The sequence below is a fragment of the Desulfoluna spongiiphila genome, from assembly GCF_900101345.1.
GTDB classification, from domain to species: domain Bacteria; phylum Desulfobacterota; class Desulfobacteria; order Desulfobacterales; family Desulfolunaceae; genus Desulfoluna; species Desulfoluna spongiiphila.
On record NZ_FMUX01000014.1, the window covers coordinates 1 to 115343 of the forward strand.

Consider the following 115343-nt stretch of genomic DNA (forward strand, 5'->3'; position numbering starts at 1 on the left):
AGAGAGCCGTGCCAAAGCAATGCAGGACCGCCTGACGGAGGCGGGGTTTCAGGCCAAGGCCGTCACACGCTAACCCGCATATTTCATGAGAAAACAACCAAACAAAACGAAAAAGGTATAATTTCAGGTAATTACAATCAAAATGTCAGCTATTTTGAAAATGCAAAATGTAAATCGACGTTTGCTGGTTGATTTTCTCACCCTTCGGGCGAGCCGAGTGCACCCATCTTCTGCGTTATCAGAGCTTTGAGGTAAACCACTACATCTGCAGCTCTGATGCCTTGAATATGGGTGCACTCGACTCGTGAAATATCCGGGCTAAGGGCCAGAGCAAAAAATAAAACGTAATCAAACGATGCCTTCTTATGGTAAAAGTCTGGTGAATCACAGGGCCAAGAGGGCTCAGGAAAAAACAAAAGCAATGCCTCCGGCGGCGAGGTGTGCCACCTCGAAAGCAGGGTGCGAATGCGCTTTCCCCTTCGTTCCTCAGGGAAAATCACATTCGCTATCGATTTTGATTGGTCTGAGTTTGTTAAGACCTGTTTGTTAAACTTTTTAAAAGTTTAGTCCCCGGCAGGGCCGCCGGAGGCCTTCCCCATAGGACTAAAAAAGGCGCCTCACTCGGGTAAGAGTGGGGCGCCTTTTTTTATGGGTGGATCCGTTCGGCCGTTCAGGGGAGCATACCTGCGCCCCTTAAAAGGTGACCACCTCGGCCTGTTTCACCATCGTTTTGAGTTTTTCTTCCCAGTCCTGTCCGCCGGTCTGAATGGCCAGTTCCACGGCCAGGTGACGTGGCATGATGTCCAGGTCCTTGTTGCGACCCAGCCCCTGGATGCACGAGGGGCAGTTGGTGAGAATCGTGGTTTCCCGTCCTTTGCCTTCGGTGCGAAGCTGGATCTCGTCGTGCTTTCTCTGGAGCATGGCGTTGGTGATGTCGGGCCGGCTCATGGAGAGGGTTCCCCCTTCGGAACAGCAGTGGGGCACGCTCTCCAGGGAATACCCGGTGAACTCTTCCAGCATGCTGGCCGCGTCTCCGTCCAGGGAGTCGTGGCAGGGGGCGTGGTAGAGGCAGCTGTTGCTCCCCTTGACCTCCAGGCCGCTTTCAAGGGCAAAGCGGCTGACGTCCACGATGTCGCAGGAGAGGATCTCCGGGGCCTCGATCTCTTCCAGGGCTTCCCTGCAGGTACCGCAGCTTACCACGCAGGCGTCGAAGTCCACGTAGCTGATCATCTCTCGGATCTGGCTGAAGATGACCGAGTCCCGCAGGGTGATCTGGCTGTGCTGTACGCCCTTGGCGTTGACCTTGGACGGGAAGCCGCAGCAGATATAGGGGGGTGGCAGTACCACCCGGACGCCCGCAGAGAGCAGGATGTAAATGGCGGCCTTGGAGATGTCGGAAAAGAGCCGCTCAGAGCCGCACCCGGGGAAGTAGAAGACGGACTGCTCCGCCCCTTCCGGCGGGTTGAGGATCATCGCCTGGTTGGATCCGCATTTGGGCAGGATGTCCCGCAGGGTTCCCGGAGGAGTCCGGGGTACGGGAGACTCCAGGATCTGGGTTGCATGCATGCCGGACAGGACCTTTTTCACCGGGACCATGCTCTTCAACATCTGGTGGCCGGTGCGCTGAAGGGATCCCCCCCAGGTCACCAGGCCTTTTCGGAAGAGGGCGTTGCCCAAGGGGTTACGGGTCTCCAGGTACGCCAGGGAGGCCCGGGTGGCCATGCGGGTCTTTTTGTACTTTCTGGAGACGAGGATCTCCCGCTCCATGAGGGACACCTCTGCCGTGTCGATGTCCACCGGGCAGGGCTTGAAGCACTTGTGGCACATGGTGCAGTGGTCGGCGATCTGTTCCAGCTGCTTGAGGAACTTAAAGCGTGTGGAGTGGGATCGCTGCACGTCGTAGAGGATGGCCTCGATGAGGGAGGCGATGGCCAGGTTCTTGTTCCGCGGGTGGTAGAACATGTTTTTGGCCGGGTAGAAGGTGCAGCAGTCGATCTTGCACTTTCCGCAGCGCACGCAGGTGGCGATTTTGGCCGCCAGGGTCTCCAAGGAGCCGTGCTGCAGGATACTTGCCTCCAGCTCCAGCAGGTTGAAGGAGGGGGTGTAGACCTTGGACTGGATATCCGGGTCCATGAGCTGGCCGGGGTTCATCACCCCTTTGGGGTCCACCTTTTTTCGGTAGGCGGCCAGGTCTTTGGCAAGGGCCGGGTCCAGGTACTTCATCTTGGTGATGCCGATGCCGTGCTCGCCACTGACCACGCCCCCTAAGCGCACCGCCTCTTCCATGATGTCGTCGGCGGTATTGGCGGCACGTTTCATCATCTCCATGTCGTTGGAGAAGACAGGGATGTTGACGTGGACGTTGCCGTCGCCTGCGTGCATGTGGGTGGCGATGATGATCTGGCGCGACCTTACCTCGTTGAAGATGCGCTGGATGTCCCCGGTGATGCGCTTGTACCCCCGGAAAAACTCCAGGAGTTCGGAGAGGAGCTGTTTGGCCTGGGCGCCGTCCTGAAGCATCTCGGTGGTGGCGTTGCGGATGGCGGAAAGGGCCTCGCTGCAGATCTCGCGGGCCTTGGGAATACGCGCTTCCAGCCATTCGGGGTCTTCGATGGGCTCTGCGTGTTCCAGGTAGGCCAGGGTGGCGTTGAGAAAGTCCAGCTGGTTGTGGCGGTTCTCTTCCAGGTTGTAGGTGTCTGAAAACCGGGTGAAAGCCCCGATGGCATCCAGGGGGAGCACGATGTCTTCGTTGAGCTTGAAGGCGTTGGTGCGCTTGGCAATGGCACCCAGTTTTTTCCGGTCCTTCCAGAATCGCTCGGCTTCGTCTTCGTCCCGGGCCACAAAGATCTCGGTGTTTTCGTACGGGGCCAGCAGCTCCTGAAGACGGCGGGTTCCCCTGTCGATCTCTTCTTCGTTGTGCCCCACCATGTCGATGAGAAGACCTGCCTTGGGGCTTCCCTTCCGGGTGGCTTTAACCTTGTAGTTGATGGCGAGCATGTACTCGTCGTCAAAGTGTTCCAGGGCAATGAGGCCCTCTTTACCCCCGTTTTTGAACTCCTTGGAGATCTTGACGATGACTTCGCTGGCTTCTTCCATGTCGTTGCCGAAGAACTCCAGGCAGAAGGTGGTCTTGTACTCAAAGGAGGGGTAGAGGATGAACTCGGCGGAGGTGATGATGCCGTCGCAGCCCTCCTTCTGGATCCCCGGAAGGCCGCTTAAGGCCTTGTTGGTGATGTCCTTTCCCAGTCCGACCTTTCGTATCTCCGTGCCGGAGAGGGTGACGGTTTTCTTGATCTGTCCCTCTTCATCCCGGACAGAAAAGAGGACGGTGTCCTCGGGCAGGATCTTTCGCATGGGGTGGTCTTCACGGCGCACCTCCATGTGGCGCCCGCCGGGCATGGCGATGCGGTAGGAGACCAGGTTGTCGATGGCTGTTCCCCACATCACCGCTCTTTTACCTCCGGCGTTTTCGGCAATGTTGCCGCCGATGGTACAGGCCCAGGAGCTGGTGGGATCGGTTGCAAAGACAAGGTTTTCTGCCTCGGCGTAGCCCATGGCCGTCTGAGTGATGACCCCGGCCTCCAGTTCAAGGACCGGCATGGTGGCAGCGCCTGTGCCCGGAGCCGCGGGCAGGTGCTTGATACCCCGGATGCGGTTGAGCTTTTCCGTGTTGATCATCACGCAGCCCTCGGTGACCGGGACGCTGCCGCCGGTAAGGCCCGTGCCCGCACCGCGGGGGATGATGGAGAGGCCGAGCCTTTCCACGGCTTTCACCAGCTGGGGCACCTGGGACTCCCGGGTGGGGCGCAGCACGGCAACTGCCAGGTGGCGTCGCCAGTCCGTGGCATCGGTGGCATGGCTGATGATGGAGAAGGGCTCAAAGCAGACGTTGTGGCGGCCGATGATGGCCCCCAGCTCGCGCTTGATGCGTCGGCGCTGTCGCCGGTGGGTCTTCAGGGTATCGTTCAGGCCCTTCAGGGCCTTGCGGCAGCGCCCGGTGATCTCCAACACCTCTTTCTGATCGGCCATTTTCTCGATGATGGCCAGGTCGTTGGAGGCGGTCTTCAGGAACAGGCGACGGCGGCTTCGGGAGCCGGCCAGGTCGTCAAACAGAAAGGGGTTGCGCTTGAGGATAAACATGTCACCCATCAGGCGCATGAGCAGTTTGGCGGAGCGCCCGGTGATGCGCTTTCCCCTTAACTCCTGAAGCTTGTTCCACACCTTGGCGTCAAAGAGGTAGGTGACGACGAGTTCGTCGTCGGCAGAGGTGTAGTTGTAGGGTATTTCTCGGTAATTTTGCGCTTTCATCAGCTGTATTCCCGTGTCTTGTTGAACACAATGTCGGGGTTCTGTTCCATCACAAAGCCCAGTTGCCATTCGCTTGTGGTGAGGTAGGTAAGGTGGCCTTCGGAGTCCGTGGCAAGGCTGGCCACCTGGCTCTCTTTAAAGGCTTCCAGGCACTTTTTGTCGTCGCTGTCGATCCATCGTGCCACCCCGATGCTTACGTGTTCGTAGGCGGCATCCACGCTGTACTCGTTTTTGAGTCGGGCGATGGTCACTTCAAACTGCAGTTCGCCAACGGCTCCCAGGATGTAGTCGCTTCCGCGCAAGGGGCGGAAAACCTGGACCGCGCCCTCTTCGGCAAGTTGCAGCAGCCCTTTCTGGAGCTGCTTGGTCTTCAGCGGGTTTTTCAGCAGCACCCGCTTGAAGTGTTCCGGGGCAAAACTCGGGATACCGGTGAATTTCAAGGGCTCCTTGGTGGTGAAGGTGTCCCCGATCTTGATGGTCCCGTGGTTGTGAATCCCGATGATGTCGCCGGGATAGGCCTCTTCCACGTTGGTGCGGTCCTGGGCCATGAAGATGGTGGCGTTGGCAATGGTGATGTCCTTGCCGATGCGGTGGTGCTTGACCTTCATGCCCCGGGTGAATTTGCCCGAGCAGATCCGGAAAAAGGCGATGCGGTCCCGGTGGGCCGGGTCCATGTTGGCCTGGATCTTGAAAACAAACCCGGAGAACTCCTCTTCGCAGGGCGAAATCTCACGGGTAAGGGCCTTTCTCGGAATGGGCGTCGGGGCCATCTCCACAAAGGCGTCCAGGAGCTCCTGCACCCCGAAGTTGTTGATGGCACTGCCGAAGAAGACCGGGGTCTGGGTGCCCTTGAGGTAGAGGGAGAGTTCAAAGGGATCGGCGGCCCCTTCGATGAGTTCGATGTCGTCCCGCAGGTCGTTGGCCTGGCTGCCCAGCAGCTCATCCAGGGTGGGGTCGGAGAGGTCCTGGATGCGGATGCCCTCTTTGGCCAGGGTCTCTTTTTCCGGCGAGAAGAGGTGGATCTCTTTTTTGTAAAGGTTGTAGACCCCTTTGAACCGCTTGCCCATGCCGATGGGCCAGGTCAGGGGGGTGCACTCGATCTGAAGCTTCTCTTCGATATCCGCCAGGATGTCCAGGGGCTCCATGCCGTCCCGGTCCAGCTTGTTGATAAAGGTCATGATGGGGGTGTTGCGCATACGGCACACCTCCATGAGCTTTTCAGTCTGCGTCTCCACCCCTTTGGCGTGGTCGATGATCATCATGGCGCTGTCCACGGCGGTCAAGACCCGGTAGGTGTCTTCGGAGAAGTCCTTGTGACCGGGGGTGTCGAGGAGGTTGACGTCGTAGTCCCGGTAGTTGAACTTCATCACCGAGCTGGTGACCGAGATCCCCCTCTCCTGTTCAATGGCCATCCAGTCACTGGTGGCGTGTCGGTCTGTCTTGCGGGACTTTACGGCGCCGGCCTGCTGAATGGCCCCCCCAAAGAGGAGGAGTTTTTCCGTCAGGGTGGTCTTGCCCGCGTCGGGGTGGCTGATGATACCGAAGGTTCTGCGCTTGTTGATTTCCCGGGTGAGGGGAGTGTTTTTTTCAAAAGACATGCTGTTTGTCATACCTGAACACATAATAAAATCATGAAAAGCGCCTTCCGGGTTTCCGGGGGACGCGGGGGGAGCCGATGGGGTGACGAGGGGAGTGTCAACAGCACCGTGATGGTGGCTTTATGGGGAGATGCAGGGGCGTTGTTGATGTTTTCCGCAATCGTCGCGTTACTTTTGACCGATTTGTATCAAATCTCCTGGATGTTTTCTTGCGGCAACCGCCGAAAATGAACCGGTCAGAACCATTCTAAATAAGCCATTTCACATTCTTTTTCAAGGGAATTGAGGGGAGCGCGTGTTTTTCTTTCAGGCATGGGAGGCGTAAAAAAAGAGCCAAGACGACGGTGGGAGGCGGGAGAAGGTCGTCGTCCGGGTAGGAGGCTCATTTTCGGAGGGGGCTATTAAGATGGAGACCATCTACGCATGGTTTGGTGGTGGGAAAGGGTTGCGTAGATGGCCCCCGGCAGAAGGCTTGGGTCTGGTGTTGGTGTTAAGGTGGGGACCATCTACGCATGGTTTGGTGGTGGGAAAGGGTTGCGTAGATGGCCCCCGGCAGAAGGCTTGAGTAAGATGTTGGTGTTGCTGGTCTGTCTAATGGACCGTGTGCGTGCTGACGGAGTATTCGAATTCATTTTTTAAAATGGTCAGCACAAGCTCAATGGCGTCTTCGTCGATGATGTGTCCGGTCCATCCCATGCTGTGTAACTGGTGGTTGATAAAACCCACCGTGAAGGTTCCTCCGTCTTGAAGGATGCAAAAAACATCTTTGCCCAGTCTGTTGACCTCCGAAGGGCCGAGCCCTTTATCCGACAGGTGCCAGAAGAGAGAGGTGCAGACATCGATGGTGGTTTGATTTTGCTCTTGCATGGTGCCCATTCCTTGAATGGTTGCGACATCATCCGTCGTTGTCTTGCCTGAGTAGAATTGCAGGGAGCGTGCCGGATGTGCCATGGCGTTGGCTTTTTTTTGGCTTTTTTGGGGGGGGACTCGAAACTGCCTGAAAACAAGGCTGAAACGACAGGCTGTGTGTTGGCTTTGTTTTGGGGCGCTGTTTGCTGTGGTCAGGGAGGATTCGGGAAAGGATCGCTTAAGTGGATGGGATGTGTTCACAAAAGTGAATAGTTGGTTTGGATTGTGGCCGAAAGGCGGCCCCCCTTTGCGGCCCCTGCAGGCCGTTATTCCAGGGGGGCGGACGGGCAGGCGTCGTCTTCTCCATGGTCTGCGGAGGACCAGCCGAGGCGGGAGATGCTGTACTTTTTCATGAGGGTGTACAGACGGGTCCGCCCCAGGCCGGAGATCAGGCAGGCCTCTTTGATGTTTCCGCGCGTGACCCGCATGAGGTGCTTGAGGTAGGCCTGGTCCGCCTGGGTCAGTACCTCTTCCCGGGAGGGCATGGCATCGGGGCGGGACGGGAACGCCGGAGAGGGCTCGGGGACGAGCAGGGGAGGCACGGCCGTAAGCCCTTCGGATTTTTTCCTGACCTGGTAGGCGGTGGTGGCCTGGGGCGGCACATCGCCCTTTAAGTTGGCACGGGCCACGTGGACACGGATGGCGTCGGGCAGGTGCATGGGAAAGAGGATGGGCTCTTCCCCTGCTTTGCTGATGGCCCCTTCCAGGGTGTTGACGAGCTCCCGGATGTTGCCGGGCCAGCTGTAGGCACAGAGCACCTGGAAAAAATCCGGGGAGAAGCCTTTGGGCTCGATGCCGAAGTTCCGGCAGATGGCCCCGGTGTGGTAGAGGATGATGGCCTGGATGTCCTCCGGGTGCATGCGCAAGGGGGGCAGTTCGATGGCGACGGTACGGAGCCGGTAGAGGAGGTCGTTCCGGAACGTGCCTTCGGACACCATCTTGTCCAGGTCCCGGTTGGTGGCGGCCACCAGGCGGAAATCGCTTTTCTGCTCGATGCGGCTTCCCACGGGGCGGTAGCATTTCTCCTGGAGGACGCGCAGGAAGACCTTCTGCAGGGGCAGGTCCATCTCCCCCACCTCATCTAAAAAGAGGGTGCCGCCGTCTGCCTGCTTTACAAGGCCTTCGGAGGTCTTTTCCGCCCCGGTAAAGGCCCCTTTTTCATGGCCGAACAGGGCGCTCTCCTTCAGGGTCTCGGGCAGGGCCGCGCAATCCACCACCACAAAACGGCTTTCTTTACGCTTGCTGTTGTTGTGGACGGCCCGGGCAAAGAGCTCCTTGCCTGTGCCGGTCTCCCCGGTAATCAGGACGCTGGCGTTGTTCCGAGCGGCGTGGGCCAGGGTGGTGAGGCAGTCGTGGATCACGGGGCTGCTGCCGATGATGCCCTGGCTGTCCACGGGGTCCTCCTTGACGGAGGAGGCCTTGAGGTTCTCCCTGTACTGAAGGGCCCGGCTCAGGGTGAGGGTGATCTCTTTCAGGTTGAAGGGCTTCTGGAGGTAGTCCCAGGCGCCGTTTTTGATGGCCATCTCCGCACCGTCGGCATCTCCGGCCCCGGTGATGATCACCACCTCGGGTTCCCCCGGGGTACTTCGGATTCGGCGCACCAGCTCCAGGCCGCTTCCGTCGGGCAGGCCGACGTCTAAAAAGACGAGATCAAAGGCGGCGCTCTCCAGCTGCTGCAACCCTTCGGTGAGGGTCTGCCGCGACAGGGAGCGGTGGCCTTCCCTTCGGATGAAGGCTTCAAGAATTTCACATATCTGCTGGTCGTCGTCGATGATGAGGATGGTGGCCATGGGCAATGCGTTCTCCCCGAATCAGAAGATGGCGTTGGTGGTGGGTGACGGCGGTCGATTTGCCGGTTGTGGCGGCGCAAGCGGTGTGGGCGTGAACCACAGCAGGCAGGTCCGAAAGGGGCCTGGGGTACAGACCGTGTCCCGGTTGTTGCGTCGAAGCCCATCGCCGTCTGTCACGTCGGGTGCTTCGGATTTGTTGTGGGCATATATCAATCTATATAACAAATTTTATCAACTCTGCAATCACTTATCAATGGAGAGCCCGACGCAACGGGACGTGTTACCCGGGGCGGGGAACACGTCCTTTTAGTTGCCGCGGCCACCCCGGTTTCTAAAGGGGCGTAACGGCACAGCGTTTTTTTCCCGAACGCATGGCGCCGACGGAAAGGCGCAACGCCCTCCCGTCGGCCCGTGGCTTATCGGGTCAGGTGGCGGTACTTGATCCGGTGGGGCTGGTCGGCGTCGATACCCAGACGCTTCTTGCGGTCTTCTTCGTACTCGGAATAGTTTCCGTCGAACCAGACCACCTGGCTGTCCCCTTCAAAGGCCAAGATGTGGGTGACGATGCGGTCCAAGAACCAGCGATCGTGGCTGATGACAACAGCGCAGCCTGCAAATTTTTCCAGGGCCTCTTCCAGCGCCCTCAAGGTGTTGACGTCCAGATCGTTGGTGGGTTCGTCAAGGAGAAGGACGTTGGCACCCTCTTTGAGCATGCGGGCCAGGTGCACCCGGTTTCTCATGCCGCCGGAGAGAAGGCCGACTTTTTTCTGCTGGTCGGAGCCCGAGAAGTTGAAGCGGGAGACATAAGCCCGTGAGTTGACCTCGCGGTTGCCCAGGGTGATGGTGTCCTGGCCGTCTGAGATCACCTGCCAGATGCTCTGCTCGGGGTCAAGGGAGTCACGGCTCTGGTCCACGTAGGCGAGTTTGACCGAGTCGCCGATGCTGATGGTCCCGCTGTCCGGGGTGTCCTGGCCCGTGATCATTCGGAAGAGGGTGGTCTTGCCGGCGCCGTTGGGGCCGATGACACCCACGATGCCGCCGGGAGGCAGCATGAAGCTCATGTCTTCCACGAGGAGCTTGTCGCCAAAGGCCTTGGCAAGCCCTTCGGCCTCAATGACCTTGTTGCCGAGGCGGGGTCCGGGGGGAATGTAGATCTCCATCTCCCTTTCGCGCTCTGCGGTGTCCTCTTTCAGGAGGGTTTCGTATGCCGAGATACGCGCCTTGGATTTGCTGTGGCGCCCTTTGGCGCTCATGCCGATCCACTCCAGCTCCCGGGCAAGGGTCTTCTGGCGGGTGCTCTCCTGCTTCTCTTCCTGGGCCAGGCGCTTGCCCTTCTGGTCCAGCCAGGAGGAGTAGTTCCCCTTCCAGGGAATGCCTTCGCCCCGGTCCAGCTCCAGGATCCATCCCGCCACGTTGTCCAGGAAGTAGCGATCGTGGGTTACGGCGATGACGGTGCCTTCGTAGCGCTGGAGGTGCTGCTCCAGCCAGGCCACGGTTTCCGCGTCGAGGTGGTTGGTGGGTTCGTCAAGGAGCAGGATGTCGGGCTTCTGGAGCAGCAGGCGGCACATGGCCACGCGGCGCTTTTCACCCCCGGACAGGACGCTGACCTTTGCATCGGGGGGCGGGCACCTCAAGGCGTCCATGGCCATCTCGAGGCGGGCGTCGAGGTCCCAGGCCTCCAGGTGGTCCATTTTTTCCTGGACCACACCCTGGCGGTTGATGAGCTTGTCCATGGCGTCGTCATCCATGGGCTCTGCAAACTTTTCGTTGATCTCATCGTACTCTTTGATGAGATCAACCACTTCCTGAACACCTTCCTTTACCACTTCGATGACGGTGCGGTCCTCGTCCAGCAGGGGCTCCTGCTCCAGGTAGCCGATGGAAAAACCGTCCGATAAGATGGTCTCGCCGTCAAATTCTGTGTCCACCCCTGCAAGGATGCGCAGAAGAGAGGACTTCCCGGAGCCGTTCAGGCCCAGGACACCGATTTTGGCCCCGTGGAAATAGGAGAGAGAGATGTTCTTGAGAACCGGTTTTTTTTCGTAGTATTTGCTCACACGGATCATCGAATAGATGACCTTGTTGCCTTCGTTTGACATGGAATCACTCCTTGGGTGGCGAGGCGGGGATGCCGCGCTGCCGATATAACCGGGTTATTCCCGGCCCTTGTGTTCAGATGGCTCGTTGAGGAGATACCGCGACGCGCGTGGTCCCTTTCCTGCCGCATAACCGAGGTAACCTACCAGACTCCTTCGAAACTCGCAAGTACAGGTTCGCGACAGAGAAGGGCAAACACACATGCGTTCCCTGCGCGACGGCTTCCTGTTTTGAACCCTCAGGCTGACGGGGCCGGGCCGGTTGGGAAAACCGATGATGGGTTGTGTTTGTTGACTGTTTCAAGGGGTTGTCGATGGGGTGTGTGCGGGGGGCTCAAGGGAAGGGGGCCTTGACGTTTCAATTTTTATCAGGCGGAAGGGTGGAAAACGATGCCACCGTTGGCCTTGTGGGGGAGTAAATTAGGCCTGGTTTGTAACGTATCGGTTTGATACCTGCTTTCGAGGTGGCACGCCTCGCCGCCGGAGGCAGTCCGGTTAAAGGTGCCTCCGGTGGCCCTGCCGGGAGCCAAACTTTTGAAACGTTTGAAAAACAGGTTTTAAAAACAGACTCAGTTTAACCTGAATCAATAGCGAATGTGATTTTCCCTGAGGAACGAAGGGGAAAACGCATTCGCAACCTGCTTTCAAGGTGGCACACCTCGCCGCCGGAGGCATTGCTTTTGTTTTTTTTGAGCCCTCTTTTACCCCACCAGCCATTTGATGACGCGCCCCACGATGGTGAAGAGGTCCGGGTCGCTGTGCCTGAGGGTGGCTCCGTAGGTGTCGAAGCCGCCGCCACTGTGGACCGTGGTGGCCCGCCGGACTTTGATGTCCTCCCGGGCCTCCATCTTCCGTTTCATCTCTTCTCTTTTGTCGTTGTACATCTTCCCGCCGGCCTTGACCCACTCCAGAAGGTGACGGAGCTCCCCGCCGTCCAGCCAGAGGCCGTGGTCGGGGCAGCGGTCGATGATCACCCCGCTTCGCTGGCCGAAGTTGACGCGGTTCATGATGGTCTCGCACACCGGGCACTTGATGTAGGTGATGCCGTACTCGTCATGACGCTGCAGGGCGTAAAGTTCTTTGAGCTTGTTGTGGTTGACGTGGCTTACGTTTTTCACCGTGGCCTTGATGAGGGCTTCAAGCTCGCCGGAGTCGAAGAACATGCCCATGCATGTATCGCAGCGCTCGATGAGAAAGGTCCCGCCGATTTTGAGGTCGATGGTCTTCATGGCCACCTCGCACCTCGGGCAGATGCGCTCATGGTCGGGGACCACCTCGGTGAACTCGTGGATACCGGTGAGGTCGGTGTCGTTGCGGGTGCCGCAGTAGCTGCAGACAATGGTGTCCGCAGGGATGGGGGCAGAACAGTTTTTGCAGTTGGCCATAAGTCAGACTCTGTGATGTGACAATGATTTCAACATTAATATAAGCGCCTTCTATGGTTGAAGACGCCGGAAAAAAAGCAGCCTCCGGCGGCCCTGCCGGGGGCTAAGCTTTTAAATAGTTTAACAAACAGGTCTTAAAAAATGATGATTAAGTCACGTTTGGTTTTTTAAGGCGGATGTGCTTTTCCCCGAGGAACGAGGGGAAAAGCACATCCGCAACCTGGGGTCCAGGGGATCATCCCCCGGACGCCGGAGGCATGCTTTTCCTGTCCACTTTTACCGTAGACGGCATGTCTTTTATCAAGGCAGCGGGGGCGGCCCGTCTCCCAGAAGGAGCCGCAGCTCCTGGACATCGGCGGCTTTTTCCCAGCCGTCCATGCCCTTGCGCCAGATCAGGGTCTCTTTGGTAAGGGTCTTGTCCCGGATCATCTCGTCGATGATTTTGCGGGAAAAGGGCCCTTTTTGTTCGCCGCCGATACCGAGATAGTACGTGATGGCTTCCTGTGCCGGCAGGGGAGGGGGCACGGCGGCACAGGAGGAGGCCGGGGCGGCTGAAGGCTGGATGGCCTGGGCCCCCTGGTCGGCCATGGTCCGGGTCATCTGGTTGGCCATGGCAAAGCCCATGCCCATGCCCACGCCTGCCGAGGCGTCCCCCGAGGGGTTTTCCGCAGCTTTTTCGAGGGCGTTGGCGGCCTGGAATTTGGTGTAGGCGTCCAGGTCCCCCACGATACCCATGCTGGTGCGTTTGTCCAGGGCCTCTTCCACGGCTTTGGGCAGGGCGATGTTTTCGATGAGCAGCTTGGTGAGGTCCAGGCCGTAGGCGGAAAATTCCGGGGCCAGCTTGGTCGTGACCCAGGCCGAGAGCTCGTTGTAATTGGCCGCCAGGTCCAGCACCGGGATCTTGCTTTCGGCCAGGAGGTCGGCAAAGCGGGTAATGACCATGCTGGTGAGCTGGCCGGTGATCTCTTCCACGGTGAAGTGGCCTTCGGTACCGGCAATCTCCGTGATAAAGGCCTTTGGGTCGGCAACGCGGACCACATAGGTGCCGAAGGAGCGGAGGCGCACCGGCCCGAACTCGGGGTCCCTCAAGGTGATGGGCTTTTTGGTGCCCCACTTGATGTCCGTGAAGTTGCGGGTGCTGAGAAAGTAAACCTCGGCTTTAAAGGGGCTCTCAAAACCGTGGTACCACTTCTGGAGGGTGGTGAGAACGGGGAGGTTGCGGGTGTTGAGGCTGTAGAGTCCGGGGCCGAAGACATCTGCGATCCGACCTTCACTGACAAAGACCGCGGCCTGGGATTCCCGAACGGTGAGCTTGGCCCCGTATTTGATTTCGTTCTGGTACCGCGGAAATCGCCATACCATGGTATCCCCGGAGTCATCCAGCCAGTCGATGACATCAACCAGTTCACCTTTCAGCTTGTCCCAAAGAGCCATGTGGGTTCTCCTTCATCGTCGAGTGAGGCCGCCGTGCGGCCGGTTACGGAGCCGGGAACGTTTGTGCCTTGTTCCTTACTGATCGGACGGGAGCGCGTAGGACTTTAAACGTGTCGCCGGACCGGTTCATCCGGCGGCACGTTGTGGCGATGGGTTTGCTATTCCACGGAAAAATCGGTCTGGGCAAGCAGGGTTCCGTCTTCGGCCAGGATTTCAACGCGCCAGGGCGCGGGGATGGCCGGGGCGATGACTTTGGAACTCCAGGTACGCCAGGAGGCGGCGGCACCGATGTTTAAGGGAATCTCTGCCACGCGCTGGCCGTCACGGTACCACACATGGGTGATGGTGGTGGGCTCGGGCGAGGCGATGCGGCTGTGGCAGAAGAGGCGCGGGGTATCCGTGGAGAAGAGGGTCCCGATCTCAACGGGCTCCCGCTCGGCAACACCCGTTGCGATGACCATCTCCGAGACAGTGACAAGGACCGGGGTGCTCAGCTCTTCGTCGGTATCGGCGGCGATCTCAAGATCGCTGGGGGGCATGGGCTCCATGGGTTCCACGGTCTCCATGGGAACGGACTCCGTCTCGGCGGCAGGCGCCTGGGGATACTGGTCGGACTGGGCTGTGATGGTCACCTCACCGGGATTGGCGTCATCCAGGGTGGGGGCGGCTGAGGCAATGGAGCTTACGGCACACAGGGAAAAGACGGCGATGAGAAGCGTTGTGAAAGATTTCATCATGTTTCTTTCCTTTTGGATAGGATGCCTGGGGTGTCTCTTCAAGGCATCGGGTTCTAAGGGGCGAAGGTTGCCTTATAAAAATCTTCGTGAAATCCGACGACAATCCGGTCTTTCAATCGAAGGGTGGGAGCGCGCAGGTTGCCGGACGGCCCCATGGCCGCCTTGAGGATGGCCTCTTTGTTCGTGTCGGTGGTCTGCCATTCCGTCACCTTTTTGCCCCGGGCCGTAATCACCAGGGGGCGAGATGAGAGGATGGTCCAGGCTGCATCGGCGTCAATGCGTTCTTTTCGTGCATCGACCACCTCTTTCGGGGCGAGGTTCAGGGGCCCAAGAAACTCCTGGGTTTTGGTGCAGGACGTTCAGCCCTTTCGAAGGTATGCCCATTCAATCATGATGTTCTCCTTGGTTTGTCTGTGACATGTGTGACCGACGGGGTGCCGGGGCGGGGTTCCAAAGGGAGAGGGGAGGGGAAGGCCCTCGGCGGAGGGCTTCCCCGGTGTGGAACGGATGTCCGCTGGGTTATCCGCAGCACTTTTTGAATTTTTTGCCGCTGCCGCAGGGGCAGGGGTCATTGCGGCCCACCTTGGGCCCTTGGCGGACCATGGTCTCGGGGACCACGCCCACGCCGTCGTCAAAGTACCAGGAACCGTCGAGTTTTACAAAGGTGGCCAGCTCATGGTGGCGGGCTTTTTCCCCTTTGATGGCGTAGTTGGCGATGAACTCCACGCGGCCGGTGTCGTCATCCACCCCGCCCTTTTCGGTGCGGACCACTTCCAGGTTGAACCACTCCGACTTGGCCGCCCAGTTTTTGGTCTGGCGTTCGTCGTGGGTGTGGCGCTTGTCGGGACGGATGGACTCCTTTAAGAAATCGGTCTCCACTTTGGCGTAGGCCGTGTATCGGGCGCGCATGAGCTGCTCTGCCGTTTCAGCGGCTTTCTCGCCCCTGATAATGGGTCCGCAACAGGTATCGTAAGCCGCATCAAGTCCGCATGGGCATGTATCCATGAGTCTACTCCTTCAAATCTGTATCATTACGTCTTTCCGGGACCCTAACCGGGCCGGTCAGTCACTGTTTACCCTCGTTGAGGTTCTATATAAATAAAATGACGCGTAAAGTAAACGTCCAGCATCACACGGGAGAACCGGCCACGGGACCCTCCTCGTGGGCGGGCATCTCTTCCAGGGTGGTGACGATGGGATCTTTCATAATCGCCTTTTTTGCCTGGGCTGCTGCAGCCGCCGCCTGGGGAAAGACCGCGGACAGGGCCGCGATGTGGTGCAGGTTGTCGGCGGTACGCAGGATCAGCCGGGAGAGATCCCCCTCCTGGAGCCCGGAGAACCGGACCACGTCGTTCCAGGGCGTGCCCGAGGCCCAGAGGTAGAGCGTGGCCGCCGGGTGGAGGTAGAGAAATGGGACCTCAAAGCCCCAGTCGAGCATTTCTCTGGCAAAGGGGGTCAGGCCTTTGCGGATCGTCAGAAAGGTCCGGATCAGGCTCTTGGGCAGAGCGTTTCGGTTGATGCTCTCGTCGTCCCGCTCCCGTTCATTGACAAAGGAGGCCACCATGGCCGTCATGAGGGCGGGGTCCTCGGGGAAGAGTTTCAGGCGGAAGCACTCTCCCACCAGCAGGGGGGAGTCGATGCGCAGGCGGGAGGCCCACTCTCCGTCGGCGGTGAGGCGGTTGTCGTCGTCCACAAACCCTTTGAACTTCAGGAACTCCAGGTGGAGTGTGAAATCTTCCCAGAGACGCCTGTTCCCCCGGCTTCTTCCCCGCTTTTTCTCCAGGAGGAAGGCCGCAAAGGATTTTTCCAGGAGCCCTTCGATCTGCTGGGGGCTGTGGGAGAGAAGCAGGTTCAGCACCATGGAGAAGTTGATGCGGATCTGGCTCTCCACACGTTCCGGTGCCTGGTTGGTGAGGCGGGCCAGGTGACGGAGGTCGTTGAACTTGCCGGGCAGGATCACGGCAAAGCCCACCTTGTCCTTGCCCCGCCTGCCGGCCCTTCCGGTCATCTGGTTGTACTCCGAGGAGGAGAGGGGCATGAATTCCACCCCGTTGTACCGGTCGGAGTTTAAGATCACCACGCTCCGGGCGGGAAAGTTCACCCCGGCCGCCACGGTGCTGGTGGCGAACATGGCGTCTAAGAGCCCTTCGTTCATGAGGGTCTCGATGACGATTTTCCACCCAGGGAGTTGCCCGCTGTGGTGGGCGCCCACGGCCAGGTGCTCCAGATGATAGCGCTGCTTGTGGCGGCTGAGATGGGGGTGGGCCGTTAAGATCTCATCCACACGCTGGGAGAGGAGATCGGCACGGGCCGGGTCCCCGGCCAGGATCTCGCCGGAGCAGAGCTCCAGGGCCCCGTTGCAGTCGGCCCGGGACTTCATGAAAAAGATGGCGGGCAGCAGCCGGTATTTTTTGAGCACCTTCATGATCTCGCCCATGGGGGGCAGCCGGTTGGGGGGCGCAAGGATGGGGGGATTGTCCTGGTTGACGTAGGAGTTGACCTTTTTATACAGCCCCACGTTTCCTTTGCCCCCTTTCTGGCTGACAAGGGGAAACAGGGTGCCCGAGGGGTGGAAAAAGAGGGGGTGCAGGGGCACGCTGCGCTTGGTCTCTTCGATGACCTGGACCTCCCGTCCCCGAAGGTCGGTGAGCCAGTCCGCGATCTGGCGGGCATTGCCCACGGTGGCCGAGAGCAGAAGAAGGGGAATCCGGGAGGGGAGATAGATCATCACCTCTTCCCAGACCACGCCACGGTCGGCGTCGCCCAGGTAGTGGGCTTCGTCCATGACCACCAGGTCGGTGGTGAGGTCCCGGCCGGTGTGCATGGCGTCGTAGAGCTGGTTTCTCAGGATCTCCGTGGTGCCCACGATGATGGAGGCGTCCGGGTTGTCTTTGATGTCCCCGGTGAGGATGCCCACGTTTTCTTTGCCGAAGAGGTCGCAGAAACGGCTGAAGATGGTGTTGGTCAGGGCCTTCAGGGGCGTGGCGTACCAGCACCGTTCACCCCGTTCAAGGGCCTTGAGGATCACCTGCTCGGCGATCCAGGTTTTTCCCGACCCCGTGGGGGCGGTGACAAGGCAATCCCCATGGCGAACCGCCTCCACCGCTTCCAGCTGAAAACGATCTGGAGAAAACGGGCGGGCCTCCGGGGTGCCTATCTGCTCAAAGATCGGTTTAAGCCGCTCATCGGAGCCGGCTTTGATGGTGGGAGCAAATTTTTTTTTGGGCGGCCGGTGGCTTCTCCGGCGCTTGGGGTGGGGGCTTCGTCTGTGATAATTTTGTGTCATAGGGTGAGGTCTCTAACCAGTCTAAGCAATGGATGCAACGTTTATCATGGATGGCACACCCAAGTTGCCGGATGTTACTTCGGCAGCGGGTGGCCTCTAAGGCTTTTTTTTCGTATCTCTAATCAACATTCCACTCTATCATATCCCGTTGTTTTATGTATCGTCAAAAGTCCCCTGACATGTTCCGGGTGGTTCAGAAAGAGGCGGCAGGTGCCGATACCATAAAGAAGAAGAGGGGAGGGCCCCTGACGTGGTTATGGGCCCAACATGCGAACGCAAACCGCCTGGAGAGTCCCGTGAAACGTGTGTTGCCTGCCTTGGTTGTTTTGTTTCTTTTCAGCGCCTGCACCCAAAAGCGCTTTGCCTTTGAGTACGAAGGGGAACCCGTTGCGGCCCCCCGGGAGACGGCGGCTGCGGTGTGTCGTGTTCAGGTGGTGCCGGAAGGTGCGGGGCAGCCCGGGTTCCGGGTGACGGCGGCCCGGCACGTGCCCGAACGGGTGGCGAAAACCCGAGTCGAAGCCAGGGGGGTGACGCGGTGGGAGATTCACGGATACGAGCCCGACGCCCAACTGATCCTGGGAGGTGCCCTTTCCACGGTGGCCGGCGTGGTGGTGACCCCCGTTTGGTGTATAAAAAGGCTCTTTTCCGGGTGGGGAGATCCCGAAGGGGAGGAGGCCATGCGGCAACGGGTCTTTGACAGCCACCTGCGCTCATGGCTTTTCATGGGGTACCTCTGGGCCCCCGTGGATTATGAGGTGCTGGACCGGAGCCGTGTGTACCGCGACACCGGATCCCTGCGTGAAGAGGACGGTTCGGATGCCGTCCGGGTGACGGTTCTGGATGACCAGGGGCGCCGGGTGGAGACCACGGCCTTCGGCGGGGGCCATTACCGGCCCGATGTCACCGACACCCTCCTTGAATCGCGTTCCCTTTATATCAGCGCTTCCTGCGACGGTGGGGCCGACGCCCTCTCCCTTGACCTGCTTCCCTGGTACCGGCAGCGATACGATCTCACCCCAAAGGAAGCCTCTGCCTTTGAGCGCCTGCTCCCCCAACAACGCCCCTACCTGCTGACCCTCCCCCCGGAGCTGCGCGCCGATTTTCTGGCCCTTTCCAGGCAGGAGCAGGCCAGGTTTACAGAGCAGCTTCCCCTGCCAGCCATTGGGGATCGCGGGGCGGTGGAAGCAGCCCTCAAGACCGCAGCCAAAGGACGGCCAAACTCCGCCGCATCCTTTGATGACGATCTTCCCGCCCTGCTCAAGGCAAGCCGCCCTGTCCAAAAAAAGTCCCGAAACTGGCTCTTTGCCATGGGCATCGAGGCCTACGACCAGACCGGACCCATCACCTACTCACGCCGCAGCGCCGAGTTTTTCACCCGGGTGGCCATGAAACGCCTGGGGGTCCCATCCGAAAACGTTTTTCTCCTCACCGACGATGGGTTAAGCGAAATCCCGGGGCTTGCATCCCGCACCTTCCCCGCCACCGCCGCCTCCATCAAGGACCAGTTTCGCTTTCTCCTGCGGGAGGTGGCCGAGGGCGACCGCATCTACCTGTACTACAGCGGCCACGGCCTGCCTTCCCTCACCGAGGGCGGCGCCCCCTACCTCCTGGCCCGGGATCAGGCACCGGATTTTATCCACACCGATTCTTTTTTCAGGGTGGATGCCCTGCTGGAATCCCTGGCCCGAAGTCGGGCCTCAGAGACCGTGGTGTTTCTGGACAGCTGCTTCACCGGGGCTGCCGACGGTTCATCCGCTTTTGGCGATAGCCGGGCCGCAACGCGCCTCGTGCCCAAAAGGATAGAGATCGATGACCGCCGCATGGCCGTTCTCACCGCCGGGACCGAACGCCAGTTTTCCAACATGTACCCGGAAAAAGGCCACCGCCTCTTCAGCTACTTTCTCATGAAAGAGCTGTGCCACACCCACCACACCCTGGAGAGCCTCTTTGAGCGCGTCCACGACCAGACCCGCCGCGTCAGCAGGGCCCGGGGCGGCACGCAACTCCAGGAACCGACCTTGAGGGGCACCGGCCGGTTGACGCTGTCGGTGAAGTAAAAAAAATACCGTATGCTTTTTATGGTTAACGTGGGGGAAAAAGCTTGCCTCCGGCGGCCAGACCGAGTGCTCACAGGGCATTCGCGTGATGTGTGACATGGGGCGGCCGCTTTTGCAGGAGAGACCCATGTTGTTTTTCTGGAAACATGATAACGGGCTTTTGGGATTCGTTTGACTTCAGCTTATGCCTCTGGCGGCCCTGCCGGTGGGCAAATCTTTGAAAAGTTTGATAAACAGGTTTTAAAGGCAGACTCAGTTTAATCTGAACCAATGGCGAATGTGATTTTCCCTGAGGAACGAAGGGGAAAGCGCATTCGCAACGTGCTTTCAAGGTGGCACACCTTGCCGCCGGAGGCATCTTTTTGGTTTTTACTCTGCCCCTGTCGTTCACCCGACTTTAACCATAGAAGGCTTTTTTGATAAAAGGCCTTCTTTTTGATCTACATGTGATTAGGGTGTGTGTGATGCGTTGTGCAGGATGGATTGTTGGGGTGGTTTTTCTGTTGGGTTGTCTCGGCTGCGGCGGGCCTGGCTGGTATGTGAACCGGGACCTTGAGGGGCCCGGGCATGTGCTGGTGGGGTACGGGCAAGGCGAGACCATGGCGGAAGCCCGGGCGGACGCGGCCCGGGAGATCGCCGAGTCATTGGGGGTCCGGGTCTCTTCCACGGGGGAGATGGTGAGGGAGCAGGGGCCAGGCGGATCGTCGGGGTATGCCCGGTTCCGGGTCTCCCTGGTCAGCCGGTTTGTTCTGGACGACCTCACCCCGGTGAAGCACGGCAAGGCAGGGGGCACACATTTTGTGGCCCTGGCCTATGACAACCGCACGTTCATGCAAAAGCTCGGGGATGGCCGCATGGGGGAACGGACCCCGGGTCAAGTCCATGCCTCCGGGTACAAGGCGAGCCTTCCTTTTTCCTACAACCTTTCGTTTCTCGGTATTTTTCCCGACGACTATCACCTGGTCAGACGCCACGGGGGATGGGCCATGGGGGTTGCGCAGAAGGTCTACCCCATCCCGCCCGAGGAGTGGTTCCGGCAGCTCTTTGTGGAAAAGCCAGAAAACCAGGGGCTGCGGCTGGTCGTGACACCTTCCGGCGTCTTGCGATCGGGACGCTGCTACCGGGTTTTAGTGACCCCGCCCCAGACCACCGGTTATCTCAGCCTCTACCATGTCTCCGAATCAGGTCAGACCCTGCGTCTCATGGCAAACCAACCCGTGACATCCCGTGAGCCCGTTTCCTACCCCGATGCCGAACGCTACAAAGGCCTGGAGGCCATTGCAACCGATGGGAACGGCAGCCGGGACATGATCCTTGCCACCTGGGCTCCGGAGCCCATGGAGACCCCCGTTACACCTCCACCGGTGGCCAGCACCCCATGGCCCGGCGCCGACGAGCGTACTTTCAGCTACGGCGACCTCCTCGATTCTTTGAAGGATGCCCTGTGGGCCAGCCGGTTTGTGTGGATTCTCGGTCGATAGAAGAAAACTCTCCCGCGATCCTCCCGGGGGCAATGTTCTGAAACGTTAGACAAACAGGCTTGAAAAATATTTAGCTGTGCCGACCGAAACGTTTTTGCGGTTTGCCAGGGCGTAGCCGTTAGCTTTATTCAAAAAGCGACCTGCCGGAGGCCAACTGACGAGTGACAATGAAAAACGTAAGAAGAGCTGTTTCAGAAAGATGCAAAAGAGATGTTGCTGTCAAAGTATCGCGGGCGGATGAAAAAAGTTCCCTTCGGCAATGACCAGACCAAACAGAGCGTTGCATTTCACAAGTTGCATGGAACATACGGGCACCATCAGATAGAATATCGTTAAACCGGTTATTTATTATGAAATAAAAAGGGGCTCTTGGGGGCACCTACCGGACCATGGTGGGGCTACCCCGTACCGACAATTCAAAGGGTTTGTATCGCTGGCCGTCGCCCCGTAGGGTGCATTTTATGCACCATGATGGGGAGGCTAAGGCCTTTATGGTCCGTGGGCCTTCGATGGGCTCATCGTCTTCGTTTTGGTGCATGGAATGCATCCTACGCATGGCGGGGCTTCCAATGCTTTCGGTTTTGCCCGTCCGTTGCCGTCCATTTGCTGCATTGGTCCTGCGACAGGTTTGCCCCACCAACGCAAAACGGGACACAGCATAAGCTGTGCCCCGTTCTCACAATTGGGCCCTTGCAGGCACCGATCGGCCCATGGCGGGACCGACCATATCGGTTCTGGTGAGGGCCATTTTCATGTCCCCACCAGCCTGATTTTCATCTCTTCATCTCATTGCACAGAGCCCTTGGCTCCGACGACACCTTCCCCGGACAGCCCCATCTGTCGGTATCGGGGAGGTGTCATTATCCCCATATGTGTTTGTTGAATCGTAATTATTTTTAAGGCCTGTTTGTTAAACTTTTTAAAGGTTTAGCTCCCGGCAGGGACGCTGGAGGCATAAGCTGAATAGTTACCTTGAAGCTATAATTTTTCCAGCTCGGCCACGATGGCGTCGCCCATGGCGGCGGTGCCGACCACGGTGCTTTTCTCCCGGGCGATGTCGGCGGTGTGGGTGCCGGCTTCAAGGACGTTGGAGATGGCCGTTTCAATGGTGCCGGCGGCTTCGCCCAGGTCGAGGCTGTAGCGCAGCATCATGGTGGCGGAGAGGATCTGGGCGATGGGGTTGGCCACGCCCTGGCCCGCGATGTCGGGGGCGGAGCCACCGGCGGGCTCGTACAGGCCGAAGCCGGTCTCGTTCAAGCTGGCCGAGGCGAGCAGCCCCATGGAACCGGTGAGCATGGCGCACTCGTCGGAGATGATGTCTCCGAACATGTTGCCGCAGAGCAGGACGTCGAACTGGTGAGGGTCTTTCACCAGCTGCATGGTTGCGTTGTCGATGTAGACGTGGTCGAGGGTCACTTCGGGGTACTCTTTGGCCACCTCGGTGACCACTTCACGCCAGAGGACCATGCTGGTCAGGACGTTGGCTTTGTCCACGCTGGTGACTTTTTTGCTGCGCTTCATGGCGGCGTCAAAGGCGTTTCGGGCGATGCGCTCGATCTCGAATCGGCTGTAGACCAGGGTGTCAAAGGCGGTCTCTTCAGGGCCTTCGCCGTGGCGTCCCTTGGGATCGCCAAAATAGATGCCGCCGGTGAGCTCTCGCACGCAGAGGATGTCAAAGCCGTCTTTGGCGATGTCGGCACGCAGGGGGCAGGCGTCTACCAGGGTCTTGAACACCTTGGCCGGACGCAGGTTGCAGTGAAGCTTGAAGTGCTTTCGAATGGGGAGCAGGGCACCGCGCTCGGGCTGTTCGGCCGGGGGGAGGTGCTCCCACTTGGGGCCGCCCACGGAGCCGAAGAGGATGGCATCGCTCTCTTCGCATACGGTGACGGTGGGCTCGGGAAGGGCTTTGCCCTGGTTGTCGATGCCGGCACCGCCTACGTCCGCCCAGGTGTAGGCGAGTTCAAAACCAAATTTTTTCTGGGCCGCGTCCAGGACCTTGACCGCTTCGGCCATCACCTCGGGGCCGATTCCATCACCGGGTAAAACAGCAATCTTTTTCATCACACCACCATTTAAAAACGATTCATGCCGAATTCGTGATTTGGATTCGGCGGGGTTTCGGGCCTGCGGAGAGATACTCCGGACCGGCTTATGCGTTTGGCGTATGCCATATTAACCAATACTGTAACGTCTGTAGTATTGGTTAAGTCGGGGGCTTTGTCAAGGCTGTATGTGACGATTATGTTCGCGTCGGCCTGCAGCGTGTCGCCCGAAGTCCTCTCTTGTGAGGGCATCGCCGGAGATCCTTTGAGCTGAATAGCAAGATGGGCAAAATGGAAAGCAATACAGGAAAAGTGTGGCTTCGGGATTCTATTGTATACCATTTCCTGATTGTTGAACCCAGAACCCAAGGAGTGACAATGCAGATCAATCCCAAGAAAGAAACGTATTCTATTTTTCCCGTCGGTCGTGTTCATGCAGAGATAGAGGGAGGCTTCACCCTTTACGTTGGCAAGGCCTTTTGCAGCGCGCTGCAAGAGCTTCACCGATTCAGCCATGTGCAGGTGTTCTGGTGGGCAACCGACCATGACACCCGGGAAGACAGGGGGCGTCTTCTGACGGAGCTCCCTTATGCAGAGGGCGTTGAGGCCGGTGTTTTTGCCTGCCGGTCCCCGTATCGGCCCAACCCCATTGCCGTGACCACCTGTGCCTGCCTTCAAGTGGATATGGCCCGGGGCATCATCCGGGTCCCCTGGATCGATGCCCATGACGGCACACCCATCATCGACCTGAAACCCTATATCCCCGTGTCGGACAGGGTGCGAGAGGCTGTGGTCCCGGAATGGTTCGAGAACTGGCCCCAGTGGCATGAAGACGCATGGCAGCTCGAAGGGATGGTTAATACCAGTAAGTGACCTGAAAAACCCTTTGACCTGTCTACAGGTTTATAGGCTACTGAGTGGAGCCGGATAGAGTGTTGAGTTGACGGAACAGATGAAAGGAACAAGGTGATGTACACCGTTTCCGATGTCATGAGAAAGCTCGGCATATCCCGCTCCACGCTTTTCTATTACGAGAGGGGCGGTTTGGTTGTGCCTGAAAAGGATCCGGTGAACGGGTACCGGCTTTACTCGCAGGGTACCCTGCATCGGCTTGTGATGTTGACGCAGTTCCAGAAGGCGGGGTTTTCCCTTGCCGAGTGCCGGTGTTTTGTGGACGGCGAACCTTCTTGAGATAACAGAACAGATGAAAGGAACAAGGTGATGTACACCGTTTCCGATGTCACGAAAAAGCTCGGCATATCCCGTTCCACGCTTCTCTATTACGAGAGGGGTGGCTTGGTTGTGCCTGAAAGGGATCCGGTGAACGGGTACCGGCTTTACTCGCAGGGTATCCTGGACCGGCTTGTGATGTTAAAGCAGCTCCAGAAGGCGGGGTTTTCCCTTGCCGAGTGCCGACATTTTATGGACGGCGATCCTGATATGGCGCTTGTCCGGGAGCGGCTCGTGCACCTGGAAAAGGAGCTGGTGGAGATGACGGTGGCCCGGGACCTGCTTCGTTCCCTTTATCATCGGATCACCGGGGATGCCCCGCCAGAGATGGCTCCTGCCGATGCACGGGAGTGGCATGCAGAGTTTGAAAAACGTTCGGCAGATGCGCATGCGGCCTGGTTGCGAAAGATGGGGTTCAGTGAAAAGGAGGCCCTCTACATTCGCTGGGTATCGCGGGACATGCACGACAACGCCACCTACGTGAATCATTTTTTTCACGTCTTCGAACAGATGAAGCGCCAGGGGCCGGGGAGCACCGAGGCGACCCTCAAGGCGTTTGGCAGCATCTGTCATCCGGAGGCAATCCGTTCCATCCTCGATATCGGATGCGGTTCCGGCTCGGCTTCTCTCGTCCTGGCCGCGGCGTGCGGCGCACATATCACTGCCGTGGACAACCACCAGCCGTTTCTGGATCGTCTTCAAGAAGAGGTGACCCGCCGGGGATTGGAAGATCGGATCACCCCCCTTAACATGAGCATGCACAGCCTCGACTTTCCGGAGAATCACTTTGACCTTCTGTGGGCCGAGGGCAGTGCCTACATTGTTGGCGTGGAGGAGGCCCTTTCTCTGTGGCGCCCCCTTATCCGCGACGGCGGTTATCTTTTCCTGAGCGACGCCGTATGGCTTACCCGCAAACCTTCCAAAGCCTGCCAGGACTACTGGCGCATTGAATACCCCCGGATGACCGACCCCGACACACGAAAAAAGCAGGCGGAAACCCTGGGCTATGAGGTCGTTGACACCTTTATCCTTCCGCGCAGGGACTGGCAGGATTTTTACAGCGACATGAAAGCCTCCGTTAAAAAGACCATCGAAACCTTTGGCATGAGTCGGGCCCTCCGGGAGATGACCGACGAGATTCTCCTGGATGAAACCCATGGCGACGAATACGGATATGTCTGCCTGCTTTTGCAAAAAAACAAGTAACTATTCAGCTTATGCCTCCGGCGGCCCTGCCGGGGGCTAAACTTTTAAAAAAGTTTAACAAACAGGTCATAAAAAAATAGTTACATGAATGCCGTTTTAAATGCAGATGTGATTTGACCCGAGGAACGAGGGGCAAGTTACATCTGCTACCTGCTTTCAAGGTGGCACACCTTGCCGCCGGAGGCTGTTTTTTGGGGCTGAATAGTTACAAAACAATTAACCACAGGGTACCTCCGGCGGCCAGGAGCCTTTTGCTTCGTGTGGCTTCGCCCTCTTTGGCCCCCATGGCGATGCCATGAAACGAAAAATCGAGTGTGATCGGGCTCAGGCGCGTAGACCGGGAGCATTCGTGATTGGGGGCAGGGGGTGGCAAAGCCACTTTGGCAAAAGGCCCTGGCCGTCGCAGGGGGCTGAATTATTGAGAGAATTCGTAAAGGTAAAGCGCCTGATATTGCTTTTGAATCCAATAAGACAAATGGTCCCGGAATCAAAAAAAGACATTTAATTGTGTGGGAATCCTAAGGAAAAATAAGAATGAATACTGACTATAAAATACGCCGCGCAGAATCCAAGGACGATGGAAAACGCCTTCACGACCTTTTTCAGGAGGTCTTTCACCCGGAAGAGGTGGGGGTGCTGGCAGAGACCATGTTTCATCACCTTCCGGGCATGACAAAGGAGAGCTGGTTCATTGCGGAGGAGAAGGCCACCGGCCGGGTTGTCTCGGCCTTTGCCCTCATCCCCTGGGCCTGGGAGATGGAAGGGGTGCCCCTGAAGGTGGCGGAGATGGGCATCGTGGGGACCCTTGAAGCCCACCGGGGCAAGGGGTTGATGCGGCTGTTGAACAAAGAGTTCAACCAGGCCCTTGCGGACGAGGGGGTCGACCTTGCCGTGATCCAGGGGATTCCCGGGTTTTACCATCGGTTCGGGTTTCACTACGCCGTGGAGATGGAGAACCATATCAACCTGCACCTGGACGTCCTTCCCGGGAAGATTGAAAACCCCCGTTTTGAATTCAGGCGGGCGGGGGTGGAGGACATCCCTTTTTTGATGCAGAAAGATGAGGCCTACCGGAGCGCTTACGCCATTGCCGTGAAACGGACGGAAGCAAACTGGCGGTACCTGTTTTCAGAAAGCCTGAAAACGGAGTACGGCTCGGAGTTCTGGGTGATGACGGACCGAAAGCGCGAAGTTTCCCATTATATCCGGGTTGCCTTAAACGGGTTTGGCAAGGGCCTCATTGTGAGTGAAGTCAGCGAAGGGATTGACGAAGGCGCGGCACAAGAGATCCTTTCGTTTTGCAAGGGAAAAGCCCTGGAAAGGGACAAACCTTATGTCCGCCTCAACCTGCACCGGGAATCCACGTTGGGAAAAATCGCCCGGTCGATGGGCGCCCCGGAGAGCCTGCCTTACGCCTGGCAGGTGAAGATGGTGGACAAAGAAGCTTTTCTGAAGCGCATGGCACCGGTCCTGGAGCGTAGACTGGCGGAAAGCCTTTTCCCCAGCTACACGGGCACCCTGCGGCTCAACTTGTTCGATTCCGGCATCGACCTTGCCTGGCAGGACGGTAAGCTTCACCACATCGGCCCGGCAACTGGCGAGGACTGCGATGCCATGGTGAGCATGACCGACGATCTGTTTGCCCTGCTCTGCCTGGGCCATCGCTCCTGGCAGGAGATCCGCCACATCCGGCCCGATATTTTTCCGGATCTTCTTTACGTGGATCCGGCCGTATGCCCCGCCTCGGGCCGCACCGCCCGCCTGGTGGATGCCCTGTTTCCCAAGCGGATGTCCTGGGTCTATTGCCAGTACTAAAAACTGCCTCCGGCGGCGAGGTGAGCCACCTCGAAAGCATATTGCAATTGCGCTTTGCCCTTCGTTCCTCAGGGCAAAGCGCAATTGCCTTCGGCTCGGGCTACGCCCGGCATAAGCGCTGATGGTTTGTGCGGACTGACTCAGACGTTTCGACGTCTCAGGATACGTTGTTGCCACTTGTCCATTATCCATGTAACCGCAATGCCTCCGGCTGCCATGTGAACCACCGTGAAAGCTTATTGCGTAGGGGCTCCGCCCCGGAGCATGTGCGAAACTGAGGGCTACTCCGTTGTCAGGACGGGGCAGCCCTCTTTTTTTGCCTTTCTGGCGTCCATGGCCGTCCAGATCGTGGCGAGAAAAGAGCCCGACAGGTTGTGCCAGAGGCTGAAGATGGCACCGGGCAGGGCCGAGGCCGCGGTGAAGTATTTGATGGAGAGGGCCACGGCAAGGCCGGAGTTCTGCATGCCCGCCTCGATAGCGATGGTGCGGCAGGTTTTTTCATCGCATCCGAAGAGTCTGGACAGGCCGTAACCGGCGGTAAGGCCGCAGGCGTTGTGGAGGATGACGGCCAGGGCCATGGGCAGGGCAAGGGTGGCCAGGCGTGACTGGTTGAGTCCGATGATGATGCCGATGAGGATCACGATGGTGACCACCGAGATGAAGGGAAAGATCGGCTGGATCTTTTCGAGCTTTTCCTGGAACAGGGTGTTTAAAAGAATGCCGGCGGCCACGGGGATGACCACGATTTTGAGGATGCTCAGAAACATGGGGAGCACGGCCACTGGCACGGTTGCGCCCACATAAAAATCGGTGAGAAGGGGCGTGAGGAACACCGCCAGGAAGGTGGAGACGGCTGTCATGACGATGGACAGGGGAACGTCCCCTCCGGCGAGGAAGGCCACGACATTGGAGGCAGTACCGCCGGAGACGCTTCCCACCAGCACCATGCCCACCATGAGCTCGGTGGGAAGTTTTAATGCCTTTGAGATGAGGTAAGCGGCCAAAGGCATGATGAGGTATTGGATGCTCACCCCCAGCATGACCACGTGGGGCCTTTTCAGGGGCTCTTTGAAGTCCTCGATCCGCAGGGTGGCCCCCATGCCGAACATGACCACCATGAGCAGGGGCACGATCAGAAATTTCAAGGGGGCAAAGGTGCTCGGGAACAAGGCGGCGACCACACAGATCAGAACGGCCCAGACAACGAACAGACGGTTGAATTTTTCAATCCACTTCAGCATATCTCTCTCCAGGTCAGATGGTGATGCGTAGCCCGGATATTTCATGCGAAAACGACCAGGCCAAATCCATAAGCTATCATTACATAGGTGATTCGGGAATATTTAGACATCTCAAAAATGCAAAATGTAATTCACCGTTTTCTGCTCGCTTTTCTCACCCTTCGGGCGAGCCGAGTGCACCCATCTTCTGCGTTATCAGAGCTTTGAGGTAAACAACTACATCTGCAGCTCTGATGCCTTGAATATGGGTGCACTCGACTCGTGAAACATCCGGGTTAGGGTCGCCGCAAAAAAAAACAAACAAAAAGCGATGCCTCCGGCGGCAAGGTGAGCCACCTTGAAAGCGGGTTGCCGCAATGATTTAACCCTCGTTCCTCGGGGTAAATCATTGCGGCATTTTTTGTGCAAGCCCTTACTCTTTCGATTCGGTATGTTGAACGGTCGAAAGCGGTATGTAAACAAGATTTAGTGTGACAGCGTGATATCAGACCGAGTGGGGGGGCAGGGGAACGTTTCAGGTTCGTGACGGCATGGGGTATTGAAATTACTCTAAGGCTTTAAAAATATAACTATCCAGCTTCAAAATCAGCCTCCGGCGGCAAGGTGTGCCACCTTGAAAGCAGGCAGCGGATGCGTTTTGCCCCCATGTCACGGCGTAGCCGCAGGCGAAGACGAATTGCTTGTCGCGCCGTAGCCCATTGACGTGGGTCGAATGGGGCCACATAGACACGGGTGTAGGTGGATTCCTCGGGTCAAATCACATCCGCCTTTAATACAGAATTCATTCAAAAAGGATTTTCAAAACCTGTTTGTTAAACTTTTTAAAAGTTTAGCCCCCGGCAGGGCCGCCGGAGGCATAAACTGAATAGTTATAAAAAATGAAGGTGTTTCCAATAACCCATACCATTAAACTACGGGCGAAGCCCGTCAGCAAATGTGACGGGCCTGAGGAACGAAGGGACGGAGCATTTGCGAACCTGGGGTGCAGGGGATTTATCCCCTGCCCGCCGGAGGCCATTTTTTATGCTCTTCTGAAACTTAATCGATCTCCCGCGAGCAGGCGGCGAGTTCGGCGCTGGTTTTGGGGAGGAAGCGGAACCCGGCGAGGCTTGGATACTGGCTGGCCAGGATGCGGGAGCGGGCTTCCACCGAGGCGCCGATGAGGAGGTTGAAGGCCACTGTGGTGACGTCCCGGTTTTCCGGCCCGGCAAGGGGGGTGCCGTGGGTCCAGGCGTTGAAGGCGCCGATGGCGGGGCCGCACCAGATCTGGTAGTCACCGGATCTTTTTTCAAGACCCTGGATGGCCCAGAGGGAGGCCTGGCCGAGGTAGCTTCGGAAGACCAGGGCCATTTTGTGCCTGGGGTCGGTCTCGGCTTTGGCGACCTGGGTGGGGTCCCGGTCGTCAAAAAAGGTTTTCGTGTCGTTCCACACCTCATGGACCGGTTTCCCGAGGATTTTTGTCTCCACAAAGGCGCGGTCGGCGTCGGCAATGTCGTCGAGGCTCCTGGCGGACTGGTAGACGGCCAGGAGCTTGGCGGCGCGCATGGCGAACATGGTGCCCCGTTTGAGGACCTGGACCTTGCCGCCCATCTCGAACATATCGGCGGCCGGGGCCATGGTGACATCGGCCTGGCGGGCCTGGGCCAGCAGGGCCTTGACCTTGTCCGAGGTTCCTGCCTCGCGGCACCCCTGGTTGATGGTACCGGTGAGGATGTAGTCGGCGCCCATGGCGTAGGCTGCCGTGGCCGATACCGGGGCGGCGATGCCGCCGGCAAGGCCCACGCCGATTTTTTCAGGGTAGCCGTGGGTGGCCATCATGCGGTCCCGAACGGCCTGGATGGCCGGGAGCAGGGCCAGGGCCGGGCGATTGTCCGTGTGTCCGCCGGAGTCTGCCTCGGCGGTGATATCATCAGCCATGGGGATGCGGGGGGCCAGGGCCAGCTCGGTGTCGGTGATGAGGCCCCGGGCGTGGAGTTTATTCAGGATCTCGGCAGGGGGCGGGCTCATGAATTTTTCGGCGAGCTCTTCCCGGGAGAGCTTGGCAATGACCTTGTTGGGCGTAACCACCCGGCCGTCTTCTCCCAGGTGGATGCCGGTGACGCGGTAGCGCACCAGGGCCATGGTCATGGTGAGAAAGGCCGCGGCGCTTACGCAGCGGATCCCTTCTTTGAGGTAGAGTTCGCACAGGGCCATCTCCGCCTCCGGGGCGCCGTGGTGGTGGAGAAAGTTGAACCCAAAGGGAAATGGCTTTGTCTCAGCCGCTTGTTTCAGCCGGGCGATGGCCTCTTTGATGCGGGGAAGGGTGCACCCGCCGGACCCGAAGAATCCCATCATGCCGTTTTTCCCGGCCGCCTCCACCATGGCTTCGCTGGTGATGCCGTTGGCCATGGCCCCCATGACATAGGGAAAGCGCAGGCCGTGCCGCTTGAGAAAGCTGCGGGACCCCAGGGCGGAGATGGGCAGGGCGCGAACCGTGGCCAGGGCGGGGTGCCACTGGTCACCGGGTTTGTCACATCCCAGACGGATCTCTCCGGAGGTGTGGGCCTCGGGCCCGTTTCCCCTGTCCACCAGAAAGAAGGGGCTGTCGATGGTTTCAAGGGCCTTGCGGATATCCACGGCAGAGTCATCGGGGGAGGTGGCGCGCCACCAGGACGGTACAGATTCGAGCATCAGGTTTTCCCATTGGGTTCGTGCAGTGAGAGGGACCATCAGGGGGCTATGGAACCTCGGGTGCTGTTTATGTATCCAGGCTCCGGCCTCACATCAGGGGCGATTGTTTTTTCTTTATGGCGTGCGGTTTCCGAACCATGACGTTGATGAAGGAGCAGGTAATGTCGTGTGTTGTTTTTGTTTTTGGAAGGATTTACATGCTAAATGGTCTGGCTGTCAAGGCTTCCTGTCTGGGGAACGGCAAATGATTGGCATATAAAGGTGTCCGTTTGTGGGGCCTGTTTCGCCTGGTTTATTACGGTTGCCTCAACGGGTACAACGAAATTTTTGCCGATATTCCACCGGGAGCAATCCCGTTTCCCTGACAAATAGTTTTCTCAAATAGCCGCTGTCCGCGTATCCCGACTTCCAGGAAACCTCATCGAAACTCATATCGGTTGTCTCAAGGAGATGCCGGACGAGCTCCACCCTGAGGCGTTGCTGGTATTTTAAAGGGGTTGTTCCTGTTGCTGTTTTAAACCGTCTTTCAAAATTTCGCAGGCTCATGCCGAAGCGGTGGGCAATTTCAGGGGAACGCAGGGGCTTCGTGCAGTGTTGTTCCAGGTGGCCCTGAATTTTTCGAATGGTGGTGTCGCCGTGGTCTTTGGGGTAACGAAAGGTGAAATAGGGCGCCTGTGAGGTGCGACTGGCATCGCAGACAAAGGCTTTTGCGGTTTTACGGGCCACATCGGTTCCACAATAGTGTTCCACCAGGTAAAGGGAAAGGTCCACACCGGCGCTTAGCCCTGCCGAGCAGAAGAGTTGCCCCTCATCGGTGAGTATTTTTTCCGGCTGCAGGTCAACAAGGGGGAATATGGTACGGAACCGGTCTGCGGCAGCCCAGTGCGTGGTGGCGGTTTTTCCATCCAGCAGGCCGGTTTTTGCCAGGAGAAAGGCTCCTGTACAGATGCTGGCGAGAGAAACGCCTTCGGTATGGTGCCCCTTTAACCAAGAGGCCACGCGGGCTTCACGTGATCCCTCCGGGGTAAATTCTCCATAGGAGCCAATGACGATGAGGTCCATGCCCCCGGATTCGTCCATGGCGCAGTGCGGCGTCACATGCAGGCCGGTGCGTGTGGTGAACGGCTTTCCGTCAACCGTGACGAGGGTTACGGCAAAGAGCGGAGCTTCAGGAAGGCCGTGAAGGCGGTTCCAGATGCACCCCGCCTGGTGAAAAACATCCAGGGGACCCGTAAAGGTGGATGCCACCGACTGTTCAAAGGCCAGAATGGTTACCTGAATCATGCGTTGCCTCGCGTGGGTTTGCCGTAAAAGACACGTAATATGTCGATTCTGCCAGTTTTCTCTTTTTCCATCAAGGGTTACCCTGGGATAGGCGGTTGGAAGAGTCCCCTTCTAAACGTGTCTTCAGTTTGTGACCCCATGAAAAAAAGGAACACGCCATGTCATCCGTATTTCCAGAACCCATTACCTCCCTGCCGATTGCCCACATGCCTCAGCCAGGTGCTACGGCCTACCTTTCCCAGGCCGAAACCCATCAGCTTTTGTTTATGCAGTTTGACCAGGATCTTGAGTTGCCCGAGCACGCCCACGCCGCCCAGGTGGGGTTTGTTCTGGAAGGAACCATTGACCTGGTCGTGGACGGGCAGGCGTATCGGTTCACCAAGGGCGACCGCTACTACATTCCTGCCGGGAGCCCCCATTCGGGAAAAATCCATGCGGGATACGCGGACATCTCATTTTTCGAGGAGCCGTCACGATACGCTGTGAAAGCGTAGAGCGAATAAAAGAGGCCTCTGTCGATGCCTCCGGCGGCCCTGCCGGGTGCCAAACTTTTGAAAAGTTTGATAAACAGGTTTTAAAAAATAAATTCAGTTTGATCTGAACCAAAGGCGAATGTGATTTTCCCTGAGGAACGAAGGGGAAAGCTCATTCGCAACCTGCTTTCGAGGTGGCTCACCTCGCTGCCGGAGGCAGGCTTTTTCCCGTTACTTTGAGCATAGAAGGCCTCTTTTTAGGCTCGGAGCATTTGCGAGTCAGGGGTATCTTTTTTCTGGCACCTTCGACCCGTGGTGAGTATGTTCATCGGTAATGAAAGGGCACCAGCCTGTGACCAGAAATGAAGGAGTTGTCATGCATTTTGATAGGCCCATTGATCGCAAGGGGACCTCAAGCCTCAAGTGGGATTGGTTTAAAGAGGATGTGCTGCCGCTTTGGGTGGCGGATATGGATTTTGCAGCGCCCGAGGCCGTGACCACGGCGCTCACAAGGCGGGCCGGTCACCCGGTGTACGGGTACACCCTTCCCTCCGATGCCCTGTACGAGGCGGTCCAGGGACACATCAAGCGCCAGTTTGGCTGGACCGTGGAGCGGGAGTGGGTTCTTTTTATCCCCGGCGTGGTCACCGGGTTCAACGTGGCGGCCCGATTGGTGGGAGAGACAGAGGCCATCGCCGTGCCCACCCCCGCCTACCCGCCGTTTTTATCGGCCGCAAAGAACGCCCGGCGGCAGATGGTGAAGGTGCACCTGCCCGTCGAGGACGGTCGGCTTGTGATCAACCGGGAGGTGCTGGAAGCCCAGGTGACCCCGGAGACGAAGCTTCTCATGCTCTGCACCCCGTACAACCCCGGCGGCACCCTGCTTACACAGGAAGAGCTTACCGGACTTGTTGATTTTTGTGAGGCGCGGGATATTCTCATCTGCTCCGATGAGATCCACGCCGACCTGGTGCTGGACGAAAAGGGAAAACACATCCCCACGGCCTCCCTCTCCGAAAAAGCCGCCGCCCGCACCATCACCCTCATGGCCCCCAGCAAGACCTTTAATATCCCCGGCCTTGGCTGCTCCATGGCCATCATCTCCGATGAAAAACTCCGCACCCGCTTCAAGGCCGCCATGGAGGGCATCGTCCCTCACGTGAACCTTATGGGGTACGAAGGGGCCACAGCCGCCTACATCCACGGCGGCCCCTGGCTGAAAGAAGTGCTGGCATATTTAAGAGCCAACCGCGACTACGCCTTTGAGCGCCTTGCCGCCATGAAGGGGCTTACCCCCCTCCTGCCGGAAGCCACCTACTTGATCTGGATGGATGCCCGGGACCTGGGCCTGGACAACCCCGCCACCTTCTTCGAAGAGCACGGTGTGGGCCTCTCCGACGGCGCCTATTTCGACGCTCCGGGCTGGCTTCGCCTTAACTTTGCCTGCACCCGCGCCCTCCTTAAAGAGGCCCTGGACCGCATGGAAAAAGCATTGGCAGGGGCAGAATAAAAGCCAAAAACATGCCTCCGGCGGCAAGGTGTGCCACCTTGAAAGCTGGTTGCAAATGCCCTTCATCGTGTTCATGGAAGAATGAAATTGGCCTCTCCAGACTAAGCGGTTGTCCCATGTCACACATCACGCGAATGCCCTGTGAGTATTCGTATAACAGCGACCTCCATGCATTCGCTATAGGGTTTCCAGGTGCCCCCACCTGGCCGTCGGAGGCATCGCTTTTCGTTTAAGCCATGTCATCCGGCAGCATGGCCTGCAGCACCTCCCAGCCCTGGGCCAGGGAGTCGGTGATGAGGAACTCTTCGTGGCTGTGAAAGCGGTCGCCCTGGCAGAGGCCCATGCAGACGCAGGGCCACCCCTTGGAGAGGGGCAGGTTGATGTTGGTACTCATGGGGATCTCTTTGGGTGTGATGCCCGTGGCGTCTTGGATGGCCTTGACGGCCATGGGCTCGATGCGGTGGCTCTCCACCGGGGAGGCTGCGGGGCGCTCGCCGGTGGTGGCGCAGGTGAAGGTGACGGCCTCTGTGGCGTGGGAGGCAAGGCACTCCCGAAGGTCCTGGTCCAGGCGGTCCAGGATGTCCGGGGCGACGCTACGGAACTCAAAGGTTGCTGCGGCCCCTGCTGAGATGGAGTTGATTCCTTCCCCGCCCTGGATGGTGCCGATGTTGCACGACGCCTGGCCGGGGTGGGGGGCGGTGGTGGCGGTGAACCGGTGCTTGACCTCGGTGAGCAGGGCCATGAGGGCGTCGATGGCGCCGGGCAGGCCGAAGTCGCTCCAGCTGTGTCCGCCGGGTGCTTTGGCGGTGATGCGGTAGCGTTTGGAGCCCAGGGCCGTGAGGCAGATATGATCGAAGTTCAGATCAAAGGAGACGAAGAGGTGGGGCGGTTTTTTCATTTCTGCCACCAGGTGACGGATGCCTTTGAGGTTACCGTCGCCCTCTTCGCCGGTGGAAAAGAGAATGAGCAGGGGGCGCTTCAAGGTGGCTTCCCGGCCCGACAGAGCCACCGCCAGGTGGGCCAGCAGGGTCACGGCGGCCAGGTCGTCTGCGACGCCCATGCCGATGAGCCGGTCCCCGTCACGGGTGACCTTTGCTTCAAACCCCTCCTGAACCACGTCCATGTGGGCATCGAACACCACGGTCTCTTCCCAGGGGCCGTCCCCTATGAGCACCCGAAGGTTTCCCGCCGCGTCCACCGTTGTTTCCACACCGTGCGTTTTTAAAAAATGGTCCAGGACCTGTCGCCTCGGCGATTCCCCCAGGCTCGGGCCGGGTGTTTCCGCCAGGGAGATAAGAAGGTCCACGCAGGTGTCTTGGTGAAATGGGGGGAGCATCATCTGTTCCTTTCTCTTTAGGGGGTAGGGATTCCGGTCGCGGAAAAGATTCCGCGTATCCGGCGGTGGGCCTGTGCTGTCGCATGGGAACGCAACAAAAGCACTTCGCCTTTTACGTCCATTACCACATAGACAAACAATCGTTAAGGGGTTCACGGATTAATGTCCTGTGCGGCCCTTTGCCACGAGGCATTGTCGGTACGGATACGGTCTGTGCTTACAGGTGTTGGCGACCATGTGGTGATCATCGATGTCGCAGCGAATCGTATTTGTCTCAACAGTTATACAGGCTTTTGGCGAGTCCTTTTTGTGAGACACTGCCGCGTTTATCTGAACAGGTATCATGAGAGTAAATTTTGAACTTCTACCTCCCTTGTGTTACCATCTCGCCACGCTGTTTGCCTGTCCCTTGTTCTTTGGAAAAAGGGTGAGGGTATTCAGGCATCGACGTGTGACGAGTTTATCTTTTACGACGAGGCCAACGTACCATGGACGATCGCAGAGCGCAGAACCACAGGGCCTATATTTCCTTTCTCAATATCTTGATTCACTCTCAAACCGAAGACGAGCTTGTCTACAAGCTTTGCCTGCTCCTCTCCTCAAAGGAGAGTGTGTATGACTATGCCTGGGTGGGGGGGCCTCCCACGGCGGACGGAGAGCTGATGTCGGTGAGGGCCGGTGACGGCCTGGAGGCGTCCTGTCCCGATTTGTCCGTGATCCGGGGCGACGGTGCCGACGAACGGGGATGCCCGGCGTCCATCGCCATGGCGGACCGGCGAACCTGCCTGGTTCAGAATATCGCAACGGACTACAATTTTTCCCTCTGGCGTGAGGAGGCCTTGAAGCGGGGCTACTCGGCTGCCGTCAGCCTGTTGATCTCTCCTGAGATCGGGGTCCCGTGGGTGATTACCCTGTATGCCTCCGGCGGATACCTTTTTGATGCCGAGGAGTTAAATCTCCTGGGCGTACTGGCCCGGGGGGTGGGGGAAGCCGTTCACAAGCTGCGCCTGGGCGACGGCCGCCTCAGGTCCATGGAGGCCCTGACCAAAAGCGAGAAGATGTACCGGGCGGTGTTCGAGAACACGGGCACGGGGACCATCATCATCGACCATGAGATGACCATCCTTTTTTCCAACGAGCGGTTTGAGGCCATGGTGGGCTACACCCGTGAAGAGATCGACAACCGGATGAAGTGGTCCCAGTTCGTGGCCCCCGAGGACCTGGACCGCATGCAGCGCTACCATTACGGAAGGCGAAAACCCGGGGCGGACATCCCCATCGAGTACGAGTGCAGAATCCACGACAAGGCAAAGAACCTGACCTATATCTACATGAAGGTCGGGATGATCCCCGGCACCATGAACAGCATCGCCTCGTTTATGGACATCACCGAGCGCAAGCTGGCGGAGAACAGCCTGCGGCAGAGCGAGGCCAAGCTGTCTGCCATTTTGACCACCTTTGAGGGGTTCATCTACATCATCACAACGGACCGCCGCCTGGAGTTCATCAACCGGACCCTGGAGGAGCGCATCGGCCGAAACGCGGTGGGGGAACTCTGTCACAAGGTTATTTACGGGCTGGATACCCCCTGCCCCTGGTGCACGGAGAAGGTCTTTACCGGAGAGACGGTGCGCCAGGAGGTGAAGAGTCCCAAGGAAGATCGCTGGTATTTTGCGGTGCGTACCCCGATTTTTGATACCGACCGCCGTGTGATCAAGGTGCAGTCCATTGTCATGGACATCACCGACCGAAAGCTCACCGAAGAGGCCATCGCTGCAAGTGCCAAGCACTTGAGAAAGGGGAACCTCCGGCTTCGCTCCACCATCCGGGAACGGTACAAGTTCGGGGACATCGTGGGCAAGAGCGAGGTGATGCAGGAGGTCTACGAGCTGATCCTCAATGCCGCCGCCACCAATGTGCACGTGATGGTCTACGGGGAATCGGGCACCGGCAAGGAGCTGGTGGCCCGGGCGATCCACAGGATGAGCGACCGGAGCTCCAAGCCCTTTGTGCCCGTCAACTGCGGGGCCATCAGCGAGAGCATCATTGAGAGTGAATTCTTCGGGTACAAAAAAGGGGCCTTTACAGGGGCGAGCGCCGATAAAAAGGGGTTTCTGGACATTGCCGACGAGGGCACCCTGTTCCTGGACGAAATCGGGGAGATCGGCCTCAACATGCAGGTGAAGCTTTTGCGGGCCATCGAGGGCAGCGGCTACACCCCGGTGGGGGGCACCCTGGTCCGCAAGCCCAACATCCGCATCGTGGCCGCCACGAACCGCAACCTCAAGGAGCTGGTGCACAAGGGCCTCATGCGGGAGGACTTCTATTACCGGGTCCACATCATCCCCATCAAGCTGCCCCCCTTGCGGAAGCGCAAGGACGACCTGCCCCTTCTCATCGACCATTTCCTCTCCATGTACGCCGACGGCAGGGAGGTGGCCCCCATCACAGGACGGATTCTGGCGGCCTTTACCCGGTACCACTGGCCGGGCAATATCCGGGAACTGCAGAATGTGCTGAAGCGCTACGTGACCTTACGGAAGGTCGATTTCATGGAACTCATGGAGGTCGATACCAAGGCCGGGGAAGCCGAGGAGGAGGTGGCATTGCCCGATGCGGGCATCGGCCTTACCGCCGCGGTGGAGGCCTTTGAGAGGAAGGTGATCGAAAATGCCCTGGAGAAGACCCGGTGGCAAAAAGGGCGCGCGGCCGAGATTCTGGGGATTCACCGGAAAACCCTTTTTACCAAGATGCGCAAGTATGAGTTGAAATAACCACGTGATGTGGCTGTTTCGCCACAAAATGGCGTAAGGTATTCGAACCAAACAGGGATCGGGTGGGAGAGGGGAACGCGGTGTGGCGAAATAACCACATGGCTTCCCCTCTTGCTGTTTGGTGGGGAAGGTTCTTTTTTTGACTGATTTTCTTTTTGAAAACAGCGTGATGGGATCTTGTTGATAAGGGTGGCACACTTGTTGCCCATGATTACTCATTGAAACGGCGTATACGTCGGATAACGGTGGAATAGAATCGTCACCGGGTACCCAGCCCGGTTTCACCGGTTCGGCGTCACCGTGGGCCATGTCGTGCGGCAGCACTCCCCAACGATGCAGGGTCTCCCACACTCCCTGCAGGGGGGTGCCCGCCTGGCACCACCCGTTACGAATTACCATCGGCACAGGGAGGGAATATGGGTTTCAGCAGCGAATACAACAACAAACTCATGTCGGCAATGGATGCGGTTTCCATGGTTCACCCCGGGGATTGGGTGGATTACGGAGCCTTCTGTTGTGCCCCTGAATATCTGGACGCGGCCCTGGCCATGCGCCAGGACGAACTCTGGGATGTGAAGGTCCGTGCCCTGGCCTTTCCCGGTGTGGCCGCAGTGGCCAAGGTGGCTCCTGAGAGCGGTTGTTTTGTCTACAACAGCTGGCATTTCAGCTCAGGTGAGCGCAAGAGCCACGATCGGGGCAGCTGCCATTTTATCCCCTTTGTCTACCATGAAGGGCCCTCCCACTACCGCCAGAACCTTCACTGCGATGTCTGCATGGTGCGTACGGCCCCCATGGACAGCTTCGGCAACTTCAACTTCGGCATCGCCAACTCCTTTCAGCGGGCGATCATTGAAAACGCCCGCAAGGTGATCGTGGAGGTCAATGAGAACATTCCCCGGTGCCTGGGGGGAGCCGAAGAGTCGGTGCACATCTCCGAGGTGGATGTGGTGGTGGAGTCGGACAACAAGGCCCTGCTCACCCTGCCGGATTCTGCCGTTACCGCCGTGGACAAGGCCATCGCCACCCACATCGTGCAGCAGATCCCGGACGGGGCCTGCATCCAGCTTGGCATCGGGGGCATGCCCAACGCCGTGGGCAAGCTCATTGCGCGCTCGGAGCTGAAGAACCTGGGGGTGCATACGGAGATGCTCGCGGACTCCTACCTGGAGATGTTTGAGGCGGGAAAGATCACCAACAGTGAAAAGGCCATGGACCGGGGCAAGATGGTCTACTCCTTTGCCCTGGGGAGCCAGCGCCTCTACGACTTTCTCGACAACAACCCGGCCTGCGCCAGCTACGCAGTGGATTACACCAACGGCCTGTTCAACATCGCGGCCAACGACCGGGTGGTCTCCATCAACAACGCCCTGGAAGTGGATCTCTACGGGCAGGTCTCCTCGGAGTCCGCAGGGTTCCGGCACATCACCGGCACCGGCGGGCAGTTTGATTTCGCCTACGGTGCGTACCACTCCAAGGGGGGGCAATCCTTTATCTGCCTTTCGTCCACCACCAGGGACCCTGCGGGGAATCTGGTGTCCCGCATCAAGCCGGTATTTGATCCGGGAACCGTGGTTACCCTGCCCCGGTCCATCACCCAGTATGTGGTCACGGAATTCGGCATGGTCTCCCTTAAAGGGAAATCCACCTGGGAACGGGCCGAGGCGCTGATCAGCATCGCCCATCCCGACTTCAGGGACGACCTGGTGCGGGAGGCCGAGGGGATGCGGATCTGGTGTGCGGCCAACCGCAACGACGAGGTGCTCCACATGGTGGGGGCCTGCGCGTGAGGTGCGGGGGGCTTGCACGCGAAAACTCATTTTTTACGAGGTTTGATACCAACAGCGGCTTCGACCCTTGTCGCCGGAGGCAGCTTTTAACTCAGCTTTGATTACTCAAACAACGATGAAAGGAACCGATTCATGGCTCAACTGATTGCAGACAAAAGGGATATCGACTTTGTACTTCACGAACAGCTGGAAGTTGGAACAGAGTACAAGGGCGGTTCCTATGCGGAGTTCAATCGAAAAACCATCGATATGATCATCGGTGAAGCCCGGAATCTGGGGATCAAGGAGATGCTTCCCTTGCAGAAGGTGGGGGATGACGGATGTACCTTTGATGCGGGCACCGTCACCGTCCCCGAAGGGTTCAAACACGTCTACGATCTTTACTGCGAAGGCGAATGGCTTGCCATGAGCGACGATCCGGACTGGGGCGGCCAGGGCCTTCCCCATGCGGTCTCCATGGCGGCCAACGAGTACTTCTACGGCTCCTGCAACGCCTTTATGCTCTACAACATGCTCTCCCACGGGGCGGCAAAACTCATTGAGAGCTACGGCACCGAGGCCCAGAAAAAACAGGTCCTGAAAAAGATGTTCTCCGGCCAGTGGTCCGGGACCATGCTGCTGACGGAACCCGAGGCCGGCTCCGACGTGGGGGCCCTTACCACCGTGGCCACAAAGAACGGCGACGGCACCTACTCCATCTCCGGCAGCAAGATCTTCATCTCCGGCGGTGAGCAGAACATGGTCGAAAACATCATCCACCCGGTGCTGGCACGGCTTGAAGACGCCCCGGCAGGCACCCGCGGCATCTCTCTTTTCATGGTTCCCAAATACCGCATCAACGAAGACGGCAGCCTCGGCGAGTTCAACGACGTGGTCTGCACCGGTATCGAAGAGAAGATGGGCCTCCACGGCAACTGCACCTGTTCCCTTACCCTGGGCGGCAAAGGGCAGTGCATCGGGACCCTTCTGGGGGAAGAGAACAAAGGCATGGCCGCCATGTTCCAGATGATGAACGAAGCGCGCCAGATGGTGGGCCTCCAGGGCTTTGCCTGTGCCACGGCTTCTTACATCCACGCCCTGAACTATGCCCGTGAAAGGGTTCAGACCAAGGGCCTCACCGATCCTGCCGGTTCAACCCCCGTTTCCATCATCAACCACCCGGACGTCAAGCGCCAGCTCCTCATCATGAAGTCCTATGTGGACGGCATGCGAAGCCTGATCTACTTCGGCGGACTCTGCCACGACAAGATCGCCATGAGCGAGGATGCCGATGAGCGCAGCCAGTACAGCCTGCTCCTTGAAGTGCTCACCCCCATCATCAAAGGGTACATCACGGACAAGGCCTTTGAGGTATGCAGCCATGGCATCCAGGTGTACGGCGGCTACGGGTATGTGGAAGAGTTCCCCGTGGCTCAGCTCCTGAGGGATTCGCGTATCTTCATGATCTACGAAGGCACCAACGGTATCCAGTCCATGGACCTTCTCGGCAGGAAGCTGGGGATGAAAAAGGGCAAGCCCTTCATGGACTTCCTGGAGACCATTCACCGCACCATCGACAAGGCCAAAGAGGTTCCCGAAGTGGCTCCCCTGGCTGAAAGCCTCCAGGCCTTTTTCACCCGTTACACCGAGGTGACCGCCGCCATCAGCAAGGCAGCCATGTCCGATAAGGTGCTGGATGCCTATGCCTACTCCCATCCCCTTCTGGAGGTGACCGGTGACTTGACCATGGCGTGGATGCTCCTGTGGCGGGCCACCGTGGCCGCTCCCCTTGTGGATAAGAAGAAAAAGGATGCCGCCTTTTACAAGGGCCAGATCACCACCGCCCGGTTCTTTATCAACACCATGCTGCCTTCGGCCATGGGCAAAATGGATGCGATTCAAACCTGTGATGGCGCGGTCACCGCCATGGACGACGCAGGCTTCGGGGGGAAATAGCATGACAGGCCCCGTCGCCACCTAAGGGGCCGACCTGCTGTTGAGAGAGGAAAGCCGGGGGCCCCTTGTGAAAAGGGTTGCTCCCGGTCCCCGGATGAGGAATAGTTATTGATAGCCCGTAGTAAAAAGTAAGTGGTTGTATGGTGGCGGGCGGTTCAGTTTCCGGGTGTTTATGGGATTATTTTATTAGCAATCATGTATTGGTAACACTCCTGTGCAATTGGCAGTTTTCTTTGGCTCATCCGGACCGATGAGTAAAAGGGCTCTGCACCTTGGAGGCCGGGGGCGCTTTTTCGCCCTGGCCGCCGGGGGCACATGTGCTTTTTAATTTTTTCAGACGTATGGGCATTACCCCGGGAACCGCGTATTCCCGGGTTCAACCCGGATCCGGTCCATGTCACCATGCATGGCATTCATTCAAACGGCATAAGGCATACGATGATGGACACGACCAAGATGGAATTGGAAGGGCTGGGCAGCAAAGAGAAGGCCAAGCTGGCCATGGACATGATGCATCGCATCATCATGCACCACGTCATGTGGTTTACCGAGGTGCGGCACCAGATGGGGACGGAAAAGGCCCACGAAACCCTCTGGAAGGCCCTTGAAACAAGCCGGGACATCCAGTTGAAACGTCTCTCCAAGACCCTGGGGTTCGGCCTCACCGAGGGCATCCCCGATGCCCTCCTGGACCTGGACGGCGAGGCCATGAACGCGCTTTTGGAGTCCATCTCCATCAACTGGCTGGCCAATGACGGGGTGTGGTTCCAGTCCGTGGAGTTTACCCACGGGATGAACGACGCCAAGCGGTGCAACGACTCCTGCTGGGCCCACTTTTCTCCCTTTGAATCCTCGGCCGTGAAGCGGTTCCTGGGGCTTTCGGAAAAGCCCGGCTTAGAGGGCCTGAAAGCTGCCCTTGCGTTTCGCATGTACGCCCGGATCAACGAGCAGTCCATCGTGGAGGAAGAGGAGACCGGCTTTGTCTTTCAGATGAACAAGTGCCGCGTCCAGACGGCCCGCCAACGAAAAGGCCTGGCCGACTACCCCTGCAAATCCGCTGGGCTTGTGGAGTACCCCTGTTTTGCCCGGGCCATTGATTCGCGCATCCGCACCGAGTGCGTCGGCTGCCCCCCGGATGCCCACCCCGACGAGTGGGTCTGCGCCTGGAAGTTTACCCTGGACCCGGAAGAGGACAAGTAAATACCACCGATTATCGGGGCCGGTCATGACGGATCGGCCTCCACCGATGTTCTGGCTCAAATCTCTCCTTAATTCATGTTGTTTCGGTTCTCTGCATCGATGTTACCCATGAATTGTTATCAGCATTTCTTCCTGCCTCGAACGTCCGACCGCGTTGGGGGTTCCACCATGCTGTGAGCCAGAGCTTTTTTTAAAGGCACCGCCGTTGCTCATTGAGAGTGACGGCGGTGTTTTTTTTGTGGCTGGACCCGGTTAAAGCTGCCTCCGGCGGCCCTGCCGGGGGCCAAACTTTTGAAAAGTTTGATAAACAGGTTTAAAAAAACAGTTCATTCTAAATCAAAGGCGCATTCGCAACCTGCTTTCGAGGTGGCACACCTCGCCGCCGGAGGCATTGCTTTTGTTTTTTAATGATGGCGTCGGATCAGTTTTCCGATGGTGAGGCCCTGGGCCACGATGGAGAAGATCACCACCACGTAGGTCATGGTGACCAGGCCGTCGCGCACCGGGATGGTGGCGGGCAGGGAGAGGGCCAGGGCCACGGAGATGCCGCCCCTGAGGCCGCCCCAGGTGAGGATGGACAGGGCGCCTTTGGCAAAGGGGCGGAAGGGCTTGAGCAGGGTCAGGGCCCCTGCAAGGGAGGTGAGCCGGGCGATGAGGACGATGGCAAAGGCCAGGACCCCCAGGGCCAGGAAGCGCTTGCTGACGGTGAGGATGAGGATCTCAAAGCCGATGAGCAGGAAGAGGATGGCGTTCAAGGTCTCGTCCAGAAGCTCCCAGAAGGTGTCGAGGTGCTCCCGGGTTTTATCGCTCATGGCAAAGGCCCGTCCCCGGTTGCCGATGAGAAGGCCTGCGATGACGATGGCGATGGGGCCCGAGAGGTGAAGGGCCAGGGCCAGGGCGTAGCTGCCGGTGACCAGGGCCAGGGTGATGAGGACCTCCACCTGGTAGTTGTCCACCTTGGAGAGGAAGAGGTAGGCGATCCATCCGGTGACAAGGCCCAAGGCCACCCCGCCTGCCACCTCGGTTGCGAAAAGGGCCGCCACATGGCCGGCGGAGAGCTCTGCTTCACCTGTTGCGATCTCCAGGATGGTGAGAAAGACCACCACGCCGATGCCGTCATTAAAAAGGGACTCCCCGGTGATCTTGACCTCCAGGCTCTTGGGGGCGCCCGCCGACTTCAGGATCCCCAGGACCGCCACCGGGTCCGTGGGTGAGATAAGGGCCCCGAAGAGGAGACAGTGGATGTAGGCAAGGCGCAGGCCCATGAGCCCTGCCGCGTAGTAGACGAGGGTGGCGGTGATGAAGGTGGAGGCCACCACCCCCACCGTGGCAAAGAGGGCGATCTCTATTTTGTTTTCCAGGAGGTCATCCATCTCCACATGCAGGGCCCCTGCAAAAAGGAGAAAGGAGAGCATGCCCACCATCAGGGTCGTGTTGAAGTCGATGCCTGAAATCAGCTTGGTCACCCCCGGATCCAGCCCGAAGGGGGCCACCAGGATGAGCCCCAAGGACATGAGCATGGCGATCATCATGATGCCTATGGTGGCGGGGAGTTTGATGAACCGGTCGTTGATGAAGCTGAAGAGAGCGGCAAGGGAGATCAAGATGGCAATGGCGTTGAAAAGGTGCATGGGTAAGGTCCTGAGCGGGATATGGATGGTGAAAGGCAGCCTCCGGCGGCAAGGTGTGCCACCTTTAAAAGCAGGTTGCGGATGCGTTTTGCCCCCTTGTTCCTCGGGTCAAACCACATCCGCCTTTAAAGCGCCATGTATGCAAGAAGAAGTTTTAAGACCTGTTTGTTAAAGCCGTCTTCATAAGCTTTGACAAAAGCTTAGCCCTCGGCAGGGCCGCCGAAGGCCTTTCTTTTTGTGCTCTTATGCCGATTTTTCGTCTTTGAGAACGATTCCCCACTCGGTGGCGAGGAGGTCGGGACGGTGGCCGGTGAGGCTGCGCTCTCCGGCCCATTGCATGATCTCGCTGTCCCGGGCGGCGCCGGTGCACAGGAGACCCTGGGCGGGGCGGATGCCGGCGCGTCCCAGATCGAGGCGGTCTGAGTCCCAGCAGACCCGGACGGTGAGGGCACCGGTGATGAGGCCGTCGGTGTGGGCCTCGCAGGCATGGGTGAGAAGGGCGAGCTGCTTGTCGTTGAGGTCAAGGAGTCCCTCGTTGTGGAAGCGTCGGGCCAGTTCTGCGCCCCGGGCGCCATGGTCGGGGTCGAAGCTTTCATTTTGTCTGCAGGCATCGTGGAAAACGGCAAAGAGTTCCACCACGGTGGTGTCGGCGTCGGTTCGGTCGGCCAGCAGACGTCCGTTTTCAAGGACCCGGGCCCAGTGGGCAAGGCCGTGGCGACCTTCCAGGGGCTGGGCGTAATGGGCCACAATGGCCTCGATGAGAGGTTTGGAGATCACGGGAGTCACCTGTATGCAGTTAAATTGACAGAAAGATCACTATAGGTGGGTTTGGGGTTGAAAGGCAAGGTGATTGGCGGTTTTTCTGCATTGGCGGGCAAGGTTTTCTGCTGTCGGATGAAAAAAGGGTTGCAAAAGGTCGGGGGTTGGTGCATGTTTCTGCTCGTAGAAACAAAGGGCGGCCGGACCGGTAAGGCAGGACCGCAGACAGACGATACAGATTCAGGAGAGTAGATATGACCACCGACATCCGCAGCCTTGAAATGCCCAACGCCGAAGGTTACTTTGGAGACTATGGCGGCAGCTTTGTTCCGCCCGAACTTCAGGCCATCCTTGATGAGATCACCGCCGCGTACAACGAGATCAAGGACGATCCCACCTTTGTCGACGAGCTGACAACCCTCATGAAGGATTTTGTGGGACGCCCCAGCGCCCTGTTTTACTGTAAAAACCTCTCCGAGAAGATCGGGGGCGCTCAGATCTACCTCAAGCGCGAAGACCTCAACCACACCGGTGCCCACAAGATCAACCACTGCCTGGGCGAGGCCCTGCTGGCCAAGCGCATGGGCAAGAAAAAGCTCATCGCCGAAACCGGTGCCGGGCAGCACGGCGTGGCCCTGGCCACGGCCGCTGTCCTCGTGGGGCTGGAGTGCGATATCTACATGGGGGTCATCGACATTGAAAAAGAGAAGCCCAATGTCACCCGCATGCGGATCCTGGGCGCCAACGTGATTCCCGTCACCCGCGGAACCCAGACCCTCAAAGACGCCGTGGACGCCGCCTTCGAAGCCTATCTTGCCGATCCGGTGACCCAGCTCTACGCCATCGGTTCCGTGGTGGGGCCCCACCCCTTTCCCATGATGGTGCGCGATTTCCAGAAGATCATCGGCATCGAAGCCAGGGCCCAGTTCCAGGAAAAATACGGCAAACTCCCCGGTCACCTCGTGGCCTGCGTGGGGGGGGGCTCCAACGCCATGGGCCTTTTTGCCGCTTTCCTTGAGGACGAAGGGGTCAAGATGCACGGGGTAGAGCCCTCGGGCACAGGTCTGGAAGAAGGGCAGCACGCCGCCACCCTCTCCCTGGGCAGCCCCGGGACCCTGCACGGCTTCAAGTCCTACCTCCTCCAGGACGAGGTCGGTGAGCCCCTCCCCGTCTACTCTGTTGCCAGCGGCCTTGACTATCCCGGCGTCGGGCCCCAGCACAGCCTGTTGAAGGATATCAACCGGGTCACATACGTCACCGCTGGCGATGAAGAGACCATCGACGCCCTCTTCGAACTCTCCAGAACGGAAGGGATCATCCCCGCCATCGAGAGCGCCCACGCCGTGGCCTATGCCATGACCCTGGCCAAAGAACTCCCCAAAGAGGAGACCATCCTCATCAACCTTTCGGGCCGTGGGGACAAAGACATCGATTTTGTCGTGGAAAACTACGGAAAGAAATACGGCGTGTAGCCAGGGGCTGAGCCCCTGGACCCCAGGTTCGCGAATGCTCCCGACCTTCGTTCCTCAGGTCGATCACATTCGCTGACGGGCTTCGCCCGTAACCACCCTCACTGTCGCGCGTTGTGGCAATGGGGTGTGGTGCCAATGTAAATAGAAGGCCGTCCCTTGTGGGCGGCCTTTTTTCTTTGTGATTGTTCCTTTGGCATTAGGTTGGCGCAAATGGATAATCACACAGTGGGGCCAATAATACCGCTGGGATTTGACCCGAGGAACGAGGGGCAAAGCCCGGCGGTAACCTGCTCTCAAGGTGGCTCACCTTGGCGCCGGAGGCATGTTTTTTATTGAAAAAGCTCCATGGCCACCCAGGCGTTGTAGCCGATGTAGGCGGCCACGAGGAGGGCGCCTTCGAATCGGTTGACGCGGCCCGAGCCTTTGAACCCGTAGCCGATGACAAAAAGGGAGAGGGTGAGGGCGCCCATGGTGAGGGCATCCCGGGTGAGGACCTCCGGGCCCACGTTCATGGGGTGGATGGCCCCTGCGATGCCCACCACGGCCAGGGTGTTGAAGAGGTTGGAGCCGAGGACGTTACCCAGGGCGATGTCGTGTTCTCCCTTGCGGGTGGCGATGACCGAGGAGGCCAGTTCGGGAAGAGAGGTCCCCACGGCGACGATGGTGAGGCCGATGATCATGTCGTTGACGCCGAAGGCTCGGGCCATGGCCACGGCGCCCCAGACCAGGATCCGGGAGGCGATGACAAGGACGACGAGGCCGGAGGCAAGCCGGAAGAGGGCCTGGGGAAGGGACTGTGTGTCGTCGGCAAGGCCCTGCTCGGTTTCGTCTGCGAGGGTGTCGCCGCGGCGTTTGAGGCCCTGGAAAATGGTCCAGGCCATGAGGCCGCCGAAGATGCCCAAAAGGATCCAGGCGTCCGTGGCGCTGATGTGGCCGTCGGCGATCTGATAGGCGGACAGGGCGGTGATGGCGGTGAGGAGGGGCAGCTCTTTTTTCAGCACCTGGGACTGGACGGTGATGGGAGCGATGAGTGCCGTAACCCCTAAAATGAGGGCGATGTTGGTGATGTTGGACCCGTAGGCGTTGCCCAGGGCAAGGCCCGGGTTGCCCTGGGTGGCGGCGAGGCCGGAGACCACCATTTCAGGGGCCGAGGTGCCGAATCCCAGGATCACCATTCCGATGAGAAGGGGGGGCATGCCGAGGTGACGGGCGGTGGCTGCAGCTCCGTCCACAAAACGGTCTGCGCTCCAGACGATGAGGGCCAGGCCGGAAATGACAGCAAGAAAAGCAAGGGGCATCAAAATATGTAAGCCTTGTAGAGTCAGCGGGTTAAAGTTGGCGGTGTCGATTGAATGTGTCCGGGGGACACGATGGCCCGGAGGTGTTGCCAAACCATGTGTACCGTAGCATAAAGAGCTGTGCAAAGAAATTAATATGGAAAGGAGGATGTGCGATGACGGATGTCATGATTCTGGCCCGGGACGCCCGGGTCTACCTGCCGCTGGTGGAGGCCGCAGGGTTGCCCGATGTCACCCTTCATGCCTGTGAAACGGTGGCCGGGGCAAGGGGGACCGTGGCAGTCTGTGAGGTGATCCTCGGCCAGCCGGACATGGTGGCCCGGGTCCTTCCCGAGGCCCACAGGCTCGCGTGGGTCCAGTCGACCTTTGCCGGGGTGGACGCCCTGTGCCGCCCGGGGCTGAGAAGGGATTACCTCCTTACCGGGGTGAAGGGGATCTTCGGGCCGCTCATGAGCGAGTATGTCTTCGGATACATCCTGGCCACGGAGCGCAGGGTGATTGACGTGCGGGCGAATCAGCAGGAGAAGGCCTGGGTCCCCCTTTCGTACCGGAGCATCCGGGGCCTGACTTTGGGTGTGTGCGGGCTGGGTTCCATCGGGGGGCATGTGGCAGAGACGGGGCGTCATTTCGGCATGCGGGTTCTCGGGTACCGTCGCCGCCAGGGGGCATCCCAGGGGGTGGACCAGCTTTTCTCCGGGCCCGGGTTCCACGATTTTTTGTCGCAGTGCGACTATGTGGTCTCCGTGCTTCCGGCCACGCCGTCCACCCACCACCTGTTTAACCGAGAGGCCTTTTCCGCCATGAAGCCCTCGGCGGTGTTCATGAATGTGGGGCGCGGCAGCACGGTTTGTGAGCCGGACCTCATGGCGGCCCTTGAGACAAGGCAGATCGCAGGGGCGGTGCTGGACGTTTTTGAAGAGGAGCCCCTGGCCCCGGAACATCCCCTGTGGGAAACGGAAGGGGCCGTGGTGACACCCCACATCGCCGCCTTCAGTTTTCCCGAAGAGATCGCCGGGATCTTCTGCCGGAATTTTGCGGCCTGGAGGGCAGGGGCCGAACCGGCATATCCCGTGGATTTTGATCAGGGGTATTGATCTTTGGGGAGGTACAAACATAAAACATACACAAGCGATGCCTCCGGCGGCAAGATGAGCCACCTTGAAAGCGGGTTGCCGCTGCGCTTTAACCCTCGTTCCTCGGGTTAACTCACAGCGGCATTTATTCGTGACGTGAATATTTGTTTTTTTGCTTGAGCCCTTACCTGCTGGAAACGGGTTCCCTCACCAGGTGGGCGTCACCCTGAAAACCGAACCGGCGATACCAGGCGTCCAGGGCCTTGACGTCGAGGAGGGGCGGGGTGCCGTCGGGGCAGGGGGTGGGGCTCAGGCTGATGGCCACGCAGAGCCTGTTGGCTTCGCGGCAGAGTTCTTCGAGCATTTTGGTGCCGTTGCCGCTGCCGGGGATGAAGGCTCCCAGATGGTACAGGTGGACCACCTCCCGGTCGTCCTGGACCATGACGGCCAGGGCGATGATGCCGATGGGGGTGCCGCAGAGGTCTTCAAAGACAAAGGGAAAGATTTCGACCAAGCCGGGGCCGTAGCCCACACTGAGGGCGATGCGGCCGGAAAACCGGCTGTAAAAAGAGAGGACAAGGGCATGGGCGGGGCTGGCCATGGCGGGTCTCCGTGGGTAGTGCTGCATGTCGGGTTTGAATGGCTTGCAGCAGACACACAGGGGGAGTAACCGAATATGGAGTCCGCATGGTGGATTGTTTTTACATCATGTGTGGTTATAGCATGCTGATGCGGGGTGGCAACCCCTAAGGGCCCGGCCGGAAAATAAGTGTACATCCTTAAATGTTGGCCGTTTGATTTGTGGCGGGAATTCACCGGTCGGTAAGGGGTTCATGGAATGGTATACACGTCACTACGTGTATATTTTATTTTTGTCGTAGCCCTAACCCGGATATTTCATGAGAAAACGGCCAGACCAAGCGGATGGGTTTTGCCCCGGGGAACGAGGAGCAAAACCCATCTGCAACCTGCTGCCAAGGTTCACAGCCTGTGGCCGGAGGTCGCTTGTCAATCTATTCAGCGTTGTCTGCTTGGGCCATGCCGAGGCCGACCTCATCGGCTACCTTGCGCATGCCGAGGATGGTCTCGGTGATGAGCTCGGAGAGTTCCATGCCGAGCATCTCGGCCCCTTTTTCGATGATGCTCCGGTCCACGCCGGCGGCAAAACTCTTGTCCTTCCATTTTTTCTTTACGGATTTCGCCTTCATGTCCATGACACTTCGCGAGGGACGCACCAGGGCGGTGGAAGCGACCAGGCCGGTGAGTTCGTCAATGGCGTAAAGGGTCTGCTCCAGCCTGGTTTCCGGCTTGACGTCGGTGACGAGTCCCCAGCCGTGGCTGACAACGGCCCGTATCCAGGCCTCGGGCCAGCCGGCCCCAGAGAGGATCTCTTCTGCTTTTTTGCAGTGTTCGTCCGGGTACCTCTCGTAGTCAATGTCGTGGACAAGGCCGATGATTCCCCATACCTCGGGGTCTTCTCCGAATTTTTCCGCGAAATGGCGCATGACGCCCTCAACGGAGAGGGCGTGGCGGGTGAGGCTCTCGGAGGTGGTGTAGGTCTTGAAAAGTTCCAGTGCGGCGCTGCGTGTGGGCTGGCTCATGACGGCTCCTTGCTCTTGGGTGGCGGGTCAAGGGCAGGGCCCGGAAAAACAAAATCGGCATGCACTGGCTTTGGCGTTGTGACTCATAACCCAGGCCAACAATCCATGAGGCTGACTCGGCACCTTTGCATCGGCGGGCAACCTGTTTCGCTTTTTCTCTTCGTAAGGGCCCTTCCCCAAAAAAGTAAAGATAACCCTTTTATTCCCAAAGGCAAGGTCGGTTCCCTACCCCGGATATTTCACGAGTCGAGTGCACCCATATTCAAGGCATCAGAGCTGCAGATGTAGTGGTTTACCTCAAGGCTCTGATAACGCAGAAGATGGGTGCACTCGGCTCGCCCAAAGGGTGAGGAAATCGAGCAGAAAACCGTGAATTACATTTTGTATTTTTGAAATATCTAAACTTTTCACAATAATCATCTGTAATAATGTTTCATTATTTCAAACGGCCCGTTTTCTCATGAAATATCCGGGCTACATCTCCTCGTGCTGGTGGCGCCTCAGGGTGGTCTCAAGGACCTTGTTTTCGTATTCCAGGAACCCCTCCAGGTCCTTCATGCAGTAACCCAGGAGTTTTTTGATGCCGAACAGGGCCTGGGGGCTTCGGTGGGCAAAGGCGTGGGCGGTTTCAAGGGCGCTTGTGCGAAGGGTGTCCTGTTTGACGACGCGGTTGACAAGGCCCAGCCCCATGGCCTCTTCCATGTTGATGTCCCGGCCAGAGTAGAGAATCTCAGCGCATTTGGCCGGGCCCAGGAGGTGGGAGAGGAAGAAGACGCCCCCGCCTTTGGGGGGCAGCCCCAGCTCCATGCCCGGGTTTTGGAAAAGGGTCTCTTCGGTGGCGATGCGGTAATCGCAGGCCAGAGAGAGGTTCATGAAGAGAAAGGCGGTGTTGCCGCTTCCGGCGTGCACCACAAAGGGGTTGATTTTGTATAGCTTCATGATGAACTGGTTGAGGCCGTTGTAGAGCCGCTTGAGCAGGGTCTGGTCGGCGATGGAGCTGCTCCCCAGGTACTGGCGATAGAAATCCAGGTACATCTCCTTGTCCAAACGCTGGGGAGAGGCCAGGATCAGGAAGACGCGGATGGTGGGATCCCTGGAGACGGACTCCAGGTATTCCAGGATACGGGTTTTCGCCGCGAGGTCTGTGAGGTGGTGGAGCAGGTGTTTGTGGAAGGTGAGCACCTCCACGTCTTCTATCCGCTCGCAGGTGAAGAGGTCGGTGTGGCTTTCCCGGGGAGGGTGGATCATGGCGTACCTCCGTGAAGGTGGCCGCTTTGCAAACCAAGCGGCGGGTCAATGGGGACCTTTGCAGGGTGCCGCCTGGGACGGTGGCTTCCGGCGTTGTCGGGCCTGTAACCATGAACAGATCAAAATTCGTGCCTGAGCCGCTGGGATTGTGACCATGGGCGGTTCGGACGGTGATGAAGCGCGTTGAAAGACAGGGGCATGAGGCTTTATGACCCCAAGGGGATGACGGTAAACAGGCGGGGAGACCGCCCCGGGGATCGGGTAACGCGTGCAGGGATACAGGGTGATTTGTTGACACTCTGGAAAGCCCGCTGACAGGGGGAAGCGTGATGGCGGTTTCTAAGGCTGCCAGTCTCTTTCCTGTTACAGGTGTAGCAGATCCGCCTTTCTTTCACAATCGGATAAACGGTTGAAAAAAAAGGCAACCGGGCGTATTTTTAAAGGGATCCCCTCACTGGAGCCTCTTACGATCAATTCCATAAGGACATCCTCCCATGTTTCCCAAACCCACCCTTGTCGTGAGCAAGTGCCTGGGCTTTGAGGCCTGTCGGTACAACGGACAGGCCCTTTCCGACTCCTTCGTGTCTCAGCTGACATCCTACGTGGAGTTCATCCCCGTCTGCCCCGAGGTGGAGATCGGCCTTGGCGTGCCGCGTTCACCCATCCGCCTTGCACGGGTTGAGAAGAAGCTGCATCTTTACCAGCCGGCAACGGAGCAGGTCTTAACCGATGCCATGGCAGATTTTTCCACGGCGTGCCTGGATGCCCTTCCCCAGGTGGACGGGTTTCTCCTGAAAAACCGCTCGCCCTCCTGCGGCCCGTCGGACGTCAAGGTGTATGAGGGCCTTGCCAAATCCGCCAATGCCAAGCGGGGATCCGGTTTTTTCGCAGGCTGCGCCGGCGACCGTTTTCCGGGGCTCCCCATGGAGGACGAAGGGCGGCTGAAAAATTACGAGCTCCGGGAGCAGTTTTTGATCCGCGTGTACTCCCTGGCCAGGTTCCGGCAGGCAAAAAAGAGCGGCCGGATGCGGGACCTGGTGGCCTTTCACAGCACCCACAAGCTGTTGCTCCTTGCCTGGAACCAGACCCGGTTTCGTGCCTGCGGGAAGATCACCGCCAACCATGAGAAGCGCCCCGTGGCCGCGGTATTTGCCCTGTATGAGGAGGAGCTGAAAAAAGCCCTTGCCACACGGCCCCGGGCACCGTCGATGATCAACACCCTCATGCACGCCTTTGGCTGGGTCTCCGACGGCCTCTCCAGAGAGGAGAGGGCCTATTTCCTGGAGAGCCTTGAGGAGTACCGCGATGAGCGGATTCCCCTTGCCGCCCTGCTGCGTCTTATCAAGGGATATGCCGTGCGCTTTGACCAGGAGTATCTGCTGGATCAGGTGATTCTGGAACCGTTTCCCACCACCCTGGTGAAGCTGTCGGACTCCGGCAAAGGACGTTGAGTCCGGGGGACCGGGGCAGGAACAAACCCTGAGAGATCTTCTGAAAATGCACATTTCTGGTCGTGCCGGCATACCGGAGTGCTTTTTTTAGCGCGGTGAACGGGGCATGGTTGGGATGTCTCTGCAAAAGGGGCACAGGCAACGCCCTTTTTCGGTTGACGTAGGAAGGGGTTGTCTGTTCTTTTTGAGGTTTGGTGGGGGCGTGTGTTTTTTAGCATGATACGGTTGGTTTGGGGTTTGGGAAAAAAATGGGTGTGATTCGATTCAAGTCCAGCATTGGTGTTCAGCTGACGGTCACTCTTTCCATGGTTCTTCTGCTTTTCGCGATTCTTTTCGCGATGTTCACCACCCGCCATGTCCAGCAATTTGGTGACAGCTTTGCCGAAGGGGCCGTGCATACCCTGCGTCACCGGGTGGAGCTGAACCTGACGGAGCGCGTCAGGCAGCGAGCCCTTCACTACGATCATTTTTTTAAGAAAGTGTCGGAAAACTCGGCCTTGCTTGCCGAAAAGGCGCGGGACCTTGTGTTTTCAGGCACCCACCCCGCCACTTTGTGCGATCCGTTCCCGCCCCTTTCCCCTGGCCCCTCCGGTGCCCTCATGGGCTCCGAGGCGTTGCCGGTCTTCATCATGCGCCTGCCGGGCGGTGATACCCGGGTCCCACTTCCTGCGGATGATCGCCACGCCTGCCTTTTTCCCTACCTTGAAATTTTCGGCCATGCCTCCATGCCCACCGCCGCATCCTATGTCATCTATACCAATGGGCTCTCGCAGTACTATCCAAATACCGTTTCGCGAGAGGTCTTTTCGGCTTTTTCCATGGACGTCATTAAAGGCCAGCGCTGGTTCGCTGCGGCTACACCGACAGAAAACCCGACCCTTTCGACGGTCTGGACCCCGGTGTACAAAGACGACGCCATGGGCGGGGTGGTGGCCACGGCCTCATCGCCTGTGGTCTCGAAGGACGGCGTGTTCCAGGGGGTGGCCGGGATTGACCTTCCCCTGGAAGGTATTTTTGAGAGCCTTCTCCATGAAGACGCCACCTCCAACGATGTGGAAGGAACGTTCTGGTTTTTGGTGGATGACAGGGGCATTCCGCTGTTGCTGCCGAAAAAGGCCCTGTCGTTATTGGGGGTGGCAGATCACGAAAAAGGGTCTGACGGGGGGAGCCTGCTTGCCTCCACCCTTCCCGGGGTCAGGCGTTATGCCCATGGGGTGCTGAGCCTCAACAAGGGGGTCGGGCGCATGGAGCTGGGCGGGCGCACCTGGATTATATCCCACCATGTGCTGCCGAGCATGGGGTGGGTGCTGGGGGCCGCCGTTCCTGACGATGCCCTCTTTGCGGGGCTGGAAGGGACCCGGACGACCTACCGGCAGGCCACCCGCCGCATGGGGTGGGAGATTGTGATGGCGGCGGTTCTTTTTACCGCCCTTGCCCTGGGGCTGTTTTACTGCGTGCTGCGGGAGCGCCTGGTGCGCCCTCTCCGGATGCTGGAACGGCAGGCTCGCCGCGTGAGCCGCGGGGACCTTGACGGAAAGACGGTGGCCCTTTCCGGCAGTGACGAAATGGCCCGCCTTGCGCTTTCCTTCGATCAGATGATTGCCTCGTTGCAGGAAGGACGGGATTTCCAGGATCGAACCACGGACTATCTGGAGGCCATGGTCCGCACGCGGACGCGGGAGGTGGAGGAGAAGGCCCGGGAGCTGAACACCGCCGTGACGGAGTGGACCACCATTTTTTCCAACAGCATGGTGGGGATCATGCTGCTCAAGGGGGGCCGCACCCTCTGGAAGGCCAACGACCGGATGGCGGAAATCCTGGGGTACGATTCACCCGAGGAGATGGAGGGGCTCTCCATGCGGGAGCTCCATGTGAGTGAAGAGGCCTTCAGGCGATACGGCGCCCACCACTACGATGCCCTGGTCCATGGGGTCAGGACACAGATCGATTACCGGTTGAAACGCCGGGACGGCTCTGTCGTGTGGTGCAGCCTCTCCGGCAAGGCCGTGGACGCCCATGTGCCCCCGGATCTCAACAAGGGGGTCCTCTGGGTGGTGGACGACATCACGGAACGCAAGGTCTCGGAGCAGGCGATCCGCGAGAGCGAAGAGCGGTTTCGGGAGATGGCCGAGCTTCTTCCCTGCATAGTCTGTGAAGTGGACCTGGCCCTTCGGGTGACCTATGTCAACAGCCTGGGGCTGGAGGCCTTCCAGATCCGGCCGGAGGATTTTCAAACCCCGGGCATTGCCCTTGAGGCGTTTCATCCCGATGACCGGCAGCGGGTGATGGGGCGGGTGGAGATCACCCTGGCCGGCGGTGAGGTGGATCCCACCGAATACCGGATGATCAATGGCGACGGGGAGGAGATACGGGTGCTGTTTCACTCGGCTCCCATTATCAGGAACAGTGCGGTGGTGGGGATCCGGGCGAGCCTTGCCGATGTGACGGAGTACCGCGCCCTTCAGGAGACCTTGCTGAAGCAGGGGAAACTGGATCTTATCGGCTCGTTTATCGGAGGCATTGCCCATGACTTCAACAATATGCTTGCCGTGTTGCTGGGGCGTGTGGAACTGGCGGGGCTCTGCCTGGACGAGGGGGCGCCTGCCCGAAAGCACCTGGCGACCATGGAAGAAACCCTGCAGCGGGCCCGGGACCTGGTGGCCCGGTTGATTGCTCTGTCGACCCGGGGGGAAGAGGTGGAGCCTACGGTTCCCATTCAGGACGTGCTCCGTCGGTGTGTGAAAGATGCCGGGGGGGCGGCATCCGGAGTGTACCTTGAACTGTCCCCCGACATGCCTCGGGTGACCGTGGACGGTCCCCAGATGGGCCAGGCCATTGATGCCGTGGTGAAAAACGCCCTGGAAGCCTGCGACGGGAAAGGGGAGGTGCGGATCCGCTGCACCTGCCTGGAGAAGGGACACAAAAGGGCATCAGCCCTTGGCGGAGCGTCTTGCCTTGAAGTGGCGGTGCGGGACAGGGGGCGGGGCATCGCCGAGGAGCACCTGCCCCATATTTTTGACCCGTATTACACCACCAAGGAGAGAAGCTCCCGCAAAGGCATGGGCTTCGGCCTTGCCGTAACCCACGCCGTGGTGACCCGCCACGGGGGAACCCTCACCGTGGATTCCCGGTTGGGTGAGGGGACCACGGTCTATCTCTGCCTGCCCCTTGGCGGCGTGAAGCCGGAGCCTGTATCAGAGGCCTGAGATGCGGTCCATGAAGGCGGCCATGGCAAAATCTTTTTCTGTGAGACCTTCGGCGTCAAAGGTGGTCAGGGTGACATCCACCCGGCCGTAAACGTTGCTCCACTCCGGGTGGTGATCTTCTTTTTCGGCTTTGATGGCCACACGGGTCATGAACCCGAAGGCGGCGTTGAAGTTTTTGAAAGCGAACTGTTTCTTCAAGGTGTCTCCCTCCAGATACCAGGGCGCCTCGCACGCATCGTTCAACTCCTCCAGACGCATGCTGATCTCTTCTTGGGACAAGCCATTGGACTTCATGGAACCTCCGTTTATGTAGGGGCCTTTTGTGCCGCCCTTTGTACCGGGCCGGGATGTCGCATCGCCGCGTTTTTAAGGCTGATTTTACGATGATCTCTTCCCGCCCGCTTGTGCTTCCATGAGTAATCAAATGGTGCTGTGGAATCAAGGGTAAATCGCGCGATCACACTCTTTTTTCATCCTGGCCGGCCGGAATGTGAAATCCCGGCCGGTCGGAGGCGGGGGGGATGGACAGGGGGGTCAGAAGGTGTAGAGAAGCTTCATGTTCCAGTCGTGAAAGCTGACCAGGGAGAGATCGTCTATGCCGGCGGTACCGGCGAGTTCCACTTCAAGGGCGAGGGTGTCGTTGAGAGGCCAGTCGATGCCCATGTTCCCACGGGCACAGACATCGGAGCGGGACAGGGTGCCGTGGTCTGCGGTGCCGTCGTCGCTGACATGGATATCAAGATAGCCCAGGCCCGCAGAGAGGTATGCCCGGGCCCGGGTCGTGGTGACGGGGTACCAGCGAAGCATGGCGGCAACCTGCCGGACGTCCACATCGTCATCGGTGAGGGGGTTGGAGATGTCGAAGTCGTCTAAGAAAAGGGTTTCCAGAACCAGGGCCCAGCTGTCGTTCCACTGGTGCCCTGCCACAAAGCTGGCCCCTGTGGATTTGTCGAATTCGAAGTTTTTTCCTGCAAAGTGGGCACCGACCCCCATGAAGGTTTTGCCGTTTGCGGCAAAGGCGGGCTGGATGATCAGGGCGAGCAGGCTGGCAAGCACTAGGATGCGTCGTGTCATGGTGTCTCTCCTTTTCTGGCGTGGCAGTGGGTAAACTATGGTCATGTCGTGATGCTCGGTGACAGAAAAGGGAAATTACATAAACTGTGCCGAAATGAGCTTTTTCCGGGGGCAGGGGGCTGCATTCAGGCCCGGGGCGAGGCATTCGGTTTCGATTTCAGGGGGATGGGGGCAGGTGGAAAAAAGGGCCACCGCCAAGGCGCCCGCCCGGATGGTTGCGGGGGGTACACGAGGGAGGGAACCCGGGTTTGACAAGGGTGTCCGTCGGTTTTCCAGGGTGTCGGTCCCATGGGGTCGGTGTGTGTCCTTAAGGCGTAGAGCTGGGGAAGAGAACGGTGAAGCGGTGGTGCCGGTGGGCGAAGATCCGTTCCAGGGTCCTTCGGACCACCAGGGCGTGGACCAGCTCGCCCAAGGGGCCGAAGGGGAGGCGGTAGCGGACGGTGTCGGTCATGAGGACACCCCCGGGCACCTCCCGGAGTTCGTGGTGATGGTACCAGAACCGGTAGGGGCCGAGGCGCTGTTCGTCCACAAAGCGGTACGGGGCCTTGATGTGCTTGATCTCGGTGACCCACCGCCTGCGCCCGAGGACAGGCAGGCCGATGCGGTACTCAATGATCAGGCCGTTTTCCATGGCCTCGGGAACCTCCGAGACGATCTCGAACCGCAGCCAGGGCGGGGTGATGGTGTCGAGGTTGGCCGGGGCCTGGATAAACGCCCACGCCTTTTCAAGGCTGGTGGGAAGGAGCTGGCTCTGTTTCAAGGTGTGCATGACCGTCCTGCCTTGGCTGACAGATGATGCGGTTCCGTTACGGTCTCCGTTGTCCGGGCCACGCCCGGCGCGGGTTTGGGCCGGCCCGAAAAACGAGATAGGGGCGTTTCGTCGAACCTACTTCTCTTCGATGCGCCAGCCGGGACCGCAGATGATTTTTTTGCCGTCTTCGTCAAGAAAGGAGAAGCCCCCGCCGCCCCCGCCTTCGGTGGGGAAGGGGAAGATCTTGATGCGGCCGGACCAGGTTTTTTTCGATCCGTCGTAAAGGGTGTGGGTGATGACCCGGTCCAGGCCCACGGCGTCGGCCCGGAGGTCCTTGACGCCTTTTTTGATATCCTCACTGGGGATAAAGAAGGTCCAGGAGATCCATCCGGCGATGATGAGTACCACGGCGGCTCCGAATCCGAATTTCCATTTGTTCATCGTTTAAAGGTCCCTTTCGGTCAGTCGTGTGTAGGGTGGCTCAGGAAAAAGGCCCCTTTTCTTAACGGCGGGGGCCTCAGCAAGAATAAATTTTTTCACAGTATACGAGTGATTTGGCGGGACCGCAAGCGCAGGCGGTGAAATGGGGCTCCGGGGGGTGAAAAAGGGGCTTGATCCGTGAAGAGGCGTTTGGGTATAGTCATTTGATTCAGAACATGGCGGTTGTCAGACGGAGCGGGGAGAGTCCCTGTGCCCTGGCACCTGCCGGCATCATTACCAACCGCCTGCCCAGCCAGGCTGTGTATCAAGGGAGCACCGAGATGGAAATCAAACGCTTTGAAACCAAGGCTCGCATGAGCCGCGCCGTGGTTTACAACAACACCGTATACCTCTGCGGCCAGGTGGGCAAGGACGCCTCAAAGGGCATCACCGAGCAGACCGCCACCACCCTCGAAAAGATCGAAGAGCTCCTTGAGAGCGTGGGGTCCAACAAGGACAAGATCCTTTCCGCCACCATCTACATCAAGGACATGGCGTATTTCGCGGACATGAACGCTGTATGGGACGCCTGGGTCACCCCTGGCATGGCCCCTGCCCGTGCCTGCGTCCAGGCTGCCATGGCACGTGAAGAGCTCCTGGTGGAGATCTCCATCGTCGCCGCCGTGTAGATACCCCCTGACAAAAGATCCGGCCGCAGGGTGCGTGATGCCTGGGGCCGTTTTTTTTTGCCTTCTTTGCCTTATCGTTCCCTCCCTCTTATCCTCCTTCCAACACGGAACGCACAACGCCTGCCCCGGTCTTTTTCGTGGGCATTTCTCTCGTATTGGTGAAATAATAAAAAAAAGAGCCGGCTCGGGTTCAGAAATGGCGGAAAAAAGCCGATGACTTGAACGGTTTGGTACTTTTTTAGGCCGGTCGCGACCCTTGCCCCAAGGGCGGACATCATGCGGCTTTCTGGTGGGAAATACCGGTGCGGAGTGATCCGGGCCGGGTCTGGGGGGGCAATGCACCTTTTAGGGAATGGGAAGGCCAGGCATGGTCAGTCGTTGCTTCTGGGAGCGCTGTGCGTTCTCTTGGGGCCGATCTGCGCCCGGGCTCTGGAATCGGTGTCCCTTCAGCTGAAGTGGACCCATCACGTTCAATTTGCCGGGTACTATGCAGCCCTTGAAAAGGGGTTTTACGAAGAGGAGGGGCTGGCCGTCACCCTTCTGGAGGGAGGTCCCCCGGAGCAGGGTTCTTCTCCGGGGACCCCTGCCTTTCAGTACGGCATTGGTTTTTACGGCGACACCCTGGTTACCACCGGGACGGAAGTTCGCAGGCACCCCGATCGGGTGCGCCGTTTTGCCCGGGCGTCCGTGAAAGGGTGGCGCTACGCTTTTGATCACCCCGGTGAGGTCATGGACCTGTGCCTTGAACGCCATGCCCATGGCCCGGTCAACCTTTCCCGCGAGGAACTCACCCGTGAGCTGGAGGAGATGAAACGGCTTCTCCAGCCCGGACAGATGGATCCATTGCCTGATTCTCTGGTGCGTATCGGGCTGACGGAGGCGGGGTACGAGGTGACCGGCCCCTTTGACGAGGAGACGGCTCCTCTTCCCTTTGACTGGACCCATTGGGGGGTGAGAACAGGGGGACTTGCCCTGATCCTGGCCGTCTCCGGCGGGATCTGCCTCTGCTTTTACAATCGCAGGATGCGGGCAGAAATCTGTCGGCGCATCCAGAGCGAGGAGGAGCGCGAACAGCTTATCACCGAACTGACCCAGGCCCTGGAAGAGGTCCGGGAACTCAACGGCCTGCTCCCCATCTGCTCCAGCTGCTTCAAGGTCCGCAACGACAAGGGATACTGGGAGAAACTGGAGAGCTACATCGAATCCCACACCAAAGCCCGATTCAGCCACGGCATCTGCACCGAGTGCATGAAGGAGCGGTATCCCTACCTGTTTGACGAAGAGGAGGGGGCCGACGGGGACGCCGATGCCCTGTACAACGAGGAGTCCGGGACCCTGCCCTCGTCGTGATGACGGTCATGCGGACATGCTTTACCGTGCCGGAATGTCGACAACAAAGGAGGCTCCCCCGAGCTCTCCCTGGTCGATGCGGATGGTGCCGTTGTGATCCATGACGATGCGCTGGCTCAGGCTGAGCCCGATGCCGGTGCCGTCGCTTTTGGTGGTGTAAAAGGGTTCGAAAATACGCTCACGGATTCTCTGGGGTACTCCGGGACCGGAGTCCGAGACGCTGATCAATACCCTTGCCGACTCCACGGCGGTTTTTACCTGGATGATCCGGGACCCGGGCAGGTCCTCCATGGCTTCGGCGGCATTGTGGATCAGGTTCAACAGCACCCGCAGGAGAAGGTTGCCGTCCGCATAGCAGGGCAGTGGCGCGTCGCTGAGGGCTGTCTCCATGCGGACCCCGCTTTTGCGCAGGGAGGCCGCCGTGAGCCCCAGGGCATTTTTGACGGGCTCGTTGGCATCCATGACCCTGAACTGGGGCATGCCGGGCTTGAGAAAGTCCATGGCCCGCCTGATGACCGTTTCAATGTCGCAGGACGCCTCCTTGAGCTGACGGATGCATTCCCGGGCCTTTGTCTCCTGCTCCGGGTCCCCGGCGATTTTGTCCAGGACGCTCAGGTAGAGGTTGATGCCGGACAATGGGTTGCGGACCTCATGGGCAATGCCTGCGGTGACGCGTCCCAGGGAGGCCATCTTGTCCTGGATACCCACCATGTGCTCCAGCTCTTTGGCGCGGGTGACGTCGATCATGTTCAGCAAAACGGACTCCCGGTCCTGGTAGACGATGCGGGCCGCCCGGCAGTGGACCCATCGCGTCCTGGGGGCCTTGTTCTTTTCTGTGTCCGGGAAGAAGCAGAAGTCCGATTCGTTGCAGGACACCTCGCCATTTTTAACCACCTCTATAAATCGATGGATTTTGTCCATGTCGTCGCTGTGGGGGGTGACATAACCGAAGAAGTCTGCCTTTTCGGGCAAAGGCCCGAAGAGCCGCTCCTGCTCAGGGTTCTGGTAGACCACCTGGTTGTCCTGGATGATGGAGATACCCACCGGGGAGTTGATAACCAGGTCATGGAACTGCTTCCTGCTGGCGATGAGGGCTTTTTCCGCTTGTTTAAACTCCGTGATGTCGGTGATAAAACCATCCACGGAGAGGAATTCACCCTGGGGCCCGTAGAGGCCCACACCCTGTTCCCAGACCCATTTCTTTTTCCCCGAGGCCGTTGTGATGCGGTAGACCAGACGGTACGGTTGTTTTTCCGCCAGGGCCTTTCGGATGGTCTCCCGGTTGGGCCCGATGTCGTCGGGGTGAACCACCTTGGTGGCGTAAAAGAGCTCCATGCCCGGCGCGCATAAACTTGGGTACCCGGTGAGTTCCTGGCAGCCCTGGCTTGTGTAGCCCATGGGCCAGTCGTCGTCATCGACCCGGTGGCTGAACGCCATGCCGGGAAGGTTGCTCACGAGGGTGGCCAGGCGGTGGCGGCTTGTCCGCAGCTCTTCTTCAACGGACCGTCGCTGGGCCAGCTCCAGGGTGAGCTCACGGTTTTTGGATTTGAGCCTTTTGCGCAGGATGAGGTTCCATGCCACGATGAGCCCGCACGCGGCGACTGCAAGGGGAAGGACCGGGGAAAAAAGGCCTGTCGGTGAGTGAGGGACGTCTTGGGCGGCAAGGGCTGCTCTGGGCAGGCAGGTGGCTGTAAGAATACTCCCTGACGCTGTGCAGAGGATTGCACACATTCTTTTAATTGCTTTGAAAAATGGGCGCATGAATTCTGTGTGTCCTAATGGTTATGATTTAAAGCATGGGATTATGATGGCATATTTTTTCCTTAAATTGAATATCAATAATAATTTATTTTATAAAATTTAACATTAAATAGGGGCTCTTTGGCCCTGGGCCGTCTTTACCGACCAAGGGGCTCAGGCCGTGCACTTTTTCTTTGACTCTCCCCCAGGGGCGGGCTTCAGGGTGTCGGTAATGTGAACGCGGAAAGGCAGAAAGAGAAGGCGGAGTATGTACAACATCGGCACATTTTCACGGATCACGGGGCTCACGGTGAAGGCCCTCAGGCTCTATCACGAACGGGGGATCCTTGAGCCCCGCTTCGTGGATGAGAAGAGCGGCTACCGGTATTACAACCGGGAGGATGCCTCCAGGGCCCGCGTGGTGGTTGCCCTGAAGGCCATGGATTGCTCTTTGGCTGAGATTCGGCACGTCATGGAACATTGCGCCGACGAGTCCGATCTGGTGGGCTTTCTTACGACCAAACGGGAGGCCCTCCAGGCTGAGATTGCGAGGCTCCGGGACATCTCTTCTGTCATCGACCGCATTATCAACCGAGAAAAAGAGGTGACAAAGATGAAAGAGGACGGCTTTGAGGTAGAGGTGAAACGCGTGGAACCCCAACTGGTGATATCCCACCGCTGGACCGGGGCCTGGATGGAGATCGGCGAGGTGGTGCTCAAGCTGCGTGGGGCCGCAGAAAAGGAGATTTCAGGCAGTGTGGTGAATCTCTGCTTTAACGACGAGTACAAAGAGCTGGATGCCGACATCGAGGTGTGCATGCCCCTGTCACGGGCCGTTGAAAGTCCCTGGACCTGCCGCACCCTCGAAGGGGGCGAGTTCGCCACCCTGCTGCACCGGGGTCCCTTTGAGACCCTGGGAGAGAGCTACCTCCGGGTCTTCGACTGGATCGAGGCCTCGGGTCGAAAGGCAACCCTGCCCACCCGCCAGGTGGTCCACAAGGGCCCCGGCCCCCTGCTGGAAGGCGACCCGAACAACTACCTGACGGAGGTTCAGGTGCCCCTGATCTGATGCCGGGCCGCAATGGCTGGTGTAAAAAAAGACCGACAAAAAGCGCTGCCTCCGGTGGGCAGGGGCTTTTATCTTAGTGTGGCTTCGCCACCCCCTGCACCCCGGGTTCGCGAATGCTCCGAGTCCTCGTTCCTCGGTCTCGTCACATTTGCTGACGGTCTTCATGATTTTGAGACCTGTTTGTCAAACCCAGCGCATAGAAATTGACAAAAGGTTGGCAAACAGGTTTTAAAAAACAGATTCAGTATAGCCTGGATCAAAGGCGGATGTGATTTTTCCCGAGGAACGAGGGGAAAAACGCATTCGTAACCTGCTTTCAATGTGGCACACCTTGCCGCCGGAGGCAGCTTTTTAGGCGCTGAATGGTTACGAAAATATTGATTTTTGGGTGCTCTTAAGCTAGTATGCTAACAAAAAACAACCCGGCGGTTCTGCCCCGTCTCATTTTACCCCAAGGAAGATACCATGAAAGGGATCGATCCCAATGAAAGCCTCGGTTTCCAATGCAACCTTACGGTGAAATTCTTTGTGGGATCCCTTGAAGAGAGGTTGAAAGGAACCGGGGTGTCGCCATCTCAGCACCGGGCCCTGGCCCACCTGATCGCTTTGGGCCCCCTGCCTCTCACCGACCTGGTGAAACGGCTGGGCATCGCCACGCCCACCGGCGTGCGCCTGGTGGACCGCATGGAGCGAGACGGATGGGTGACCCGGGAGCCGGATCCTGAAGACAGCCGACGGAAAATGCTTGTCCCCACGGAAAAGGCCCATGAGGTCTGGGAAACCATTTCGGTTGTCTCTAAGGAGATGCTGACTCAGGCATATCGAGGGATTCCCCCCGAAGAGATCGAAAAGGCCATTGAGGTGCTGGAGAGGGTTCGGGAAAACCTGGCAGATTTTTCTTGAAACCACAGTGGTTATAGTTGGCGCGGCAGTAACCAGCTTGCAAGGTGGTTCACCTTGCGCTCAATAGTCACCTTTTTTTATTTAAAAAGCTAGTATGCTAACATTACAGGAAGGGGTATATGCTGAACGCCATTCTTTACCTGGCAGCCTTCGCGCTGCTTCTGGCCTCCTACGTCAAAGACAAAAAGAAGACCCGGACGGCGCTTCTGAAGGCCTGGAAATCATTTGAGAACCTGTTGCCCCAGTTTCTCGTCATTCTTCTGGTCATCGGGATCCTGCTGGCGGCAGTCAGCCCTGAAACCATCACCCTTGTTTTGGGACAGAACACAGGCTGGGTCGGTATGGGCATGGCCGCGCTCATCGGTTCTGTGACCCTTATTCCCGGTTTTGTGGCTTTTCCGCTTACGGCGGCCCTTTACGAAAACGGGGGAGGGCTCATGCAGCTGGCCGTGTTTGTTTCCACCCTCATGGGGGTGGGAGTCGTAACCCTTCCTGTGGAGATGGGGATTTTCGGGCTGCGGGTTTCCCTGGCACGCAATTTCTTGAACTTGCTGCTGGCCTTTGGGGTGGCTGCGATCATGGGGGTGGTGCTTACATGATATCTTTGCTTAAACGATACCGGGCCTTCCTTCTGCTGCTCGTGGCCTTAGGGGGGCTTGGTTATTTCAACCCGACCCTTGCCGTTCGCTCCATCAGGCTTTCCACCGATTCCCTCGTGGAGATGATGCTGGTGATTCCACCCATTTTTGTGCTTCTGGGGATTTTTGATGTCTGGGTTCCCCGGGAAACCATCGTGAGACTCATGGGCGGGGAGTCCGGTGCCAAAGGGACTCTTCTGGCCCTTTGTCTGGGGTCTTTTGCTGCAGGACCGCTCTACGCTGCGTTTCCTGTGGCCGGGGTGCTGATCAAAAAAGGGGCGCGCTTTTCGAATATCATGATTTTTATCGGGGCCTGGTCCACCACCAAGATTCCCATGCTTCTTTTTGAAGCCTCATCCATGGGCTGGGATTTTATGCTGTGCCGACTGGTGATGAACTTGACGGGAATCATTGTCATTGCGCATATTCTGGATGTGTTCTTGCCTGAGCAGTACAAAGCCCTGGCCCCTTCGGAATTTTGACGTGCCTGGCGATGTTATGTGATTGTGCCTTAGTCGAATGGTGACGTAAAGACATGGGCGAAGGCAGATTCCTCGGGCGAATCATATTCGCCCCTGATTTTGAGTGGCCTGAATCTGTTTTTAAAAAAGCCTGTTTATTAAGCTTTTTTAAAAGTTTAGCCCCCGGCAGGGCCGCCGGAGGCTTTTTCCGCTTTACTCCTTATTTCTTCCCCCCGCCCAGGTAAGCTTCCCGGACGCTGGGGTTGGCCAGGAGGGCGTCGGCGTCGTCTTCCAATACGATGCGGCCCACCTCCATGACGTAGCCCCGGTGGGCGAGTTTGAGGGCGGCCTTGGCGTTTTGTTCCACCAGGACCACGGTGACCCCGCTTTTGTTGATTTCGGCCACGGTCTCGAAGATGGCTTTCACCAGGATGGGGGCAAGGCCCAAGCTCGGTTCGTCCAGAAGGAGGATCCGGGGGTTGTTCATGAGGGCTCTGCCGATGGCGAGCATCTGCTGTTCGCCGCCGGAAAGGGTCCCTGCCAGCTGGCTTTTCCGCTCTTTCAGGCGGGGAAAGAGCTCAAAAATCCAGCGCCGGGTCTCTTCCACCCGCTTGGGGTTCTTGGCGGTGAAGGCGCCCAGGTTGAGGTTTTCCTGGACGGTTAAGGTGGAGAAGACGCGGCGGCCCTCCGGGGACTGGGTGAGTTTTTCCTCCACCACCTTGTGGGCGGGCATGGTGTGGATGGGTTTTCCGTCGAACCAGATTTCGCCCTCCGAGGGTTTCAAGAGCCCGCTGATGGTCATGAGGGTGGTGGATTTCCCGGCGCCGTTGGCCCCTAAGATGGTGACGATCTCTCCCTCTTCCACCTGCAGGTTGATGCCGTGAAGGGCTTCGACGGTGCCGTATTTCACATGGAGATTTTTTACGTCTAAAAGCACGTCTCACCCTCCTCCTCGTCATCGGTGCCGAGGTAGGCTTCGATGACCTTCTTGTTGGTCTTTATCTCTTCGGGCAGTCCTTCGGCAATTTTCTTGCCGTATTCAATCACCACCAGTTTTTCGCAGGCCTGCATCACCAGGCTCATGTCGTGTTCGATGAGGAGCACGGTGATGCCGCGCGCCTTGATGCGGGCGATGATCTCGATTAAGGCGTCGGTCTCCTGCTCGTTCATGCCCCCTGCCGGTTCGTCCAGGATGAGGAGCTTGGGCTGGGTGGCCAGGGCCCTGGCGATCTCCAGGAGGCGCTGGTTGCCGTAGGAGAGGCTGTCGGAACGGGTTTCCGCTTCTTCCCCCAGGCCAACGAAGTCCAGCTCGGCCAGGGCGAGTTGGATGGCCTCTTTTTCTTCCCGTTTTTGAAAGGGTGTCTTCAGCATGGCGGCGATGGAGCCTGAAGTCATGCGGCAGTGGCACCCGGCCAGGACGTTTTCAAGGGCCGAGAGGGTCTTGAAGAGCCGGATGGTCTGAAAGGTCCGGGCAACGCCTAAGGAGACGATCCTGTTGGGGGCCAGTCCGTTGAGGGGCTGGCCGTTAAAGAGCACCTTGCCGTGGTTCGGCACGTAGTTGCCGGTGATGAGGTTGAAGACCGTGGTCTTGCCCGCCCCGTTGGGGCCGATGAGGCCGAAGACGTCTCCGGCCTCCACCTCAAAGGAGACCTCGTCCACGGCCCTTAAGCCGCCGAAGTCCTTGATCAGGTTGTCGAGTTTTAACAGGCTCACGGCATCTCCTCCCGGACTTTCATCTCTTCTCTAAGTTTCATCTCTTTGCGGATCTTTTTAAGGGGGTATTTCCTGGGCAGGGGAGGCAGGAGCCCTTCGTTTCTGAAAATCATCATGATCACCATGGCCGCGCCGAAGATCAGCATGCGGGCCTGGCTGAAGTTGCTGAAGTCAAGGGACAGGGTGACGCCGAAGTTTAAAAAGAGGCTGTTGATCAGGTCGCTGACGGCGCCCATGCCCCGGAAGATTTCGGGCAGGCCGATGACGAGAAATGCCCCCAGGATGACCCCCCGGATGCTTCCGGAGCCCCCTAAGATGACGATCATGAACATCACCACCGACTCCCAGAAGTTGAAGGACTCCGGGGCGATGATGGTCATCTTGGCCGCGTAGATGGTTCCCACCATGCCGGCCCACACCGCGCCCAGCACAAAGGCGATGAGTTTGTAGTAGGTGGTGTTGATGCCGCTGCCTTCGGCGGCCACGTCGTCTTCCCGCAGGTAGTTTAAGGCCCGGCCGAACCGGGAGTTTTCCAGGCGGTGAAAGAGAAAGACCGTCACCGCCATGAATCCCCAGATGAGATAAAAGAACTCGTGGGGCTTTCGGATCTTGAAGCCGAAGAGGTACGGGCGGTCGATGCCGAAGATGCCGTTGGCCCCTCCGGTGATGCCGAAGACGTTGTTGATGAGGGCGATGCGCACGATCTCCACAAAGCCGATGGTGACGATGAGGAGGTAGTCCCCACGCAGGTGGATGATGGGACGTGCCACGATCAGGGCCACGAGCCCTGCCGTGATCCCTGCCACGGGCATGAGCCAGAGGACGGGGATGTCAAAGGTGGTGTTCAAGATGGCGGTGGTGTAGGCACCCACGGCGTAAAAGGCCGCGTGGCCCATGTGGAACAGGCCGGCATGGCCCAGGATGATGTTGAGGCTCAAGGCCAGAAGGGCGTACATGCCGACGTTGTTCAGCACGTCCACCCAGTAGGCGTTGAGAAAGGCCGGGGAGACGGCCAGAAGTGATGCAAGTGCTAGGTAAATGGCGTTTCGTTTCATACGGTCAAGGCCTCGCTAAAAAAATCTGTCCAGGGATTGGTGGGGTGAGCCGTCAGGGGCCCAAAGGCGGCCCCTGTGTTTCGGAAACCCCGTCACACTTTTTCTGCAACCCGTTCACCCAGGAGGCCGGTGGGGCGAACGATGAGGATGAGAATCAACACGACAAAGGCGATGGCGTCTTTCCAGGCGATGGAGATGTACGCCGCGCCCAGGGCTTCGATGACCCCCAAAAGCAGGCCGCCGAGCATGGCCCCGGGGATGTTGCCGATACCGCCCAGGATGGCCGCGGTAAACGCCTTCAGGCCGTAAATCCACCCCATGGTGAAGTTGATCTGCCCGTAGTAGAGCCCCACCATGAGGCCGGCCGCGCCCCCTAAGGCCGGGCCGATGAGAAAGACGATCATGATGACGGCGTTGACGTTGATGCCCATGAGCTTGGCCGCGCCCTGGTCGATGGCAACGGCCCGGATGGCCGTGCCCGTGCGGGTTTTCTGGATAAAGAAGTAGAGGGCGGCCATCATCACCACGGAGGTGAGAAGGATCAGGATGCGCAGCAGGGGCACGTTGAGGCCGAAGATGGGGATGACCACCTTGGGCAGGATATCGTGGGGGTAGACCTGGTAGCGGGCGCCGTAGATAAGCATGACGGCGTTCTGGAAGAAGATGGAGGCGCCCAGGGCCGACACCACGGCCGAGAGCCGGTGGGATTCGCGCAAGGGGCGGTAAGCGATGCGCTCCAGGATAATGCCCACCACGGCCACGAGGCCCATGACCATGATGGCCAGGGCGATGACCACGCCGAAGGGGCCCAGGCGGTCGGTGAGGCCCAGGGCGGACAGCAGGGTGAGTCCCAGGTACGCCCCGATGGTAAAGAGGTCACCGTGGGCAAAGTTGATCAATTTCAAAACGCCGTAGACCATGGTGTAGCCCAGGGCGATGAGGGCGTAAATTCCCCCCACGGCAAGGCCGTTGGTCAGCTGCTGAAAAAACAGTTCCATCTTACTTCTCCGGTGGTGCCGACGCCCCGGCAACACCGGATGACCCGATGCCGCCGGGGCGTGTTGGGATTTTTATTGACCGGGCCATTTGGACTTACCCCGGGGGCTTTGTCTGTCCTGGGTAACGTGCGGCAGGAGGGCCTGCGCCCTGCCGTCACCTGAACTGTTGCCGGGTCAATAACCTGTGCGGGGGCCGCCGTGAGCTCCTTGGCCGGAAAGCCGCCCCACGCGACTCACGCCTTATGGTTGGAGAACGAAGTGCCCGTCGGCGTCGACCTTGTAGAGGCGGTAGAGATCCCCCACGCGGTCCCCTTTTTCGTTGAAGGAGAGCTTGCCGGTGAGGCCGGGCATGTCCTTGAGCTCTTTGTGGAGGTAGTTTGCAAGGACTTTGGAGTCCGTGGAACCGGTGGCCTTGATGGCGGCGGCAATGGCGTTGAACCCGTCGCCGGAAAGGACCGCCCAGACAGAGCCGGGAACCTCGTTGTACTTTTTGGTGTAGGCGGCAAGGAAAGAGCTGGCTTCAGGGGTGTCCAGGTCCTGGGGAACAGGGGGGCTCAGGAAGAAGAAGCCCTTGGCGGCTTCTTTGCCGGCGATCTTGACCAGGTCCGGGTTGTTGGTGGCGTCACCGCCGATAAAGGGAACATTCCAGCCCATCTCCATTTTCTGGCGAAGGAGGAGACCCGCCTCGGGGTAGTAGCCGGTGAAGAGGACCGCATCCGGGGCCGAGGCCTTCATCTTGGTGAGGATGGCGCTGTAATCGCGTTCTCCGGCGGTGAGGGCTTCGTAAAAGACAATCTCTGCGGTTTCGTTTTTGAGCAGTGCCTTGGCTTCATCGGCCAGGCCCTTGGCGTAGGTGGTGTTGTCGTGGAGGATGGCCACCTTTTTGAATCCCATGCTCATGAGGGTCTTCACCGCCACCTTGCCTTGCTCATCGTCCCTGGGGCAGGAGCGGAAGAAGTAGTTCAGTCCTTTTTCAGAGAGGCGGATGGCCGTGGAGCCGTTGGCGATCTGGATGATCTCCTCTTCGTCGTAAATGTTCTGTGAGGCCTCGGTGATGGACGAGCCGTAGGTGCCGATGACGGCGACGATACCGCGGGTGGAAAGGCGCTGGGCTGCCAGGGCAGCCGTTCGGGGATCGCCGGCGTCGTCTTCGGTGATGATTTGAACCTTATTGCCGAGGAGCCCGCCCTTGGCGTTGACCTCATCGGCCAGGAGCTCGACGATTTGTTTCATGTCCTGGCCTTCGCTGGCCCAGGAACCGGTGAGGGGACACATGAGGCCGATCTTGATGGTGGCGGCCGCGGCAATGGATGCCGTCAGGGAAAAACACAAGGCAAGAAACAGAACTCTTTTCATAAACACATCTCCTCATTGTTTGGTCTCGGTGTGACGGGATCCGGCCCCACCCGGATCCGGGTGGACAGTGGATAAGCGCCATGCAGATCGGCGTCAGCCCAGCGGCTGGCCACCTGCTTACCCTGTCCGGTCATGCCTAAAGAGCTTGGCGCCTCAAGTTATCTCATATTACTATTATGCGTTAGTGACGAGATATGACGAGGCCCGTACGTAAGCCGATGAACCCATGGGCACATTGCCACAACGCTTTATGGAAACGGTACGCGGAAAGCTGGATGTAGCGTTGGGGTTGGGTTGTCCTTACGAAGGGTTATTTAACTCGTATTTTTACAAAACATCAAGTTTTTTATATGGATTGCTCTGTATTGACTCTCTGAAATGTTCCTTGATTTGCGGCCTGATTTACAGGGGCGTAGGTGATATGGATCTAATATTACGATTGATATTGCGGGGAATTTAGAAATTGATGGGCGATGTTGCCTGCAACCCGGTGATGGTAATAATGGGATCGTCCGGGGAACGCACGGGTTGACGCCTTGGGGATTCTGTATTATCGTAATATTACGATAATAGAAACGAAGGAGAAAACCGTGACATCACTTGAAGGCGACACCACCGGCAGACTGGCCGAACTCTGCAAGGCCCTGTCTCACCCGGCGCGAATCGAGATCCTCAACCACCTCCTGGCGGAAAACCGCTGCATCTGCGGCGAGCTCGTGGCCGTCCTTCCCCTGGCCCAGTCCACAGTGAGCCAGCATCTGAAGGTCCTGAAGGCCTCGGGGCTTGTTCTGGGTGAGGTGGAAGGTCCGGCAACCTGCTATTGCGTGGATAAAGCGGTGCTTGATGCGTTCAAGGGGATGGTGGGGAAGATGGGCAACATAGGTAAATAGGTCATAGGTAAAGAGGGAATAGGGGCTCAGACAAAAAATGAATATACACGTCACGCATGAATGCCGCTGTGATTTAACCCGAGGAACGAGGGGTAAAGCGCAGCGGTAACCAGCTTTCAAGGTGGCTCACCTTGCCGCCGGAGGCATTGTTTTTGTAGGCTTTTTTGTACCGTCTTAGAGAATAGGGTGGGAGTATTCGCAACCCAGGGTTTCAAGGGCTCAGCCCTTGGCCACCGTAGGCTCGTTTGACAAGGAGTCCGTCAATGCAAGACGATTTGATGGCATTTGGAGAGAGGGCGGCCCGGGATCTGGGCAAGCCCTCCTGTTGCGGCCCGTCTCCGACGAGGGATACCCGGGAGATGCCGGGATATCGCCTGTGCGGCTATGTGGCTTCGTTTACGGAGACCCCGGCGGGAAAGGTGCCGGTGGTGAAGACCCGCCTTGACGGGTCGGATCACCTGGGTGGCCTTGCGGTGCGCTGCAACCTGAGGCGAAGCCGTTACGCGGTGGCCCCCGGCCTTTACGCTGTGGGCAGCCCGTCGGACACCTCCCCGGTGCTGGTGACGGCCAATTACAAGCTCAGCTTCGATGCCGTGCGACGGGCCCTTGACGGCATGGACGCCTGGCTCCTTGCGGCGGATACGCAAGGGGTCAATGTCTGGTGCGCTGCAGGAAAAGGAACCTTCTCAGCCGGTGAGGTGGCAGGCCGGGTGAAGGCGTCGCGCCTTGCCGAGGTGGTGACCCACAGGCGGTTGATCCTGCCCCAGCTTTCGGCAAGCGGGGTGACGGCCCGTGAGATGAAGACACGGTGCGGGTTTGCAGCCGACTTTGGCCCTGTGCGCGCATGGGACCTGCCTCGGTTCATTGAAGCTGGGGGGTGCGCGGAACCGGCCATGCGCCGGGTTACCTTTTCTTTGAAAGAGCGCCTGGTACTCTCCCCTGTGGAACTCAGCCTGACCTTTAAACCCCTTGTCTGGATGCTGCCCGTTCTTTTTCTTCTTTCCGGCATCGGTCCGGGGGTTTTCTCTTTTTCTCAGGCCCTGGAACGGGGGCCGGTCGCATGGGCGGCCCTTTGTACCGGCATCCTGGCCGGTGCCGTCGTCACCCCGGCCCTTCTCCCATGGATTCCCGGGCGGGCTTTTTCGCTTAAAGGGTGCCTTGCGGGGCTGGCCTGCGGGTTCCCTTTCTGGGTATACTACAGGCAGGATCTGGAATTCGGCTCCCTTTTAGCGCTGATCCTCTGGTTGGTCGCCGTCAGCTCGTATCTGGCCATGAACTTCACCGGCGCCACACCCTTTACCTCCCCCACAGGGGTCGAGTATGAGATGAAACGGGCCATACCGGCCCAGGTCGCCGCCATGGTCCTGGGGTTTATTCTCTGGGTGGCGGCGCCCTTTACAGGCTAAGGAGGTGTTCCCATGAAAGATCTTCGGTACATCGACAACATGGCCACCCTTGAGCTTCACACCGACTTGTGCGTGGGGTGCGGCCTCTGCACCACCGTCTGCCCCCACGGCGTCTTTGCCCAGGAAGGCCCCAAGGCGCTCATCGCCGACGGAAACGGCTGCATGGAATGCGGGGCCTGCGCCCGGAATTGCCCGGTGGCAGCCATTTCCGTCAACCCCGGCGTGGGCTGCGCCGCCTACATCATCTCCGGCTGGATCAAAGGCAAGGATAACGCCTCCTGTGGGGGTGGGTGCTGTTGAGGCCTAGGGGAAACGTTTTTTTATAATCAACGTCGGGGGGATGACAGAGCCACAGAGGGCGTAGGAAAAAAAGCACGCCTCCGGCGGCAAGGTGGGGGCACCTTGAAACCTTATGGCGAATGCATGGAGGCCGTCGTTGTGCGGGCGTTGTCGGGGCATTCGCGTGAAGGATGACATTCGGCAACCGTCTCGGCAGGAGACACCCATGTCATTCTTCTAAAAACATGATGTAACTATTCAGCTTATGCCTCCGGCGTCCCTGTGGGGGGCTAAGCTTTTAAAAAGTTTGACAAATAGGTCATAAAAAACCGTCTGAACCAATGACGATTTATAAGCGGATGTGATTTGACCCGAGGCACGAGGGGCAAAACGCATTCGCAACCTGCTTTCAAGGTGGCACACCTTGCCGCCGGAGGCAGCTTTTACGTTTACGCGTTTCCTTTATACAAAAGGAACCGTGGGTAGTAGAGATCCCAGTGGATGGAGGCGCATCGCAGGCCGAAGGCCAGGGCCAGGCCGTAGTAGCGGTTAAAGGGGTGGTCGGGTGCCAGGTGGAGGAGGACGCAGAAAAGGGACGCACCGAGGAGGGCGGGGGTGGCGTAGAACTCCCGGCCCAGGAGCAGGGGCATCTTGCCGGTGAGGATGTCGCGGATCATGCCCCCTGCGATGCCGGTGGTCAGGCCCATGAGGACGGCCACCGGGTAGGAGAAGCCCAGCGAGAGGGCCTTTTCCGCGGCGGTGATGGTAAACAGGCACATGCCGAAGGAGTCGGCATAGAGAAAGAGGGTGTAGGTGTTGTTGACAAAGCGGATAAAGAAAAAGGCGATGAGGGCGGCGGCCACGGAGACCCAGAGGTAGGTCTCGTCCCCGATCCAGAAGATGGGGTTGGCGTCCATGAGGATGTCCCGGATGGTCCCGCCGCCGAGGGCTGTCACCACCCCCAACAGGATGATGCTGAAAAGATCCATGTCTTTTTTGCCTGCGGCCACCACTCCCGTGACGGAGAAAGCAGCGATGCCCATCATGCCGATAAGATAGATGATCATGAGTCCATACCTTAATGGGAGACTTTTCCCCGTGTTTTTTTCAGGTCGCCGCGTTGGGTCTTGGCCTTGAGGCGTCTTTCCCGGGCATTTTTCGAGGGCCGGGTGGGGCGCCTTTTTTTCGGCGCCTTGGTCACGCTTTGGATCAGGCTGATGAGTCGCTCCAGGGCGGCCTGCCGGTTCATCTCCCGGCTGCGGTGCTCCCGGGACTTGATGATCACGATGCCCTCGTCGGTGATGCGATGGTCGGTGATGGCCAGGAGCCGCTCCTTGTAGACCTCCGGCAGGGAGGACGCCCGGATGTCGAACCGCAGGTGAATGGCCGTGGCCGAGGTGTTGACGTGCTGGCCACCGGGGCCCGATGCCTTGACTGCGGAGATCTCCACCTCGTCGTCGCCAAGGGAGAGCTGCTGTGAGATTATGATTGGCAAAACATAGACTCCTGTTTATTCTTTTGCGCCGTGGTACCACGCCGCGATGGCTGCAGCCGCCTCGCTCGAATCGATGTTGGGTACGGTAAACAGGGGCGGGGCGTCCACGGCCTTGTAAACCTTGTCGTAGTAGTCCACCATCACCTCTTTGAGAAATCCGCGGTAGTCTCCCGCGTCGATGGCTGCACACCACCTCTCCACCGTCTCTTTTCCCACCCGCCGCGTGAGAAAGCGTACCGCCTCCTTGACCATCTCTTCCACCTCTTTGCCACCCTTGCCGAAATACTCTTTTTCCAGTCGGGCCAGCCGGGTCTCAAGGGGGCAGGTGAGGCCGATGTGCGTCTCCTTTGCAAGGGCCTTGCAGATGGACGGGGGCAGGTTGAACCGGCCGATTTTTTTGCTCTCCATCTCGGTGAGGAAGGGGGGCAGGCTGCCGTCGGCGTTTCGGTGCTGCAGGAGGTTGACGTAGAGGTTGGTCTCAAAGTCCCGCTGGCTCTTGGCCAGGGATTCCCCCATGAGGTTGAAGCGGATTTCGCCAAAGACCGAGGCGGCGTGGCCTGCCGCGGCCTCCAGGTGGAGGGCGGGCAGGTCCCGGTTGTTCGCCTGGATGTACTCCAGCAGCTCGGATTTTCCGCAGCCGGTCTGGCCGGAGAGGGGGTAGAGGGTGATCTCCTGTTCGTAGAGCATGGTGTGCACCTCTTTTCGGAAGGCCTTCTGGCCCCCGTTGAGGCGTACGGCGTCGATGCCGTTTTTGTTGAGCATGCTGGTGGTGTAGCGGCTTCGTCCCCCGCCGCGCCAGCAGTAGAGAATCACCGGGCCGCCCTGGGCCAGCTTCCGGACCTTTTCGAGGTAGGCCTCCTCTTTCTGTTTGGCCAGGTACCAGGCATAGGAGAGGGCCAGGTCCTTGTCGTGGCGCTTGTAGATGAGCCCAACCTGATGGCGTTCCGTGTTGGTGAGGATGGGGATGTTCACGGCAAAGGGGAGGCGCTCCCGTTCAAACTCCGCCTCGGATCGCACGTCGATGAGGGTGTACGGCCCTTTTTTCCCATGGGCGAAATCGGTGAGGATCTCCGTAAATCCGTCCTGGGGCATCACCCGTTCAATGGCGGCGATGTCCTTGAAGTGAACGTGGGGAAGATCCAAGGGGAGCACCTGCTTGAGCAGTGCGTCGAGCTCCTCCTTCTGGTCGTGGTTGTCGGTGTCGCTATGGGTCATGGGGGGTATCCCTTTTGTCTTCGGTTGTATGGGTGACGGATGTCACCGCAAAACGAATCAAGGGGTGGGTGACGTTGCGATGGCTTCCTTATGTTTTTTTGTGCCCGCTTCTTATCAGAAAGAGGCCGGGGGATGCCACCTGAAAAAAAACGGCCTCCCCAGATGCCGGGGTCAGAGGGTCTGCCGCACCTCGTCCCAGAAGGCCAGGGCATGTTCCGGCAGGGTGGTGACGGGACGCCCCGTTGCCAGGGCGCTGTGGTAGACCTTGGCGATTTTTTCCAGGAATTCTGCGTTTCTCAGGGCCTGTTTAAGGGTCCCCCCTAAGTTTAAGGCGCCGTGGTTCTGCATGATAAAGCAGGCGCACCCGTTGGTGACGGCATTGCCCACCTGGGCGGCTAGGGCGTCGGTACCGCTGATGGCGTAAGGGATCACCGCCACCTGGTTGCCGATGTGCATGGTGATCTCGTCAAAGAGGGGCGGGATGGGGGTGTTGAGTACCGAGAAGATGCTGGCGTGGAACTGGTGGGTATGGGCCACGGCACCTACGTCGGGGCGCTTTTCATAGATGGCGGCGTGCATGCCCGCTTCGATGGAGGGCTTCAGATCTCCTTCAATCCGGTTGAGGTCGAAGTCCAGAAGGCAGATGTCCTCGGCGGAGAGCTCGTTGTAGGGCACCGACGAGGGGGTGACGGCAAAACGGTTCTCGCCGGGGACCCGTGCGGAGACGTTGCCCCCTGAGCTGAGATGGGCGCCGAAGTAGTCGTTTTTCGAAAGCCAGAGGGCGGAATCCAGAACCTTCTGCCTGATGTCGAGGGTCGAGTCCATTTTATGGTGATGCTCCTTGGCGCCACCCCGACGATGCCGGGATACGCTTGTGTTTATCTGGGGCGCAGTATGCGGCGTGAAACACATCAGCTTATGCCTCCGGCGGCCCTGCCGGGGGCTAAACTTTTGCCTGATTAATAAAAAACGTGTTTAACAAACAGGCCTAAAAAAACTGCTTGAATGCATTTCGCTTTAAAGGCGGATGTGCTTTGACCGGCGAGGGCCGGGGGGCAAAGCGCATCCGCAACCTGCTTTCAAGGTGGCATACCTTGCCGCCGGAGGCTGTTTTTTTGTGCTGAATCGTTGCAAAACATTTTAGTATAGGCCCCTGGCATGGCACCGTAAAGAAGATTGTTGTGCGGGCTTGTCTCTGCAGGCGGAATACGGTAAAAGTGGGGAATTTCTTTAAAATATCGATTTTATCGCAATAGGGCGGTCATCGTATCGCCCGGGGAGTGTCGTTATGTTCGGATGGTGCGGTACCGTGCTTCGTGTGGACCTGACCCATGGGACCCTGGAAAAAAAAGAGCTGGACCCCGGGGTGGCCAAGGCGTTTCTGGGCGGCCGCGGGCTCAACGCAAAGACCCTGTTTGACGAGGTGGGACCCGGCGTGGACCCTCTGGGGCCGGAAAACCTCCTCTGCTTTGCCACGGGGACCCTTACGGCAACGACCATGGGGCTCTCCAGCCGTCTCCACGTCAGCACCCTTTCACCCTACAGCGGGATCATGGGGGACGGCAACGTCGGAGGCTCCATGGCCAACGTCATGAAGCGTGCCGGGTACGACCAGATCGTGGTGAAGGGCGCTTCCGAGGCCCCTGTCTATATGCTCATCGAAGACGAAAAGGTCTCCCTCCATGACGCAGGGGATCTCTGGGGCCTGGACACCTGGGCCACCACCGACATGCTGGTGGAACGCCACGGCAAGGGCGTGTGCGTGGCCTGCATCGGCCAGGCCGGAGAGAACCTGGTGCGTCTGGCCTCCACCATGGTGGACAAGTACGCCTCGGCCTCCCGGGGCAGCGGGGCGGTCTGGGGATCCAAAAACCTGAAAGCCATTGTGCTGAGAGGCACCGGGCGCCCTGAGCTTTTCGACCGGGCCGGTTTTCTGGCCCTGTCCAAGGAAGACAAGCGGTTCATGGCAGAAGACCGGGTGCAAAAAGAGGTGGCATCCGTCTACGGCTCCCACTACGGCATCACCCACTGGTACCCCGGGTACCGGAACTTTGAAAAGGAGCTTCCCCCCGAGGAGGTACCGGCCCAGATTCGGCACGACGCGTGGAAAGAGTACGAGATAGACCGCGTGGGTTGCCAGAGTTGCCACATCAAGTGCAAAAATATCTATAAAATTCCCAAGGGAGAGCGAAAAGGGGAGGTGGGGGAAGGTCTGGAATACGAGGCCGTCTACTGCCTCGGCACCAACTGCGGGGTGGAAGACCCTGTTGCCATCATGGAGATGGAGAATCTCTGCGACGCCTACGGGGTGGACGTCATCGCCATCGGCAACACCATCGCCCTGGCCAAGGACCTCTACAACCGGGGCATCATCGACGACCAGGTCACCTGCGGCCTGGATCTCTCCTGGGAGAACGCAGAAGACCAGGTGGAGCTGGTCCATAAGACCGTCATGAGGGAAGGTTTCGGTAACCTCATCGCCGAAGGTATGTACTCTCTGGCCAAGATCATCGGAAACGGGGCCATGGATTACTGCTACCACACCAAAGGTCTGGGACGCGGGGTCTATCCCGCAGGCCTGTTTACCCTGGCCCACGCCATTGCCACCCGCGGAGCGGATCACCTGCGCGGCCGAAGCTGGTCCTGTGGGGAGAACTCCGATGAAGACGTGCTCAAGGACCTCATGGCCAAAGGGATCATCACCGACGATCCCGTACACTCCATGATCCACGGGGAGCGGGTGACGACCCTTGCCGATACCATCGGCCGCTGCAAAGGGGCCGTCAACACCTGGACCTGCGCCTTGCCCCTCATCTGGAAAGGGTCCCTTTTTGACGGATTGGCCGACATGCTCACCAAGGCCACGGGCATCCCCTACACCGGTACCATGGTGGAGGAGGTCTCCGACCGCATCGGGGCCGTGGAACGGGCCTTTAACGCCCGCCAGGGCATCACCATCAACGATGACATGCTGCCCCAGCGCCCCGATTTCAAACAGACCCCCGAAGGGGCCAAGGAGCGGGAAGCCCACATGGCCCTGGTCCGGTCCTGGTACGAAGAGAACGGCTACGCCCCGGAAACCGGGCTGCCCACGGCCGAGACCTGCCGTCGCCTGGGCATTGGCGACGTGGCTGATACCCTGGCCGGTGAGGGTCCCTACAGCACCTGGGACGGCCCCCTCTTGATGGACCTGGACGCATACCCCAAGGGTGGAAAGCGGGTTTAGAGAGCGCGACGGGCGATCTGGAACACCTGATTAAAAGAAGCCTTCTATGGTTAAAGTTGGGTAGAAAAAGTTTGCCTCCGGCGGCGAGGTGAGCCATCTTGAAAGCTGGTTGCGGATGTGACCCAGGCTGGACGGAATCTGTTTAAAAAAAACTGTTTATTAAACTTTTTAAAAGTTTAGCCCCCGGCAGGGCCGCCGGAGGCATCGCTTTTGTGCCTTGTATTTTTGCGCCGCCCTTTACAGCAGCCGTTTGTCGTCGGGGATGTCGCAGGTGGTGTTGGCGTTGCATTGGGAGCATCCGCCACTGCACCCGCTCTTTTTCCCGGTGAAGGTGTGGTAGAGGGACCGCACAAAAAAGAAAAAAGCGGCGGCCACCACCAGGATGACGATGAGTGTGTCGAGCATGGAATCGACCTCTTATTTATGAGGTGTTGCGATACATGGGCGGATAAGCCCGGGGGCGGGGGCCGCCCCTTTGCACCCCCTGCGGGTGCACCAGAAAGATAGGGCGTGCGCGGGGGGGTGTCAATGCAAAAAGTTAGGCTCACCGAAAAGTATTTTGTAAAAAAAGAAGAGTTCCTGATTGTCCAGGTAGGTTGTTTTTATGTTTAACAGACTGAAATAATATCTTTATCTACGCCTCTGTCTTCGTGACGAGGTATCGTTGAAGGTCTGAAATCGTTGAAAAAAAGAGTTGCATGGGGTGAGACGGTGTGCTATCAACCCCATAAAAACTTTGGCTTGCCAAAAAGAAGGCTTCCCGAAGGACACCGTGAGGCCATCGTTCCCCGAAGGCACCTCCCCGCAGACAAGATGCGGCAGGCAAGCAGGTCGGGGGCGCCTGTTCCGGCAGTTGGATCAGGCAGCGGCGGCGTGGGGCATGATGTCCCGTTTTATCTTTTCTTAACGGCAGTGTGATGCTGGCATGAGTGAGGCAACAATGGCAGAAATGATGAGTTTGCGTAAGATGAAGGTGGATCAGAAAGGCGTGATCCGCATGGTGACCGGAGACGGAGAACTGGGCCGCAGGATTCGGGACATGGGTATCGTTCCCAACACCGAGTTCATGGTGGTGGGCAAGGCCCCCTTAAAAGACCCCGTGGCCATCCGCTTGAGGGATTTTACCCTCACCCTTCGAAACAGCGAAGCGGACTTTATTTTCGTGGATGCCCTGGAAGGGTAGCTCCGGTGGTCCGGCAAAGGCGGCCCCTTGACTTAATAAGGCCGGCCTGGACCCATGCATTGACATCTTACACAGGTAAATAGAACTGATCATGGATAAGCACTTGACGCTGGCTCTGGCCGGCAACCCGAACTCCGGGAAGACCACCATGTACAACTCCCTCACCGGCGCACGGCAGAGGGTTGGAAACTATCCGGGAATCACCGTGGAGCACCGCGAAGGCGATGCCCGCCACAACGGCCACGAACTCACCATCGTGGACCTTCCAGGAACCTATTCCCTGACCGCCTATACCCCCGAGGAGCTCGTGGCCCGGGACTATATCGTGGAGCGTCGCCCCCACGCCGTGGTGAACATCCTCGATGCCACCAGCCTGGAACGAAACCTCTACTTAAGCCTTCAGTTCATGGAACTCGGGGTTCCGGTTGTTTTGGCCCTGAACATGATGGACGCGGTGAGGAAGCAGGGCAAGGAGATCGACACGGCCCTGTTGTCCAAGCGCCTCGGCCTTCCCGTGGTGGAGACCGTTGCCCGCACCGGAGACGGCAAACATGAGCTCATGGAAGAGGCCGTCCGGTTTGCCGGTGAAAAGCAGGGTGCATGGGCGCCCCTTTCTATCTCCTATGGCCCGGATCTGGACCCGGTCATCGACGAGATGGTGGCCGTGGTGGAGAAGGCCGCTTTCCTGGCCGACCGCGCCCCGGCCCGCTGGGTGGCCATCAAGTATCTGGAGAACGACGAACAGGTGATCAAGATGGGCGAGAGAAAGGATGCGGAAACCGCAGGTATTCTCACCCAGATGGCCGATTCCGTGGCCCGGCACTGCCGCTCCACCCTGAAGATCAGCCCCGAGTCCCTTATCGCCGACTACCGGTACGGGTACATCGCAGCCCTGATGAAAGAGGGCGTGGTCCGCGCGGTGCGTCCCCAGGCTCGCCTGCAGTTCTCCGATCAGCTGGACAAGGTTTTGACCCAGCAGTTCATGGGGCCGGCCATCATGATCGGCATCCTGTACACCATTTTTTATGCCACCTTCACCCTGGGCGAGATTCCCATGGGCTGGGTGGAGGCCTTTTTTGCCTGGTTCTCGAATGTGGCCACGGCAGTCCTTCCCGAAGGCATGCTCCAGTCCCTTGTGGTGGACGGCATCATCGGCGGTGTGGGCGGAGTCCTTGGCTTTGTGCCCCTTATCATGGTCATGTTCATGATGATCGCCTTCCTTGAAGACTCCGGCTACATGGCCCGCATGGCCTACATGATGGACCGCGTCATGAGAGCCTTCGGCCTTCACGGTTCGTCCGTCATGCCCTTTATCGTCTCCGGCGGCATTGCCGGCGGCTGCGCCGTGCCCGGCGTCATGGCCACCCGGACCCTGAGGAGCCCCAAAGAGAAGCTCGCCACCGTGCTGACCGCTCCCTTCATGAGCTGCGGCGCCAAGGTGCCGGTGATTATTCTGATCGCCGCCGCTTTCTTCGAAAACTCCGCATCCGTGATGTTCTGGACGGTCCTCGGCGGATGGGCCGCAGCCCTTGTGGTGGCAAAACTCCTGCGATCCACCGTGATCAAGGGTGAGTCCACCCCCTTTGTCATGGAACTGCCCCCCTACCGCATGCCCACCCTTAAAGGGCTTCTTATCCACACCTGGGAGCGGGCCTGGTCCTACATCAAAAAGGCAGGGACCGTGATCCTCGGGATTTCCATCCTCATCTGGGCCATGATGACCTTTCCCGGCCTGCCCGAAAACGAGGTGGCACAGTACGAGGCCCAGCGCACGACGGCGGAGTCCACCCTGAGCGCCACCGCCCTTGAAGAGCGCCTCTCCGAGATCGACAACGTCGAATCCCAGCATGCCCTCAAGCACTCCGTTGCAGGCCGGATCGGCACCGGCATGGAGTCTGTCACCCAGCTCGCCGGGTTTGACTGGCGGACCAACATCGCCCTTGTGGGCGGCTTTGCCGCCAAGGAGGTCATCGTCTCCACCCTGGGCACCGCCTACTCCCTGGGCGAAGTAGACGCCGAAGAGTCCGAAGGGCTCTCCACGCGCCTGGCCGCCGACCCCACCTGGAGTGTGGCAACGGCCGTGGCCCTCCTTGTCTTTGTGATGCTCTACGCCCCCTGCTTTGTCACCGTGGTGGTCATCGCACGGGAGACCTCCTGGAAATGGGCCACCTTCAGCGTGGTTTTCAACACAGGTTTTGCCTTTGTGCTCTCGGTCATTGCCTACCAGTTCACCCGGGCCATCATGGGCGGATAAACCAGGGGCTGAGCCCTGGCGAATGCTTCGAACCCTCGTTCCTCGGGCTCCTCACATTCGCTGACGGGCTACGCCCGTGAATACCGGTCTGAGAAGCCTCACCCTAATTGACAGAATAAGAATGCCGTTGCGATTTGCCTTTACGGGTGACGCGTAACGGCATTTTTTTTTGCTGGGCGCTCTCATGCCCACACCCTTAAGGGGGGTGTGAAAGATGCCTCCGGCAGCCCTTCCGTGGGGCAACCTTTTGAAACGGTGGATAAACAGGTTTTGGAAATAGGTTCGGTTTAATCTGAATCAATGGCGACTGTGTTTTTCCCTGAGGAACGAAGGGGAAAGCGCAATTCGCAACCTGCTTTCGAGGTGGCACACCTCGCCGCCGGAGGCTGTTTTTTTCGGTGATTTTAACCATAGAAGGCAACGCTTGAAAAGGTGCCCTCTCGCCTGTAAAATGCCCCCATGAACATGAAACTCTTTGATACCCATGCCCACCTTCAGGACCCCCGTATGGCGGACACCATGGACGCCATGATGGACCGAGCCCGCAAGATCGGGGTGACCCGGATTCTTTCCTGCGGTACCCGGGAAGAGGACTGGGGGGCGCTCACGGCCCTAGCCGGGCGTCATCCCGAGATTCTTCCTGCCTACGGTGTTCACCCCTGGTTCATCGAGACCCTTTCCCCGGACTGGGTGAACGCCCTGGGTCAACGGTTGACGGAAAGTCAGGCCGCCGTGGGAGAGATCGGCCTTGATTTTGTGGTGGAAGGCCTTGACCGGGGCAAGCAGGAGGCGGTCTTCCTGGCCCAGCTCAGGCTGGCCCGATCCCTGAAACGGCCGGTTTCCATCCACTGCCGGAAGGCCTGGGGCCGCATGGTGGAGCTCTTGAAGCAGGAGGGCGGACTGCCCCACGGCGGCGCCATCCACTCCTTCTCCGGATCCGTGGAGATGGTCAGGGAGTTTGAACGCCTCGGCGTTTTTTTCTCTTTTTCCGGTTCCATCACCCGCCCCAACAACCTCAAAGCCAAAAAAGCCGCTGCCGCAGCCTCCCCGGATCGCCTCCTCATTGAAACCGACAGCCCCGATATCCTTCCGGAAAATGCCCCCGGCCCTTTGAATGAACCGGCCCATGTGATACAAGTCGTGACCACCCTGGCAACCGTACGCAAGACCACCCCTGAAAAGGTGGCCGACATAACGTGGAATAACGCGGTGGGGTTGTTTGGTTCGGGAGATTAGGGAAAGGGCAAAAAGACAGCCGCCGACGGCAAGGTGTGCCGCCTTGAAAGCTGGTTGCGGATGTGTTTTGCCCCTTGCTTGTCGCTCCGTAGCCCATTGACGTGGGGCGAATGGGGCCACATAGACACGGGCGTAGGTGGATTCATCGGGTCACATCACATCCGCTTTTAATGTAAAATTCATTCAAAAAGATTTTTTAAAACCTGTTTGTTAAACTTTTTAAAAGTTTAGCCCTCGGCAGGGCCGCCGGAGGCTGCTTTTTTATTATAAGAAGGCGATACAAAAGACATGACGACATCAAAGCGCCATGCGCGTACTGAGCAGCTCCTCGGGGAAGAGGGGCTGGAGACGTTGAAGGGAGCCCACGTGACGATATGCGGGCTGGGGGCTGTGGGCTCTTTTGCGGCGGAGGCCCTGGCACGGGCTGGGGTAGGGCACCTTTCCCTGGTGGATTACGACGTGGTGAGCGAGAGCAATATCAACCGTCAGCTCTACGCCCTCACCTCCACCGTGGGCCAGAAAAAATCGGCTGTGGCCGAGGCGAGAATCAAGGACATCAACCCCGAGTGCAAGGTCACCATCTTTGATTGCTTCATCGACGAAGAGACCACCGAGGCCATCCTCGATCGGCCTATGGACGTGGTGGTGGACGCCATCGACAGCCTCTCCTCAAAGGTCCATCTGATTTTAAATGCCAAAGAGCGCGGCATCCCCACGGTATCCAGCATGGGCGCTGCCGGAAAAATAGACGCCAACGCCATCACTTGTGGCGATCTCTCCGAGACCCAGGTCTGCGGCCTGGCCAAAAGCGTCCGGCGCAGGCTCCACAGGAAGGGGCTCTATGAGGGCGTCCGCTGTGTCTATTCCACCGAACCCTCCCGCAAAAATCCCTCCACGACAGGAGAAGAACCCTCCGACGACGGCTTCCGCGTTGCCCCCGTTCTTGGCAGCATTTCGTATCTGACGGCCATCTTCGGTCTTAAGGCTGCGGGGGAGGCCATTGGGATTATTCTTAAAAAAGAGCATGGAGAAGGGCATTGATCATCTGTCTTCAATGGTCAATATGGGGTGGGAAATACGCCTTCGGCGGCGCGGTGGGGGCACCTTGAAACCCTGTGGCAAATGCATGGAAGGGGGGATGGCGCGACCCTTATCGGGGCATTGGCGTGATGGGTGACAGGGTGCAACCGTCTTCGCAAGGAAGACGGGTTTCACCTTTCGGTGTCGTTGTTTCTGGCAAGGTGCCGAAAAATGACTGGGCTGTCGTATTCTTACGAAAAAAGCCCTCAGTCGATCTGTCAGGATCGGCTGGGGGCTTTTGTCATATGGGCGCTACAGGAAAGGGTCAAACTACAGATAAATGCCGCTGTGATTTAACCCGAGGGGCGAGGGGTAAAGCGCTGCGGCAACCCGCTTTCAAGGTGGCACACATTGCCGCCGGAGGCCTCGCTTTTTGTCTGTTTTATTTTTGCACCGACCCTAAGGCAAAGCCCCGGGCAGAGGCTTTGCCGCGTGCTTACAATTTTTCCAGGAACCTCACCAGGTGACGGTGGAATGTTTCGGTCTGGTTGAGGTAGGTGGGGTGGCCGCCTTCGGGGAGGATCACCACCTCGCTGTCTGCCAGGACGCTGTCCAGGATGTGGGCGTTTTCCACGGGGACGATGGGGTCGTTGTCGCCCCAGATGATGAGGAAGGGCAGGGAGGTGCCCTTGAGGGCTCCGGCATTTTCGGGGATGCCCAAAGGTGCCGGGGCCACCACGGCGGTGAAGTCCGAGGGGTGTTCGGAGATGACGGGCAGGGCGTATTCACCGCTGAAGGAGGGGGCCACGATGATGGGGGCGGTGGCGCCCAAGGCCTCGATGATCAGAGGGAGGACCTGCTCTTTTTCGATGTCGGCAGCCGGGGACTCGCCGTAGCCGGGGAGGTCCACGGCGATGGCGTCAAAGCCTTTGTCGGCGAGCAGATCAAGGGTACCCAGCTCTTCCCAGTTGAGGGATGAGAAACGCATTCCGTGAAGGAAGATAACGCTCTGTTTGTTCCCTTCGCCGCTTCTGCGAAGAAAGATATCGGTTTCCTGAATACGAATGGTCTGATGGTTGGGCATGGATCACATCTCCTCATGGTTCTGATTTTTAAAAAAGTCGGTGTGCCTGTGAGGCGGTTGCACTGATGATGACTCCTTAGCTGATATATCAGATATCAGAAAGTTGTGAAAGCAGACATTTTTTCCGGGGGGCGGCTGGCCGTGGCGTCGCAAGCCCCGAAGGCATAAAGGGGGGACGCTCGGAACTCTCTTTTTTAATGGAATATGTGGCGTCTGTCATCTCCGGTGTTCTCATCAAGGCATCATCTGATGGTTAAGGAAACCATGAAACCGGCGAAAAACCAAGGACAAAAAGCGAGGCCGGTTGCATCCTTTTTTGGGGGGGGGATATAGATGGCTAAGGGCGAAAGGGCTTTGTTGCCGGAGGTTTTTTCCTGTTTGGCCCAGATACGGTATGTTTTTTGTAACTATTTGGCTTAAAAAACAGCTTTCTATGGGTGGAGTGCGAAAAAAAGCCTCCGGCGGCCAGGGGATGATCTTCTGGACCCCAGGATACAAATCATTTCACCCCTCGTTCCTCGGGGTGAAATGATTTGCGAAGGCTTCTGCAAAACCCAGGTAAAACCTTTTTGTTAAACTTTACAAAAGTTTAGCCCCCGGCGGGGCCGCCGGAGGCATAAGCTGAATAGTGACTATTTTTTAACCCCAAGACGAGAAATTGGCGGTCGTATGGATGGGTACAGGGTTCCGGTGGGACGACACCGGGTGGAAGAGAAGATCGGGGGGAGCCTGTTTATCGCCACGGCCGACAGGGTCTCGTCCGCGGAGGAGGCCAAGGCCTTTGTGGAGGCGATGAAGCGGGAGTTCCGTGACGCCACCCATAACTGCCACGCCTTTGTGGCCGGCCCCCCGGGGGCGTCGGCCTCGGGCATGGGGGATGACGGCGAGCCCCGGGGCACGGCCGGGCCGCCCATGCATCAGGTGTTGACCCATTGCGGCATCGGTGAGATCGCCGTGGTGGTGACCCGGTATTTCGGGGGCACCAAACTGGGCACGGGCGGCCTTGTACGGGCTTACGGCGGCATGGTCAAGCGGTGCCTGGAGGCCTTGCCGTCCCGCTTTTTCGCCACCTCCGAGCCCCTGGCCCTGACCGTGGCTTACGGGGATCTGGCCGCGATGAAGCACGAGGTGGCGGCCCACGACGGGGAGGTGCTCTCAGAGGTGTTTACCGAGGTGGTGGGGCTTTCGGTGAGACTTCCCGAGGCGTTAAAAGACGCGTTTCTGGATCGTGTGTCGCGCATGGCAACGGTGATGGAGGGGTAGATGGCGGTGGATGATTACATTCGGGGCATGACCGGTCACCCTGCGTTTTCGCAGCAGGTTGCCGCCCACAAGGTGATCCCGGGACGCGAGGCCTCCCTCGGGGAGCTGGACCCGCCGTTGCCCGCCGCCCTTGAAACCGCGGTGAAGGGGCTGGGAGTGGACCGGTTGTACAGCCATCAGGTGGAAGCCATCCAGGCGATCCGGCGGGGTGAGCACACCGTGGTGGCAACCCCCACGGCCAGCGGCAAGAGCCTGATCTATAACCTTCCGGTGATGGAGGCGGTGCTGGAGGAGCCCGGTACCCACGCCCTTTATCTCTTTCCTTTAAAGGCCCTGGCCCAGGACCAGCTCAGGGCCCTTGAGCGACTCACCGGTGCGGTGTTTGCGGCGGACCCGGTGACGGCGGCCATCTATGACGGGGACACCCCGCCCCACGCACGCAAGAAGATCCGCACCCGACCGCCCCACATCCTCATGACCAACCCGGAGATGCTGCATCTCTCCATCCTTCCCTACCATGCTTCCTGGGCAACATTCCTGCGGGGGCTCCGCTTTGTGGTGGTGGATGAGGTCCATACCTTAAAAGGGGTGATGGGTTCCCACATGGCCTGGGTGTTCCGGCGTCTTAAGCGGATTTGCCGGTACTACGGCTCGGACCCGTGTTTTGTGTTCTCCTCGGCCACCATCGGCAACCCGGCGGAGCACGCTTCCCGGCTGGCCGACGTGGAGGTGTCGGCCATTACGCGCAGCGGGTCCCCTGCCTCCACCAAGCACTTCATCCTTCTGAACACCCCGGAAGGAGCCTCCCAGGCGGCCATCAAGCTGATCCATTCGGCCATGCACCGGGAGCTTCGCACCATTGTTTACTGCCAGTCCCGGAAGATGACAGAGCTCATTGCCATGTGGGCGGCCTCCAAAAAGGCGGCCTTCGGGGAGAAGATCACGGCCTACCGGTCCGGGTTTCTACCGGAGGAGCGCCGGGAGATCGAGCGGAAGATGGCCGACGGGGAGCTCCTGACAGTGGTCTCCACCAGTGCCCTGGAGCTGGGCATCGACATCGGCGGCCTGGACCTCTGCATCCTTGTTGGTTATCCGGGAAGCATCATGGCCACCTGGCAGCGGGCCGGGCGCGTGGGGCGGAGCGGTCGCGACTCCCTGGTGGTGCTCATCGCCCAGGAGGACGCCCTGGACCAGTACATGATGACCCATCCGGACCTGTTCTTCTCCATGGATCCGGAAAAGGCGGTGGTGAACCCGGCCAACGAGGTGCTCATGGCCAAGCACCTGGACTGTGCTGCCGCCGAGCTTCCCCTGCGGCGCGGCGAACCGCTGTGCTGCCAGGAGGCCGTTGCCGACAAGCTTTCCCGCATGGAGGCCTACGGCTCGATCCTTGCCAGCGCGGACGGGGAGCTTCTTTTTTCTCACCGGAAGTTTCCCCAGCGGTCGGTAGCCCTGCGGGGCACGGGGGATACCTTTGATATTGTCGAGGCGGAGAGCCGGGAGCTCATCGGCAGCGTGGACGGCCATCGGGCCGTGAGGGAGACCTATCCCGGGGCGGTGTATATCCACCGGGGGGATTCCTACGTGGTGACGGAGCTGGACCTGGACAAGCGCACGGCCGTAGCCGCAAAGCAGCGCGTTCACTATTTCACCCGCATCCGTAGCCACAAGGCTACGGAGATCCTTGAGGTGAGCCACCGCAAGCCCATGGGCAATGCGTGGGTGGGGGTGGGCAAGCTTAAAGTCACCGAGACCATCACCGGCTACGAAAAACGGCTGGTCAAGGGGCAGCGTCTCCTTACGGTGATTCCCTTGGACCTGCCCCCCCAGGTGTTCGAGACCGAGGGACTCTGGCTGGAGGTTCCCGAGGCGGTGCGGGTGGCCATGGAGAAAGAGCAGCGCCATTTCATGGGGGGGATCCATGCCGTGGAGCATGCCGCCATCGGGATTCTGCCCCTGTTTGCCATGGCGGACAGAAACGACATCGGGGGGATCTCCATTCCCCATCATCCTCAGCTTGGAAAAGGCGCGGTCTTTATCTACGACGGCTTCCCCGGGGGCATCGGGATCTGCAGCGGGGTGTTCGGCCAGGCCGAGGCCCTCTTCGACAGGACCCTGTCGGTGATCCGGGACTGCCCCTGTGAGACCGGCTGCCCGGCGTGTGTCCACTCCCCCAAATGCGGATCCGGGAACCGGCCCATCGACAAGGAGGCCTCCCGGGTGCTCCTTGAAAAACTGAAAACACCCCTGGACGAGGTCCTTCTCGCCGGAGAGCCTGTCCCTCGGTTTCCTGTGACCCAGAAGGAGAGGGGGGATGAGAAACCCCCGGCGCCGGGGCGGTTTGCCGTGTTGGATGTGGAAACCAGACGGTCGGCCGAAGAGGTTGGCGGCTGGGGGCGCGCCCGGTTCATGGGGGTGAGCGTTGCCGTGCTCTACGATTCCAAAACCGATGCCTTCACCACCTGGACCGAGGACCGGATCCCCGAGATGGCCCGGCTCTTAAAGGAGATGGACCTGGTGGTGGGGTTCAACATCCGGCGGTTTGACTACGAGGTTCTCTCCGGGGTGTGCGGTGTCGATTTTTACAGCTTTCCCACCCTGGACATGCTTGAGGAGGTGCACAAGCGGCTCGGTTATCGCCTCTCCCTGGACCATCTCTCCTGCCACACCCTGGGGGCTGAAAAGAGCGCCGACGGCCTGGCTGCCCTTGCCTGGTGGAAGGAGGGGCGCATGGACCTCATCGCATCCTACTGCGAAAAAGACGTGGCCCTGACTCGCGATCTCTACCTTTATGGTCGCGACAAGGGGTACCTCCTCTTTCAGAACAAATCGCGTACCCTGGTGCGCCTTCCCGTGGTCTGGTAAGGCAATCGTCGGAAATGCAAACAAATTGACGCCGCCGCGTGCCTGCGTGTATACTGACTCAACACGCACAACACCCCAACCTTGTTTCCCATACACCTTACTTCGGTGCGTGCTGGATCTTTCCTCCTGTTTTTGCCTTCAGGGGCACGGAAACCGCGAACCCATGATCCCGTGAGACGACACCCGTCATGCGGCGTCTCCGATGGCTTTCCCGTCCCTATCGTCACCCACCGGACGGCTGTGTGCCCTCCGCGAAAAAAACGGTCACCCGTAAGATGGCACACCATGGTGTGACCCCCCTCAGCCACATGGCGTTACGATGATGGGCCGAGGGGTGTTTTTAAGCGGTGGTTTCGTTTGCGGCCTGTCCCCTTCACCAAAAATCCCCTGCGCCGGAGTTTCATTTCCCATGAAGTTATGGCGTTACATTTTTTACTGGGCCCTTCTGGTGGCCGCGCTGTCGGTGATCCTCTGGTTTGGCGTGTATTTTCTAAAGGGAGAAATGCGTCACAAGGAGCGTTTGGCCAAGCTTCGGGGGTACCGCACGGAGCTCGGGGAGATGATCGGCCATCGCTGGAAGGTCCTTGAGAGCCTGAGCACCGAGCCCATGGTGCTGGGCGCGCTCTCCGGCGCTCACAGTGAGGAGGTGGAGCGGCTGTTCGATATGCTGGCCAATGCCGAGCACGTGGCCATCGTCTACCTGTTGAACAACGAAGGGCTTACCGTGGCCAGCTCTGAATACGATGACGGGAAACGCCTGACAGGCGTCAATTATCGTTTTCGTCCGTACTTCAAATACGCCATGACCGGGCGGCGCATGGTGCTTCCCGCCGTGGGGGTAACCACCTTTCGGCGGGGGATTTATATGTCCATCCCTGTCTGGGGCCGGGGCATGGATCCGGTGGGTGTTCTCGTGTTCAAGCTGTCCATGGACCCGGTGGATGCTCTGTTTCAACGGGCGTCGAACCCTGTGGTGCTCATGGACTCCTTTGGGGTGGTGTTTGCCGGAAACACCCCGGAGTGGTTTTACCATGTCGCCGGGGACCTTTCGGACGTTGAAACCGCAGGGGTTGACCTGAAACGGCAGTTCGGCGGGCGCCCCCTGAAGCCCCTCGGGTGGGATGCGGGGGCCAGGGAGGTGTCGGTGGAGGGCTCTTTGCATGAGGTCGTGAGCGAGAAGATGCCTTCCGTGCGGTGGACGGTGGTGGGGCTTTTTTCCGGGGATCTCTACCCGGCCCTTCCGCCGGGGCAGCTGATGATTACCCGGGTGGGGTACCTGGCCGGTCTGTTGTTGATCACCATGGTGATCAGCCTCTGGGCCACGGTGAGCAGGCGGCAGCAGGCGGAACTGATTTTAATCAAGCATCGGGAGACCCTTGAGGGTGTGGTGAACAGGCGTACCCTTCAACTTGAGGTGGTCAACGATACCCTGGTGCGGGAGCTGGAGGAAAAACGGTTTGCCGAGAAGCGGCTCCGGGAGAACGAGACCTCGTTCAAGCGAGCCAACCGCATCGCCGGGCTGGGAAGCTGGGAGTGGTACCTGGCAGAGGACAGGCTCCTTCTCTCCGATGTGATGATGGCCATTTACGACGACGGCGAAGGCGAGAGCGTGGAGGGACGGTTTGAGGAGGTGATACACCGCATGGTGCACCCGGAGGACACGGACATGGTCGTCCGGGCGGGTCGAGAGATGGCTGCGACGGGCAAGGGAGAACCCCTTGAATACCGCATTGTCCGGGGCAACGGGGATATCCGGTGGATCCGGGCCGAGGTGCCTGAGGTCAAGGAGTTCCGCAGGTCGGGGGAGGTGATCTCCCTCATCGGCACGGTGCAGGACATCACGGATCGCAAGCTCAACGAGAATTCGCTCCTGCGTTTCAAGGCGGCCATGGAGCAGTCCGTGGACGGCATCGCCGTGGCCGATCTGGCCGGGGTGGTGGAGTTCGTGAACCCCTCCTGGGCCAAGATGCACGGGTATCGTGCCGAAGAGCTGGTGGGGGTGAACCTTTCGTCCTTCCACACCCGGGACCAGGTGGAGGGGCCGCTCCGGGATTTTTTGAGGAAGGTGACCCGGTACGGCAGCTGCGAAGGGGAAATTGACCACGTGGCCCGAAACGGGCGGGAGTTTCCCACCTGGATGAGCTCGTCCCTTATGGCAGACCACGAGGGCAACCCCATCGGCATTGTCTGGATCTGCCGGGAGATCAGCACCCAGAAACATGCCGAGGCCATTTTAAAACGGGCCAAAGAGGAGGCCGAAGCCGCCACTCGGGCCAAAAGCGCTTTTCTGGCCAACATGAGCCATGAGATCCGCACCCCCATGAACGGGGTCATCGGCATGATCGATATCCTCCTGGATACCGGGCTCACCGCAGAGCAGAAGGAGTACGCGGAGTCGGTGAAGTCCAGCGCCGATGCCCTTTTGATCCTGATCAACGATATCCTTGATTTCTCCAAGATCGAGGCGGGGAAGCTGGACATCGAGGCCATTGATTTCAACCTGCGAAACGTCGTGGAGCCCCTCAGCGATGTCATGGCCATCAAGGCCGCAGAAAAGCACATCGCCTTCGGCTGCCTGATCCAGGACAACGTCCCGGTGCATTTGAACGGGGATCCGGTGCGGCTGCGCCAGATCCTGACCAACCTGGCCGGAAACGCCGTTAAGTTTGTGGAGGCGGGCAGCGTGATGATCCGGGTGGCCCTGAAAGAGGCCATGGACAGCCGGGTGAGGCTCTTTTTTGAGGTGGTGGACACGGGCATCGGGATCCAGGAGGAGGCCCGGGCGCGGATTTTCGATTCTTTTTCTCAAGGGGATGTCTCCACCACGCGGAGGTACGGGGGCACAGGGCTGGGGCTCTCCATTTCCCAGCAGCTTACCCGCCTGATGAATGGCAATATCGGGGTGGAGAGCCAGCCGGGCCAGGGGACCATCTTCTGGTTTACCGCGGAGTTCGACACCCAGCCAGAGGCCCGGGAGGAGTGGGTTCACAAAAGCGATGCCCTTGAAAACGTGCATCTTCTCATCGTGGACGACAATTCCGTGAACCGGTGGGTGTTTCGAGAGTACGCGCGGTCCTGGGGCTGCCGGGTCGCCGAAGCCGAGTCCGGGGAGGCGGCCATGCAGATGGCGGAAGAGGCTTTGAAAGATGGTGAGCCTTTTGATGTGGCCATCATCGACATGCAGATGCCGGGCATGGACGGGGAGTCTCTGGGGCGCTGTTTCAAGGAGCGGGAGACCACAAAGGATATTCCCCTTTTGATGGCCACCTCCATCGGCCAGAAGGGGGACGCCGAACACATGAAAGAGGTGGGGTTTGCCGCCTGCCTGACCAAGCCGGTGAGGAAAAACGATTTGAGTGAGCGGTTGATCCAGGTGCTGGACCGAGGGGCGTCTGGGGCCGTAATCCCAGGGCCGGCAGAGGTGGAACGCAAGGGCCGGGGGGACTCCATGGCGCCGGTGCCGGCGCTTCCCGCCATGCACGTACTGCTGGCCGAGGACAACCTCATGAATCAGCGCGTGGCCGTCAGCATGCTGCAGAAGCTGGGGCATACGGTCAAGGTGGTGAGCAACGGCCTGGAGGCGGTGGACGCCTTTGGCAGTGAAGCCTTTGACCTGGTCCTGATGGATGGGCAGATGCCGGTCATGGACGGCCTGGAGGCGACCCTTGCCATTCGGCGGATGGAGCAGGATGCCCAGGAGAGCCCGGAGGAGAAAGGGGGGGCTGTTCCCATTGTCGCGGTGACGGCCAACGCCATGACCGGGGATCGGGAGCGGTTCCTGGGGGCGGGCATGGATGAGTACATCACCAAGCCTATCAAGAAAAAAGAGCTGGAAGAGGTGATCGGCCGTGTGATGGGGCAGCGGGCATAGCCATGATGCCGCGAGGCAGGGGGACGTGTGTGTGGAAGAAAACGGTGTAAACTCTTTGGATGATCCCGGTCGGGCGGAGCCTGCCCCGGCCCGGGAGGAACTGGATGCCGCCCTGGCCCTGGCCCGGGCCATCCTTCCCCGGGATCCCGTCACCCGGGGGCACAGCCTGCGCGTGATGGATTATGCCCTGGCGCTGGCCCGGCGGGTGAAGCTGCCCCGCATCGTGTTTCCCCATCTGGTGTTCGGCAGCCTGCTCCATGATTGCGGAAAGGGCGGGGTATCCGATCATATCCTTCAAAAACCCGGGCCCCTGACCCCTTCCCAGATGCGGTTGATGGGCCTTCACTCCGAACGGGGCCATACCATCACCCGGTGCGTCGGCCCCCTGGAGACCGCCTCGCTGTTTATCCGGCAGCACCATGAGCGCTGGGACGGGCACGGGTATCCCGACGGCCTCCGCGAAGAGGAGATCCATGTCTGCTCGCGGATCATCACCCTGGTGGATGTGTTTGATGCCCTGACCTCCCATCGCCCCTATCGAAAACGGATGCCGGTCCAGGCGGCCATGGGGGTTATGCGAAGCGGCCGGGGGAGCCGTTTCGACCCGGAGCTCACCGACACCTTCCTGGCCATGATCCGGGAGAAAATGGTGAACGTCCGCCAGGGCCGGGCCACTTTTTTCCGCCCCTGGTTTACCCCCGCCCTGGTGGCCGCCGAGGCCTCATCTTCCCTTCGCCATGCCCTGGCGCGAAGCCTTGGCCCCTGTCCGGTTCAATTGACGGTGGTGGCCTCCGGTGAGGAGGTGTTCAACCAGGTAGAGACCGGTCCCGTTGAGATGATCCTGGTGGGGGAGGCCCTTTCGGACATGACCGGGGCCGAGTGCCTGTGGCTCAGCCGGGAGTTGGCACCCCGGTCTGTGCGGTTGATGCTCTGTCCGTTTAACCGCCTGGAGGTGCTGGTGGCTCATCGGGAGCAGGCGGGTATCTATCGTTTTGTGGTGGTGCCGTGGCAGGAGCGGGCGTTCAGGGAGCTGGTGGAGGAGGCCCTGGTGTGGCGGCAGATCTATGGGGCGGTGAAGGGGGAGTGAGACTGTGGGGAGCGGATGGATTGGCCTGGGGATGCCGCGGCCCCGTATGGGCACGGGCATCCCTTTTGTCTGTCAGGCGATTTCAAACAGGGGGGTGGAGAGGTAGCGCTCCCCGGTGCTGGGAAGGATCACCACCATGCGCTTTCCCTTGGACTCCGGGCGCCGGGCCACGGCAAGGGCGGCATGGACGGCGGCACCGGATGAAATGCCGCTGAGGAGCCCTTCCTGCTTGGCCAGGAGCCGCGCCGTGGTAAAGGCCTCCTCCGAGGGGACGGTGACCACCTCGTCCACCACGGACATGTCCAGGGCGCCGGGCACGAACCCTGCGCCGATGCCCTGGATTTTGTGTGGGGCCGGCGTGCCCCCGGAGAGAATGGGGGACTCGGCGGGTTCCACGGCAATGGCTTTGAAGTCGGGGTTGACGCGTTTTAATACCTGGCTGATGCCGGAGATGGTTCCCCCGGTGCCCACCCCGGCCACGACCAGATCCACCTCGCCGTTCATGGCATTGAGGATCTCCGGTGCCGTTGTTTTCCGGTGGATCTCCTGGTTGGCGGGGTTTTCAAACTGGTTGGGCAAAAAGGCGTTGCCGCTTTTTTCCACCAGGTCCATGGCCGCGTCGATGGACCCTTTCATGCCCTGGTCCCCGGGTGTGAGGATCAGTTTTGCCCCGAAGTGGGTGAGGAGCTTGCGCCTCTCCACGCTCATGGTCTCCGGCATGGTGAGGCAGAGACGCAGGCCGCGACGGGCACAGAGCATGGCCAGGGCGATGCCCGTGTTGCCGCTGGTGGGCTCCACAATGAGGGTCTCATCGTTGATGCGTCCGTCCCGGATCCCGGCCTCTATCATGGCAAAGCCCAGACGGTCCTTGACGCTTCCTCCGGGGTTGAAAAACTCCAGCTTGGCGTAGATCTCCACGGGCAGCCCTTCGGCCAGGCGGTTGAGGCGGACCAGGGGGGTCCTGCCGATGGATTGGTCTACGGTGTCGTATCTAAACATGGACGGTCTCCTTGTGGTTGGATGTGGCGGGTGTCGGCGGGCGTCAGGGACGAAAGCTGCATACGTTGATCTGAATCAAAGGCCGGCGCAAAAAGAAACCATACAAAAGCAGCCTCCGGCGGGTCGCTTTTCGAAAAAAGCTCCGCAAAAACTTTCCGGTTGCCACAGCGTCTCCCAGCCCCCAGGGCGTGGGGAGAGGCTGTGGCAAATCAGGCATATCGGCAGCATTGGGCCAGCCGGCATTGATTTTAAAACCTGTTTGTCAAACTTTTCAAAAGTTTGGCCCCCGGCAGGGCCGCCGGAGGCATGTTTTGCCCACGTTATTGAGCGTTTATTCGTTACTTTGTTTTTGACCCGTTGGAGTCCATGTAGATGAGCTCCGGGGTTTCGATAAAGACCTTGGTGTCCGGGGGCACCGAGGCGGTGAGCCAGACGTTGCCGCCGATGGTGCAGTTTTTCCCGATGGTGGTCTTGCCGCCCAGGATCGTGGCACCGGAGTAGATGATGGCGTTGTCTTCGATGGTGGGGTGGCGCTTTTTGCCCTTGAGGTGCTCGCCGGCACCCGGGGGCAGAGAGAGGGCGCCCAGGGTGACGCCCTGGTAGATGCGCACGTTTTCCCCCACGAGGGTGGTCTCTCCGATGACCACGCCGGTGCCGTGGTCGATGGCAAACCGTTGTCCGATCTGGGCCCCGGGGTGGATGTCGATGCCGGTGGCGCTGTGGGCGATCTCGGTCATGATGCGTGGCAGGATGGGCACCCCGAGCTCGTAGAGCTTGTGGGCCATGCGGTAGACGCTGATGGCGTAAACCCCGGGGTAGCTGAAGATGATCTCGTCCACACTGTGGGCGGCGGGGTCGCCGTCCCGGGTGGCCCGGACGTCTTCGGCCAGGGTGCGCTTGATGTCGGGGATGGCCCGGAAAAATTCGAGGACCGCCTCGTGGCCCTCGCTGGCGCAGGAGGTGCAGGACTTGTTGTAGCGGTAGCAGTCGTGCCTGAAGGAGAGCACCACCTGCTCGGTGAGCAGGTCATAAAGGGTGGTGGTGAGCTGCCCGATGCGGTACGTCAGGTTCAAGGGATCGATCTTTTTTCCGGCAAAGTAGCCGGGGAAGAGCACCTGCATGCCGATCTTGATGATCCTCTTGGCGTCGTGCCGGGAGGGGATGGGCTCGTAGCCCACGTGCATGAAGCAGTCTGGCTCGTTGCAGCTGTCGATGATCCGGCGGGTGATGTCGGGCATCAGCTGGCGAAATCGGGCGATGGACTCGTTTTCGGAACGGCAGCGGTCTGCCTCCCGGGGGTATAATGGATTCATGGGACTGGTATGCTCCGATAAAGGTTCGTTTGAAGTATTGGTGGGGTCAAGCGGCACTCATACCTGCCCGGCCTTGATTGACGTACATACCACATTGTGGTAGCTTGGGGCAACGTTGCTCGACACCAATTTTATCGGAGAATCCATGGACAGTAAAGAGTTCGCAGCCATTCGCGGTCGGCTGGACAAAACCCAGAAAGAGATGGCGGAGCTGCTGGGCCTGTCGGTGAAGGCGGTCCACAGCTATGAGCAGGGGTGGCGATCCGTCCCCGCCCATGTGGAGAAGCAGCTTCTCTTTCTGCTGGCCCGGAGGCGGGGGCGAAGCGCCTCTCCCTGCTGGACGGTGAAGGGGTGCGATCCCGCACGGAAAAGGAGGTGTCCTGCCTGGGAATTCCAGGCAGGGGACATGTGCTGGTTTCTTTCGGGAACCTCCTGCGACACCCAGGGGGCCATCTCCTGGGAAGAGAAGATGAAGCAGTGCCGAAGCTGCCCTGTACTGAACTACACAACCCTCCTCGGATTGAGAGAACACCATGACCGACATCTCGAAACGGAAGTTTGCCACCCGCGTGATCCATAGCGGGCAGGAGACACACGCCTGGGAGGGGGCCACCCTGCCCCCTGTCTATCAAAGCGCTTCCCACAGACACCCTACGGCGGAGAGCCTCTCCGATGCTTTTTCAGGCAAGGGGGGACATATCTACGGCCGCCTCTCCAACCCCACAAACGACGCCCTCGAAACCAAACTCAGCGACCTTGAGCAGGGACAGGGGGCCCTTGTCATGGCCTCGGGCATGGCTGCCGTGAGCAACACCTGCATGGCCCTGTTGCGGGCCGGCGACGAGTTTGTGGCCGGCCGTTCGCTTTTCATGTCCACCTGGCTTCTGTTTACCCGCATCTTAAAAAAATACAACATCACCGCCCGCCTGGCCGACCCCACGGACCTGGGCGCCATGGAAGCCGCCATCACGGAGAAGACCCGTTTTCTCTACATCGAGAGCATTGGCAATCCGGCCATGGACGTGCCGGATATTGAAAAAACGGCGGCCCTGGCCCATGCCTACGGGCTCCCCTTGGTGGTGGACAACACCCTGGGCACACCGTTTCTGGTTCGGCCCCTGGAGCTGGGCGCCGACGCCGTGGTGCACTCCACCACCAAGTACATCAGCGGCCACGGCAACGCCACGGGCGGGGTGGTGGTGGACGGCGGCACCTTTGACTGGGGGACCGAAAAATTCGCCGATTTTGCTCCCTTTGTGGAAAAGAGAGGAAACCTGGCGCTCCTGGATCGCATCTGGCGGGAGCACCACATCAACCACGGCACCACCCAGGCCCCCATGAACAGCTACCTTACCATGGTGGGGCTGGACACCCTGGCCCTTCGCATGGAGCGGCACCTTGATAACGCCCTGGCCGTGGCCCGGTTTTTAGAGACTCACCCCAAGGTCGCCTGGGTCAACTTTCCCGGCCTTCACGGCCACCCCAACCGGGATGTGGCCGAAAAGCAGTTCGGCGGCAAGGGCTTCGGCGCCATGCTCACCTTTGGCCTTGAAAACGAAACCGCCTGCCGAAAGACCATCGACAACCTCTCGCTGATCTACCACCTGGCCAACATCGGGGACTGCAAGAGCCTGATGATCCACCCCTGGTCCACCCAGTACGTCTCCTTTGAGCCCGACGAAAAAGCAGCCCTTGGGATCCGCCCCGACATGCTGCGCCTCTCCGTGGGCATCGAGGCCGTGGAAGACATCATCGCAGATCTGGATCAGGCCATCGGAGCAAGCAGGGAATAGGTTGCTACGGTTGAAAAGATGATAAAAAAACGCCTCCGGCGGCCAGGTGGGGGCACCTGGAAACCCTATGGCGAATGCATGGAGGCCATGGTTATGCAGGCGTTTTCGGGGCATTCGCGTGAAGGGTGACATGTGGCAACTGCCCTCGCAGGAGAGACGGGTGTCACCGGCGGAGCCTGGAAAGGCTTGCTTAAGACCTGTTTGTCAAACTTTTTAAATTTGGCCCCCGGCAGGGCCGCCGGAGGCATGCTTTTGCTTTTTTGAGACTTTAAGTGGGGGAAGAAAAAACGATGTTGCACGCAGTGACACAGGGGGCTTCAGGACAGCAGGTGCATACCCTGGATGGGCCGGTGACCCTTGAAAACGGGGATGAGCTTCAGGGCGTGACCGTGGCCTTTGAAACCTGGGGGACCCTTGATGCAGCCAAGGGCAACGCCATTCTTATTTGCCATGCCCTTACCGGCGATTCCCATGCGGCGTCGGGGCAGGACGGGGATGCGCCCGGCTGGTGGGAGACCATGGTGGGGCCGGGTCGGGCCATAGATACGGACCGGTATTTCGTGATCTGCTCCAATGTTTTGGGCGGCTGCATGGGCACCACCGGTCCCTCCTCCGTCAACCCGGAGACGGGTCGGCCCTTTGGTACCGATTTTCCGGTGGTGACCATCGGCGACATGGTCCGGGTGCAGGCGGCCCTTGTGGATCACCTGGGCATTGATCGTCTTCACGCGGTCATCGGGGGCTCGGTGGGGGGCATGCAGGTGCTCTCCTGGTGCAGGCAGTTCCCGGAACGTGTGGGCTCCGGTGTGGCCCTTGCCACCACCATGCGCCATTCGGCCCTGTCCATTGCCTTTAATGAGGTAGCCCGTCAGTCCATCGTTTCGGATCCGAACTGGAACAAGGGGCATTACTATGGCGGGGAGAGCCCGGCCCTGGGGCTCTCGGTGGCCCGCATGATCGGTCACATCACCTACCTGTCCGACGACGCCATGCACCGAAAGTTCGGGCGGCGGCTTCAGGATCGCGATGAGTTTGCCTTTGATTTTGACGCCGAGTTCCAGGTGGAGAGCTACCTTCACTATCAGGGGGCCAAGTTTGTGGACCGCTTTGACGCCAACTCCCTGCTCTACATCACCAAGGCCGCCGACTATTTCGACATTGAACAGGGATTACGGGACAGCGGGGCCTTGGGCCGCATGGCCGAGTTGAGGCATCCTTTTCTGGTGGTGTCCTACACCTCGGACTGGCTCTATCCCACCTATCAGAACCGGGAGATCGTGAGCCTTTTCAAACGTTACGGGGTGGACGTGAGCTTCTGCGAGATCGAGGCGAGTTGCGGCCACGACGCCTTTCTCCTTCCCAGCGATCGCCTTACCACCATTCTCACCGGATTCCTGGGAAAGGGGGACCATGCCTGAGAGCTTGCGAAACCTGCGCTACGACCTGTCCATCATCGCTTCCTGGGTCCGGCCCGGGACCCGGGTCCTGGGCCTCGGCTGCGGGGACGGCGATCTTCTTTATGCCCTGAAGCGCCACAAGAAAGTGGTGGAGACCGGCATTGAGATCGATGAGGCCCAGGTGGCCCGGTGCATCGAGCGCGGCCTCACCGTGGTCCAGGGGGACATGAACGAGGAGGTCAAAGACTACCCCGACGATTTTTTTGATTACGTGATCTGCAGCCAGACCCTTCAGCAGGCCTACGACCCGTCGGGGTTGATCCGGGAGATGCTGCGTATCGGCAAACACGCCGTGGTCTCGTTTCCCAACTTCTGCCACTGGCGGATCCGGCTCCAGATGCTTGCCTCGGGGTATGTCCCCAGAACCCGGGAACTGCCCTACGAATGGTACGACACCCCCAACATCCGGGTGCTCTCCTTGAACGACTTTCGCCGGTTCGCAGGGGAGGTGGGGTTTTCCATTCGCAAGGAGGCGACCATCAACTCCCGGGACATCCGCGTCACCGGCACCGAGGTGGGGTTTTTGCCCAACCTGCGGGCAACCTATGGGATCTACCTCATCGGGCGATAAGGCTGCAGGAAAAAAGTATAAAAAACAATGCCTCCGGCGGCAAGGTGTGCCACCTTGAAAGCAGGCTGTCGAATCATTGTCTGGTTCATTATTCCAGCAGTCTAACAGAACCCTTCATGTACGAACGAGAGGCCATCATGACACAGGCACCGCACCAGACCGGCAAGGTGGTTTCCCTTGCCGTCAGCACAAAAAAAGGCATCCCCAAGACCTGCGTCTCCGAGGTGACCGTGGTGGAAAACCACGGCATCGAAGGCGACGCCCACGCCGGTCCCTGGCATCGCCAGGTGAGTCTTCTGGCCCGGGAAGGCATCGAGACCATGGTGGCCAAGGGGCTCACCGTGGGCTTCGGCGATTTTGCCGAGAACGTGGCCACCGAGGGTATCGACTGGCTGAAGGTACCGGTGGGCACCCGGGTGGCCATGGGCAATGCCGTGGTCCTTGAGATCACCCAGATCGGGAAGACCTGTCACAAGCCCTGCGCCATTTTTCACCGGGCCGGAGACTGCATCATGCCCCGGGAGGGGATCTTCGGTAAAGTCCTTGCAGGCGGCACCCTTCGGGTGGGGGATGCCGTTTCTGTGGGTGCGGTATAGCGCAGGAGGTAAGGGCTCAGAGAAAAACGTCAAAAGCTGCCTCCGGCGGCAAGGTGTGCCACCTTGAAAGCCGCTTGCGAATGCGCTTTCCCCTTCGTTCCTCAGGGAAAATCACATTCGCCACTGATTCAGATTATACTGAATCTGTTTTTAAAACCTGTTTATTAAACTTTTTGTAACTATTCAGCTTGCCTCCGGCGGGTCGCTTTTTTGAAAAAAAGCTCCGCAAAAAACGTTTCTAATGTGAAAAAGTGGAAGTTATTTCGGCGGAGCCTGGAAAGGCTTGCTTAAGACCTGTTTGTCAAACTTTTCAAAAGTTTGGCCCCCGGCAGGGCCTCCGGAGGCATAAGCTGAATCGTTATGTTTTATGTATGGTATTCCCCTAAACGAGCCGCTCAGCGAGGATCCCATGAAACGACTGCTTCCCTTTTTTCTTGTCCTGTCCTCCGTGGGTATCGGGGTGCTCCATTTTGTCACCCCGGGGCACGACATGTTCCTCCACGACACCTGGCGGCGCCTCAGCTATTTCCCCATTGCCGTGGGGGCTCTGTTTTACGGCCTCCGGGGCGGGGTCCTCATGGCCCTGATCAACTCCATCGCCTTTATTCCCCATCTTCTTCTGTACATGGGCCGGAACCCCGTGACGTACCGCAGCGAGCTCACCGAGGTGCTGCTCTATTTTGCCGCAGGGATCCTTGTGGGGATCATTTCGGGCAAGGAGCGGCGGGTTTCCGAGAAATACCGGACCGTCTCCAGGCAGCTTGAAGAGTCTCTCACGCGGGTCAAGGATGACGCCAGGACCCTTTTGAGCCTGGAAGATCAGTTGCGGGTGAGCCAGAAACGATCGGTGGCAGGGGAGCTCTCCTCATCGTTGGCCCACGAGATCAAAAACCCTTTGGGGGCCATCCGGGGTGCCGCAGAGATTATCCTGGACGAAGCACCCGAAGGGGGGCTTTCCCGGAAGTTTGCCGGGATTCTCATCAAAGAGACGGAGCGCCTGGACAAGACCCTTGCCGGGATGCTCTCCATGGGGATCTCAAGGGAGGAAGGGGACGAAGGCGTGGAGACGTCCCTGGCCGAGGTGGTGGGGCATGTCAACGACACCATGTCCATCCGGTTGAAGGATCGGCAGGTGCGCCTTGCCATGGCGTGTGAGGAGAACGCCGAACAGGTGAGGGTGGACGGGGAGAAGGTTTCCCAGGTGCTGGTAAACCTGGTTCTGAATGCGGTGGAGGCGGTGGGCAAGGGGGGCCGCATTGACGTGAGGGCCACCCTGGCAGATGGCTTTTGTGCCCTGACCGTTGCCGATGACGGCCCCGGTATCGAGCCCGACTTTTTTCCAAAGCTTTTTGAGCCCTTTGTGACGGGGCGTGATGACGGCACCGGGCTGGGGCTGCCCATCTCCCGCCGCATTGCCGAGAGCCTGGGCGGCACCCTTGTGGCCCGCAACCGCGATGAAGGCGGTGCGGAATTTTGCTTTAAGTTCCCCTGTCTCTCCCTTTGAGGCAAGGGCTTGGACAGCGACTGATCCGCCGAAATTATTTCGGTAAACGTCAAGCCAATCAGGAGAATTCCAATGACCGGTCACCTGCTTTTAATTGACGATGACGAAAGCCTGCTGGCTGTGACCTCCCACAACCTGTCCACCGGGGGCTTTTCCGTCCTTGAGGCGCGCAGCGGGGAAGAGGGCCTGGCCCTGTTTGCGAAGAAGTGGGTGGACCTGGTGGTGACGGACGTGAAACTCTCGGGCATGGACGGGCTGGCCGTCCTTGCTGCCGTCAAGGAGGTCAACCCCGATGTGCCGGTCATTGTCATCACCGCCCACGGCTCCATCGAGATGGCGGTGGAGGCCATGAAGCAGGGGGCTTTTACCTTTATCACCAAGCCCTTCAGCCGGGACGCCCTGAGGCTCTCCTGCCGAAAGGCCCTGGAGATGGGGTCCCTTCAGCGCAAGAACCGGGAACTCACCGATGAAATCGAGGCCATGCGGGGCAAGGAGGCACCGGTGGTGGCCTCCCCTGCCATGGAGCGGCTTGTTGCCACCGCCCGCCGGGTGGCCAACAGCGAGGCCCCTGTCCTCATCACCGGGGAGTCGGGGACCGGCAAAGAGGTCATCGCCCGGTTGATTCACCGGGAGAGTCCCCGGTGCAGCGGCCCCCTTGTCACCGTCAACTGCGCCGCCATTCCGGAAAACCTCGTGGAGAGCGAACTCTTCGGCCACGTTAAAGGGGCCTTTACCGGGGCGGTGTCCGACCAGCCCGGAAAGTTCCGCGCGGCAAACGGGGGCACCTTGTTCCTCGATGAGATCGGGGACCTGCCCCTGGCTATCCAGGCAAAGCTTTTGCGAGCGATCCAGGAGAAGGAGGTGGAGCCCGTGGGGAGCCAGAAGGTGATCTCATGCGACATCCGGCTTGTCTCCGCCACCCACAGGGACCTTGCCAAGGCCATTTCCGACGGGGGGTTCCGGGAGGACCTTTTTTACCGCATCGGCGTGGTGCCCCTTCATATTCCTCCCCTTCGGGAGCGCCCCGAAGAGATCGTGCCCATGGCAAACCATTTCCTTGGCACCTTCATTCCCCACGCCGGCAGACCCCTTTCCTTTACCAAAGGCGCTGCAGGCGCCCTTGCCGCCCACCCCTGGCCGGGCAACATCCGTGAACTCAAGAATGTGGTGGAGCGCTGCGCCATTCTTGTCTCCGGCGACACCATCGACACATCGGACCTGGCCCTGGCCGGATCCTCCGGTGCCTCTCCGGGCGGATCCTTCCGCCTTCCCGAAAAGGGGCTGAGCCTCCCCGACCTCGAACAGGACCTCATCCGCCAGGCCCTGTCCCGTTCCGGCGGCAACCGCTCCCAGGCCGCCCGTCTCCTGGGCATTCCCCGCCATGTTCTCATCTATCGCCTTGAAAAGTACGGCATCTCGGGCCAAACCGATTCGTGATCATGAAAAACGGGCCCGGCGGCCGGGGAATCTCCCGGCCACCGGACCCGTGACGGTCTCTTTTTCTTTCCTGCCCTTACTCTCCGCACACCACCCGGTTGCGCCCCTCTTTTTTTGCCTGGTACAAGGCGTCATCGGCCCGTTTGATGAGGTTGTCCGTCTTTTCCCTGCAGGACAGGGTGCAGGTGGCGGTGCCGAAGCTTGAGGTGATGCTTATGAGCTCCTGGGTATCCGGGTGGATGATCTCTTTTTCCTCCACGGCTTTTCGCAACCGCTCTGCGGCTGTCCATACCTGGCTGCCCGTGGTTCCCGGCATGCAGATCACAAACTCTTCCCCCCCGTAGCGCCCCAGAAAATCATAGGGCCGTATGGTCGCCTTCAGGGTGTCGGAGAAGCACTGGAGCACGAGGTCCCCCACCTGGTGGCCGAAGGTGTCGTTGACCCGCTTGAAGTGGTCGATGTCCGTGATGAGAAAGGAGAGGTGGGACTGGTCCCGGTGGGCCCTGGCCGCCTCCTGGTCCAGGCGTTCCATAAAGGCGCGGCGGTTCATTATGCCGGTGAGGGGGTCGGTGTTGGCCAGCAAGAGGATGCGGTGTTCCAGGTTGATGATTCGCTCCCCGATGCGGATGCGGTATTTGAGCTCTTCCTGGTTGAAGGGTTTGGTGAGGAAATCGTCGGCCCCGGCCTCAAGGCCGTGGATGATGTCTTTTTTCTCTCCCTTGGTGGTAAGCAGGATGATGTAGATGTAGCGCGTGATGTCCAGGCCCCGAATGGCGCGGCAGAGTGTGGGGCCGTCCATGAGGGGCATCATCCAGTCCGAGATGAGAAGGCTGGGCGGGCTGGGTTGGGTGATCATCTCAAAGGCTTCCCGCCCGTTGACGGCCACGTCGATATCGTAGCCCCATTTCGTCAGGTTGGCCTGGAGGACGCGCCTGGAGATGGAATCATCTTCGGCAATCATGATTTTCATGGGGCATTCCCTTGAGGGTGAGGGTGAGTTCATGGGCCAGGTCATGGAGTGATGTTTCCAGGGTGGCGGCTTCGTCTTCTGCCAGCTCAAAGCGGTGCTCTTTTCCTTGGATTTCAAGGCGCTGGGCATTGTCATGGGCTGCGGCGGCACCGAAATTCCCCACCGAGCCTTTAAGGCTGTGGGCCAGCCGCTCAATGGCGGGTCCGTCCTTTTTGAGGACGGCCTTCCGGAGCTCGTCCAGATTGGCGGGAAGCTCCTTTAAAAAAATGTCGGTGATCTCCCGGAACAGCCCGGGGTCGCCCAGGACGTTTTCCATGGCTGTGGCCATGTCAAAGGTCTTGGGGACAAAGGGCTTTCCGGTGCTTTCGGCATCGCCGAGGACCCGGTCCACGGTTTCGAAGAGGGTGGCGGGGTTGATGGGCTTGGCGACATAGGCGTTCATGCCCGCCTCCAGGCACTTTTCCTGGTCTCCCTTCATGGCATGGGCCGTCATGGCGATGATGGGGATCCTGGCGCCCTTTTCCGAGAGGTTGCGAATGATTCGGGTCGCCTCGAAACCATCCATTTCCGGCATCTGGACATCCATGAGGATGAGATCAAAATCCCCACGCTGGTATGCGGCCACGGCTTCCCCTCCGTTCACGGCAAGGGTCACCTGGTGGCCTTTGGTTTTCAGCAGGTTCACGGCAAGGACCTGGTTGACCCGGTTGTCCTCTGCCAGCAGGATGTTGAGCCGCTGTTGAAGGTCGCATACGGTATGGCGGGTGACCACCGTTGCAGCTTCCCCCTCCTGGAGGCCCATGGTGATCAGGATGGTGTTGAGAAGCTCCGACTGCTTCACGGGTTTGGACAGGTACCCCGAGATCCCCGCCTCCCTGCAGCGCCGGGAGTCTTCTTTTTCCCCCATGGATGAGATCATGATCATTTTCATCTGCTCGCCCAAGGGGGCGTCTTTGATTTTTCGGGCAAGCTGGAACCCGTCTATTTCCGGCATCTGCATGTCGAGGAGGGCCAGCCGGAAGGGTTTTTGGCTTTCGAAGGCCTTGGCGGCAAGGCTTAAGGCCTCTCGGCCGTCGGCGGCGCTTGTGGGGGAGAGGCCCCAGGTGGTGAGCATCTCCTGGAGCAGGAACCGGTTTGTGGCGTTGTCGTCCACAATGAGGGTGGGCAATCCGGCCAGGTCCTGGCGGTTGAGGCGAAGGGAGGGGGTCTCCTCCGAGCGGTTCAGCTCGAAAACGGCCGTAAAATGGAAGATACTTCCCGGTCCTCCCTCACTGGAGCCCCGGTAGAGGTGGGGCTGGGGGCTGTCGGGCTCAAAGGGGTTCGGGCTTTCGGCGTGGATGGTTCCGCCCATCAGGTTGACCAGCTGCCTGGAGATGGAGAGCCCCAACCCTGTGCCCCCGTATTTCCTCGTGGCGGAACCGTCGGCCTGCTTGAAGCTGTGGAAGATGGAGCCCAGAGTGTCCCGGGGGATGCCGATGCCGGTGTCTGAGACGGTGAATTTCAGGGTTGCTGTGGAAGGGGTCTCCTTCTCTTTTTCCACACGGATGACCACCTCCCCTTTGTCCGTAAATTTGATGGCGTTGCCTGCCAGGTTGACGATGATCTGCCGAAGCCGCCCCGGGTCGCCCATGAGGGCGGTGGGCACGTCTGGCCGAATGTGGCAGACCAGCTCCAGGCCTTTTTCATGGGCCTTCAGGGCCAGGGTGTTCACGGCATTTTCAAGGGTGATCCGCAGGTTGAACTCGATGGTCTCAAGCTCCATCTTGCCGGCTTCGATCTTGGAGACATCCAAAATGTCGTTGAGCAGGCCGAGGAGGGCGTTGGCGGACATCTGGGCCATCTCCAGATACTCCCGCTGCTCCCCGGTGAGGGGGGTGCCCAGGACCAGGTCCGTCATGCCGATGATGCCGTTCATGGGGGTGCGGATCTCGTGGCTCATGTTGGCCAGGAATTCGCTTTTGGCAGCGCTTGCCATTTCGGCCCTCTGGGTGAGGGTGTGGGCGTGTTCGATGGCTTTTTCGAGCTCTCTGTTGATCTGCTTGAGCTCTTTTTTGGCCTGCTTTTCCCGGGTGATGTCCTGGAAGTTGGCCACGATGCCGTTGGACTCTCCGGAGGCATTTTGGAGCAGGGCCGCACCCAGCCGCACATCGATGGTGCGGCCTGTTTTGGTGTTGCGTCGCGTCTCCAGGCCGTTGATGTGGCCCCCCCCCAACACCTTGCGGATGGCATGCCGGATCTCGGGGAGCAGGGTCTCGGGGATAAAGGGGCATGCCGGATCCTTGAGCTCTTCGGTGGTCCAGCCGAACACCTCGGTAAATGCCGGGTTGACGTACGTGGCCTGGCCCAGTGTGTTGAACACGGCCACGGGATCCACGATGGTCTCCATCACCGTCCGAAGCCTGGCCTCGCTTTCCCGGATCTTTTTTTCCGCCTTTTTGATGGAGCTGATGTCCATGAAGGCCTCAAGGATGACCTCGCTGTCGCCGAGCTCCACCTCCAGGGCCGTTTTAAAAACCGGGATGTGCCTTCCGTCTTTGTGGATGATGATCTTTTCCGATTGGTCGACCTGATGGCCGAGCTCCTTTAAGTGGCAGTGGCCTTTTTCCGAGGGGCAGATGCTCTGGTGGCAGGTGTGGCCGACGATGGTTTCATCGGAGTCGTGGCCCGTCATCTTCAGGGCCGCGTTGTTGATGCGGCGGACGATATGGTCTTTGCCCACAATCATCACGCCGATGGGCAGGTTGTTGATGATGGTCTCGGTGTTTTCCAGGGATTTTTTCAGTTTCTCTTCAACCATCAGGTCCCGGGTGATGTCCTTGTCCACCCCCCGGTAGCCGAGCAGCTCGCCTTTGAGCCCAAGGATGGGGACGCCGTTTGTCAGCATGCAGACCCGGGTGCCGTCTTTTTTCAGGCACCAGTTTTTGAGATCGACGATGGGGCGCCGTTGAGCAAAGATGGTTTCAAGGCTTTTCTTTATTTTTCCGGCTTCGTCATCGGGCATGAAATCCATGGGGGTTTTTCCCAGCATCTCTTCCGGGGCGTAGCCCAGGACTTTTTTGACGTTGCCTGCCGTAAAGGTGTAGGTGCCATCGCGGTTCACCTCCCAGATCCAGTCCGCCATGCTGAGGGAAATGTCGCGAAAGCGGGCCTCGTTGAGGGCCAGGATTCGCTCGGTTTCTTTCTGGGCGGTGACATCCCTGCCGATCCCCCGAAACCCGATGATTTCGCCCTTGGCATCCCTGACCAGGGAGACCGAGGTCTCCACGCGCCTCTTGGAGCCATCCTTGCGGATCATCTCCCAGGTGGCCCCCATGACCGACTGCTTTGATTGATAGACCCCCGTGAAGATGTCGAAGACGATCCTGGCGTTTTCTTCGTCCAGAAAGTCCTGATTGTTTCTCCCTTGGAGTTCTTCCCGGGGGTATCCCAGGAGCTTGCAGAAGGCCTGGTTGAAGAAGAGGAAGTTGCCTTTGAGGTCGATCTCTAAGTAGCTGTCCGCGATGTTTTCAAAGATGGTCCTGTATTTTCGTTCGTTCTCCTTTAACTCCTCGGTGATCTGCATGTAGGTGTCCCGTTGCTGCGCGAGCAGCCTGACCTGGTTTTCCAGCTCCAACGGGTTGGGTTTCAGGGACATGGTGCCACCTATGGCTTGGAATGGTTGGTGTGGCGCCGGAACCGCCGTTTTGTGATGGTGGAAAAGGGCGGCGACCTGACACGAGAGGTGGTCGCGTTTTATCACGGTAATGGATGGCGCCTGGTTCTCGGGGTCAAGCCCTGGGGAGAAGAGAAGGACGATGGGGGTGGTGACTGGTTTTCAGACAAGTGATGGTGACGGTGTGGCCTGGCATGCCGCGCTCCGTGCGCCGCGGTACGTGGCACAGGGCGAAGGGGCCTCAAGGGGTTGCGCGTCGTGGCCTTTAAATACCCGCCTGTAAGTAGATATTTTAGCCGGATCGGGGGCATGGGTCAAGGGGGCCGGCCCGTGGAGGGTGACGCATTTGGATTTTTGCCTCCGGCGGCCCTGCCGGGGACTAAACTTTTGAAAAGTTTAACAAACAGGCCTTGAATGCATGATTCCAATTTATGTCACCCCAAATGCGGATGTGATTTGACCCGAGGAACGAGGGACAAAGCCCATTCGTAACCTGCTTGGCCGGAAAAGATGCCTCCGGCGGCCCTGCCGGGGGCTAAACTTTTGAAACGTTTAACAAACAGGTCTTAAATGCATGATTCCAATTTACGTCACCCCAAATGCGGATGTGATTTGGCCCGAGGAACGAGGGGCAAAGCCCATTCGTAACCTGCTTGGCCGGAAAAGATGCCTTCGGCGGCCCTGCCGGGGGCTAAATTTTTGAAACGTTTAACAAACAGGTTTTGAATGCATCATTCCAATTTACGTCACCCCAAATACGGATGTGATTTGACCCGAGGAACGAGGGGCAAAGCGCATCCGTAACCTGCTTTCGAGGTGGCACACCTCGCCGCCGGAGGCATGTTTTACTGGTGTCGAGACGACGAGACTACCCCCATGCGTCATACGGGGTTCGGGCGATGATTTCGCGCTGGTGGTCGTCGTCCAGGTCCACAAAGTAATCGCTGTAACCGGCCACGCGCACGAGGAGGTCCCGGTGGTTTTCCGGGTGCTTTCGAGCGTCCAGAAGGGTTTGCGTGTCCACGACATTGAACTGCACATGGTGGCCGCCCAGCCCGAAGTAGGTGCGGACGAGGTGGGTGAGGTTCTCGATGTCGGTGTCGCTTTCCAGGGTCTGGGGCAGGAAGCGCATGTTGAGCAGGGTCCCACCGGATTTTACCTGGTCCATTTTTGCAAGGGACTTCATCACGGCGGTGGGGCCGTTTCTGTCCGCGCCGTGGGAAGGTGAGGTGCCGTCGGAGGCGGGCTGGTGCGCCAGGCGCCCGTTGGGGGTGGCCCCGAGCATTTTTCCGAAATAGACATGGCAGGTGGTGGAGAGCATGTTGAGGTGGTAGCGCCCTCCCTTGGTGTTGGGGCGTCCGTCGATGGCATTGAAGAGGGATGCGTAGACCCGTTTCATGAGGTCGTCGGCCCGGTCGTCGTCGTTGCCGAAGAAGGGGGTTTTGTTTTTGAGGGTGAGTTTCAATGCCTCGTCGTCTTCGAAGTTGGCGTTGAGGCTGTCCACCAGGCCGGAAAGGCTTCTGGATCCTTCGAAGACGTGGGTTTTCAAGGCCGAGAGGCTGTCTGTGACCGTGCCGATGCCGCAGCACTGGATGTAGGTGGTGTTGTAGCGCGGGCCGCCGTTGTAATAGTCTTTTCCGTTTTGCACGCAGTCCCGGATCACCGAGGAGAGAAAAGGGGCCGGGGCGTATCGGGCCACCATGCGCTCGATGGTGTTGTTGACGGAGATTTTGAGGTCTACCACGGCCTTGAGCTGGGCATCAAAGGCCCGGTACAGGGCCTCAAAGGTGGTCAGCGCGTCGGCCTCTCCCGTGGCCGGTCCCACCCGTATGCCCGTCAAAGGATCCACCCCGTTGTTCAAGGTGACCTCAAGGATTTTCGGGACGTTCAAGTACCCGGTGAGGATGTAGGCCTCCTTGCCGAAGGCCCCGGTCTCGATGCAGCCGCTGGTGCCGCCTTCCCGGGCGTCTTCCACGGATTTACCCACCCGCACCTGCTCCATGACCACGGCATCGGCGTTGAACAGGGAGGGGTAGCCGAGGCCCTTTTTGATGACCCGTGCCGCGGCCTTGAGGAGGCGCTGGGGGGTGCGGTGGCTGACCTGGAGATTGCACTGGGGCTGGAGGAGGGCCAACTCGGCGGCCACCTCCAGAAGCAGGGTCGAGACCTCGCTGGAGCCGTCTTGCCCCTCTTTTGTAAGGCCTCCGATGTTGATGTTGGTGAAATCGTTGTAGGTACCGCTCTCCTGGGCCGTCACCCCCACCTTGGGCGGGGCGGGGTGGTTGTTGAATTTGATCCAGAAGCAGCAGAGAAGCTCTTTGGCCTCGTCCCGGGTGAGGGAGCCCTCGCGTTGCTCTTTTTCGTAGAAGGGTGCCAGGTGCTGGTCCAGGTGTCCGGGGCTCATGGCGTCCCAGCCGTTGAGCTCGGTGATGGTACCCAGGTGCACGAACCAGTACATCTGAAGGGCCTCGTGAAAGGTCTCCGGGGCATGGGCCGGGACCTTGCGGCAGATGCGGGCGATTTCCCTGAGTTCTGCCCGGCGGGCTGCTTCTTCGGTGTCCGCTGCCATGGCCTCGGCCAGCTCGGCGTGGCGCTCTGCAAAGCAAACCGATGCCCTGCAGGCGATATCCATGGCCCTTAAGGCTTCGGCCTTGTCCGCGGCCCTGGGATCGGACAGGTAGTCCAGGGCTTCAAGGGCCGTGCCGACCTCGGTCCGGATGTCCAGGAGCCCCTTTTCATAGATGAGCCCGTCCAGGGCGGTGTGGCCAGGGGCCCGCTGCTCCATGAACTCTGTGAAGAGTCCCGCTTCGTAGGCCCGGGTCCATGCTTCGGGCACGTGGGCAAAGAGCCTGTCCCTAAGGCTTCGGCCCGTCCAGTACGGGATCACCTCCTGCTCATAGGTGGATATGTCCTCTTCTACCACCGCATATCGCGCCATGGGCCGGGAGTTTAAGATGCGCAGGTCGTCCGCCGTGTGGCAGGTGAGTTCCGGGAAGGTGGAGACCGCCTTGGGCTCCGGGCCCCGTTCCCCCACGATGAGCTCGTCGTCGTCCAGGTAAAGGGTCTGGTTTTCACAGAGATGGTAGAAATTTTTTGCCCGCATCACGGGCGTGCTGTGCCTGCCCGCCTCCCCTTTGTAAAAATCCGTCACGAGCAGGGCCCGTTCGATGGAAATGGAGGGGGTGGCGGCCACACTTGCAGCTTTCAGTTTTTTGATGCGCGGTGTCATAAATAAATCTCCATGAATGAAGGGGTACAAGGTGTGCCACCTTGAAAGCTGGTTGCGAATGCTCCAGGCCTTCGTTCCTCAGGCCCATCGCATTCGCTGACGGGTTTGGCCCATGTCTGAAGCGGACCCCATCACACCTGTTGGTGCAGATTTTTCGCGGGCATGCAAAGTGCCAGAGTCATTGGAAACACCCAAGATGCGTAGGGTGCATTTAAGGGCGGAGCGCGATGGCAATGAGCTTTCGAGGTGGCTCACCTCGCCGCCGGAGGCACGTTTTTTGCCACCTGCATTCACCCTCCGATCCTCACCGTGAGACCCAGGCCCTCGAGCTGGGCGGCGGCTTCCACGGGCGGCCGGGCCGCGGCATGGTCCGGTTCCGGCAAGGAGTAGGGCAGGGTGAAGAGCCCATACTTGCTCTTCTGGAAGCTGTGGTAGGGGAGCAGGTGCACGGGCGGCGGGGTCTCAAGGCCGCTTAAGAACCGGCCCGCTTTTTCCAGGTGGACTTGCCCGTCGTTGATGCCCGGGACCAGGGGGATTCGGACCACAAGGGGCGTTTCGGTGCCTGCAAGGTATGCGAGGTTGGAGAGGATGCGCCCGTTGTTGACACCGGTGAGCCGGCGGTGCGTGTCGGTGTCCATGTGCTTGAGATCGAACAGGAAGAGGTCGGCCCTGGACGCCACATCGGAAATGACGGACCTCGGGGCGTAACCGGAGGTGTCCACGGCTGTGTGGAGGCCCTCTTTGCCGCAGGCGGAAAGAAGGGCCAGGAGGAAGTCGGGCTGGGCCAGGGGTTCGCCCCCGGAAAAGGTGACCCCGCCCCCGGATTCTTCGAAAAAGGGGCGGTCTTTCAGGAGGCGTTCCATGACCTCGCCCACCTTTGCGGTGCGCCCTGCCAACTCTCTGGCCTCGGCGGGGCAGGCTTCCACGCAGGCACCACAGACCCTGCAGGTGGGGGCAAGGCTGGTCTCCATGGCCGGTGCGTGATCGGGACAGGCCGCAAGGCATTCCCCGCAGCCGATGCAGCGCTCGGGCCGGATGAGGAGGTGGCACGAAGCCAAAAGGCCTTCGGGGTTGTGGCACCAGGCGCATCGCAGGGGGCAGCCCTTGAAAAAGACGGTGGTGCGGATCCCCGGCCCGTCGTGGACGGCAAAGGGCTTGATGTCGAAGAGGGTTCCGGTGATTCCCATGGCCTGGTATTCCTTTTCTGCAGAGAAAAGGGTATGTTAATACAATGATTTGAAAATAGAAACCATCAATGTCTGTTCATGGACAATCAGGAGGAGGATATGCCTGGGGTACGTCGTTTTGAGGTGGATGAGGTGCTCTATCCGTTCGAGTCCCACTGGTATGAGTGGGACGGGGCGTGCATGCACTACGTGGATGAGGGGGAGGGGGTGCCTGTGGTGATGCTCCACGGCAACCCCACCTGGTCCTTTCTCTACCGCAAGGTGATTCGAAAGCTTCGGGGGCGGTGCCGGTGCATTGCCCCGGATTACCCGGGGTTCGGCTTTTCGGATCACCCCAGGGGGTACGGCTACACCCCGAAGGAGCACGCCGGGTGGGTGAAGGCGCTCCTTGAGCATTTGAAGCTGGATCGCTATGTGCTGGTGATGCAGGACTGGGGCGGCCCCATCGGGCTCTCCATTGCCGTGGAGGCCCCGGAGAAGGTAGCGGGGTTGCAGCTGCTTAATACCTGGTGCTGGTCGGCCCCGATGAGCGCCAGGGTGTTTTCCTGGGTCATGGGGGGACCGTTCAGGGAGTGGATGCATCAGAAACACAATGTGTTTGCCCGCAAGATGGTGCCCTGGGGCATTGCCGGGCCGTCCAAGTACGACCCGGATGTGATGGACGCCTATCTGTCTCCCTTCTCCACCTACGAGTATCGCCGGGGGACCGCCGAGTTCCCCT

At 59.2% G+C, this 115343-nt stretch carries 88 protein-coding genes and 1 pseudogene (1 of these 89 running past the window's edge); 45 read left to right on the forward strand and 44 right to left on the reverse strand.

The annotated features are described in order from the left end of the window. Nucleotides 1–192, forward strand: a 192-nt coding sequence (locus BLQ12_RS27800; RefSeq protein WP_217640342.1) for a hypothetical protein, incomplete at its 5' end; no start/stop codon positions are given. A gap of 501 nt (nt 193–693) precedes the next feature. On the opposite strand, the gene BLQ12_RS17350 is transcribed toward BLQ12_RS27800, so the two are convergent. The 11 genes and pseudogenes from BLQ12_RS17350 to BLQ12_RS17400 all read right to left on the reverse strand — a co-directional run bounded on the left by BLQ12_RS17350 (nt 694) and on the right by BLQ12_RS17400 (nt 17543). After that, complete coding sequence (locus BLQ12_RS17350; protein WP_092212392.1) at nt 694–4308, reverse strand: DUF3683 domain-containing protein; 3615 nt, start codon at nt 4306–4308, stop codon at nt 694–696. Next, nucleotides 4308–5918 carry a peptide chain release factor 3 gene (locus tag BLQ12_RS17355; RefSeq protein ID WP_404825990.1) on the reverse strand — a complete coding sequence of 537 codons (1611 nt, stop codon included), beginning with the start codon at nt 5916–5918 and terminating at the stop codon, nt 4308–4310. The genes BLQ12_RS17350 and BLQ12_RS17355 overlap by 1 nt, the downstream gene beginning before the upstream one ends. A gap of 579 nt (nt 5919–6497) precedes the next feature. Then, nucleotides 6498–6773, reverse strand: a complete 276-nt coding sequence (locus BLQ12_RS17360; protein ID WP_092212394.1) for a hypothetical protein — start codon at nt 6771–6773, stop codon at nt 6498–6500. A 308-nt stretch (nt 6774–7081) separates the two neighbouring features. Next, nucleotides 7082–8605: a sigma-54-dependent transcriptional regulator gene (locus tag BLQ12_RS17365; RefSeq protein ID WP_092212396.1), complete on the reverse strand. Its 1524-nt coding sequence runs from the start codon at nt 8603–8605 to the stop codon at nt 7082–7084. A gap of 416 nt (nt 8606–9021) precedes the next feature. Continuing rightward, nucleotides 9022–10704 (reverse strand): energy-dependent translational throttle protein EttA, encoded by a 1683-nt coding sequence (gene ettA / locus BLQ12_RS17370; protein WP_092212398.1) that lies wholly within the window; start codon nt 10702–10704, stop codon nt 9022–9024. Nucleotides 10705–11402: 698 nt separating this feature from the next. Next, a complete protein-coding gene (locus BLQ12_RS17375; protein ID WP_092212400.1) occupies nt 11403–12086 on the reverse strand; it encodes a zf-TFIIB domain-containing protein in 684 nt (227 codons plus the stop codon). Between the two features lie 300 nt (nt 12087–12386). Then, on the reverse strand, nt 12387–13520 hold the full coding sequence (locus BLQ12_RS17380) for an SPFH domain-containing protein (protein ID WP_092212402.1): 1134 nt from the start codon (nt 13518–13520) through the stop codon (nt 12387–12389). 158 nt (nt 13521–13678) lie between these two features. After that, nucleotides 13679–14257, reverse strand: coding sequence for a DUF2914 domain-containing protein (locus tag BLQ12_RS17385; RefSeq protein ID WP_092212404.1), 579 nt, complete (start codon nt 14255–14257; stop codon nt 13679–13681). Between the two features lie 53 nt (nt 14258–14310). Next, nucleotides 14311–14604: pseudogene (locus BLQ12_RS17390) on the reverse strand (hypothetical protein); the annotation flags it as partial. A gap of 172 nt (nt 14605–14776) precedes the next feature. Further along, a complete protein-coding gene (locus BLQ12_RS17395) occupies nt 14777–15262 on the reverse strand; it encodes a YchJ family protein (RefSeq protein ID WP_092212408.1) in 486 nt (161 codons plus the stop codon). 124 nt (nt 15263–15386) lie between these two features. Continuing rightward, entirely contained in the window at nt 15387–17543 is a 2157-nt protein-coding gene (locus BLQ12_RS17400) for a DEAD/DEAH box helicase (protein ID WP_092212410.1), read from the reverse strand. Between the two features lie 296 nt (nt 17544–17839). On the opposite strand from BLQ12_RS17400, the gene BLQ12_RS17405 reads away from it, so the two are divergent. From BLQ12_RS17405 to BLQ12_RS28530, 3 genes are all read left to right on the forward strand, one after another. Next, a complete protein-coding gene (locus BLQ12_RS17405) occupies nt 17840–19600 on the forward strand; it encodes a caspase family protein (RefSeq protein WP_175469899.1) in 1761 nt (586 codons plus the stop codon). A 491-nt stretch (nt 19601–20091) separates the two neighbouring features. Then, a complete protein-coding gene (locus BLQ12_RS17410) occupies nt 20092–21081 on the forward strand; it encodes a DUF932 domain-containing protein (protein ID WP_092212414.1) in 990 nt (329 codons plus the stop codon). Between the two features lie 186 nt (nt 21082–21267). Beyond that, the gene (locus BLQ12_RS28530) at nt 21268–21417 is read left to right on the forward strand and encodes a DUF7986 domain-containing protein (protein ID WP_496559520.1); all 150 of its coding nucleotides are present in this window, start codon (nt 21268–21270) and stop codon (nt 21415–21417) included. Between the two features lie 642 nt (nt 21418–22059). Here BLQ12_RS28530 and leuB read toward each other — a convergent pair. Then, nucleotides 22060–23142 carry a 3-isopropylmalate dehydrogenase gene (gene leuB / locus BLQ12_RS17415; protein WP_092212416.1) on the reverse strand — a complete coding sequence of 361 codons (1083 nt, stop codon included), beginning with the start codon at nt 23140–23142 and terminating at the stop codon, nt 22060–22062. 359 nt (nt 23143–23501) lie between these two features. Here leuB and BLQ12_RS17425 point away from each other — a divergent pair, with 359 nt between their 5' ends. From BLQ12_RS17425 to BLQ12_RS17440, 4 genes are all read left to right on the forward strand, one after another. After that, nucleotides 23502–23996, forward strand: a complete 495-nt coding sequence (locus tag BLQ12_RS17425; RefSeq protein ID WP_175469900.1) for a TrmO family methyltransferase domain-containing protein — start codon at nt 23502–23504, stop codon at nt 23994–23996. Nucleotides 23997–24092: 96 nt separating this feature from the next. Then, the gene (locus BLQ12_RS17430) at nt 24093–24314 is read left to right on the forward strand and encodes a MerR family transcriptional regulator (RefSeq protein WP_092212425.1); all 222 of its coding nucleotides are present in this window, start codon (nt 24093–24095) and stop codon (nt 24312–24314) included. Between the two features lie 30 nt (nt 24315–24344). Beyond that, entirely contained in the window at nt 24345–25559 is a 1215-nt protein-coding gene (locus BLQ12_RS17435) for a MerR family transcriptional regulator (RefSeq protein WP_092212427.1), read from the forward strand. A gap of 534 nt (nt 25560–26093) precedes the next feature. Beyond that, entirely contained in the window at nt 26094–27374 is a 1281-nt protein-coding gene (locus BLQ12_RS17440) for a GNAT family N-acetyltransferase (RefSeq protein WP_092212429.1), read from the forward strand. Nucleotides 27375–27655: 281 nt separating this feature from the next. Here BLQ12_RS17440 and BLQ12_RS17445 read toward each other — a convergent pair whose 3' ends face one another. The 3 genes from BLQ12_RS17445 to BLQ12_RS17455 all read right to left on the reverse strand — a co-directional run bounded on the left by BLQ12_RS17445 (nt 27656) and on the right by BLQ12_RS17455 (nt 32569). Further along, complete coding sequence (locus tag BLQ12_RS17445; protein ID WP_092212431.1) at nt 27656–28615, reverse strand: bile acid:sodium symporter family protein; 960 nt, start codon at nt 28613–28615, stop codon at nt 27656–27658. Between the two features lie 1038 nt (nt 28616–29653). Further along, nucleotides 29654–31285: a PfaD family polyunsaturated fatty acid/polyketide biosynthesis protein gene (locus tag BLQ12_RS17450; RefSeq protein WP_175469901.1), complete on the reverse strand. Its 1632-nt coding sequence runs from the start codon at nt 31283–31285 to the stop codon at nt 29654–29656. A gap of 306 nt (nt 31286–31591) precedes the next feature. Beyond that, nucleotides 31592–32569 (reverse strand): GlxA family transcriptional regulator, encoded by a 978-nt coding sequence (locus tag BLQ12_RS17455; RefSeq protein ID WP_092212434.1) that lies wholly within the window; start codon nt 32567–32569, stop codon nt 31592–31594. Nucleotides 32570–32727: 158 nt separating this feature from the next. Between BLQ12_RS17455 and BLQ12_RS17460 the strand changes: the two genes are divergently transcribed. Beyond that, nucleotides 32728–33063, forward strand: coding sequence for a cupin domain-containing protein (locus BLQ12_RS17460; RefSeq protein ID WP_092212435.1), 336 nt, complete (start codon nt 32728–32730; stop codon nt 33061–33063). A 355-nt stretch (nt 33064–33418) separates the two neighbouring features. Continuing rightward, on the forward strand, nt 33419–34552 hold the full coding sequence (locus BLQ12_RS17465; protein ID WP_092212436.1) for a MalY/PatB family protein: 1134 nt from the start codon (nt 33419–33421) through the stop codon (nt 34550–34552). Between the two features lie 229 nt (nt 34553–34781). Here BLQ12_RS17465 and BLQ12_RS17470 read toward each other — a convergent pair whose 3' ends face one another. Beyond that, complete coding sequence (locus BLQ12_RS17470) at nt 34782–35891, reverse strand: M20 family metallopeptidase (protein ID WP_092212437.1); 1110 nt, start codon at nt 35889–35891, stop codon at nt 34782–34784. A gap of 485 nt (nt 35892–36376) precedes the next feature. On the opposite strand from BLQ12_RS17470, the gene BLQ12_RS17475 reads away from it, so the two are divergent. The 4 genes from BLQ12_RS17475 (at nt 36377) to BLQ12_RS17490 (ending at nt 43584) form a co-directional block, all read left to right on the forward strand. Then, nucleotides 36377–38662 carry a sigma 54-interacting transcriptional regulator gene (locus tag BLQ12_RS17475; RefSeq protein ID WP_092212438.1) on the forward strand — a complete coding sequence of 762 codons (2286 nt, stop codon included), beginning with the start codon at nt 36377–36379 and terminating at the stop codon, nt 38660–38662. Between the two features lie 416 nt (nt 38663–39078). Then, nucleotides 39079–40449, forward strand: coding sequence for an acetyl-CoA hydrolase/transferase family protein (locus BLQ12_RS17480; RefSeq protein ID WP_092212440.1), 1371 nt, complete (start codon nt 39079–39081; stop codon nt 40447–40449). Between the two features lie 132 nt (nt 40450–40581). Further along, nucleotides 40582–42384, forward strand: a complete 1803-nt coding sequence (locus tag BLQ12_RS17485; protein WP_092212442.1) for an acyl-CoA dehydrogenase — start codon at nt 40582–40584, stop codon at nt 42382–42384. Nucleotides 42385–42822: 438 nt separating this feature from the next. After that, nucleotides 42823–43584, forward strand: a complete 762-nt coding sequence (locus BLQ12_RS17490) for a DUF6125 family protein (protein WP_092212443.1) — start codon at nt 42823–42825, stop codon at nt 43582–43584. 404 nt (nt 43585–43988) lie between these two features. Here BLQ12_RS17490 and BLQ12_RS17495 read toward each other — a convergent pair whose 3' ends face one another. Together BLQ12_RS17495 and BLQ12_RS17500 are read right to left on the reverse strand one after the other, a co-directional pair. Continuing rightward, on the reverse strand, nt 43989–45215 hold the full coding sequence (locus tag BLQ12_RS17495; protein WP_092212444.1) for a cation:proton antiporter: 1227 nt from the start codon (nt 45213–45215) through the stop codon (nt 43989–43991). A 243-nt stretch (nt 45216–45458) separates the two neighbouring features. Then, nucleotides 45459–45992 (reverse strand): HD domain-containing protein, encoded by a 534-nt coding sequence (locus BLQ12_RS17500; protein WP_092212446.1) that lies wholly within the window; start codon nt 45990–45992, stop codon nt 45459–45461. Nucleotides 45993–46228: 236 nt separating this feature from the next. Between BLQ12_RS17500 and trpB the strand changes: the two genes are divergently transcribed. Continuing rightward, nucleotides 46229–47446 carry a tryptophan synthase subunit beta gene (gene trpB / locus BLQ12_RS17510; RefSeq protein WP_092212451.1) on the forward strand — a complete coding sequence of 406 codons (1218 nt, stop codon included), beginning with the start codon at nt 46229–46231 and terminating at the stop codon, nt 47444–47446. A gap of 329 nt (nt 47447–47775) precedes the next feature. Here trpB and BLQ12_RS17515 read toward each other — a convergent pair whose 3' ends face one another. Further along, complete coding sequence (locus BLQ12_RS17515; protein ID WP_092212453.1) at nt 47776–48744, reverse strand: calcium/sodium antiporter; 969 nt, start codon at nt 48742–48744, stop codon at nt 47776–47778. 155 nt (nt 48745–48899) lie between these two features. Between BLQ12_RS17515 and BLQ12_RS17520 the strand changes: the two genes are divergently transcribed. After that, nucleotides 48900–49838: a D-2-hydroxyacid dehydrogenase gene (locus tag BLQ12_RS17520; protein ID WP_092212455.1), complete on the forward strand. Its 939-nt coding sequence runs from the start codon at nt 48900–48902 to the stop codon at nt 49836–49838. Nucleotides 49839–50001: 163 nt separating this feature from the next. Here the strand turns inward: BLQ12_RS17520 and BLQ12_RS17525 are convergent, their stop codons facing one another. The 3 genes from BLQ12_RS17525 to BLQ12_RS17535 form a co-directional block, all read right to left on the reverse strand. Beyond that, nucleotides 50002–50418 carry a GNAT family N-acetyltransferase gene (locus BLQ12_RS17525; protein WP_092212457.1) on the reverse strand — a complete coding sequence of 139 codons (417 nt, stop codon included), beginning with the start codon at nt 50416–50418 and terminating at the stop codon, nt 50002–50004. Between the two features lie 412 nt (nt 50419–50830). Beyond that, complete coding sequence (locus BLQ12_RS17530; RefSeq protein ID WP_092212459.1) at nt 50831–51418, reverse strand: HDIG domain-containing metalloprotein; 588 nt, start codon at nt 51416–51418, stop codon at nt 50831–50833. A 474-nt stretch (nt 51419–51892) separates the two neighbouring features. Then, the gene (locus BLQ12_RS17535) at nt 51893–52666 is read right to left on the reverse strand and encodes an enoyl-CoA hydratase/isomerase family protein (RefSeq protein ID WP_092212461.1); all 774 of its coding nucleotides are present in this window, start codon (nt 52664–52666) and stop codon (nt 51893–51895) included. A 494-nt stretch (nt 52667–53160) separates the two neighbouring features. Here BLQ12_RS17535 and BLQ12_RS17540 point away from each other — a divergent pair, with 494 nt between their 5' ends. Next, nucleotides 53161–54117, forward strand: a complete 957-nt coding sequence (locus BLQ12_RS17540; RefSeq protein WP_092212463.1) for a YbgA family protein — start codon at nt 53161–53163, stop codon at nt 54115–54117. 248 nt (nt 54118–54365) lie between these two features. Beyond that, the gene (locus tag BLQ12_RS17545; protein WP_139164019.1) at nt 54366–57323 is read left to right on the forward strand and encodes a PAS domain S-box protein; all 2958 of its coding nucleotides are present in this window, start codon (nt 54366–54368) and stop codon (nt 57321–57323) included. Here the strand turns inward: BLQ12_RS17545 and BLQ12_RS17550 are convergent. The 4 genes from BLQ12_RS17550 to BLQ12_RS17570 all read right to left on the reverse strand — a co-directional run bounded on the left by BLQ12_RS17550 (nt 57312) and on the right by BLQ12_RS17570 (nt 59589). After that, nucleotides 57312–57617 carry a 4a-hydroxytetrahydrobiopterin dehydratase gene (locus BLQ12_RS17550; RefSeq protein WP_092212467.1) on the reverse strand — a complete coding sequence of 102 codons (306 nt, stop codon included), beginning with the start codon at nt 57615–57617 and terminating at the stop codon, nt 57312–57314. The two genes, BLQ12_RS17545 and BLQ12_RS17550, sit on opposite strands and share 12 nt — an antisense overlap. Nucleotides 57618–57857: 240 nt before the next feature. After that, the gene (locus tag BLQ12_RS17555; protein ID WP_175469902.1) at nt 57858–58397 is read right to left on the reverse strand and encodes a porin family protein; all 540 of its coding nucleotides are present in this window, start codon (nt 58395–58397) and stop codon (nt 57858–57860) included. Between the two features lie 307 nt (nt 58398–58704). Beyond that, the gene (locus BLQ12_RS17565) at nt 58705–59166 is read right to left on the reverse strand and encodes an SRPBCC family protein (protein ID WP_092212473.1); all 462 of its coding nucleotides are present in this window, start codon (nt 59164–59166) and stop codon (nt 58705–58707) included. Between the two features lie 117 nt (nt 59167–59283). After that, nucleotides 59284–59589, reverse strand: coding sequence for a hypothetical protein (locus tag BLQ12_RS17570; RefSeq protein WP_092212475.1), 306 nt, complete (start codon nt 59587–59589; stop codon nt 59284–59286). 215 nt (nt 59590–59804) lie between these two features. Here BLQ12_RS17570 and BLQ12_RS17575 point away from each other — a divergent pair, with 215 nt between their 5' ends. Then, nucleotides 59805–60257, forward strand: coding sequence for a RidA family protein (locus tag BLQ12_RS17575; protein WP_226860104.1), 453 nt, complete (start codon nt 59805–59807; stop codon nt 60255–60257). A gap of 336 nt (nt 60258–60593) precedes the next feature. Further along, nucleotides 60594–61607, forward strand: a complete 1014-nt coding sequence (locus BLQ12_RS17580; protein ID WP_175469903.1) for an ABC transporter substrate-binding protein — start codon at nt 60594–60596, stop codon at nt 61605–61607. A 21-nt stretch (nt 61608–61628) separates the two neighbouring features. On the opposite strand, the gene BLQ12_RS17585 is transcribed toward BLQ12_RS17580, so the two are convergent. Next, nucleotides 61629–63338, reverse strand: a complete 1710-nt coding sequence (locus BLQ12_RS17585) for a PAS domain-containing sensor histidine kinase (protein ID WP_175469904.1) — start codon at nt 63336–63338, stop codon at nt 61629–61631. 277 nt (nt 63339–63615) lie between these two features. On the opposite strand from BLQ12_RS17585, the gene BLQ12_RS17590 reads away from it, so the two are divergent. From BLQ12_RS17590 to BLQ12_RS17605, 4 genes are all read left to right on the forward strand, one after another. Next, on the forward strand, nt 63616–64416 hold the full coding sequence (locus BLQ12_RS17590; protein ID WP_092212481.1) for a MerR family transcriptional regulator: 801 nt from the start codon (nt 63616–63618) through the stop codon (nt 64414–64416). 465 nt (nt 64417–64881) lie between these two features. Beyond that, a complete protein-coding gene (locus BLQ12_RS17595; RefSeq protein ID WP_092212483.1) occupies nt 64882–65319 on the forward strand; it encodes a MarR family winged helix-turn-helix transcriptional regulator in 438 nt (145 codons plus the stop codon). 119 nt (nt 65320–65438) lie between these two features. Then, entirely contained in the window at nt 65439–65918 is a 480-nt protein-coding gene (locus BLQ12_RS17600; protein WP_092212485.1) for a permease, read from the forward strand. Further along, nucleotides 65915–66439, forward strand: a complete 525-nt coding sequence (locus BLQ12_RS17605; protein ID WP_092212487.1) for a permease — start codon at nt 65915–65917, stop codon at nt 66437–66439. Before BLQ12_RS17600 ends, BLQ12_RS17605 begins: the two co-directional genes overlap by 4 nt. Before the next feature lie 199 nt (nt 66440–66638). Here BLQ12_RS17605 and BLQ12_RS17610 read toward each other — a convergent pair whose 3' ends face one another. The 5 genes from BLQ12_RS17610 to BLQ12_RS17630 form a co-directional block, all read right to left on the reverse strand. Then, the gene (locus BLQ12_RS17610) at nt 66639–67355 is read right to left on the reverse strand and encodes an ABC transporter ATP-binding protein (RefSeq protein WP_092212489.1); all 717 of its coding nucleotides are present in this window, start codon (nt 67353–67355) and stop codon (nt 66639–66641) included. Then, nucleotides 67346–68131, reverse strand: a complete 786-nt coding sequence (locus BLQ12_RS17615) for an ABC transporter ATP-binding protein (protein ID WP_092212491.1) — start codon at nt 68129–68131, stop codon at nt 67346–67348. Before BLQ12_RS17615 ends, BLQ12_RS17610 begins: the two co-directional genes overlap by 10 nt. Continuing rightward, complete coding sequence (locus tag BLQ12_RS17620; RefSeq protein ID WP_092212493.1) at nt 68128–69186, reverse strand: branched-chain amino acid ABC transporter permease; 1059 nt, start codon at nt 69184–69186, stop codon at nt 68128–68130. The genes BLQ12_RS17615 and BLQ12_RS17620 overlap by 4 nt, the downstream gene beginning before the upstream one ends. Nucleotides 69187–69278: 92 nt before the next feature. After that, on the reverse strand, nt 69279–70184 hold the full coding sequence (locus BLQ12_RS17625) for a branched-chain amino acid ABC transporter permease (protein WP_092212494.1): 906 nt from the start codon (nt 70182–70184) through the stop codon (nt 69279–69281). 240 nt (nt 70185–70424) lie between these two features. After that, a complete protein-coding gene (locus BLQ12_RS17630; RefSeq protein WP_092212496.1) occupies nt 70425–71540 on the reverse strand; it encodes a branched-chain amino acid ABC transporter substrate-binding protein in 1116 nt (371 codons plus the stop codon). Nucleotides 71541–72130: 590 nt separating this feature from the next. Between BLQ12_RS17630 and BLQ12_RS17635 the strand changes: the two genes are divergently transcribed. The 3 genes from BLQ12_RS17635 to hgcB all read left to right on the forward strand — a co-directional run bounded on the left by BLQ12_RS17635 (nt 72131) and on the right by hgcB (nt 74136). Then, entirely contained in the window at nt 72131–72430 is a 300-nt protein-coding gene (locus BLQ12_RS17635) for an ArsR/SmtB family transcription factor (protein WP_092212498.1), read from the forward strand. Nucleotides 72431–72693: 263 nt separating this feature from the next. Further along, on the forward strand, nt 72694–73836 hold the full coding sequence (hgcA, locus tag BLQ12_RS17640; RefSeq protein WP_254782075.1) for a mercury methylation corrinoid protein HgcA: 1143 nt from the start codon (nt 72694–72696) through the stop codon (nt 73834–73836). 12 nt (nt 73837–73848) lie between these two features. Beyond that, the gene (gene hgcB, locus BLQ12_RS17645) at nt 73849–74136 is read left to right on the forward strand and encodes a mercury methylation ferredoxin HgcB (RefSeq protein WP_092212500.1); all 288 of its coding nucleotides are present in this window, start codon (nt 73849–73851) and stop codon (nt 74134–74136) included. A gap of 428 nt (nt 74137–74564) precedes the next feature. On the opposite strand, the gene BLQ12_RS17650 is transcribed toward hgcB, so the two are convergent. From BLQ12_RS17650 to BLQ12_RS17665, 4 genes are all read right to left on the reverse strand, one after another. After that, nucleotides 74565–75182, reverse strand: coding sequence for a trimeric intracellular cation channel family protein (locus tag BLQ12_RS17650; RefSeq protein ID WP_092212502.1), 618 nt, complete (start codon nt 75180–75182; stop codon nt 74565–74567). A gap of 11 nt (nt 75183–75193) precedes the next feature. Further along, nucleotides 75194–75610: an alternative ribosome rescue aminoacyl-tRNA hydrolase ArfB gene (gene arfB / locus BLQ12_RS17655; protein ID WP_217640343.1), complete on the reverse strand. Its 417-nt coding sequence runs from the start codon at nt 75608–75610 to the stop codon at nt 75194–75196. A gap of 15 nt (nt 75611–75625) precedes the next feature. Next, the gene (mnmH, locus tag BLQ12_RS17660; protein ID WP_092212504.1) at nt 75626–76825 is read right to left on the reverse strand and encodes a tRNA 2-selenouridine(34) synthase MnmH; all 1200 of its coding nucleotides are present in this window, start codon (nt 76823–76825) and stop codon (nt 75626–75628) included. Nucleotides 76826–76996: 171 nt separating this feature from the next. Further along, nucleotides 76997–77650, reverse strand: coding sequence for a class II aldolase/adducin family protein (locus BLQ12_RS17665; protein WP_175469905.1), 654 nt, complete (start codon nt 77648–77650; stop codon nt 76997–76999). A 463-nt stretch (nt 77651–78113) separates the two neighbouring features. Here BLQ12_RS17665 and BLQ12_RS17670 point away from each other — a divergent pair, with 463 nt between their 5' ends. Then, the gene (locus tag BLQ12_RS17670; protein ID WP_092212508.1) at nt 78114–80051 is read left to right on the forward strand and encodes an aldehyde ferredoxin oxidoreductase family protein; all 1938 of its coding nucleotides are present in this window, start codon (nt 78114–78116) and stop codon (nt 80049–80051) included. A 237-nt stretch (nt 80052–80288) separates the two neighbouring features. Here the strand turns inward: BLQ12_RS17670 and BLQ12_RS17675 are convergent, their stop codons facing one another. Next, nucleotides 80289–80456: a FeoB-associated Cys-rich membrane protein gene (locus tag BLQ12_RS17675; RefSeq protein WP_092212510.1), complete on the reverse strand. Its 168-nt coding sequence runs from the start codon at nt 80454–80456 to the stop codon at nt 80289–80291. 520 nt (nt 80457–80976) lie between these two features. On the opposite strand from BLQ12_RS17675, the gene BLQ12_RS17680 reads away from it, so the two are divergent. The 4 genes from BLQ12_RS17680 to BLQ12_RS17695 all read left to right on the forward strand — a co-directional run bounded on the left by BLQ12_RS17680 (nt 80977) and on the right by BLQ12_RS17695 (nt 85765). Next, complete coding sequence (locus BLQ12_RS17680) at nt 80977–81234, forward strand: FeoA family protein (protein ID WP_226860107.1); 258 nt, start codon at nt 80977–80979, stop codon at nt 81232–81234. A 91-nt stretch (nt 81235–81325) separates the two neighbouring features. Next, nucleotides 81326–83488 (forward strand): ferrous iron transport protein B, encoded by a 2163-nt coding sequence (gene feoB / locus BLQ12_RS17685; RefSeq protein WP_092212514.1) that lies wholly within the window; start codon nt 81326–81328, stop codon nt 83486–83488. A gap of 459 nt (nt 83489–83947) precedes the next feature. Beyond that, nucleotides 83948–84724 (forward strand): TatD family hydrolase, encoded by a 777-nt coding sequence (locus BLQ12_RS17690; protein WP_092212516.1) that lies wholly within the window; start codon nt 83948–83950, stop codon nt 84722–84724. A 288-nt stretch (nt 84725–85012) separates the two neighbouring features. Further along, entirely contained in the window at nt 85013–85765 is a 753-nt protein-coding gene (locus BLQ12_RS17695; RefSeq protein ID WP_092212518.1) for a tRNA threonylcarbamoyladenosine dehydratase, read from the forward strand. A gap of 475 nt (nt 85766–86240) precedes the next feature. Here BLQ12_RS17695 and BLQ12_RS17700 read toward each other — a convergent pair whose 3' ends face one another. Next, a complete protein-coding gene (locus tag BLQ12_RS17700) occupies nt 86241–86828 on the reverse strand; it encodes an alpha/beta fold hydrolase (protein ID WP_092212520.1) in 588 nt (195 codons plus the stop codon). A 669-nt stretch (nt 86829–87497) separates the two neighbouring features. Here BLQ12_RS17700 and BLQ12_RS17705 point away from each other — a divergent pair. The 4 genes from BLQ12_RS17705 (at nt 87498) to BLQ12_RS17720 (ending at nt 95914) form a co-directional block, all read left to right on the forward strand. Further along, entirely contained in the window at nt 87498–88091 is a 594-nt protein-coding gene (locus BLQ12_RS17705; RefSeq protein WP_092212522.1) for an IMPACT family protein, read from the forward strand. Continuing rightward, nucleotides 88092–90956, forward strand: a complete 2865-nt coding sequence (locus BLQ12_RS17710) for a DEAD/DEAH box helicase (protein WP_092212524.1) — start codon at nt 88092–88094, stop codon at nt 90954–90956. A 409-nt stretch (nt 90957–91365) separates the two neighbouring features. Continuing rightward, nucleotides 91366–94827 carry a PAS domain-containing hybrid sensor histidine kinase/response regulator family protein gene (locus BLQ12_RS17715; protein ID WP_175469906.1) on the forward strand — a complete coding sequence of 1154 codons (3462 nt, stop codon included), beginning with the start codon at nt 91366–91368 and terminating at the stop codon, nt 94825–94827. Nucleotides 94828–94858: 31 nt separating this feature from the next. Beyond that, nucleotides 94859–95914 (forward strand): HD domain-containing phosphohydrolase, encoded by a 1056-nt coding sequence (locus BLQ12_RS17720; protein WP_092212528.1) that lies wholly within the window; start codon nt 94859–94861, stop codon nt 95912–95914. A 72-nt stretch (nt 95915–95986) separates the two neighbouring features. Here the strand turns inward: BLQ12_RS17720 and cysK are convergent, their stop codons facing one another. Further along, nucleotides 95987–96913, reverse strand: coding sequence for a cysteine synthase A (gene cysK / locus BLQ12_RS17725; protein ID WP_092212531.1), 927 nt, complete (start codon nt 96911–96913; stop codon nt 95987–95989). A 338-nt stretch (nt 96914–97251) separates the two neighbouring features. Next, nucleotides 97252–98226, reverse strand: coding sequence for a serine O-acetyltransferase EpsC (epsC, locus tag BLQ12_RS17730; RefSeq protein WP_092212533.1), 975 nt, complete (start codon nt 98224–98226; stop codon nt 97252–97254). 145 nt (nt 98227–98371) lie between these two features. On the opposite strand from epsC, the gene BLQ12_RS17735 reads away from it, so the two are divergent. The 7 genes from BLQ12_RS17735 (at nt 98372) to BLQ12_RS17765 (ending at nt 105584) form a co-directional block, all read left to right on the forward strand. Continuing rightward, on the forward strand, nt 98372–98806 hold the full coding sequence (locus tag BLQ12_RS17735; protein WP_226860108.1) for a helix-turn-helix domain-containing protein: 435 nt from the start codon (nt 98372–98374) through the stop codon (nt 98804–98806). Then, the gene (locus BLQ12_RS17740) at nt 98760–100019 is read left to right on the forward strand and encodes an O-acetylhomoserine aminocarboxypropyltransferase/cysteine synthase family protein (RefSeq protein ID WP_092212535.1); all 1260 of its coding nucleotides are present in this window, start codon (nt 98760–98762) and stop codon (nt 100017–100019) included. Before BLQ12_RS17735 ends, BLQ12_RS17740 begins: the two co-directional genes overlap by 47 nt. 290 nt (nt 100020–100309) lie before the next feature. Beyond that, entirely contained in the window at nt 100310–101437 is a 1128-nt protein-coding gene (gene metX, locus BLQ12_RS17745; RefSeq protein WP_092212630.1) for a homoserine O-acetyltransferase MetX, read from the forward strand. Beyond that, nucleotides 101430–102047: a methionine biosynthesis protein MetW gene (gene metW, locus BLQ12_RS17750; protein WP_217640344.1), complete on the forward strand. Its 618-nt coding sequence runs from the start codon at nt 101430–101432 to the stop codon at nt 102045–102047. Before metX ends, metW begins: the two co-directional genes overlap by 8 nt. A gap of 137 nt (nt 102048–102184) precedes the next feature. Further along, entirely contained in the window at nt 102185–102643 is a 459-nt protein-coding gene (locus BLQ12_RS17755; protein ID WP_092212634.1) for an MOSC domain-containing protein, read from the forward strand. Nucleotides 102644–103052: 409 nt separating this feature from the next. Then, a complete protein-coding gene (locus BLQ12_RS17760; RefSeq protein ID WP_175469907.1) occupies nt 103053–104147 on the forward strand; it encodes a sensor histidine kinase in 1095 nt (364 codons plus the stop codon). 72 nt (nt 104148–104219) lie between these two features. After that, the gene (locus tag BLQ12_RS17765) at nt 104220–105584 is read left to right on the forward strand and encodes a sigma-54-dependent transcriptional regulator (RefSeq protein ID WP_092212539.1); all 1365 of its coding nucleotides are present in this window, start codon (nt 104220–104222) and stop codon (nt 105582–105584) included. Between the two features lie 76 nt (nt 105585–105660). On the opposite strand, the gene BLQ12_RS17770 is transcribed toward BLQ12_RS17765, so the two are convergent. Both BLQ12_RS17770 and BLQ12_RS17775 read right to left on the reverse strand, forming a co-directional pair. After that, the gene (locus BLQ12_RS17770; protein ID WP_092212541.1) at nt 105661–106554 is read right to left on the reverse strand and encodes a diguanylate cyclase; all 894 of its coding nucleotides are present in this window, start codon (nt 106552–106554) and stop codon (nt 105661–105663) included. Further along, nucleotides 106529–110188 carry a PAS domain S-box protein gene (locus BLQ12_RS17775; RefSeq protein ID WP_092212544.1) on the reverse strand — a complete coding sequence of 1220 codons (3660 nt, stop codon included), beginning with the start codon at nt 110186–110188 and terminating at the stop codon, nt 106529–106531. Before BLQ12_RS17775 ends, BLQ12_RS17770 begins: the two co-directional genes overlap by 26 nt. 15 nt (nt 110189–110203) lie before the next feature. Between BLQ12_RS17775 and BLQ12_RS27515 the strand changes: the two genes are divergently transcribed. Then, nucleotides 110204–110380 (forward strand): hypothetical protein, encoded by a 177-nt coding sequence (locus BLQ12_RS27515; protein WP_175469908.1) that lies wholly within the window; start codon nt 110204–110206, stop codon nt 110378–110380. Between the two features lie 694 nt (nt 110381–111074). On the opposite strand, the gene hypD is transcribed toward BLQ12_RS27515, so the two are convergent. Together hypD and BLQ12_RS17785 are read right to left on the reverse strand one after the other, a co-directional pair. Next, a complete protein-coding gene (gene hypD, locus BLQ12_RS17780; RefSeq protein WP_092212546.1) occupies nt 111075–113435 on the reverse strand; it encodes a trans-4-hydroxy-L-proline dehydratase in 2361 nt (786 codons plus the stop codon). 290 nt (nt 113436–113725) lie between these two features. Further along, complete coding sequence (locus BLQ12_RS17785; RefSeq protein WP_092212548.1) at nt 113726–114622, reverse strand: glycyl-radical enzyme activating protein; 897 nt, start codon at nt 114620–114622, stop codon at nt 113726–113728. A 99-nt stretch (nt 114623–114721) separates the two neighbouring features. On the opposite strand from BLQ12_RS17785, the gene BLQ12_RS17790 reads away from it, so the two are divergent. Next, on the forward strand, nt 114722–115343 hold the 5' portion of the coding sequence (locus tag BLQ12_RS17790) for an alpha/beta fold hydrolase (RefSeq protein ID WP_175469909.1). The gene runs 281 nt beyond the window's last position; 622 of the gene's 903 nt are visible here — the first part of the coding sequence; its start codon is at nt 114722–114724; the stop codon falls past the right edge of the window.

Excerpts from the sequence above, each read along its gene's own strand:
- BLQ12_RS17350 (WP_092212392.1), bottom strand. The coding sequence starts at position 4,308 with ATGAAAGCGCAAAATTACCGAGAAATACCCTACAACTACACCTCTGCC.
- BLQ12_RS17380 (WP_092212402.1), bottom strand. The coding sequence starts at position 13,520 with ATGGCTCTTTGGGACAAGCTGAAAGGTGAACTGGTTGATGTCATCGAC.
- BLQ12_RS17600 (WP_092212485.1), top strand. The coding sequence starts at position 65,439 with ATGCTGAACGCCATTCTTTACCTGGCAGCCTTCGCGCTGCTTCTGGCC.
- BLQ12_RS17630 (WP_092212496.1), bottom strand. The coding sequence starts at position 71,540 with ATGAAAAGAGTTCTGTTTCTTGCCTTGTGTTTTTCCCTGACGGCATCC.
- BLQ12_RS17360 (WP_092212394.1), bottom strand. The coding sequence starts at position 6,773 with ATGCAAGAGCAAAATCAAACCACCATCGATGTCTGCACCTCTCTCTTC.
- cysK (WP_092212531.1), bottom strand. The coding sequence starts at position 96,913 with ATGTTTAGATACGACACCGTAGACCAATCCATCGGCAGGACCCCCCTG.
- BLQ12_RS17530 (WP_092212459.1), bottom strand. The coding sequence starts at position 51,418 with ATGAGCCAGCCCACACGCAGCGCCGCACTGGAACTTTTCAAGACCTAC.
- BLQ12_RS17440 (WP_092212429.1), top strand. The coding sequence starts at position 26,094 with ATGAATACTGACTATAAAATACGCCGCGCAGAATCCAAGGACGATGGA.
- leuB (WP_092212416.1), bottom strand. The coding sequence starts at position 23,142 with ATGAAAAAGATTGCTGTTTTACCCGGTGATGGAATCGGCCCCGAGGTG.
- ettA (WP_092212398.1), bottom strand. The coding sequence starts at position 10,704 with ATGTCAAACGAAGGCAACAAGGTCATCTATTCGATGATCCGTGTGAGC.
- hgcA (WP_254782075.1), top strand. The coding sequence starts at position 72,694 with ATGCAAGACGATTTGATGGCATTTGGAGAGAGGGCGGCCCGGGATCTG.
- metX (WP_092212630.1), top strand. The coding sequence starts at position 100,310 with ATGTTGCACGCAGTGACACAGGGGGCTTCAGGACAGCAGGTGCATACC.
- BLQ12_RS17565 (WP_092212473.1), bottom strand. The coding sequence starts at position 59,166 with ATGCACACCTTGAAACAGAGCCAGCTCCTTCCCACCAGCCTTGAAAAG.
- BLQ12_RS17490 (WP_092212443.1), top strand. The coding sequence starts at position 42,823 with ATGATGGACACGACCAAGATGGAATTGGAAGGGCTGGGCAGCAAAGAG.
- BLQ12_RS17665 (WP_175469905.1), bottom strand. The coding sequence starts at position 77,650 with ATGGACTCGACCCTCGACATCAGGCAGAAGGTTCTGGATTCCGCCCTC.
- BLQ12_RS17705 (WP_092212522.1), top strand. The coding sequence starts at position 87,498 with ATGGATGGGTACAGGGTTCCGGTGGGACGACACCGGGTGGAAGAGAAG.
- BLQ12_RS17620 (WP_092212493.1), bottom strand. The coding sequence starts at position 69,186 with ATGAAACGAAACGCCATTTACCTAGCACTTGCATCACTTCTGGCCGTC.
- BLQ12_RS17540 (WP_092212463.1), top strand. The coding sequence starts at position 53,161 with ATGTTTCCCAAACCCACCCTTGTCGTGAGCAAGTGCCTGGGCTTTGAG.
- BLQ12_RS17695 (WP_092212518.1), top strand. The coding sequence starts at position 85,013 with ATGACGACATCAAAGCGCCATGCGCGTACTGAGCAGCTCCTCGGGGAA.
- BLQ12_RS17690 (WP_092212516.1), top strand. The coding sequence starts at position 83,948 with ATGAACATGAAACTCTTTGATACCCATGCCCACCTTCAGGACCCCCGT.
- BLQ12_RS17430 (WP_092212425.1), top strand. The coding sequence starts at position 24,093 with ATGTACACCGTTTCCGATGTCATGAGAAAGCTCGGCATATCCCGCTCC.
- BLQ12_RS17555 (WP_175469902.1), bottom strand. The coding sequence starts at position 58,397 with ATGACACGACGCATCCTAGTGCTTGCCAGCCTGCTCGCCCTGATCATC.
- BLQ12_RS17395 (WP_092212408.1), bottom strand. The coding sequence starts at position 15,262 with ATGGATACATGCCCATGCGGACTTGATGCGGCTTACGATACCTGTTGC.
- BLQ12_RS17680 (WP_226860107.1), top strand. The coding sequence starts at position 80,977 with ATGAGTGAGGCAACAATGGCAGAAATGATGAGTTTGCGTAAGATGAAG.
- BLQ12_RS17425 (WP_175469900.1), top strand. The coding sequence starts at position 23,502 with ATGCAGATCAATCCCAAGAAAGAAACGTATTCTATTTTTCCCGTCGGT.
- BLQ12_RS17765 (WP_092212539.1), top strand. The coding sequence starts at position 104,220 with ATGACCGGTCACCTGCTTTTAATTGACGATGACGAAAGCCTGCTGGCT.
- BLQ12_RS17580 (WP_175469903.1), top strand. The coding sequence starts at position 60,594 with ATGCACCTTTTAGGGAATGGGAAGGCCAGGCATGGTCAGTCGTTGCTT.
- BLQ12_RS17495 (WP_092212444.1), bottom strand. The coding sequence starts at position 45,215 with ATGCACCTTTTCAACGCCATTGCCATCTTGATCTCCCTTGCCGCTCTC.
- BLQ12_RS17445 (WP_092212431.1), bottom strand. The coding sequence starts at position 28,615 with ATGCTGAAGTGGATTGAAAAATTCAACCGTCTGTTCGTTGTCTGGGCC.
- BLQ12_RS17785 (WP_092212548.1), bottom strand. The coding sequence starts at position 114,622 with ATGGGAATCACCGGAACCCTCTTCGACATCAAGCCCTTTGCCGTCCAC.
- BLQ12_RS17570 (WP_092212475.1), bottom strand. The coding sequence starts at position 59,589 with ATGAACAAATGGAAATTCGGATTCGGAGCCGCCGTGGTACTCATCATC.
- BLQ12_RS17650 (WP_092212502.1), bottom strand. The coding sequence starts at position 75,182 with ATGATCATCTATCTTATCGGCATGATGGGCATCGCTGCTTTCTCCGTC.
- BLQ12_RS17760 (WP_175469907.1), top strand. The coding sequence starts at position 103,053 with ATGAAACGACTGCTTCCCTTTTTTCTTGTCCTGTCCTCCGTGGGTATC.
- BLQ12_RS17585 (WP_175469904.1), bottom strand. The coding sequence starts at position 63,338 with ATGTGTGCAATCCTCTGCACAGCGTCAGGGAGTATTCTTACAGCCACC.
- BLQ12_RS17715 (WP_175469906.1), top strand. The coding sequence starts at position 91,366 with ATGAAGTTATGGCGTTACATTTTTTACTGGGCCCTTCTGGTGGCCGCG.
- hgcB (WP_092212500.1), top strand. The coding sequence starts at position 73,849 with ATGAAAGATCTTCGGTACATCGACAACATGGCCACCCTTGAGCTTCAC.
- metW (WP_217640344.1), top strand. The coding sequence starts at position 101,430 with ATGCCTGAGAGCTTGCGAAACCTGCGCTACGACCTGTCCATCATCGCT.
- BLQ12_RS17700 (WP_092212520.1), bottom strand. The coding sequence starts at position 86,828 with ATGCCCAACCATCAGACCATTCGTATTCAGGAAACCGATATCTTTCTT.
- BLQ12_RS17400 (WP_092212410.1), bottom strand. The coding sequence starts at position 17,543 with ATGACACAAAATTATCACAGACGAAGCCCCCACCCCAAGCGCCGGAGA.
- BLQ12_RS17475 (WP_092212438.1), top strand. The coding sequence starts at position 36,377 with ATGGACGATCGCAGAGCGCAGAACCACAGGGCCTATATTTCCTTTCTC.
- BLQ12_RS17770 (WP_092212541.1), bottom strand. The coding sequence starts at position 106,554 with ATGAAAATCATGATTGCCGAAGATGATTCCATCTCCAGGCGCGTCCTC.
- BLQ12_RS17605 (WP_092212487.1), top strand. The coding sequence starts at position 65,915 with ATGATATCTTTGCTTAAACGATACCGGGCCTTCCTTCTGCTGCTCGTG.
- BLQ12_RS17740 (WP_092212535.1), top strand. The coding sequence starts at position 98,760 with ATGACCGACATCTCGAAACGGAAGTTTGCCACCCGCGTGATCCATAGC.
- BLQ12_RS17455 (WP_092212434.1), bottom strand. The coding sequence starts at position 32,569 with ATGATTCAGGTAACCATTCTGGCCTTTGAACAGTCGGTGGCATCCACC.
- BLQ12_RS17670 (WP_092212508.1), top strand. The coding sequence starts at position 78,114 with ATGTTCGGATGGTGCGGTACCGTGCTTCGTGTGGACCTGACCCATGGG.
- feoB (WP_092212514.1), top strand. The coding sequence starts at position 81,326 with ATGGATAAGCACTTGACGCTGGCTCTGGCCGGCAACCCGAACTCCGGG.
- BLQ12_RS17595 (WP_092212483.1), top strand. The coding sequence starts at position 64,882 with ATGAAAGGGATCGATCCCAATGAAAGCCTCGGTTTCCAATGCAACCTT.
- BLQ12_RS17520 (WP_092212455.1), top strand. The coding sequence starts at position 48,900 with ATGACGGATGTCATGATTCTGGCCCGGGACGCCCGGGTCTACCTGCCG.
- BLQ12_RS17710 (WP_092212524.1), top strand. The coding sequence starts at position 88,092 with ATGGCGGTGGATGATTACATTCGGGGCATGACCGGTCACCCTGCGTTT.
- BLQ12_RS17525 (WP_092212457.1), bottom strand. The coding sequence starts at position 50,418 with ATGGCCAGCCCCGCCCATGCCCTTGTCCTCTCTTTTTACAGCCGGTTT.
- BLQ12_RS17355 (WP_404825990.1), bottom strand. The coding sequence starts at position 5,918 with ATGACAAACAGCATGTCTTTTGAAAAAAACACTCCCCTCACCCGGGAA.
- BLQ12_RS17515 (WP_092212453.1), bottom strand. The coding sequence starts at position 48,744 with ATGCCCCTTGCTTTTCTTGCTGTCATTTCCGGCCTGGCCCTCATCGTC.
- BLQ12_RS17675 (WP_092212510.1), bottom strand. The coding sequence starts at position 80,456 with ATGCTCGACACACTCATCGTCATCCTGGTGGTGGCCGCCGCTTTTTTC.
- BLQ12_RS17775 (WP_092212544.1), bottom strand. The coding sequence starts at position 110,188 with ATGTCCCTGAAACCCAACCCGTTGGAGCTGGAAAACCAGGTCAGGCTG.
- BLQ12_RS17460 (WP_092212435.1), top strand. The coding sequence starts at position 32,728 with ATGTCATCCGTATTTCCAGAACCCATTACCTCCCTGCCGATTGCCCAC.
- BLQ12_RS17385 (WP_092212404.1), bottom strand. The coding sequence starts at position 14,257 with ATGATGAAATCTTTCACAACGCTTCTCATCGCCGTCTTTTCCCTGTGT.
- epsC (WP_092212533.1), bottom strand. The coding sequence starts at position 98,226 with ATGAATCCATTATACCCCCGGGAGGCAGACCGCTGCCGTTCCGAAAAC.
- BLQ12_RS17575 (WP_226860104.1), top strand. The coding sequence starts at position 59,805 with ATGGCGGTTGTCAGACGGAGCGGGGAGAGTCCCTGTGCCCTGGCACCT.
- trpB (WP_092212451.1), top strand. The coding sequence starts at position 46,229 with ATGACCACCGACATCCGCAGCCTTGAAATGCCCAACGCCGAAGGTTAC.
- BLQ12_RS17435 (WP_092212427.1), top strand. The coding sequence starts at position 24,345 with ATGTACACCGTTTCCGATGTCACGAAAAAGCTCGGCATATCCCGTTCC.
- BLQ12_RS17625 (WP_092212494.1), bottom strand. The coding sequence starts at position 70,184 with ATGGAACTGTTTTTTCAGCAGCTGACCAACGGCCTTGCCGTGGGGGGA.
- BLQ12_RS17535 (WP_092212461.1), bottom strand. The coding sequence starts at position 52,666 with ATGATCCACCCTCCCCGGGAAAGCCACACCGACCTCTTCACCTGCGAG.
- BLQ12_RS17375 (WP_092212400.1), bottom strand. The coding sequence starts at position 12,086 with ATGGCCAACTGCAAAAACTGTTCTGCCCCCATCCCTGCGGACACCATT.
- BLQ12_RS17365 (WP_092212396.1), bottom strand. The coding sequence starts at position 8,605 with ATGGCCACCATCCTCATCATCGACGACGACCAGCAGATATGTGAAATT.
- BLQ12_RS17590 (WP_092212481.1), top strand. The coding sequence starts at position 63,616 with ATGTACAACATCGGCACATTTTCACGGATCACGGGGCTCACGGTGAAG.
- BLQ12_RS17470 (WP_092212437.1), bottom strand. The coding sequence starts at position 35,891 with ATGATGCTCCCCCCATTTCACCAAGACACCTGCGTGGACCTTCTTATC.
- mnmH (WP_092212504.1), bottom strand. The coding sequence starts at position 76,825 with ATGACCCATAGCGACACCGACAACCACGACCAGAAGGAGGAGCTCGAC.
- BLQ12_RS17485 (WP_092212442.1), top strand. The coding sequence starts at position 40,582 with ATGGCTCAACTGATTGCAGACAAAAGGGATATCGACTTTGTACTTCAC.
- BLQ12_RS17545 (WP_139164019.1), top strand. The coding sequence starts at position 54,366 with ATGGGTGTGATTCGATTCAAGTCCAGCATTGGTGTTCAGCTGACGGTC.
- BLQ12_RS17465 (WP_092212436.1), top strand. The coding sequence starts at position 33,419 with ATGCATTTTGATAGGCCCATTGATCGCAAGGGGACCTCAAGCCTCAAG.
- hypD (WP_092212546.1), bottom strand. The coding sequence starts at position 113,435 with ATGACACCGCGCATCAAAAAACTGAAAGCTGCAAGTGTGGCCGCCACC.
- BLQ12_RS17550 (WP_092212467.1), bottom strand. The coding sequence starts at position 57,617 with ATGAAGTCCAATGGCTTGTCCCAAGAAGAGATCAGCATGCGTCTGGAG.
- BLQ12_RS17735 (WP_226860108.1), top strand. The coding sequence starts at position 98,372 with ATGGACAGTAAAGAGTTCGCAGCCATTCGCGGTCGGCTGGACAAAACC.
- BLQ12_RS17480 (WP_092212440.1), top strand. The coding sequence starts at position 39,079 with ATGGGTTTCAGCAGCGAATACAACAACAAACTCATGTCGGCAATGGAT.
- BLQ12_RS17450 (WP_175469901.1), bottom strand. The coding sequence starts at position 31,285 with ATGCTCGAATCTGTACCGTCCTGGTGGCGCGCCACCTCCCCCGATGAC.
- BLQ12_RS17755 (WP_092212634.1), top strand. The coding sequence starts at position 102,185 with ATGACACAGGCACCGCACCAGACCGGCAAGGTGGTTTCCCTTGCCGTC.